This window comes from Rhizobium lusitanum, assembly GCF_014189535.1.
GTDB classification, from domain to species: Bacteria; Pseudomonadota; Alphaproteobacteria; order Rhizobiales; family Rhizobiaceae; genus Rhizobium; species Rhizobium lusitanum_C.
On record NZ_CP050307.1, the window covers coordinates 2,238,850 to 2,354,192 of the forward strand.

Sequence of the window (115,343 nt, forward strand, 5' to 3'; positions counted from 1 at the left end):
GACCCGACGTTCAATCCCACGCATCTGGTTCGGGGGATAAAGGCGCCTTCGAATATTTCCCGCGCACTGGGATCCTCGCAGAGGCTGCCATTCATCGGCATGCATCACCATAAGAACCACGCTTACCTGGGATACTCACTCTCGCCGTTCTCCGAAACGGACGACGACGTCATGATAACCGTTTTGGATGGCACGGGCGATAACGGCGCTATATCGCTCTATCACGCAAAAGCGGGGGAGCTGAGATGTCTTCGGCAGAATGAAAGTACAACGGACTCGCTTGGATACCTTTATGGTTATATCAGCTCTACACAAGGTGGCTGGAGCTTCCTGAGTTCCGAAGGACGCTACATGGGAGCGGCTGCCTGGGGAAACAGCTGCCGCGTCACCAACCCTTATTATAAGCGGCTCAGGCAGATACTGTACTTCGGGGCCGGCGGCGAAGTTCATGTCAACCGAGCCATGATCAACTGGCACATAAAGAGCCACACCGACCCGTATGGCCAGAGCCTGACCGATATACTCGGTCCCGCAATTACGCCGGAAAAAACATGGAACCCGGATCGCGTGTTGTCGGTGGAGGACATCGAGCACTCGCCGATTACCCAGGATCGCGTCGACAAGGCGCAAGCACTCCAACTCGTCTTCGAGGATGGATTGTTTCATATCGTGGAGCATCTGATCCGGAAGACAGGCGCCTCCAAGCTTGTGCTGACTGGTGGCACCGCGCTCAACTGCGTTGCGACAATGCGCCTGACCGAGCACTTCAATCGCGATTATTTCCGACGCTACCTCAACAAGGATGCGACGCTCGAGGTTTGGGTGCCTCCCATCCCGAATGACGCAGGTGTCGCCCTCGGCGCGGCGATACATTTCGCAGCTGAGAATGGCGCAAGACCGCGTAGCCGTCTCGAAACACCGTACATTTGCGGTCGCGCGGCGCTGACGGCCGAGATACGGGAGGCCTGCGCCCAAGCTGGGGTCAAGGCGGACTACATCGGGAATATCAAACAAAAGCCGGTTCTGATGCAATTGGCCGAGTTCATGGCCGATATCGTCAGTCAAGACGGAGTCGTCGGTCTCTATCAAGGCGCTGCCGAAACCGGGCCTCGCGCGCTTGGAAACCGCTCGATCCTTGCAAATCCACGCAACGTTAAAACACTCGAAAACCTGAACGACAAGGTGAAATTCCGAGAGCGTGTGCGCCCGCTCGCGCCAATGGTGACGCGGGAGCAAGCGGATAAGTATTTCGAGCTGAGCGAAGGCTGCTCGGCGCGCGATTTCGAGGCTTACAACTACATGGTGCTGACGACGCGCGCCAAACCCGTGGCCAAGCGCGAAATTCCGGCGGTCGTGCATGCCGATGGAACAAGCCGAATCCAGATCGTGCGAAGAGGCGATAACGAGCTTGTCTATGAGTATCTCACCGCTATGGGCCGTTTAAATGGCGCCGAGGTCTCGGTGAACACGTCTCTGAATGTCGGCAGCCCGATCGCACAAACCGCCGCGCAAGCGGTGGAAACCCTGAGACGCGCAAAGGGCATGGACTATCTGGTGATGGTTTCGAAGGAAGGCGACGCCTTCTGCGTGCCGGGCGCGGCCAGGAAAGGCAGAACGGCCGGTTCCCACGACGCAAGCCGTCGAGACGATCGCGTCGAAGTTTTGACAAAGGAGCGATGAAGAAATGGACGTAATCCAGGAAGTGTCCGTCGTGGGGCCACGACAGTTTCGCAACAATGATGTTGCCATTGGCGCCGGAAACGAATTTTGGACGGCATGCCGAAGCAATGGCCTGGCCGGTATTGTCGCGAATCTTACGGGCGACGGCATGCTTGAAGATCCGGATGGTTTTCGGTTTCTCAATCTGAGTTGTTGCTCCTATCTGGACCTAGACAGCCATCCGCAAATTATCGAAGGCGCCATCGAGGCTTTACGTAAATACGGCGTGCTCGACCATTGCATTTCAAGGATCAGAATCCAGCTGCCAATGCTGCTGGAGCTTGAGGAGGCGCTCGGCGGCCTGTTCGATGCAAGGGTCGTATCAGCCATTTCGGCGAGTGCCGCGACGGCCGGGGTGCTACCTTTGCTAGCCTCCGGCCATCTTACGCGGGGCGAGCGGCCCCTCATGATTTTCGACAAGTTCGCGCATTTTTCGATGAACCTCTTCAAGCCGGTATGCGCCGACGAAACGACGGTGCTGACATGCCCGAACAACGATCTCAACTTCATAGAGGATCAGTGCAAAAGAAACCACAAGGTGGCCTATGTTACGGACGGCACCTTCAGCATGGGTGGTCATGCCGACGTTGCCGGTCTGCTGGAGCTGCAGGACCGGTACGGGTTGTTTCTCTACTTCGATGATTCCCACTCGCTTTCCGTCGCCGGAAGCCGCGGTGAAGGCTATGTGCGTTCCCAGATAGCGTCGCTGTCCGACGACACGATCATCGTTGCAACCCTCAACAAGGCGTTCGGCAGCAGCGGTGGCGCCATCATGCTCCCGAAGAGCCGCACGGATATGGAGGATATCCTCACGCGGTTCGGCGGTCCGCTGGCATGGTCGCAGCCCATGAATACGGCAGCTGTCGGCGCCTCGCTTGCCAGTGCACAGCTGCATGACTCACCCGAACTGAAGCTGCGGCAATCTCAATTGGACGCCAATATCCTTCGCTTCGACGCGCAAGTGCTCACGCCACAGCGCGGAAACGGATTTCCGATCAAAGTGGTGCCGGTCGCCAATACGAGAGTGGTTTCATGTGCCCAGGAACTGCTGCGCCGCGGCTATTATGTGTCACCGGTCTTTTTCCCGATTGTTCCGAGATCTCAGGCCGGGCTGCGCGTCATGCTGCGCAGTGGACTGAGCCCTGCGGCTGTCGATCATCTTTGCAAGAGCATCATTGACGTTGTTGGCCAAGACGTGGAGGTGAAACATGACCAGGACGCAACAGTTCAATAGAGACCGCACCGTGCAGCCCGCCGTACACTGCGTGCTGTATACGCCGGGCTTTTCGAGCGGCCGTATCGCGGCGGCGGCCCGCTCAAGCGCGAGCGCGCTGCTATTCGATCTGGAGGACTCTGTTCCCAAGGGGCGCAAGCCGCTTGCACGGGAGCTTCTTAGCAGCTGGTGCAAGCAGCCCAAGGGCGGCGGCCTGCGTGCCGTGCGCATAAACGAGCTGAGGTCGCTCGAGTATCTGTACGACCTCAGCTGTCTTCTGGCCATCGAGAGCCACCCGGATATTGTCGTCCTGACCATGGTGACGGACGCCCAGGAAATAGAGATCGTCCGGCATCATTTTGCCGATGGCGGTTACCGGCCGCGGATGTTCGTAACGATCGAGACCACCATGGCGCTCGAGCGTATCGATGCCATCGCCGCCGTATCGGACGGCCTCATTCTCGGCTCCGCCGATCTCGCCGCCCAGCTGGGCGTGGATATCAGTTGGGACAACATGCTCTATGCGCGGCAGCGCATCGTGCATGCGGCGGCGACATACGGCATACCCGCGGTCGACACCGCTTGCTTCCATCTCGACGACGACGCTGAACTGATCAAGGAAAGTCAGAAGGCCAAGGAGCTCGGCTTCGTCGGAAAGGCCGCTGTCCATCCCAGGCAGGTCGACATCATCACGAAGATATTTCAGCCGACGGAAGCAGAGATCGCCAGGGCGAGGGAGATCGTGGCGCGGGCCGGCGAGGCCGATGGCGAGATCATCCGCCTCGATGGCAACATGATCGGCCCGCCCTTTGTCATCAGGGCGAAGAAACTGCTGCAATCGGCTGCTTTGGATCGAAGCGTTTCTTAGAAACGCTCCGCCCTATCGATTTAACAGTTCCATTTTTACCCAATTTCCGGACGGACAGCCGTCGCGGCCCTTGGTGAAATTGTTTGGAGAACAGCCCATGCTCGAGCAAACAGGCGAAACGGAATATACCGAAACTGCCGGGTTGCACTATGAGGACCTCGTAGAGGGACTGACGATCCATCACCGCCCCGGCCGGACGATCTGCGAGGCGGACAACACATGGATGACCCTCCTGTCCATGAACAAGCATCCGCTCCACTTCGACGCCGAATATGCGAAAAAGACCGAACACGGCCGCGTGGTCGTCAACAGCGTCGTCACCTTCGCAATCGTCAACGGCATGACGGTCTACTCGCTCAGTGCTAGGACCCCAGCGAACCTGGGCTGGAATGACGTACGCCTGATCCATCCGGTCTTCATCGGCGATACGCTCTACGCCTCAAGCATCATCAGCTCGAGGCGCCTAAGCGCAAGCCGACCGGGCGATGGCATTGTCACTGCCTTCACAACCGGCTTCAACGGCGAAAACACCCCGGTGATCTCCTTCAGCCGGACGTTTCTGGTTCCATGTCGGAGGGAGCCCGCGTGACGCTCCAGGATCCCCCCCTTGCCTTCAAGGTTCTGACGGCACAGGAATGCAAGCAAGCGCTGCCAATGCCGGAGGCGATCGAGGCGGTGCGCCGTGTGCTCCTGGCCCAGAAGGCGGACGAGCTCGTCGTTCCACAGCGGACGATCGTCGACATGACCGAGGACGCTGATCGCACGCAAATCCTCCTGATGCCTTCGGCGTCGCGTTCCTCGGCAAAATTCGTCGTCAAGCTTTCGGCGATCGCGCCGCGCAATCTCCATCGCGGATTGCCTCTGGTGAGCGCCGTTATCATCGTCCTCGACGCGGAAACGGGGCGGTTGCACTCGATCCTCGACGGCGCCCATCTGACCGCCGTGCGGACAGCCGCGGCATCGGCGGTGGCGACGGATTGTCTTGCCAGGGCGGATGCTTGCGAACTGGCGCTGATCGGCGCCGGTGTGACGGCCCGGGCGCACATCGAGAGTGTAAGCGCGGTCCGCAACATTGCCCGCCTGACGCTTTTCTCAAGAACGAAAGCCCGGGCAGAAGCCTTGGCTGGTTGGGCCGTGGAGAGCGGTCTCTGCCAGACTGCGGAGGTGGTGGACACCGCCGAGGCGGCTGTCGGGAACGCGGATATCGTCTGCACCACCACATCGATCGCCTCCGAAGGCCCGATCCTCGATCTCGCCTGGCTGAAGGACGGCACCCATGTCAATGCCATCGGCGGCGTGGATGAAAATGCAATGGAGATAGAGCCACGAAGCCTTGCCGGCGCACGCATCGTCGTTGAGGAACTGGACGCGGCGTTCCGGGAGAGCGGAGAGCTCAGGAGCGCCCGCGCGCTCGGACTCCTCGACGAGAGCAGCGTCGTTCGGCTCTGCGATGTTGTCGCGGCGCCATCCGTTGCGCTGCCGAGCGGCCGGATTTCCGTCTTCAAGTCCGTCGGCGTTGCCTTTCTGGATTTCGCGGTGGCGGAAGGCGTCTCTCGCGCCGCCTTGCAAATGGGATTGGGACGGGAGGTCATGGGTTGATGGAGAAAAAAACGATGAAGCACGACCTCGGCGGCCGAGTGGCGCTAGTGACTGGTGCAACGAACGGAATAGGAAGAGCGATCACCCTCGGCCTCGCAAGCCGCGGCGCCAGTATCAAGTTCAGCTACCACGACGATCTGGACGCGCTTCGTGAACTAATGACGGCTCTTGAGACCCTGGGGGTCCCGGCGCAGGCCTATCAGGTCGACGCCAGAAGCCCGGCATCCGTTGGCGAAATGATCGGTTTGCTCGGAGATGAGCATGTGGACGTGCTCGTCAACAATGTTGGCATTACAACACGCGACGGTTTCTTGGACGTTTCCGAAAAAGCCTTTGACGACGTAATGCATGCAAACATGCGTTTTCCGTTTCTTTTGACCCAACGTATCGTCAAAGGGATGATCGCCCGTGGTGGCGGCGGATCAATCATCAACATATCGTCTATAAGCGCGTTCAAGGCTATCAGCATGATGAGCCATTACCAATGCTCGAAGGCGGCTCTGTCAATGCTGACCAAGAGCCTGGCTGTCGAGCTCGCTCCCCACCGAATTCGGGTCAACACTATTTCACCTGGCCTGACGGCCACCAAGGGTAACCGCCACCAATGGGAGGGCGCACCCGAAATATGGCGTGAACGCGGACGAGACATCCCGCTGGGACGAGCAGGCACCCCCGCCGACTGTGTCGGTGCGGCCTTGCTGTTGGCATCGGATGACGCCGCCTGGATCACCGGTGCTGACATTGTCGTCGATGGCGGTGAAGCAGCAATTTAGGGTCGGAACTCGCCAGGAACCTGACGGTTACTCCCTGTTGATTTGGTATACTCGGTTAGGACGTGGGATGGCATATCAAGAACATCAAAGTCCCATTGTTTCTTGGGGGGCAATCAGTGCGGAGATCGCCTTACTGCGCCGAAGAGAGCCTTTGCTGAATGGGCTTTTATCCTCACTCTTTCGGGACGCCAACACCTTGAACGAAGCGTTGGCTGCGATTTTAGCCAATTCTCTTCAGACGGCGAATGTTGAAACGAACGCCTTAAAATGCCTCTTCTGCAAGACCTTGGCGGATGACTTGTTGGCCTGGGCGGTATTGGACGATCTAACAGCAGTTCGTGATCGTGATCCGGCATGTACTACTTACCTGCATGCTCTTTTAAACTACAAGGGCTTTCAAGCGCTGCAGGCATATAGAATCGCACATAGATTGTGGAATGACGATCGCGCCGAACTAGCCTTATGGATTTCCAATAGAGTTTCCCTCGTCCTAGGCCCGGATATCCATCCGGCTGCCAAGATCGGTTCAGGCATCATGCTCGATCATGGTTCTGGCATCGTGATTGGCGAAACGACCATCATCGAAGATGACGTCTCCATACTTCACAATGTCACATTGGGTGGGACAGGAAAGGTTACAGGCGACCGACATCCGAAAGTGCGACGCGGTGTGATGATCGGTGCAGGCGCAAAGATCATTGGGAATATTGAAATTGGAGAATTCAGCAAGGTTGCGGCGGGCAGCGTTGTCCTAAAGCCGGTTCCAGCACGCTGCACCGTCGCGGGCGTTCCTGCGCAAGTTGTTCGCGTACATGATGCAACAGAGTGGCCATCAATGTTTTCGAGCAGGGTCGGATTGTTCGAGGCCAACTTGATGGAGGATAACCGGTGATCGACGAAATGATGAATCCGCGCCCGCTCAGGCTAAACCCGACCGGCATTTCCTGTGGGCACACCACAATCGATGCCGTCCATTTATGCGTTTCCAGCCCCGGCAGACCGGGCCAGCCAATGCCTGAAAACAACTCCTCACTTCGGATCAATTGCCACACGCTCATCCATCTTGGAATTGGTCCGGTTAAAAGTGACCCTATGAATATTGTGTTCAATACTCACAACGGACTTTAGTGGAATGGCCTGGTCTCGACTACTTCTGGATCAAGATCGCAATCGGGCCCTCGTCGTGGGTGCCAGCATCGCCGGTCCGATGATCGCAAGCGTGATGATCAATCACTTTGATGAAGCTATCGCTCTGGATCCTGAGGAACTGCCAGAGGCGCTATTGCCTCCATGCCGTGTACCCAAAAAGCACTATGTCCGCCTGCTCTTGGAGCGCGCTAGGAAAATCATGAGCGAGTATTTACCAGAATCATGGCCACGCCGGAAAGCGGACGAGCGCAAGGAGTCGACTTCTGCCTCCTAGTCGTCGGGCGCTGGTCGGTTGAGGTCTTGCCCGCGAACATCAAACGTACGGGCGGAAGTTTCGCGAGTGCAATTCTGGAAAACATCTAGGAAAAATCCTAGAGGGTGTTGAGGCCAAGCCAAGGTAGATTTTTCTAAAGTATTCGCAGCCGCAGTGCTGACGCTTGGCAATGAGCTTGATCGGATCAGAATTCCTCCTTGAGTCCGAGCGAGCCGATCAACTAGAGGATTTATCGAGTCCATGAAACGGCCGTACCTTGGTGGCTTACTTACTAAGCCAGTTGAATACTGGCGCCGCTTTCGCGGAAAAGATCAGTCAGACCGTGACCCCAGTGGTGATATGGCAATGCTGCATAGACATGAGCGGGAGAAGCGGGACAGATTGCGCTATGCCCTGATATATCTACTTAAAGAAGCAAAATCTCTCGGTTACATGACAGTCGCCGAGCATTTACACCGTGCGATCAAGAGCTTGCACTAACGTATTATGAGTGCTGGGCGAATGGCACTACAGCGGTCGCTTCCCGATAATCCATTTCAAAATTACAATTACCTTGGTATCACGGAGTGAGACCCTCGGACCGAGGCTGCTACCTTATTGATGGCGCGGGGTCTGGAGCCGCACAGGTTCGTCCCCGGAGATCAACATGACAACAAAGCGGCCATTCGCCTAGGCGCGACGATGGCCTCCAAAGGCACCGTTCGGGCATTGGAAGGCACCAACCTTTATCGCCGGTTCTATCACCATGGCGTTTTCATATGCACTGCAAGATTGAGAGAAATTGATCAACAACTATCGAGATGGTCTGTGGCAGCTCCTCCTATCGAGATATAGAGTGTGTTTCTTTGAGAACAGGACATTCAAAGCGAGTTTCAGCGCACGAATATCAAAATGGTTTCAGCATCTTGTTGGCTTGAGCGGGTTCCGAAGGATTTTAGTGTGCCGCGCTAATCAAATGGGGGTCGAATGGATCGAGATGGTGCATTGGGCCGCGCCTTGGAAGCTCTGGACGACGCAACGTCGCATCAAGATCTCTCGACCGCAATCCATATGCTTCGGGATGATTACGGGCTAACCAACATCACGTATCGCGGCTTCAGATTGGTCGGTATTGATAAAATTCAGACGACGATGATCATCTCGACAAGCGATCCAGAATGGTTCCTGCAATATGATGCTCGGGAGCTAAGTCGAATCGATCCCATTGTGGACCGCGCGCGCAATTCTCCGCTTCCACTGGACTGGGACGATATAGACAGGCGCTCGAAGAGCGCTCGACATTATTTTTCGGAGATGATGCGTTTTAAGATTGGAGACCGCGGGCTCTCAATGACGATATCGCCGCCAAATAGACCACCCGGGCTGTTTACTTTCATAGCGAGCGAGTTAAGCGGCTCGGAATGGCAGTCACTTCGTAGGCGGTGTCAGGCAGACATGATGTTTCTTGGCCAACATGTACATTATCATGCCCAGACGATTGGCCAAATAAGGCAGGCCGACGACCTGCTGACGGAGCGCGGACGCAGATGTCTGGAACTGGTGCTGAACGGACATAAGCCGGGATCGATCGCCAAGCTATTGGGCCTGTCAATTCATACAGTCAGGATGCACCTGCGCCACGTGCAAAAACGGTTGGATTGTCACACCCTTCCGGAAGCCATTGGCAGGGCAATGGAGCTCGGCATTCTTAAAAATGCACATGCCGTTCCTGCTGCCCGTTCCCCCAGTTATGGGATTGGTCTTTTGGGTCGATAAGCAGCTTTTGACGATCCAGACCACAGTTTGTCATGGACCAGTCATTCGTAGAGGCGAGCTCTTCTTTGTTATTTCATTCGCCTCCCGCACCTATCGGATTTTTCAAAATTCCCCCGAATACAAATCGCGATTGGTGGAAATTTCCAGGTCAACGCCATCGACGAATTATTATTCTAACTAGTTGACGGGATGAAATTTCCAATAATTGAATTTAATTCCTTAAAATCAGTATGTTAAATCGATTATTACACCAAGTTTCGCATATTGCCGAAGCGGCAATTTTATCTGAGATTCCTTAGGGGGATAGCGGATATAGCGGGGGTACATTCATGAAAGCAGGATGCAACGATTCGATCTTTCGAATGATTGTGCAGCATGTTTGCTATCCTAAGAACCTAATGGAATTGCCTATGGTGCGCAGGGGCGACCTTGCACGTTTTAGGCTTTTCCACGGATATTGCTTCCTCCCAGTTCTCCTCGATGAAATTCCCCTCCTCAAGGTTGTTCTGCTCACTTTCGAAGCGGAGAAGAGGTCGAGGTTTTATGCAGGCACCCATGTGCTTGCTAACAACTGGGCGAAATGATGAAACGAACGAGAGAGGAGGTAGCGGAAACACGCCGAAAGATCCTCTCCGTTGCGGAAGAGCTTTTTTTACAACGAGGATTTGAGAACGTCTCGATTCGTGAAATCGCCGCAGTCGCCGGTGTCTCGCGTGCAGCCGTACATTGGCATTTTCAAAGCAAGACGGGGCTGATTATTGCGCTCGGGGCCGATATATGCTGGCACATATATGACCTTCAGGAGCGACTTGTCACCGGCAGGCTGGATAATCCGCTGAAGGCTCTTACTGAGACACTGGAAAAGGCTTTCTGGGACCTGGAGAACGACGGTCGCGCCCGACGCATTATGGGTATCTATTGTGCTTTAGAAGCCTCCGCGACCGGGAATTTTTTTGATGAGGCGGGGGCATTCCGTCGAGATATGATGAATTGCCTATTGGGAATATTCGTCGCCAGCGAGCATGAATTGTCACCGCCATGGACGGCAGACACGGCTGCAAACACCCTGTTTTTTCTATTGGATGGGATTTTCAAAGAGAGGCTGCGGGAGGAAAATACCATGAGCCAATCTTTGTCATCTCACGGAAGCACTCTCGTGCAGACAATGCTTGCGTCCTGCTGGAGCGGGGTCGTTGCCGCGAAAGAGGTCAATCTTGATATGAGAGGCTGATTGTTCTTGGCGCGGACAGTATTACGTGTCGCCTGGCACTTTACATACGCAGTCAATGACATTTCGCAGCCACCCGTGCATGGCTCATAGTCTGCCACCGCCCATTTCATCCGAGTGCATCGGCGTGGTCATTCAATCACGGAGACTCAAACGGCCACGCAAACGCGATCGCAACGACATGGTCACGAACCATGAATTGGTGGCCAGCCATAGTTCGTCTGGTGCCGGAGGACCCGCCAACTAGGCCAAGATTCCTCATATCGCCCCCATCACCTAAGTCACTATAGCGACGTTCAACAATCCTGCGACATCATCCTCTGGAATTTTTCCCAGATGTTTATCCCATCAATAGAACCATAATGAAGCCAATGATCGAATGGTTTCAAACAAGTTCCAGAAGATTGGATCAACACATGATAACTTTCATTAGTCACTCCAATTTGGCGACAACCGCAGAACAGCTTCAATCATTCCTTGAACTGCGTTACGATATATTCATCAGAAAGCTTGGGTGGTCCATTCCGTCGGCCAAAAACGGGATAGAGCGAGATGAATACGATACGTCTGGAGCAATTTACTTGACGATCAGCAATCAGTCCGGCCAAGTCGTGGCGGGCGTGCGGTTGCTGCCGACCTCTGAGCCTTGCATTCTGAATGAGATATTTCCGTCTTTGGTTCGGGGCACTCTGCCAAGATCGCCCCGCATATTCGAAGTGACTCGGTTCGCCGTCGATCAACGTAAGGAACGTATCAGCGGATGTTCAGATCTTCGCACATCTCTGCTGTGGGGCATTCAGGCCGCCGCATTGGCGATTGGCGCTGAGAGGCTTGTCTCGGTATCTTACATGCATCTTGAGCCGATGCTATTCAAAGCCGGTTATTCCTTCAGACGGCTTGGCGAGATGATCGACATCGATGGCACGCCGACCGTTGCGCTTGAGCATGAAGTTTCTGTCGATGTCTTGAACGCATGCCATGGCCGCATTCGATCCGACGAAGTTCGAAAAGCGTTGCGATTGCATGGTTGTCCTGCACGCCACGGGGATGTGATGAATATCCCCCGGCCACCGCTGGTGGCTCGGAACATAGCGTTGCAACTGGCAGACTGAAGCATTTAAAGGCCGATCTAGATCAGATCGGCCAGTTGGCGCCGAGGCTTAACAGAACCACCCGACATCAGGCCCCAAAATATATTTCCATGACGTTTTGTCAGGCTCATAGCAGCGAGTAGTGAGCTTGGTGTGATAACTCGCTGACGGTACCTCTCCTTGTTAAAGGAGCTGATTCATGGATGCCGTCCTACGCCGGCCGAGATATTTTCTATCGGCTGCCGCGTCTTTACCTGTCCGAATTCGACAAAGCTGACATCTGACCTGATGTTCACTCAGTATAGTCATACAAGACTTATCAATCCCATTATTATTCCTTTTACCACAGCGTGCGTTCTGTTCATCGCATGGAGTTTGTTCTTCGCCATGTCCGTGTAAAAATCGACACTTTTCTGCGAAATATTGAGGATCTGCGCGGTCTCCCAAGCCGTCTTGCCCTTTGCGATCCAGGTCAGCACCTCAACCTCCCTGGGAGACAGCAGTGCTTTGCGGCGAGACGCACCCTCCTTCATCGATAGCCCCAAAAGAACTTTCCGCGCCTTCTGATGGAAACATTGGGCGAGGATATGAACTGTAGGCAGGGATGCCGAAAAATTCTTGGCATCAGGCAATCCCTGATCTGGGACTACACTGATAGCCACGGACTCTCCGAGTTCGGTTAGGATTGGGAAAGTCAAGCCGCCGGCGAGGCCGGCATCCAGTGCTTCCCCCAATAGCTTGCTTTGCTTTCTCGTCAGGTCTTCTAATCCGACTATATCGCTCCATTGAATGATTCCTCGGATTGATGAAACTCGATTGAGGACCGGATCAACCTGTTCGTATTTTTCTCGAAAGTAATGGAAGCGCCATTTTTGAGGGTAGTTCGATATGATGAAGCGTTGCGGATTAGGCTCCAAATGATTGGGGGATACGACTGGACTTATCCGATGCATATTGTAGGCAAAGAATCGGACACCAAACGTTGATAACCACCTTCCAAACATTTCCTCCAGGGTGGCTTCGTCATTGCAAACATCTAGATCTTCGACAAACGACTGAACGACACCATCCATCATAATAGTCTCGCTCCATTTTGATTGGTTATGTTGAGATCTGCGCTTGAATGCACGTCTAGCGGTGCACTTTTGGGCACTTGAAGACTAATCGCCTCGCAACTTGCGGGCTGCGGCTTTGAAATTTGGGAGGATGCCGCCACTTCGTACGGCCGGCAATCCGCCGCGCTATAGAAGGCTCCTTGGTCCATATTGCTGGAGATGCAAACCAATCCTTGGATTACCGGCTTATGCGTTTGATGATGACCTGATCGGCAGATCGGCATTTTTTCGCTGCGAGCCATTTTCCCTTGACCATGTAGTATTGCGGTGAATTCAACCACTAATTAAGATTAGAAAAGGATATGCAATCGAGAATTACAATCCTTTTTTCAGAATAAATTCAATAAAAAGAATAGGTCAAAACCTCATCCAGTCAATGAGAATATAATAATCTAAATATGTAATATACATTCAAAGTTTAACTTATGTTTGTATAGTTACTGGAAATACATATAAATTCCCGATCTTTCGTGGATGCCGGTTAATCAGATCGCGCAACATTGTGACTGTCGTAATTAGTAGGCTTAATGGCAATGTTATCGAGGAAGCCGATAGCGGTCTGCGACGCGTTCGAGTTTACCGCCGTCGTGATGTTGATGCTGTGCTCTGTCGGAAGTCTGTCATTGCAAACCATGACAAAACCCAGCCTCCCACGCGAGGACACGAGTTGCAGCCCAATCTGATAGCGCCTTCGTTGATATGATCCGATTGCGATTTCATCGATGAAGTTTCCTGCTTCTTCGAGAGTAATTCACAATGCTGCAATTCGGCGCTGGCGTATTACAGCTCACAACAATTCAATGATTATTCCATCCGGCAGATGCACAAAACCGCAATACTGATCGGCGCCCCCTCCAAGGCGAAAAGACCAAAGGCTGGGTCACCTCTCCATCCAAACAACATCAGGCCATCAGTCCACAATCCAACTGGCCCAATCATACTTAATGGCCAGCAGCGCTCCTCCTTCGGCCGTAAGGTGCATGTTGTCGATGTAGAGGGGATGCTTGCCCATGCTAGTGCGGCACATCCCTGACTGGCAAAGAGGGGCTGCGATATCGGCCAGCTTGACGTCGGGCCAATGGGCCGCCGCTGCCATCAAGGCAAGGACATTTCCCTGGCGTTCGCGTCGATCTGCCTCGGTGATCTCGCAGCTTGCATATCGACCCAAGGTAAGGTTGCCGTAAGCGCGCCGTTCCAGACAAACGCCGACATCGAAGGCTGCGGAGGCGGGCGGGGCGACGATGACGACGCGCCGTCCCAGTTTCCTGACCGCGTCGACCGTGTTTCTGAGACCCTGCTGACCTATCAAGACCGAGGCGGGAGTGACGGTGTTGCCGCCGGGAGAGCTGTTGAGTACGTCGCCGAGGCTTGGGTTCACGAAACGCTCGAACGAACTTGCGAGCACGACGGTTTTGATGTTGGGATTTTGCGCTAGGGAGGCGAGCACATCCGCATTGAAGCTCAAGCAACCCTCCGCCCATTGTCGGGTCAAGCGCAGTTTGTTGACGGGAGCCATACCCAAAAGCGGTCCGCAGCTCAGCTTGGTCGCCTGCCGAATGCCTTGCGCAGATACGCTGGCGAGCGCCGCCACGATATCCATTGCTTTCGAATCGCCCCAGACAAGTACCGTTGGATCCTTGGCGCTATCGCATCCCGCGACCGGCGCATAGCCACTACCATCGAGCACGCATTGCGACGCCAGGCCGTCATTATCGGCGCGCGCCAACACGCGTGCGTCGAGCTGGGCCACCCAGCGCCATGCCTGGGGTGCCATGAACAGCAGGCCCGACATCATGAGGGTTGTTGCAAGCCGGGCCGGGGTAAAGCGGAGGCGACTGTGACGCACGGGCTGCTCGATGAGATAATACATAATCGCGGCCGCAAGCAGGGAGCCCAGCGCGACGGCCAGCCCGATCCATCCCGGCGTGTCGTCCAAGTAGACTGCATTCATCAGCGCCATTGGCGGCCAATGCAGCAGATACCAGGAATAGGAGATGTTACCCATCCATGCGAGGGGTTGCAGACAGCGCTGGATCAAGGGGAGGCTGAAGCCAGGATGGTTGCGGATAAGGACAAACGCGGTAGCGATACAGACGGCCACGGTCAGATCGCCGGGAGATTGTGCATAGAACGGCACCCCGAGCATGACGGCCAGCGCGGGCCAGAACAACGCGGACATCCGTTTGTTGCCGGTAACGGCGAATGAGGCGAGTGAGCCGATAGCGAGCTCCCAGGCGCGAAATTCAATGCGATAGAATGTATCGTCCGGCAGATTGTCGCGATACGCCAGCCACGCGCCCAAACTCGCGATCGCGATCAGTAGCAGCGCACCCAGGCGCGCACGTTTTGGCAGGAGCCAGAGCAAGAGCGGTATTCCGAGATAGAACTGCTCCTCGATGGCAAGGGACCACGCATGCAGGAGCGGCTTGAGTTCGGCAGGGCCGTCGAAATAACCTGTCTGACGCAGCAGCGCGAGATTGCCGGTGAAGGTCACGGCGCCTTGCGCAGTCTTGCTGAAGTCGATGAAATCCTGGCTCGACAGCAGCCACATCGAAGCCAGGGTCGTCAACGCCAGGGTCGCGTAAAGGGCCGGCAGCAGACGCTTGGCGCGGCGTGTGTAGAAGGCACGGAAGCTAAACGTGCCGGCATCCAACTCGCGCACGACAATGCCTGTTATGAGAAAGCCAGAAATGACGAAGAAGATATCGACACCGAGAAATCCACCCTTCGGGCCGAAGCCGCAGTGATATGCGACGATCAGTAAAACCGATATGCCGCGCAGCAGCTGGATGTCGAAGCGCGGAACCTTGTGCTCGGTCGGCCGAGTGACGAAATCCCCGGATACGGCGTAGGTCTTTCCCGTGATCCCTGAGAGTTCATTCATCATCGTTCCCCCTGCGGCAGGCGGAGTCCGAAACTTGTTTCAACAGCTTGTTGTATTCGTCGTCGCTCACGCTCAAGACCCATGCTGCCTTGCCCCCCGACGCCAGGTTGACCACACGGGACCTGGCATTGCATCTAAGGAGGAAGCCTGAATAGCGACCATCGATATGGTATAGCCCCAACACTGCATTCTGCTGCACCGATTGCGTCCAATGTGTCTGGGGGAACGCCGGCGCGAGCGTATATACGAACTCCTGCGCGATCCATTCGTCGAGTTTGTTCTCCAGCACGGCTCGCAACTCGGCTTGGGAATGCTCGCTACCGATCAGAACATCCTTTCCTTCGCCCGAATTCGACAACTTGAAGATCAGCCTGTCCTTATCGGAAAGCAGGGCATCAAGGTTGCTGGCGTCGATCCGGTGGCTCTCCGGAATGAACGTCTTGATGGCGGCAATTTCTTCGGCGCTCAGGAGTTTGTGGTAATTCGGGTCGCACAGAAGCGCGAGCCATATCTTGCTATGCAGAATGTAGGGCTCGAACATGCTCAGCAGCACCGCGCCAGAGCTGACGATCCTATCGAACAAGTGCCACTCGTCCTCGACCAGTTCCTTCTCGAGAAACAGTCTGAAGACAAGTGTCTTGCGGCCCTCGCTCCGGGTCAGCCATTCCTCAGGGTATTGACTGTTCTTGATGAGATGTACGTCGTAGCCACGACACGCAGATTCGAGATGTCGTCTCATCTCGTCATAAACGAGCGGAGTTTCCGTCTGATATGAATCCAAATCGAGAAGAACGATTCTCTGACATCCGTCCGCCGCGCACCGTTTGCTGATCAAGCTGGCGAGGTCGTCATATGTTGACCGGCCACCCTTCAAGCTGCTCGCCGTGGCACCGAATTCACGAAGCACGGGTTCGCAATACTGATGCATTTGGTGCCCATCGACGGGGGGGCCTATGTTAAGCTCGCAAAATTTGTATTCTCCCGATGTCGTCGGGACGATATCCACGCGGCCGATGGCGTCCGTGTTCGCGTCGAGCTTGTTCCAGTCGATAAAACGCCACGCCTTTGGCGGTACGTGGAAAAGCTTCAGTATTTCTTCCTGTGAGTGCCGCTTTCGCAGCGACCGGAGGATTTTTTGCTGAGCGCTCAAAACTAAGCGAAAGCCAGCCTCAAGCTTGATGAAGTCCTCTTCCGGAAAAAGTACTACGGGGATCGGAAGTATCTCCTTCAGAGGAGCGAACGACGCCAGACGTTCGCCCAGCGTTTCCCGTAGTGATTGGTGAAAAGTTTGCGTCATTGTCACGAATCTCATAGCATCTCACCTGTTCCGGTTTGCAATCTGACCCATTCTGCGGATCGATATTCGCAGCTTTGCATCGGTCCGCCGCGCTGCAGGCGCAAAGCTCCCGGCCCGATAGTTCTGATATTCTCTGGTAAGACCTTCATTATCCGCTGAAACCTGAAGATCGTCGGGTGTCCGTGGGGCACATCCGCCCTCTCCTGGGAAAGCCTCGAGTTCGAGGACCATCTTGCGGATCGTCACGCGTCGACCGTTACGGTGTTGCAATCGTCAACAGGGCCGTCGAACGACGCCGCAGCGCCTCGATTTGCGGAAGCCTGAAGATGCTCGGCGTGGCAGCCGTGTTCTCCACGGCCGCGTGCTCCATCATCTGTTAAACGCCGCGCGGCGCGCCGAGGCCGGTAAGCTCGAAGCAACCGAGCGCGTGTCTGTGCCCGCCAGATAGAGATGCACTCGCATCACAGCGTCATGCTCCTGCATAAAGACTGCTTTGCTTTGACAGCCCAACCCTCTCGGGTTTCGTCACAGCACTACGAATTCTTATGGTTGTTCTTCACCTGTCTCGAAATCTCGTTCAGCAAGCGCGTGGCTAGACTGACCTGTACTTCGATCTCCTGGTCCGTCATGGGCGGCGACACTTTGAGCCCGCTCGTTCCGCCCAACAAGTGCGCAACCATCAGGCGTGCCGCACTGCCTGATACCTGCTTTTTAAGCTCGACGCATATCCGCGTGACCTCTTTGACAGCAGTGTCTATCTCGCTATCCGTTTTGGAATCGGAGAAGTTGAATCCACTGACTCCGCCCAGGAGATGTGAAGTAATCAAGAAATCTTTCATCGGGAAAGCCCTTTTAAACCGCTTGCTTGTCCAACTCGTTGAGCACGCGCACAGCCAAACCGACGGTGCGTTCGATCTCTTCGTCGCTAAGGCTCGGTGACAAATCGAGCCCTTTTGCGCCGCCAAGCAGGTGTGCAACCACGAGGCATTCGGACTCTGCGACAGTCTCGGCAACTTGCTTCTCAATCTCGGTCGCAATGCGCATGGCCACATGAACCATGGTCTCAAGGTCCTGGTCGGTCATGTCCGGTTTGAGGTTGATCCCGGTATCTCCGCCCAGGAGGTGTGATGCGATTAGAGATTTCAGTGGATGTTCGGTCATTGCGCAGCCTTTCTCTTCAAATTAGGTTTTCGTGACACAAAATCGTTTTTTCTGTCGTAGGTAATCCGCTCGTGGGCAACGTACGAGCCCGACTTGAACCACGAGCAACGTCAACTCGAGACCATCACACCAAGATGAGCTGTCCGCTTCTTGCAACTCGGTCATACCGACAAGCGGTTTCCGCCTGTAAGTATCAAATGGAATGTCGCGCGGCGTTGAGTGGCCTCGTTCAGTCGTTGGCTTCTTTGTAATTCACTCGGTCAAGCGGAACATCTGGGAAAAATTCCAGAGGATGCGTCATGGCGGCCATGTCGGGGAACCCGGAGCTTGCGCGGGTGATCAAGGGGATCAGCACACGCATCCATTTTGTCCGACAGATTGATCTGAACTCTTCAAACTGGACCGTTTTTGGTTAGAGTTTTCCGGTGCATTTTCCTGGCCGGGAAGGACGGAAGACGATGAAGGCATCGCAGTTTTCGGACGCGCCGAAGGCGTTCATTCTGAAGCAAGGTGATGAAGGTGTGTCTGTTGCGGAGATCTGCCGCATGGCGGGAATCCCTTGGCCGACAGGCGAATGCGAAGCAATCGCCGCTAGGCAGCCAGGCGACCTACTTCAATTGGAAGAAAAAGTATGCCGGCATGTTGCCGCCGGAGATGAAGAAGCTGAAGCAGCTCGAGGACGAGAACGCTCGGCTGAAACGGATCGTCGCAGATCTGACGCTGGATCGCGAGATGCTGCAGGACGTCATCCGGCGAAAGCTCTAAGGCCTGCTCGGTTAACGTTACAGTACCCATGTGGCTTATGCGGGTGAAGGGTGTGTTGGGCGGCGCTTCACCGGCGTGGCCACACGAGGCTTATTCGAGTTCAGCGCTCCATTTGCCGGTCGAATCGAGGGCGAACCTGCTAAAAGTGGAAACGGGCCACGAGGCCCTTTGATCAAAAGTTCAGCAGATGATGCTTGGCTGCGGTCGTGACTTCGCGTGTCAGGTCAACCAGCCGATCAACGGCAAGGCGGTTCATCTGCCAATAGAGGGGGACGTCCAATGGCGTTTCCGGGATAAGCTCAACCAGTCGGCCGGAAGCCAGGTGCTCATGCACGAGGGACGACGGGTTCATGCCCCATCCCATGCCGGAAAGGCTGGCCTCGACGAAACCCTGCGTCGACGGCAGCCAATGGGTCGGAGGGCTGAGATCCTTTGCGAATACCTGACGCATCCACCGGCTCTGGAGCCCGTCCTTTTGATTGAAGGTCAGCGCGGGCACGTTGCCAATGGCTTCCGCCGTGACACCTTGCGGGAAATGCCGGGCCATGAAATCGGGGCTTGCCGTTGCATGATAGCGCAGCGCTCCGAGAAACATGCGCCGGCAGCCCGGGACTGGCTTTTCCAGACTGGTGACCGCGGCGACTACCTGACCTCGCCGTAGCCATTCGGCGGTATGGTCCTCGTCATCGATCGCAATGTTCAGCAGATATGGCGAGCGGCTGGCGAAGTTTGACATGCCCGTCAGGAACCAGGTTCCGAGACTGTCGGCATTCGTCGCGATGTGTAGCGTCACCCTCGGTTCGGATTCTGTCGGGTCGACGAGGGAGGGTAGATGCTCGAACAGTTCGGTTTCGAGCATGCCGACATTTTCCATGTGTCGGCAGAGCCATTCTCCCTTTTCGGTCGCGGTACAGGGATTGCCCCTTACGACCAAAATGATGCCGAGGCGCTCCTCGAGCTGTTTCACGCGCTGTGAGACGGCCGAGGGCGTCACGTTGAGAAGGCCAGCGGCTTTCTCGAAGCTGCCTGTTTGAACGACCGCCGAAACGGCCCGGAGCGCGGAATAGTCGAGCATGGCTTAGTTTTGCTTAATTGGAATTAGCAACATTAACTACCCTAAATCCGTGAGATGCGATAGCGGACAGCCCACGATGTTCAGGGGGCGTTTCAAAGCATGAATTTTCCAGTTTTTGGGACAGGCCTAATGATGGGGCTCAGCCTGATCGTCGCGATCGGTGCGCAGAACGCCTTCGTGCTCCGCCAGGGGCTGCGCAACGAGCATATATTCGCCGTCTGCCTCGCATGTGCAGTGTCGGATGCCATGCTGATCACGCTGGGCGTGAGCAGTTTTCGGCAGATTGCCGCCTTGCTGCCCTGGCTCGATCCGGTCATGCGCTATGGAGGGGCGGCGTTCCTGATCTGGTACGGTGCGAAAAGCCTCTATTCCGCTTTTCGCTCGTCAGGGGCGCTGGGAGTTCAGGAGGCGGGAGCATCGAACTTTCGGGCGACCCTTTTGACCTGCCTTGCTCTCACCTGGCTCAATCCGCACGTCTATCTCGATACGGTCATGCTGCTCGGTACCATCTCGACCCGCTTTCCGGGGCAAGAGGTCTCCTTTGCGGCGGGCGCTGTCACCGGCTCGTTTCTGTTCTTCTTCTCGCTTGGCTACGGCGCGACCTGGCTGCGGCCGATCTTTTCGAAGCCGGCATCCTGGCGGATTCTGGAAACGCTCATTACGCTGACAATGTGGATGATTGCCCTGAACCTATTGAGGCAGGCGTAACCGCACTCTCCAGTGAGCATATGACAAGACGGGCTGGCGGCAGCGGCTCGCCATAAACCTTGCCTGTCATTCTCCGGCTAATTTGTCGCCGCCCGCTGATGAGCAAAGATCTTTCCGCGAAGCCAGGAAAAGGCCGATATGTTCTCAAGTGCACGCCGGGATTGATTTCATTGGGCATTGTGATCGAATAGTCTTTGAAGCGGAAACCGCGCCTACGGCCCACGACAAGGACATGTGATGCAGGGAATAACGATTGCGCTGGCACTTCTGGCCATGGTGGTGGTCAGCGGGGCGGTGACACGATTTCTGCCGGTTGCAGTGCCTTTGCCGCTGATCCAGATCGGACTGGGGATGCTGGTCGCCGTCGTGACGGGAAGAGCGGTCGAGCTGGATCCGTCGATCTTCTTCCTGCTTTTCCTGCCTCCGTTGTTGTTTCTGGATGGCTGGCGCATCCCGAAGGAGGGACTGCTGCACGATAAGGGTGTCATTCTCGAACTGGCGCTCGGCCTTGTGCTTTTCACGGTGCTCGGGGTCGGCATCTTCATTCACTGGATGATTCCATCCATGCCTCTGCCCGTCGCTTTCGCGCTGGCGGCAATCCTGTCGCCTACCGATCCCATTGCCGTTTCGGCGATATCGGCACGCGTTCCGATCCCGAAGCGATTGATGCACATTCTGGAAGGCGAATCCCTCCTGAATGATGCATCGGGCCTTGTCTGCATGCGCTTCGCCGTGGCTGCCGCAGTGACGGGAGCCTTCTCCGTCGGCGAGGCAGTCACGACATTTCTGTGGCTTGCGCTGGGCGGGATCGCCATCGGTGTCGGTCTGACATGGGCGGTCACGCGCGCGCGCGACCTCGTTGCGCGTAAACTCGGAGAGGATACCGGCTCCCATATCCTGATCAGCCTGCTGATACCGTTCTGCGCCTATCTGGCCGCGGAGCATTTTCATTGTTCAGGCATTCTGGCCGCCGTCGCCGCCGGGATCACCATGAGCTTTGTCGAACGTCGCGGCCGGGCGCTCGCCGTGACGCGAGTTCGGACGCAAACCGTCTGGGATACGGTCCAGTTCGCGATGAACGGCATGGTCTTCGTGCTTCTTGGGCAGCAGTTTCCAAACATCGCTTCCAGCGCGGCGAATGTCGTGGGCGAGACCGGCCATGGTCATTCGATCTGGCTGATCTTCTATGTTGTCGCCATCACGGCGGCACTTGTGATCATGCGGCTGATTTGGGTTTGGATTTCCCTTCGCTTCACGCTTTTTCGCGCGGCAAGGAGAGGGGAGGCCATAAGGACGCCGGGCTGGAGGCTGGTTGTCGCGGCATCGCTCGCCGGTGTTCGTGGCGCGATCACTCTTGCCGGTATCCTGACGCTGCCTTTGGCACTGGACGACGGCAGCGTCTTTCCAGCGCGGGAGCTTGCGATCTTCCTTGCCGCAGGGGTCATCATTACCTCCCTGGTCCTGGCAAGTGTCTTTCTCCCCTTTCTGCTCAAGAATCTCGATCTGCCCCCCGAACCGACACACAGGCAACAGGAGGACGAGGCACGGATCGCGGCGGCAGAGGCGGCCATCAAAGCAATCCAGGCGGCCCAGCACCGAATGGGCGTGGGGCGGAGCGATGCCGATTTTTACTCCGAAGTCGGCGCAAGGCTCATGGAATTTTATCGTGAACGCATCGACGGACGTTCCAAGACGGGCGACGAAGCCGAGCAAGCGCGGAGAATGGAGGATATCGAACGCGGTCTTCGCCTATCGGGGCTTCGTGCCGAACGAGATGCGATTTTCGAGCTGGCACGAGCGCGCAAACTTCCAGAAGCGACAGCCACAACATTGGTTCGCGAAATAGACCTGCTCGAGGCACGTTTGGTATCCAGCGCATGATCGCTTTCGGCGGGTCTGCCATCAATTCCATGCCGGCTGAAACCAGAAAAGAACGGCGATCCATCATCCTTGCATCTTCTTGGGTGAGCCCCGGCGAGGCTCACATCCTGGAATAACCATCTGTCACATTTTTCTCGCCAACCGGGGCCGGGGAAGGTTTACCCGCCGACATTATCGCGCACGACAGCTTTTCCACCGCGGACTCCCATGATCTGCATGGATGTGTGGGTGTTGCCGATGGCTCGTCGGCATCCGGGGCCTTCACGACCATGTAGATCGCCGTGTTTAGTCCCGGCATCTAATGGATCGGGAACAAATCCCAATCGGTGTCACGATGCCCCAGGATTTCCGAAGAGATGATATCCGCCGCAATCTTGCTGAACGTTATGCCATTGCCGCCAAAGCCCATCGTCACGAAGACGTTTTTCATTCCGGGGAGGTGGCCGATCATCGGTAAGCCGTTTGGCGTAACACCGAAGGCAGCCGACCAGGTGAAGTCGGGCTTGCCGATCGATATGCCGGTCAGCTCACCCAGCTTCTCAATAAGGACTTTCGCCTTCTTCGCGGCTTTGAACGTATCCTTGTAAGCGCCCTCGCCATCTTCGTCTTCGCCGCCGACAATGACCCGGCCATCCGGCGTCGTTCGGAAATAGAGGTACGGATCCGAGCCTTCCCAGACAAGATAATGATCAAGCCATTCCGGTCGCTTCAAGTGCGGCCGGCTGGCTAGGGCCCAGGTCGAGATCAGCGTCTGGCTCTTGTTGGCAATCGCCTCCAGGAATTCGTAGCCCGTGCAGAACACGACATGGTTTGCCGTGAGCATTTCTCCCTCGGATGTCGAGACGACGACCTCTTCTTCGATGTTGCGCACGTCCTTGATTTCGACGCCCGCGGTGATTTCGATGCCGTGGACCTTCGCGTTTCGAAGCAAAGCTGCGGTGAGTTGTGCAGGATCGGCCGACGCTGAAATCGCGCTGTCGATCGCTGCGGGCCGTTGAAGCCCGTGCCGTTCTCGAAGAGTGAAGGAATCGAGTAGTTCCGCTTTGATCCCAGCCTTCGTTCTGGCATCCACCTCCGCCTGAAGTGCTCGAGCACCATACTCCTCACCCGATAGGAAGAGTGTACGCTTCCTATCGAAGGCACACTTCAGTTCGAGGTCTCGGACAAGGCTGACGAGACCCTCAACCGCTCGCGCAGAGCGCTGCCAGACACGCTGAGCCTTCTTCTCGCCAATCATCTTCGCCAGCATATGCAAGGGCACATCGATCTCATGCTGTATCATCGCCGTGCTGGCTATGGTGCTGCCACGGACAGGCTGTCTGCGATCGACGACAAGGATTTTCAATCCCTTTCCCGCCAGTGCGTGCGCCATGAGCGCACCGCTGATACCCGCGCCAACGATGATGACGTCGAACGACGCGGATGAGGGTCTCTTCCTCGACACCACCGAAATTCTCGGAGAGGCTGCCCATAGGGGTTGGTCATGGCGCAGACGCTGTTTATGAGTAAGAGGCGCGGAATTGTTCAATTGTGAGAGACCTGAACGGGAGGGTGCGATGCAATTTGCCATCGCCTGGCGGTCAGAAAACGGTCATAGGCGACCATCGTTCCATCTCGTATTGAATGAGCCCGAGGGCGATCAGTTGCTATCGCCGATTGGTGAACGAAAATCGCTCGGGGTAGGGCCGCCTGAGAGAGCAGGCGGCCCTACTTTTCAAACTGCTTTCATATCATCGCGTTCGCGACCGCCGATGACGGCGGCAACGGCGGCAATGAATGCGCCGATCAGGAGCGACAATGTCCCGAAAAGAGCGAGCTTGGCGCCGGCCTTGCGGGCGGCCTCTGCAGCTTGCTGAGCCTTTTCCTTGGCGACTTCGACGTTCTTCAGGATCGTGTCCACTCGCGTTTTCGCCTCAGCGTCGGACAGGCCCGTCTTCGCAGCCACAAGCTGTGTCAGATAGGTCTGGTCATCCGAAGATATGCTGCCGGACGCCGCGCCATTGGCAAGGATCGTGGCAACCTGCGCCGCTGAGGTGTCGGCGACGTTTGCATTTGCCGGAAGCTTCCGCGGATCGGCCGGACGCAGCAGGCTGTCGACGAAGTAGGAGCTGCCTCCCATGCTCTCGCCAGCTTTGGAAACCGCCGCGGTGGCCGCACCTGACGTTACTGTGGAAGCGGCTTGCACCCCGGCACCGACGATCGATGAAAGGGCCGAACCGAGAACACCAACGACAACCAGCGTCGCCAATGCCCAGGTCAGCAGACCATGGGCGGTGTCACGGAAATAAACCTCATCCGTATGGACCGACACCCATTTCGTCCGAAGGCGGCCAGTCAGGTAGCCGCCGATACCAGCCGACAGCCACTGGACAATGATGAGCCAAACAGCCGCCGAGATCGAAACGGTGGCGACCGTTGCACTTTGCGAGGACCACGGCGACACCATGGTGAGGCCGAGGCCAGATCCGAGCAGCGTCAGGATCAGTGTTACCCCGGCAGCAGCCAGCGCTCCTGCAATGATCGGGCCCCAATTCACGCCAGAGGCGGATGATTCAGACCCAGCGGTGTACGCAGCGTTTGAGTCGATTACTGTCATGACGCGCTCCTATCGCACGAAGAGCATGATGAGGATGATAATCGGAATCGGAATGCCGAGAAACCAGAGAAGAATGCCGCGACCCATGAGAGCCTCCTGTGTTTAAGACTAGGTTGGTAAGAACGGAGGGTCCTGACCTCTAAGGTCAGGACCTGATTTCATCAGACGCCAGGCTGGCGATAGCGGTCTCGTTCTCCCTCGATGGCCTCCGGGCCGTACGGATCAAGGGTATCGTCGAACTTGCGCCACCCTTGCTGGGTGTATGCATCGCGACGCGCGGCGGGATCGACCCAGTTCGAATGTTTGAGAATCGTCTCTGCGTTGAGCGCAACGGCGTCATCGACCTTCGCCGTGACCAGTGTTCCGCCGCGACGGACACCTTCTGCATAGACATGCGCGTCAGCTTCCGGGATGCCGGAATCAATCAGGGCACCGATGAGGCCACCCGCTGCACCGCCGGCGACTGCGCCAGCGACGGCTCCGACCGCGGTTGCCGCAAGCCAGCCTGCGGCGACAACAGGCCCTACGCCTGGAATTGCCATCATGCCCAGGCCCGTCAGCAGACCGCCCGCGCCACCAACGACCGCGCCAAGCCCCGCACCCGTACCGGCGCCATTGGCTGCACCCGAATGATCCTCGTGACGATCGTCAGCGTTGTTCGAGATGATGCTTATCTGTTCTGACGGCACACCAGATCTCTCGAGAGCATCGACCGCAGTCTGCGCATCCTTGTAGTCGTCAAAAAGTCCTGAAACTGTTTTCATTGTAGTCTCCTGAAACTGATAAATTCGGACGCGCGGCAATCACATCGCGACGATGTTGCCCTGGTAGTCGAGGGTGACAGAAACGGACTTGCCATCCTTCATTGCGCTGGACTGCCAGACGCCCTTGTCATCGAGCTTGAGCGCGGTGACGCCGCTATACCCCGCCTTCTCCATGCGTTCCTTGGCCTGTGCCTGGGTGAAGCTGTTATGGCCCGCGACGGGTGCTGTCGGGTTCTTGGTGCCAGGGGTGGCGACGGCCGGGGTGTTGGTATCGTTCGACGGGGTCGCGGATGTCTGGGCGACAGCCGTCAGCGCTGACGCTCCAAGGAGCGCCGCGGCGAAAATCATCGTTCTCATTGTGTTTCCTCACATTGCCGGATCTTCTTCACGAGACCCGCAACGCTACAACCACGCGGAGAGCAATTGGTTCCGGTCGGGCCGGACGATTGGGGGAGGGTAGGTGGTCTTGGAGATATTCATGTACGATTTACCGCCGCCCCGCCCGCGCTCAGGCTGCTACCATTTCCCGTATTGTGCTGATGATTTTTTCGGGATCGTAGGGCTTGCTGAAAAACCGCCCGTCGATTGGAAGATTCTCCTCCCGAATGTGCTGGTGGCCAGATGTTACGATGATCTTGATGGGCGGCCAGCGCTTCCGAACAGCGGCCGCCAGCTTGAGCCCGTCCATGCTTCCGGGCATGTCGATGTCGGTGAACAGAGCCTGAATTTCTGTGTGTTCCACGAGGATGATAATGGCGTCGTCGGCGTTTGCGGCCTCGAAGACCAGAAACCCGCCATCCTCCAGAGCACCGGCAATGTCCATCCTCATCAGCGGTTCGTCCTCCACGATGAGAACGGCAATACGGGCATTGGCCATTGAAATCTCAATTCTCTTTGGCCACCTCTTTTCGAAAGCTGGTGACGGCAGGGGTGAATCGGCGCGGTTCAAGGCAGGCATCAGAACATACCTAACGCGGCTCGCCTCGAAATTGATCCGTGCTCATCCATGTATATCGACAGTAAGCGCGCGGTGACCATCGGCGGCTTCCGGCAAGCCGACGGATCACAGGCGTTTATTCTTTCATTTTCTGCCATTGAGCTTCACTGGCCGCAATGCATGGCTTCACTCGATTATCTCGGATAAACCGGAACAAATCTCGACACATTTCTCTTATCGTAACATGTCTCTATCCAACCCAAGAGAACCGATGTGAGGATTTGCATGACCGATGAGCCGCAACGGCCAGATGTGAACAGGAATGTACTACTGGAACTCGTCGGCAGCTTAAGTGACGGCGTCATTCTGATTGATCCAAAAGGCGGGATCTCCTGGGCAAACAATGCCGCGCTTCAAATGCACAGGGTTTCCGCAATCGAGGAGCTTGGCGGCGATGTCGCCGGCTACCGAAAAGCCTTTACGCTCCGCTACCGCAACAACCATCTCCTTGACGAAGGTCAATATCCCATAGAGCGCCTGCTCGACGGGGAGACGGTTGACGAGGTGACGGTCAACATATCGCCAGCCTCCGACCCGGAACTTGTCTGGGTTCACACAATTCGCAGTTTGATCATCGTTGACGCCAGCGCTCGACCAGACGTCCTTGCGCTCGTGATCCGGGACGAGACGCCGCTGTTTGAGGCTGAAGAGCGCTTTGAGCGCGCCTTCAATGCCAATCCCGCGCCTGGCTTGATTTGCCGCCTTGACGATCTGCGTTTCATCCGCGTCAACCCTGGTTTCGTAGAGATGACGAACTATGCCAGGGAAAAGGTCATTGGAAAGACCGTCAATCAGCTCGGTCTCTTCGACAACTGTGACACGGGCGAAGATGCCCTTTCGAAACTTATGGAAGGCAGGCTGATCCGGCAGCGGGAGGCTCTGCTTCCTCTGCCCGACGGTAGCGACCGCCTCGTGATCGTTGCCGGCGAACCGATCGCGGTGGGCGAAGAGCCATGCATGTTGTTCACATTCGCCGATCTCGATGCGCGGCGAAAGGCGCAGAACGCACTTCGCCAGAGCGAGGAACGGTTCTCGAAGTCGTTCAGGCTCTCGCCCGCGGCCGCAGCGATCTCACGTCTCGACGATTTCGTTTTCACAGAAGTCAATGATGCTTTCGTGCAGCTCACGGGCTACGGCGGTGAGGAGGTCATTGGAAAGACGGCAAGCGAGTTGCACCTGTGGGACAATATTGCCGCCAGGCGCGCCGTGGAAAAGAAGCTTACCGATGCTACAGTGGTTCGCGGTGAGGCGATGCGGATGAAGCAAAAGGATGGTGGGGTTGCGGATTGCCTCGTCTCCGCCGAGCGCGTCGAGATCAACGATCAGCAATGCGTGATCTGGTCGCTGCAAGATATCACCGAACGCAAGCGCAGTGAGGAAGAGCTGGTCGAGGCCATCGAAAGTGTTATGGCCGATACCTCCTGGTTCAGCCGCTCGGTCGTTGATCGTCTCGCGACATTGCGGCAGGTGTCGAGTGGCAAGGCGCCCTCTGCCCAGTTGCTCGACCTCAGCGATCGTGAGAAGGAGATTCTGGCTCTGATCTGTCGCGGGCAAAGCGACGTGGAGATGAGCGAGACGCTTCGTCTGTCCAGGAACACCATCCGCAATCACGTCGCATCGCTTTACGCCAAGATCGGCGTGAACCGGCGAGCCGCCGCTGTCATCTGGGCCAGGGAGCGCGGTTTCACGGGCGCTTCGTCACCTTCCAAGGGGCCCAAGTCAAACTGATGACCCGATGCACTCGCAGACTTTGTAGGGCGCTCATGGGCAAAACGATGCCGACAGATCGAAAAAAGGCTAATTCCTACTAATCTACCTAGTACTTCCTGATCTGCAATCCACCGATCTGACTCTCTAATTCTTGTGTCATGGCTTCGGTCGAAAGCCCGACGCCTCTTCTAGACTCAACCAAAGGAGACGAGACGATGGATAAGAACCGTATCAAAGGTGCAGTCAAGGAAGCAACCGGATCGCTCAAGGAGGCCGCTGGCAAGCTGACCGGCAACGATCAGCTGCAGGCAGAGGGCGCGGTCGAGAAGACCGAAGGCAAGATCCAGAGTAAAGTCGGCAAGGCCAAGGATGCCGTGAAAGACGCTCTTCGATGAGGTGACAGCCGCCTGAATTCCGATCATGCGATCTCACGGAGGCACCCTCGATGCTCTTTCTGGCGAAGCTTTCATCGCTGACGACCATGTCAGATGGGTGTGCGACCTGTGCAGCTATCCGCTGCCTCATTGCTTATGCCGACGGGCTCGAAGGTTCGAGGATCGACGTGGCCGTGACAGAAGGCACGATCGTTCTCTCGGGCGTCGTGACAACCGCTCAGGCGCGTGAGACAGCGATTGCGATTGCCGGCGAGTATGCCGGCGCTCGAGTCATCAACAACATCGTCTTACAGGCAGATATGGCAGAGCTTTCGGCTCGCCGTAACTGACCATGAAGGCCAATGAGCACGGCCGCGTTCACGACTGTGCCCAAGCTGCAAAGGAAAATATATGAAAGGATCATCATCACAGCCGCGGCCGTTTCCATGGTCTTCGGTTCCGGCGCTAGCGCGCTCTTTTCTATCCTGCCAGCTGAATACGATACTCTGCGATGGTGCTTTGACTTCAGGCGAAGAAGATCTACGCTTGGCAAACTGCAGTATGTGAACATTGCCGGGTAATGGAGCTTACGGGATGAACCATCTGTCGACCAACGAGAAAGACACGGCCAGCGAGTATGTCGACGTTTCCGCCAGAAGCGGGTCGATGCCAAATTTGCTTCACCATCCGCTGGAGCTTCAAGACGTCCTCGAAGCATTGCCGGAGGCTGTCTACACGACCGATGCAATCGGCCGGATCACGTTCTGCAACAAAGCGGCAATCGCGATGTGGGGTGTCAGCCCCAAGCTTGGAGAGAGCAAATTTTGCGGCTCCTGGAAGCTCTACTGGCCTGATGGGGCGCCTCTGCCGCACGACGGATGCCCGATGGCAATCGCGTTGAAAGAGAAATGTGCGGTCAGGGGACTTGAAGCGATTGCCGAACGTCCGGATGGCACACGCGTTGCGTTCCTCGCATTTCCGACTCCGATTTTTGACACCGCCGGGAACCTTAAAGGCGCAGTCAACATGCTCGTCGATCTGACCGATCGCACGGTTGCGGAGGAGGCGGCCCAACGGTTCGCGGCAATCGTTGCGTCGTCCGACGATGCGATCCTTGCTAAAGACTTGAACGGCAAAATCGTCAGCTGGAACCGGGGCGCCGAGCGTCTATTCGGTTACACGGCGGAGGAAGCGATTGGCCAGTCCGGTCGCATGCTTATTCCCCTGGATCGACAGAACGAGGAACCGGAAATCCTGGCTCGCATCCGCCGTGGCGAACGCATCGATCATTACGAAACGATCCGGCGCCGAAAGGATGGTGGTCTCGTCGAAATATCATTATCGGTCTCGCCGATCAAAAGCCGCGAGGGCCGCGTCATTGGTGCATCCAAAATCGCGCGCGATATCACCGAGCGCCGGCGGGCTGAAGAGCAACAGCATCTGCTGATCAGGGAGATGGACCACCGGGTCAAAAATCTGTTCAGCATCGCAAGTAGCGTTGTGTCCTTAAGCGCGCGAACTGCAAAGACACCAGGCGAGCTCGCATCCGCTGTTTCAGCCCGATTGAACGCATTGGCGTCGGCACATGCCTTGACGGTCCCTCGCACGTCTGAGGCAGCCACTCGAAGCGAGCAGACGACCACGCTACATGCCCTGATCCGAACGATTGTCGCGCCCTACGATGTCAGCATCGACAACCGGCAATCGCGGGCCATCGTTACGGGTCCCGATATTGCTATTGGCGGCAGCGCGGTTACGAGCTTTGCATTGCTGTTGCATGAATTTGCAACCAACGCAGCGAAATATGGAGCTCTTTCCAACCCGGACGGACGCATCGATATTGTGTGCCTCGAGGAGGGGGCGAACTTTATCCTGACGTGGACCGAGAGCGGCGGACCACCGGTCGATCGGCAAACCGACGGCGATGGTTTTGGCAGTATCCTTGCCAAGGCGACGGTCGGCAGTCAACTCGGTGGTGAGATCTCTCGAGAATGGAAAAGCGAAGGTCTGTCGGTTCGCCTTATGGTGAAGGCAGATCGTCTCGTTGCCTGATAAAGCTGGCGATCGAAGACATATCGCCGGGCGGTTTGCGGTTGCCGATGTCGGCCGTCTACCGGGCCAGAAGCTGCTTCCCGCCAAGACGCGCGCCTTCGTCGATTTCATCACCCACGCATTCCGCGCTCAGAAGCTGAAGCAGGTCGTGGATCGACCGTGCCCGCGATAGTCTGGTTGTCTCATTCGGCAATGGGGTTGCGAAAGATATACAGGCAGTCCGGGCAGCGATCGTCTCACCGTGGTCCAACGGACAAACCGAGGGGCAGATCACCAAGCTCAAGCTTGTGAAGCGCCTGGGAAAGAGCTGACCCAGAGAGCCCGAGGTTCACACGGTGGTGGTCACAGATCAGCATCCAATATCGCTTAACAAGTTTTTGGTGCCTTGCTAACCGGGTCGTTCCACATATGCGTCTGACCCAATATTCAATGCCGTTTGACAGATAGGTCCGTGCAGACACCTCAAACTAGGACGATCGGTTCTTGCTGAAGCCGAATGTCTTTCGCAAACTACGATCCACGGCACCTGCTGGCATAAACCTGCGCAAACGACTTAGAAGTGTCGCTTGTCCGCCGACCGGCTGACGCAGCCTGTAGGGACTTTCGATCACTGCCCGGATTTTCTCCGCCACTATCTGTGGAGATGGTGCTGATTTGATTTGATCCTGCACTGCTTCGATCGTTGCTTCAACCTGGGCGGTATAAACGCCCAGCGGCGCCTCCGTATGTGCAGCGTTTAGATCAAGCTTCGTGTTCGTGAACGTGGGTTCAAGCAGGACCACGCGCACGTTAAACTCTCGAATCTCGTGATCAAGAGATTCGGACAGACCTTCAAGGGCATGCTTACTACTCGCGTAAATGCCCATGAAGGGCGCGGGCAGAAAGCCCAAGACGGAGCTAACATTGATGATAAGTCCGCTTCGTGCAGCGCGCATGGAGGGCAAAACGGCGCGGATCATACGCAGGGGGCCAAACACATTTGTGTCAAAAACCAAGGCGGCTTCCGGGATCGCGGTATTTTCGATTGGGCCGAGAAGGGAAACGCCGGCATTATTGATCAAGACATCAATCCTGCCAGCCTCCGACAAGACCCATTCAACGAATTTTGCAACGGATTGCTCGTCCGTCACGTCCACGGTACCGAACTTCACGCCAGGAATGGGGTTCGCACGCCGAGAGTCGCGCGCGCCGCCAAAAACCTGGTAGCCGTTCTGCGCGAGAAGACGGGCGGACGCCGCACCAATGCCCGAGGACGCTCCAGTTACAACAACGACTTTCTGTTCGGGCACTATGGCCTCCTATATTTTTGGCGATCCAATGGGCCGGGTCAATCATCCCGGCGGCTGGATGGAGTTGAACAATTAAAGATTTCGATCGACATCTAATGTGACGTTAGATGTTAAACGAAATCTAAAATCAAGCGCTTTTTTTGAGGAGGTGAGGATTGTGTCTGTTGAGTGATGCCTATTCACAATAGAATTGCGAGCTGTCAGACAGCTCCAGCTCGATTTCGAGATACCACATCAGCATGGGTGAGATTGTCACCGGCTTCCATGAACTGCTGGATCAGACCTACCAAGAGCCTTCATGATGAAGTTGATTTGCGCTTGCAGGGCGGGCTCAGTGTTACAATCGTGTCGAACACATTGCTCAATCAGAACCGGGTGGAAGAACGGCATGAATGCTGCCATCATCGCTTGAGCCGAGCCTGCGGCATCCTGAGGCTGCAACTCGCTCGTTTCCAGACCCTCGAGAATGACTGCTTCGAAGATATCAACCAGTTTCTGGGCGTGCGTTTTCATGATCGCCCAGCTCTCATCCATTGCAGAGACAAGCAGCTCGTGCATGGGTCTGGCTTGCATCAACATTTCCTTACGGTGCTGATGAAGGGCATACAGGATCTCGACAAGCCTTTCGCTGGCCGCGGTATTTTTCAGCGCAATTTCCAAGGCCATCTGCACGGTCTCGTTGACAAGGCGTGCGCAGATCGCGCTGTCAATTGCGTCCTTCGAAGGGAAAAAGCGGTAGATGTTTCCGCGACTCATTCCGACGGCCGAGGCAATGTCGGCCACCGTTGTTTTATGGTGCCCGATGTGGCGGAAATATTTCTCCGCCGCATCCAGGATGCACTCACGCGTCTCCTCCGCTAAGGCCTGCCCCGCCGTATCCGGTGGGGTCAAAGCCACCTCCGGATTTCTTAGAGGTTCGCACTTTCTTGTCCAGACGCGCATCTTAAGTCTTCGTGAACGAGTAGACGGCCAAAGGCACCAGACACCTCCAAGGCTTACATTGGCTCACCGCGCGACACTACTCGGCGGCCATTACTGTCGGGGATTCCCGTCCTTCGGTCGCTTCTCCATGGTTGTCATCCTTCGCTGGCTTGATCCGGAACCACACCGCATACAGTGCCGGGAGGAAGAGTAGGATCATCACGGTGCCTGCCGCTGTGCCGCCAATCAGCGTGTACGCCATCGATCCCCAGAACACCGAATGGGTCAAAGGTATGAAGGCCAGGATCGCTGCGAGTGCGGTCAGGATGACAGGACGTGTCCGCTGCACCGTCGCTTCAATCACAGCGTGATAGTCATCGAGACCGGCCGCCTGGTTTTCCTTGATCTGCTCGGTCAGGATCAGCGTGTTGCGCATCAGGATACCTGCCAGTCCTATCAACCCGAGGATGGCGTTGAATCCAAAGGGCTGATGGAACAGGAGCAGCGTCGGGACCACGCCTGCCAGTCCAAGTGGCGCCGTCAACATGACCATCGTCATCGTCGACAGGCTGCGCACCTGGAGGATGATGACGATCAGCATGGCCGCGATCATGAGCGGGAAGACCTGGACCAGCGCGACATTGGCTTTGAGCGACTCTTCGATATTGCCACCCATCTCGATGCGGTATCCGACGGGAAGCGATGCGATCAGCGGCTGAAGTGCCTTCATGACCTGCTGCGAGACCTCTGGGGGCTGCGTCGCCTCGTTGATATCGGAGCGTATCGTAATCACCGGCGTGCGGTCTCGGCGTTTCAGTATCGGCTCCTCGAACCGGATCTCGGAATGCCCGATCTGATCGAGTGGAACCTGACGGCCATCCCTGCTCATGAGCGAGAAATCGCCCAGCCTTGAAGGATCAAGCCGGTTGTCACCTGCACTTCGTGCGACAACGGGCACGTTGCGGATATTGTCGCGCACCTGGGTAACGGGAATGCCGCTGAGCAGCATCTGCATCTGCTGGGCTGCCTCGGAGGGCGAAAGACCGATCAGATTGAGCCGATCCTGATCGGGGACATACCGCAGCACCGGAGTTCGGTTGCCCCAATCCCGGTTGGCCTGCCGGACATCAGGAACGCTTTTCATAATGGCGAGGGCTTGCTCGGAAATCTTGTAGAGCTCGTCCTGATCCGGTCCCATGATCCGAAACTCGACGGGGAACGGCGTGTAAGGCCCGAATACAAGCTGTGTTACACGAACGGACGCCTCCGGAACGAGCCCCTCCGAGATAGCCGCACGAAGACGATGCTTCAGCTCCTCGCGTGCGTGAGCATCCGGAGTGAGCACAACGACCTTGGCGAAAGCAGGATCGGGCAATTCGGGCGCCATGGCAAAGAAGAAGCGGGGTGCGCCCTGCCCTATATAGCTGGTGACGATTTTTGTTTCCGGCTGCGTTTTGAGCCATCCTTCGACTTTCTCCACCGCGGCTGTCGTGGTTTCGATGCTCGTGCCCTCGGGCATGCGAACCTCGACCAGCACTTCAGGCCGATCCGATGTCGGGAAGAACTGTTGTTTGACGCTTCCCATGCCGACGACTGAGACAGCCATCGTGATACCGACCACGGCGCACACCATGAATTTATGGCGAACCGCGAACTCGATGACCGAGCGCAGGCGACGGTAGTTCGGCGTATCATAGATGGCGTGATGACCGCCCTCTACCGGCTTAATGTCAGGCAACATTTTCACCCCGAGGTAAGGGGTAAACGTCACCGCGACGATCCAGGAAACGATCAGGGCGAAGCCGACGACCCAGAAAATGTTGCCGGCATATTCACCGGCGGTCGATCTCGCGAAGCCCACGGGCATCAGCCCGATGATGGTAACAAGGGTGCCGGATAGCATCGGCGCAGCCGTATGGCTCCAGGCGTAAGCCGCCGCCGTGATGCGGTCCATGCCCTCCTCCATCTTCACCACCATCACCTCGATGGCGATGATGGCATCATCAACGAGAAGGCCCAGCGCAAGGATCAACGCGCCGAGCGTGATGCGGTCGAAGAACCGGCCGGTTTCCAGCATGATGAGGAAGACGACCGCAAGGGTTAGCGGGACAGCAAGCGCGACAACTATGCCCACGCGCCAGCCGAGTGCGATCAGGCTTACAAATAGCACGACGCCGAGTGCCATTGCGAACTTGAGCATGAACTCGCCGACCGCCTCATCGATGTTGACGGCCTGATCGCTGACTTTCGTGAGCGTCATGCCAAGCGGCAATGTCTGCGCGATCGCGGCGGACCGAGCTTCAAGCGCCTTGCCGAGCTCAAGACCATTCCAGCCCTGTTGCATCACTGCGCCCAGCATAATTGCCGGCTCGCCCTCATGGCGGATGACGTAAGTCGCCGGATCTTCATAGCCGCGCCGAATATCGGCCAAGTCGGAGAGTTTTAGAGTGCGTCCAGCTGCAACGATCGGCGTATCGGCGATCGCCTGAACACTGTTATAGGCCCCATCGAAACGGATAAAGACCTGCGGGCCTTTTGTGTCGATCGAACCGGCGGGCGTGACTGTGTTCTGTCTTTGCAAAGCTGCGGCGATATCCTGTGCGGATATTCCAAGTGTTGCGAGCTTGGCATAGGAAAATTCGACGAAGATCTGTTCGGGGCGCTCCCCCAGAATGTTGATTTTCTTGACGCCCGGAACATGCAGGAGATCCTGACGGATGACCTCCGCCTGCCGCACGAGGTCGCGCATCGGCATACCCTTCGCCTTCAGTGCATAAAGGCCAAAGCTGACATCGGAATATTCGTCGTTGACAAAGGGTCCGATAACGCCGGGAGGAAGATTTCGGGCTTCGTCGCCAAGCTTTTTGCGGGCCTGATAGAACTCTTCTGCGACGGCGCTCGCCGGAGTATTATCCTTGAGTGTTACCGTGAGGTAGGCGTAGCCTGGCCGTGTAGTCGTTTCGACCCGGTCATACCATGTGAGTTCCTGAATGCGTTTCTCAAGCGGTTCGGCGACAAGGTCCTGCATTTCACGCGCGGTGGCACCCGGCCAAACTGAGGTGACCGTTAGCGTCTTGATGGTGAAGGAGGGGTCCTCGGCGCGACCCAGGTTGATGAAAGCATAGGCTCCTGCGGCGGCCAAAAGAACGATGAAGAATAGTGTGATGGCGCGTTCGCGAACCGCAATGGCGGAAAGGTTGAAGCTCATTTCTTCACCTCTTGCTGCGAGGCAATCCTGACAGCCGCACCATTTTCCAGAAGATGCGCGCCCAGAGCGACAACCTGCTGGCCAACTCCGATTCCGGTGATAAACGCGGTCTCCTCGCCGATCCTCTTGATTTCAACCGGGGTGAACTTCACCGTGGAGGTGCCGCTGTCGACAACCCACACACCCGTGCGGTTACCGTCGTCCAGGATGGAGCCTACGGGAACAGCGACCTCCGACTGCCTGCCCGCGTCCAGGATGCTAATCGTCACTGTGGAACCGAGTGGGGCAGAGGCGGCAGCGCCATTGAGAACGTACCGCGCTTCGTAAGTGCGGGTCTGGGGATCGGCAGCATCCGAGATCTGTCGCAGCTGAGCTTTTCCGCTAAGGCCATCGCCTCCATAGACGCTGGCTTCCACTTCGGACCCCACTTGGGGCCGCAAAGTCTCAGGTAGCCAGACGACGGCTTCACGCGGTCCTGCTTGGGCGAGCTGAACCACCGTCTGGCCCGCAGCCACCACTTGTCCGGGATCTCCTAGCGTATTGACGACCGTTCCGTCCGAGTCTGCAAACAGGACGGAGTAGGCCGCTGCATTTTCTGCGACCTTGGCGTCGGCTTCAGCCGCGGCAAGCTGTGCTGTGGCCGTGTCGAGTGACGCTTTCGCCTGTTCATAGCGTTGAGGTGTGGCAGCCAACCCGTTCTTTACCAGTGCCGCATAGCGTTTCTCGTCGGCTTGTGCCTGGAACAGAACAGCCTGCGCTGCAACGACCGTATTACGTTTCGCTGTCAGGGCGAGCTGAAGATCTGTTTCATCAATGTGCATCAGCGGTTGACCTTGTTTCACCTGCTGACCCACATCGACCAGCCGCTGGACGATCTTGCCTGGAACCCGGAACCCGAGGTTGCTCTGTATCCGGGAAGCGACCGTGCCGGTAAAGGACCGCTCGGCTGTTTCAGTCTTCTTTGCCTCCGCCACCATGACCAACGGGGTAGCTGTCCGCGGGTCTGCAGCCAGGGCTTCCCGTCCGGACGTTTCGGAGATTAGGAAAAAGGCCGCGGCGGCAGCCGCTGCTGCCGCGATTGCTACAGAGGCCAGAGCATATCTGCGTTTCATTTTGAGTTCTCTTCTTGACGAGCGATCTGAATGAATTAGATTGCGATCTAACTCTATTTAGGATATAGATGTCAAACGAAATCTAATTGGAGGTCGTCATGAGAGTGAGCCGCGTACAGGCCGAGGAAAATCGCGAAACGGTGATCAACGTCGCAAGCCGACTGTTTCGCGAGCATGGTTTTGATGGGATCGGGCTGAAGGATCTGATGAAAGGTGCCGGCCTGACGCAAGGCGCGTTCTACAAGCAGTTCTCATCGAAGGACGATCTTGCAGCGCAGGCTTCCAGGCGTGCGATGGAAGGCGCCACACGCAGATGGTCAGCAGCGGCTGCAGACAGTTCCAATCCCCTTGAAGCGGTCATGGAGTTTTACCTATCTCCCGACCATCGTGGCGAAAAGGCTGACGGTTGCCCTTTGGTGGCGTTGGGAGCGGATGCAACGCGGCAAAGTGAAGAGGTTCGACGCCCATTCGAGGATGGGATCCGGGCTCACTTCGAGGTTCTGGATGAGCTGATGCACGAAGCCAAAGGCTCCAGTCCGAGCGGCAAGGCAATGGCGATCCTGTCTCTTATGGTGGGTGCTGTCACGCTGTCCCGCCTCATTGAGGAAGAGAATTTGTCGCACGACATCCTCGACGCAGCCGCTGGCCAAGTCAGGCGCATTGCAGGCGGTGAAGGGGATGCTTGAAGAGCGGGCCGTCGCCCTAAGGCTTGATCGCGGGTTCTATTGTCCGGTGTAAGTCATGCGTCAGAGCGACCCCATAGGCCGGATGCGGGTCGAATAACGCTCTTTTAAGTCCTGGCAAACTGCATGTTTCGAGACCTCGTACTGGCCGCTTCACCGGCCGGCAGTCTGGAGGCGTGCCTAATTTTCAAAGAAAACACAGGCGGAAAACCTATGCGTCGTATCGTTGTTACAGGAATGGGAGCTGTGAGCCCCCTTGGAGCGAATGTGGGTATCTCCTGGTCTCGCCTTCTTGAGGGTCGGAGCGGGATTCGGCGACTGGCGGACGATGTCGTCGGGGATCTTCCGTCCAAGATAGGCGGGGTGGTCCCCTCAATCGGTGAAGATCCCGAAGGAGGTTTTGACCCGGACAGCGTGATGGCTCCGAAGGATCAACGCAAGGTCGATCGATTCATCCTTTTCGCATTGGCGGCCGCTGAAGAGGCGCTTGCTCAAGCGAAGTGGAAGCCGCTTTCGAATGATGACCGCCTGCGAACCGCGACGATCATCGCCTCGGGTATCGGCGGGTTTCCCGCGATAACCGAGGCGGTCCGCACCGTCGATCAACGCGGTGTACGTCGTCTTTCGCCCTTCACGGTGCCGTCGTTCCTCGTCAACCTCGCGGCGGGACAAATTTCGATCCGCTTCGGCTTCAAAGGTCCCCTCGGTGCACCGGTGACAGCGTGCGCGGCCGGTGTCCAGGCGATCGGCGACGCGGCCAGGCTTATCCGTTCAAACGAGGCCGATATTGCCATATGCGGCGGAACGGAAGCCTGCATGAATATCGTCAGTCTCGGTGGTTTTGCCGCGGCCAGATCGTTGTCAACTGGTTTTAATGAGGCCCCCGTTCGCGCATCTCGTCCTTTCGACATGTCGCGTGACGGCTTCGTCATGGGCGAGGGAGCCGGCGTATTGGTCATCGAAGCCCTAAGCCATGCGCTTGCTCGCGGTGCCACCCCGATTGCCGAACTCGTCGGCTACGGCACGACAGCCGACGCCCATCACATTACCTCCGGTCCCGAAGATGGGAATGGTGCGCGCAGAGCCATGGAGATCGCGATTGCGCAAGCGGGAATAGCCCCGCGTGAAATTGCTCATCTGAATGCGCACTCCACCTCGACACCGGTCGGCGATCTCGGTGAAATCAGAGCCATCAAGAGCATTTTCGGCTCCAACCATGCCATCGCTGTCAGCGGGACGAAATCAGCGACAGGACATCTGCTTGGTGCGGCCGGAGGGCTGGAAGCAATCTTCACGATCCTGGCACTCAGGAACCAGATCGCACCACCGACCCTCAACCTGAATGCTCCAGATCCGGAAGCTGACGGTATCGATTTCGTCGCGCATGATGCGCGGCGCGTAGAGATGAATTACGCAATATCCAATGGCTTCGGCTTTGGCGGAGTCAATGCCAGCGCTGTGTTCCGACGCTGGCCGGAAGGGAGCGTCAGCCGCTCGCCCTCCGTTAGCTGATGCGAATTCTCGTTCCCGTAACAATGTCAGACTGTGCAGTCTCTAAGGAGGTCGCCTTGCCATGAGGCCAACAATGGTTTGAGCTAAAGCCAAAGATCACTGTTATTGGCAGTGGCGGCGGAATAGCTGTGAACAACATGATCGCACAGAAGCTGGAGGGCGCGGAATTCGTCGTTGCCAACACCGATGCACAGGCTCTGTCCATGTCGAAAGCGTCGCGGTTTGGTCAGGCCGAGCCCGGCGAAAGGGCAACCTTTGCTCAGAAAGCAGAGCGTGAGAAACGTTTCCAGACCCCGCAAAGTCGACGGCTTGCAGCCCCACCGCCGCAGCGGGCGGCCAGACAGCTCCTTAGTGTCGATCTGCGGCGGTCTTGCGAAGATGATCCCTTATCATCGCGCGAAACTCGCCGAATGTTTGAAAGCCGATGTGCTGTGCAAGTCGGTGAACCGTCGTTTGAGAAACCTTGCAATTGCGGGCAATCGCAGCGGCACTTTCGAAAGCAATCATTTCCGGCCGATCTATGATCTGCCTCGCGACCTGTTCGAGACCGTTAGGAAAGACGATCTGCCGCTTGGCGATCAGGTACTTCAGTTCCTGCAGCGTCGCGGGGGGACGGCGGTCTCTATCCTGTAGCATTGCGCTTCACCCTCCAAAGAGCCGCCTTCGGGTAATCTCGGTGCGACCCGGATGCATGTGACGAGACGGCACGGCGCCTCCGGCAGCGATGCGGCAATTTGAGGACACGGCCGCATCGCATCGAAGCTTGTTAATCGACCCGCACCGGCCTGCCCGTTTGCCAGCTCACGGTGGCGGCCTCCGCCAACTTCTGGGCCTGGAGACCATCAAGCCCACCGGGCCTCAGCGACCGATTGCCCGTGTCGATCGCATCGATGAAGGCGTTGATCTCATTGGCGTAGGCTTGGGCGTAGCGTTCGAGGAAGAAATACTGGACGGGATCGCCGCTGACGCCGGTCGCATTGGAAAGCTCTACGCTGGTTGCGTGGATATTCCTTGCCGCAAGCATGCCGCCAGCACCATGGACTTCGATGCGCTGGTCATAGCCATAGGTCGCCCGGCGCGAATTGGTGATGACCGCAATGCGCCCGGATGCCGTCTGCATCTGTACGGCGGCAGTATCCACATCGCCTTCGGCCCCGATCGCCTTGTCGACGAGCGATGATCCAAGTGCGTTCACGACGACGAATTCTTCCCCCATGAGGAAGCGGGCCATATCGAAGTCATGGATCATCATGTCGCGGAATAGCCCGCCGGAAGATTTGACGTAATCGGCCGGCGGCGGCGTGGGGTCCCGGCTGGTGATCGTGATAATCTCGATTTCGCCGACATCGCCGCGGCGCAGGCGCGCTTCCACACTGGCGAAGTTCGGGTCAAACCGGCGATTGAAGCCGATCATCAGGGTCGACTTGTTCTTCTCGACGACGTCGAGGCAGGCATTGATGCGCTCGACCGACAGGGACACCGGCTTCTCGCAGAGGATTGCCTTGCCGGCCCTGGCGGCTGCCTCGATGAGATCGGCGTGGCTGGGTGTCGGCGTCGCGATGAGGATCGCATCGACACCCGGGGACTTGATGACATCTTCCGCCTCGGCAACCTCGGCGCCCGTCTGCGCGGCCAGCGCCTCGGCCGATGCCCTGAAGGCATCCGCCACATAGACGAGCTTGGCCTTGGGGTTCGCCGCAATGGTCGCGGCATGCACCTTGCCTATCCGGCCAGCGCCGATCACTCCAAACCTGATCATTGATATTTCTCCATGATATGTAAGTGTTGACTATCGAAATCTTCAGACCGTGAAGGCGTCGCGGAAACGGGCAAGCGCCGTCTCGTCATCGCCGGAGGCCCAGGCCTCCATGCCGATCGTGCCGCGATAACCCATATCCTTGAGCGCGCGGGCGATTGCCTTGTAGTTGATCTCTCCGGTGCCTGGCTCCATGCGGCCGGGAACATCCGCCACCTGGATTTCGCCGATATAGGGCAGAGCGCGACGGCACAGCTCGATCAAGTTTCCTTCGCCGATCTGGGCGTGATAAAGATCGAGATTGAGCTTCAATGCCGGTCGGTTTACCGACGAAACGAGCGCAAGCGTATCTTCGGCCTTGGCAAACGGCGTCTTGGGGTGATCGACTGTTTCATTGAGGTTTTCGAGCACGAAGGTGACGCCCTCTTTCTCGCCGAGCTCGGCGATACGGTTAAGCGTGTCGCGCGCCTTGAGCCACATGGCGCCCGTCACCTTATCGGCCTTGACCACCGGCAGGCCCTGGCCGTCGAGACCGGTCCCATGCAGGTTGAGGCGCGGGCAATTGAGCTCCCTGGCGATCGGGATCGATTGCTTTGCAGTTCGCAGCAATTCGTCGGCGCCCTCTTCATCGGCGAGCGTGCCGATCACATAGCCCGTCATCGACGAGAAGATTGCTCCTGATCTAGCAAGGGTGGCGATGTCATGTTTCGTCCAGTCCCAGATCTCGGCGTGAAAGCCGAGTTCGGTGATGCGCTTGAGCCTGTCGACGACAGGAAGCGACTTGAAGACCATCTCGGCGCAGACCGCGAGCGTGAAGGGGGATGAGGCATTCGACGAGCCGTCATTCATGACCGTATTCCATGGTTGATGATTGGGTGAAAGGCGGCGGCCTTTGAAAGCCAATCGAGCGCCGCCTCGGAAGCAAGCCGGCTAGATCGTACCGCCGAGCTCTTCGGACAATTGCTGCAGTTCCTTGCCACCGGCCATGAGGTTCTGAAGCTCATCCATCGCGATATCAGCTTTGGCAAAAGTGCCAAGCGTCTGGCCGCGATTGAGGATGGTGAAGCGGTCCGCCACCGCATAGGCATGGCGGACATTGTGGGTGATGAAAATGACACCCAATCCGTTCTGTCGAACCTGGTGGATGTATTTCAGCACCATCGAGGTTTGCGCCACGCCGAGCGCCGAAGTCGGCTCATCGAGAATGAGGATCTTTGCGCCGAAGTAGACCGCTCGCGCAATCGCCACGCATTGGCGTTCGCCCCCGGACAGAGTGCCTACCGCCTGATTTGGGTCGCGGATATCGATGCCGATCTTGCGCATCTCTTCACGCGTAACATCGTTGCAGTGTGAAAGATCGAGAGAACGGAAAGGGAAGAAGCCTTTGCGAGGCTCCCGTCCCATGAAGAAATTGCGGGTGATCGACATCAGCGGGATCATGGCAAGATCCTGATAGACGGTTGCGATCCCGGCATCGAGCGCGTCGCGCGGACTGCGGAAATTGACGGGCTTACCTTCGACCAGGAACGTACCGCCACTTGGGCGGACGACACCAGAGAGCGTCTTGATCAAAGTGGATTTGCCCGCACCATTGTCTCCGAGGAGACAAAGCACCTCTCCGGCCGATACTTGCATCGACACGCCGTTGAGCGCGATCACGGAGCCGTAATGCTTGATGATATCGGTCACTTCGATGACCGGCGTTCGATTATTGACATCAGACATGATCAGCGCTCCCCGGTAACCTTGCGGCGAATGAAATTATTGAAGAGAACGGCCAGCAGCAGCATCGAGCCCAGAAAGACCTGAAACCAGTCGGAATCGAACTTGGTGTAGGTCAGGCCGATCGAAACCGAACCGAAGATGATCGCACCGAAGAAGGCGCCGATCGCCGAACCGTAACCACCTGTCAGCAAACACCCGCCAATGACGGCGGCAATGATCGCCTCGAATTCTTTCTGAAAACCGCGTCTGGCGTCGGTCGAGCCGGCATCGAGCACGGTGATGATGGCAACCAGAGCCGCCGCACATGCCGTCAGTGCAAACAGGCCGGTCTTGACCCTGTGGACCGGCACGCCGGAGTTTCTCGCCGCGTTGGGATCGCCACCGGCGGCAAAGATCCAGTTGCCGGTACGGGTGCGTAGGAGGACCCAGGTTGCAGCCAAGGCAACCGCGGCGAACCACAATACGGAGACCGGGATGCCCGTGACCTTCGGCATGCCATTGGGGAACTTATCGATCAGGTCGTGATCAGCAAGCCAGACAAAGACTCCTTTCAGCGCATCCCCGGAAAACAGTCCAAGCAGCGGACTGTCTTTGACACGGTCGCCGATGCCGCGAAGCTGCGTTGAGCCGCCTGTCGCCCATTTCAGGCCGACGAGCGTCAGTCCGCGAAGAATGAACAGGAATGCCAGGGTCACGATGAAGGACGGAAGGCGTGTATGAATGACGATCTGCCCATTGATCGCCCCCATGAACGCCGCAAAGAGCATCGTCATGACGATGGCAACCGAAAGCGGCTGACCGAAATTCGTGAGGATGACGCCGAAAATCAGTCCCGCAAAGGCCACCATCGAGCCGATCGAAAGATCGAACTCTCCTCCGATCATCAGAAGTGCCGCCGCGATGGCCAGAATTCCCAGTTGCGATGCCGGCGCCATGATGGTCATCACGCCGGACAACGAAAACATCGTCGAATCTGCGGTGAGAAAGAAAAAGACGATGACAAGAACAAGGCCTGCCACGGCGCCAAGCTCGGGCCGCCGCATCATGTGCGTCAAAAAACTCACTTGTTTGACGCGCTCATCGGGTTTCGGCGCGGCCGCCGTTCTCTGCTCAAGCGAAGCCATAACTCCTCCAACGGGATTGTAATTTAGGGTGGCGGTGCCGCTGCTCGGCAGCCCGCTCTGTCAGCCAAACCCCCTCCCCATCAAAGGGGAGGAGATTCTGGGAGAATGCCTTGCGGCAATTCCGGTCAGCGAATGCCCTTGGCGGAAAGATCCACGACCTGGGCGGCCTTTTCCTTGGTGATAAGGTTCGGGCCGGATGGAACATTGCCCCCCGGGATAAGCCCGTATTTGGCATAGTTGGCCAAGAATACGACCGGCAGATAGCCCTGCAGGAACTGCTGCTGATCGATCGCGAAGGCGGCCTTGCCGTCGGCCACTGCCTTCAGGAAATCGGCTGAAAGGTCGAATGTCGCTACCTTGATCTTACCGGTCATTCCGACATCCTCGACGGCCGCCAGGGTCGGCTCGCCGGCCGTGCCGGCACCAAGCGCCATGACGGTATCGACGGCGGTGTTGGAACTCAGCGCCGCCTTGACCTTCGCACGGACATCTGCCGGATCGTTGCTGACGGGCAGGACGGTGACCTTGCCGCCGAAACCATCGGCAAAGCCCTTGCAGCGCAGGTCGAGCGAAACATTGCCGACCTCCTGGTTCACGCAGATGCCTTCCTTGCCACCCAGCTCATGCAGTTTCGCACCGGCGGCCTTGCCGGCGGTATATTCGTCCTGGCCGACATGCAGAAGCGCGCCCAGTTCCTTTGAAACATCGGAGCCGGAATTGATGGAAATAACCGGGATACCGGCGGCGACAGCCTTCTTGATGGATGGACCGAGTGCCGAGGCGTCCGGAATGGAGACGATAAGTCCGTCGGGCTTCTGGTTGACGGCAGCGTCGATAAGCTGCCCCATCGATACCATGTCAAAGGTTTCCGGAGCACGGTAGTCGACGCTGACACCCATGTCCTTCGCCGCTGCGTTGACGCCGTTCTTGACCACGGACCAGAAAGGATCATTGGCCTGGCCGTGGGTGACGGCAATGATGCGAATATCCGCAGCATTGGCGATTGCCGAAGAGCAGATGAGCGCGGCAGCCATGGCTGCGCTCGCAAGAAGCGATTTCAAGCCGAATTTCATTTTACCCTCCCAAAATAGTCCGCTCTACTGCGGACCTCCCAATGCTACCGGTAGCAATCTCCTTTGCACCCGGTAGCAAGCTCGATAAAACTACTTTATTGTCGACAGAAATCAAGCATCCATTCCATTTTTATTTTTTTGTGGAATATTCATTCCAATTGAGGAGGCAGGCATGCGCAAACGGGCGACGGCGAAAGAGGTGGCGGAAGCCGCCGGCGTATCGAAATGGACCGTCATTCGTGCGTTCACACCCGGTGCATCCATTACGGATGCCAGCCGGCAAAAGGTGATTCAGGCGGCCGAGGCCCTGAATTATTCGCCCAATCTTCTCGCCCGCAGCCTTGCAACGAACATCACCCATCAGGTCGCCGTCTTCATCGACGACTTCACCAATCCGCATAAGCTTCCGGTTCTGGAGATGTTGACCGAGCGGCTGCAGGCGGAGGGCCTGCTGACTGTATTGATCAACATCAACCGTCATTTCGATCACGTTCATGCGTTGATCAATGCAGGCCAGCGGCAGTTCGATGCCGTAATCCTGTTCGGCACGGCCTTTCGCGAGGAAACACTGGGTGATCGACGCCTTGGCCCAGGTTTCCCGCCTATGTTCGTTCTCGCGAGAGACAGCCAAATTCCCGGCATTCCCGCGATCGCCTGCAACGCCGAACTCGCTCTCAGCGAAATCGTCGATTACCTGTTCGACAAGGGATATCGCCGTCCTGGCTTTATGACGGGAGCAAGAACCCTGTCGACGGCGCTTGGCAGGCGCCATCACTATGCCAATTTCTGGCGAGCGAAAGGTATCGAAGGCGTGACGGAACTGGCCGCGGAAAGATACAGCGCCCAGGCCGGCGCCGAGGCGGCCCGCACCTATTTGAGCGCGGTTTCGCCGGCGTCGCGCATCGACGTATTGATGTGTGAAAATGACATTCTGGCACTGGGTGCGATGGATGTGGCCCGGAGCGAATTCGGGCTTGGGATTCCGCAAGACTTGGCGGTCGTCGGCTTCGACAACATCGAACTCGGCGGCGTTCCAGCCTACGAATTGACCAGCTACGAGCAGCCTACCGACAAGATGGTCGATGCCACGGTCGGAATGATCACAGGCAAGCGCGACGCCGAAACGGTTGTCATGCCAGGTCGGCTTGTGCGGAGATCATCGGCATGAAGTATCCCTAAGGATCGGCCAGGAAGCGCTTCGGGATTTGAGTCGAGTCCAGAAAAATGGAGGGCAGCGGTTCATACCCATCAAGGCGGGAGAGACGCTCGCCCCCTGCGCTTCCCAGCACCCATTATTGATTTATGCCACCGTGGATTTAGCGAGCGTTGTCGATTTTGATGGTGACCTCACCGGGTCGGTCAAAGATTGAGACGTCACCTTGGATCTGACCTAAAATCACGATTCCCGGCGGCGGTACGCGCCCTTGTCGATAATAGATGACGAAATCACCCGAATTCCAAAGGCCAAGCGTACCGGCGGAGAACTGGCGCTGACGCGGAGCGGAAGGTAAGGCAGCCGGCAGGTCGCCTGTCTTTTCCTGTCGTAGATGATCGTCCATCTTAATCGTCAACGGCAGCATCCCGTCAAGCGCGCGAGCGGCTGCGTTGTCAGCCAGTTTCGCAGTGACATTGCCCCAGTCGGACGAGATTAAAATACGGTCCTGCGCCAATGCGGATCCTCCAGGCTGCAGCGTCAGGAAACCTGATACCCATATCGCTCTTACGATACTTTTCATGTGTCACCTCTATTCCTCGCGCAGAACTGTTTCCAACCGATCCAAGACAAGCTGCGCGGAGAGCGAGAACACTGAGTTGCCTCGGCCAGAGGTCAGGCAAGGGCCGAGGCGATAGGGAGGTGAAGCGTGACGCCACCAAAGGCGTGACAGGCTCCTTGTTTTTTGTCCTCAGGCTAGGTGTTGATCGAAGAAGCTCTTCAACTTGTCGAACGGAATGAGATCGACGCGGTCGTAAAGATCGACGTGACCTGCGCCCTTGACCCAGACGAGTTCCTTTGGCTCGGACGCACGCTTGAAGGCGTCTTCACTGAATTCCTTCGAGTGCGCCTGGTCCCCCGAAATAAACAGCATCGGCCGCGGGGAGATCGTCTCTATATCGTTGAACGGGTAGAAGTTCGAGAACTTGACCACACTGCTCATCGTTGGCTTGGTGGTCGTCTGCTTTGTTGCACCTGCCGGGGTGAACTCGCCGCGCGGAGTGCGGTAGAAGTCAAAAAACTCGCGCTGGACAGGATCGGTGTCGGCCGTCAGCTCCAGAGTGGTGCCGCCGATATATTGGATGTCTGCCCCGTCGGCCTCGGCCCAACGCTGCTCGGCAGCGGCGGCAATGAACTGCTTGCGCTGCTCGACGCTCTGCGAATGATTGAGCGCGTTACGGAACGCCGAACCCATATCGTACATGCTGACGGTGGCGACGGCCTTGATGCGCGGGTCGATCTTGGCGGCGCTGACGACGAAGCTACCGCTGCCGCAGACACCGATCGCACCGATATTCTGCCGATCGACGAACGGATGCGAGCCAAGGAAGTCGACGCCGGCGCTGAATGCCTCGGCGTAAACCTCGGGAGAAACGAGGTTGCGTGACTGGCCTTCGCTTTCCCCCAAAATGGCAGATCGATGGACATTGCGACAAAACCCTGTTCGGCCATTTTGGTAGCGTAGAGATTGGCGCTCTGCTCCTTCACGGCCCCCATCGGATGTCCGACGATGATCGCCGGATTCTTCGTCGCACGGTCAAGATCTTTGGGAAGGAACAGATTGCCAGCGACATTCATTTGATACTGGGTCTTGAACGTAACCTTCTGCACGGTCACGCGGTCGCTGGTGTAGAAATTGGACGCGCCGTTGGACATGTCTTGAGCCTTTGCAATTGTCGTGTCGAAAATGGCCATCGCCCCGAGTGCCGCGACACCGGCGCCGGTCATCTTGAGCAGGTGGCGGCGATCGATGCCGGTGTTCGAGATCTGTGGGTCTTCTTGGTTTGCTTTGTCAGTCATCTGCACGTCTCCTTGAGTGGTGATGCGATGGAAATAGATCGGGATAAGGCGATGCTGATCTGTCAGCGGCGTGTGGAACGCCATGCGGCCACAGTGAGAAGGGATGAGCCGGCCAGCAGAACAGCGGCGAACAGGAAGGTGGTCCACCAGCCGGAGCTGTCGAACAGGACCCCGCCGATAGACGCGCCCAGGGTGATCGCGAGTTGGATTGTCGCCACTTGCAGCCCGCCACCTGCTTCGGCGTCGTCGGGCATCGTTCGGCTCAGCCATGTGCCCCAGCCAACAGGGGCGGCCGTGCCGAACAGACCCCAGCCCATCAGAAGGACGGCAGTCATTGTTGAGGACGATCCGAATACGATCAGTCCTAGTGCAATCAAGGCCATGATCACCGGGATTGCGCCAAGAATGCTGAACAGCCGCTTTTGAAGCAGATGACTGACGATGTAAGTCCCTGCGACTCCCGCCAGGCCCATCAATAGGAGCAGGAGAGAAAGGGTCGAAATCGAGACCGCCGTTACTGTTTCCAGGAATGGGCGAAGGTATGTGAACAATGCAAACTGGCCCATGAAGAGTAGCATGATCGAAGCCATGCCGATTGTGACCTGCGGACGGAGAAGCAGCCGGAAGACATTGGATGACCCCTCGTTGCGGCGCGGAGGCAGAGACGGCAGGCTGATCCACTGCCAAACCAAAGCCAAAAGCGCCAGCGGAACAACGGCAAAGAACGCGCCGCGCCAGCCGATATAGCTGCCGAGCAAGCTTCCCAGAGGTGCTGCGATCGTCGCCGCGATGGCATTGCCAGCGTTCAGCATCGCCAGGCCCTTGGGAACGGCGTTTTCTGGAACCAGTCGCATGATGATAGACGTCGACATCGACCAGAAGCCGCCGATGGCGATGCCCAGCATGGCGCGCCCGACCATCAGCACGAGATAGTTCGGCGCAAATGTGACGATCGTTCCCGAGATCACCAGGATTAGTGAGAACGACGCGAGAACCATCCGCCTGTCCAGCCGTCGCGTCAGACCTGCCACAAAGATGCTGGTGAGGACGGCGAAGATGCCGGAGATCGAGATCGCCTGGCCGGCGCGGCCTTCGGTGACGCCCAGTTCTGTGGCGATCGGCGACAGTAGGCTGACCGGCATGAACTCTGAGGCAATCAGGACGGCGACACACAGGGCCATGGAAATGACCGCCCCCCAGGCTGCGGTTGGTACAGCCGAGCTGGCGGCTGTCGCGCCCCCGGGTTCGATGTCGTTATTGTTAAAGTCGGATCGCGTGAGAGCTTGCTGTGTCATGGCGGCAATATATGTCGGGCGCACTTCGAAGATTAGCCATTGCAATTCGCTTTGACTTATCGATCTATGACATCAATTAAAGATGTCATGAGGCGACCATGAAGCGAGAAGATCTGAACGACATGCTCTGGTTCCTGGCGGTCGCAGAGGAGCGGAGCTTTACCAAAGCGGCGGCGAAGCTCGGCACGTCGCAATCCACGATCAGTCATACGATCAAGAAGCTCGAAGCCCGGATGGGTCTGCGCCTTCTGACACGCACCACGCGCAATGTCTCTCCGACGGAGGCGGGTGAGAGGCTGATTCGCTCGCTTGCACCTCGGATCGAGGAGCTCGAGTCAGAAATCGATGAGCTGATGGAAATCAGGGATAAGCCGGCGGGGACTGTCAGGATAACTCTGTCGGATTACGCTCAGGAAAGCGTTGTTTGGCCAAAACTACGCCCTCTCTTGCGCCAGTTTCCTGACATCAAAGTCGAGCTGAACAGCGACAATGGGTTCCGAAACATCGTGGAAGAGAAGTTCGATGCTGGCGTGCGCTTGGGCGAGAGTGTCGACAAGGATATGATCGCGGTCCGGATCGGCCCTGACTGGCGTTTGGTCGCGGTAGCCTCTCCCGAATATCTTAAGGCGCGAACCGCTCCAAAGACGCCCCAAGATCTGGTCGGTCATGACTGCATCAACCATCGGCAAGCTCGGGCTGGCGGCCTATATGCATGGGAGTTCGAAAAGGATGGTCGGGAAGTCCGGGTGCGTGTCAATGGACAACTGACGTTCAACACGTCCTATGCGATGATCGATGCGGCAATTGCGGGGTACGGTATCGCCTATGTGCCCGAAACTCTCGTCGAGCAAGAGCGCGCAACGGGGCGACTGATACAGATCCTCGACGACTGGTCTCCCATGTTTCCGGGCTATTACCTGTTCTATCCCAGCAGACGGCAGAATTCGCCTGCGTTCAAGGTCGTGGTCGACGCGCTGCGCGTTAGATGAGCGTGCAGATTTCTGGTGCTGCCATAAGGTATCAGAGCACCGTAAAGTTAACTTGCCGGTGAAATCCCCAGGCGATCCGCCGGTTGGTTTGGCGATAAATGGCATCTGGACGAGATGGTCATCACCATTGCCGGCAAGAAACATTGGCTATGGCGGGCTGTCGATCAGGATGGCTTCGTTCGCGACGTGCTGATGCGAAGCCGCCACAATTCAAAGGCCTGAATAACCGAGCGGAGCATTCCCATCAACCGACACGACGGCGAGAGCGGATCATGAAAGGCTTCAAGTCAGCACGACATCTCCAGCGTTTCGGTTCCATTCATGACCCCGTCGCCAACCTTTTTCACATTCCACGCCACGAGATCTCATCCGACCATCACCGCGAACTGAGAACCGCAACCATGCAACGGTGCCGTCCTGCCTCCATCCTCGGGGAACGCGGCGCAGAAGGCGGTTACAGTTTTGATTGGTGTTGGCATCCTGGTGTACTTATTTTGGTTCAACGAGCGCTCGCACCAGCCCAGCATCGCGCCTCGGGGGCGCGCCGAATAGGCGTTTGTATTCCCGGCTGAACTGGGAGATGCTTTTGTACCCGACCTCAAAGGAGACAGCTGCTGCGTCTGTCTGTCTGGCAACCATGCGACGGCGGGCTTCTTGTAGCCTTATGTGCTTTTGATACTGCAGTGGGCTCAAAGCGGTCACTGCCTTGAAACGCCGATGGAATACGGACTCACTCATGCCCGCCACAGCAGCCATATCCTCTACGCTGAGTTGCTCGGTGTAGTGCTCACGTATCCAAGCCATAGATTTTCGGATGTGGGACAGCCGGGAGTCAACTCCGGCGATCTGGCGCAGCATCTCGGCGTGAGGCCCCATCATCAGCCTGAACATCAATTCATGCTCCAGGTGAAGCGCCATGACTGCGACTTCCTTCGGCCGATCGAGCACTTCAAGCAATCTCTGCCAAGCGCCTATCAACTCGGAATTGGCTATGCTGAAACCCAATCCGGGCTGGATCTGCAGTTCCGGTGTTTCGGACAGATAGAGCACCACGTTGGTTACCACGGCAGGGTCGAGTTGAAGGCCAAGCGCTAGAAACGGACGCTCGGCTGACGCCTCACAGATTTGACCCATTGCGGTGATTTCGGCGGCAACAATCATGGTTTGCCCCGGACCGTATTCAAACACCCTGTCCCCGATAATCGTACGCTGGGTTCCCTGGAGGACGATGAATGCCGTGGGCTGATAAACCGAGGCATTCAATTCGGTCGGTTCAGCAACGCTGTGAACAGCTAGCCGTGGCAGGCCAGGGTGTTGGGTCCCGGCATGACGCATTGCGAGAGCGCAGAGTTCATCGAGTTTTTCCATCACACCAGTGTTGCCAATTGCATGAAAACGTCAAGCTCCCGGCGGGATCAGGCAATAATTCAGGACCATCGGGCATCGTCATCTCGCTGCGCATCATCCAGAGTCCTCTTACACAGTGGGAGGTATCAATGCCGCGGCTGGTGCTGACGGTAACCCAGCCAGGATCAAGGAAATTCTTCCGAAAGGCGGGTTTTGCAATCGTGCACAGGTTACCACACCTAAAGACAAGGAAATCGACATGCCTACACCTATCGAAATCATAACTGAATTCTGTGCGACTTTTTCTGAAGATGGCGGCAGGCCTGCAGTCCGCCGGTGGTTCACACCGGAGACCGTTTGGGTCAACGAGGGTATTTCACGGACCACCGGCATCGATGAAGCGATCGGGATGATCGATGAGCTGGAAAAGTCCATGGGAATTGCGACTGTTCATATCGATATGCTCGCAATCGCTGCGGACGGGAACCGTGTTCTCACAGAACGACTGGACCGGTTCGAGCGCGCAGACGGCAGCGAGATCGGACGAGTGACACTGATGGGGATCTATGAACTCGAAGGGGATCGCATCGTCGCCTGGCGTGACTACGTTGACGTGAACGCTGTCTCAAAATTGGCCGAAGGCTGACTAGGATAAACGTGGGTTGCAGGCGCCGAATATTGGGAACACACTATATTTGTGCAGCGCCATTTCGTTGACCTGTTTGCGCGCTGAGAGAGATCATAACTCAGCGCGCAACTGTTTGAAACGAAGACCATAAAGCGACAGCTCCGGTCAGCCGGCGTAACGTGCACTCATCGACAAAGACTTCGTAGCGCAGTATCTAGGTTGGTCATCTTCGTTCTCTCTTTGATTGCCCGCTAAGGGCGTCACGTTTTCCGGTTCATTCCCCGATTTTGCGTCCAGGGACTGACACGGCAGAATCAACATGAGAGATCGTGACGCAGTCGGCGAGGCCCGCAGGTCCAGACCTCGCCATCGCCGTCAGCCGTTCAATGTCCGCCCCCCATCCACTACGATCTCCGAGCCGATTGTCCAGGCAGACTCGTCCGAAGCGAGATAAACAACAGCCTTGGCAACTTCTTCCGGCCTGCCAAAGCGACCGAGCGGAATAGTTGCCGCTATGTCCTTGTTGACCTGTTCGCGATAGGCGTCGGGTATGCCGAGTTTGTCGTAAAGTGGTGTCTCGACTGGGCCGGGGCTGACAGCGTTTACGCGAATGCCACGCGGCAGAAGCTCGGTCGAAAACGTCTTTGCCAGATTAAGGAACGCAGCCTTGGTCGCGCCGTAAACTGTCGAATTGGCCGCGCCGACATGCGCGTTGATCGAGGTGTTGAGAACGACCGATGCAGGATTTGCAAACACAGGCAGAAGAGCCTGCATCAAAAAGTAGGGGCCTTTGACATTGATCGCGAAGGAGCGATCAAAGGCGTCCTCGTCCCAGTTCTCTATCGGCATCCACACGGACACCCCTGCATTGAGAAAGGCGACATCTAGCTGTCCGTAATGCTCGCTGATTGCCGCAGCAAGTTTTCGCTGCTCATCTACGCTTGCACTATCGGCACGCAGGACAAGAACTTCCGGTCCAAGCTCTGCCTTTGCTCTCTCGATCGATTCCGGATTGTTGCCGGTGACGATGACGCGTGCGCCTTCAGTCAGAAACTGCCGGGCCGTTTCCAGGCCGATGCCCGATGTTCCGCCTGTGATGAGTGTCCGTTTTCCGTTCAAGCGAGCCATGAATGGTTCCTTTAAAATGTTTGCTAACCCGGTGCCATTGGAGCCGAGCATGGGAGGATCAAACTCTTTGCAATCTCGACAAAGATAAGTTAAGTGACTTACCAAGAGATAAGTGCTCACTTGAATGATGTCAAGTTGGTCAACTTACCTTTAGGATTGTGAATATGCGGGAGTTGTTGCGATGCCATCGCCGGGCGTGACCTATCACCATCGGATCAAGGAAGAGAAACGCCTTGCGGCTGTCGAGGCCGCAACAGAGCTGTTCTTCGAACAGGGTTACGAGAGGACATCGCTGCAGCAGATCGCAACCCGCGCCGGGGTCTCGACAGCCACGCTGTTCAAGCGTTACCCGACGAAAGCCGCGCTCTTTGAAGCGATCGTTGAAAGGTTCTGGAGCCTGGAGACAGAGTGTGAGGCAACGGCCATCCCTTCGGGAGACCTGGAGGCCGGCTTGCTCAAGTTCGGGCACGACTACGCGCAGCGCATGCGAAGGCCAGAGATGGCCTCCATGTTCCGGCTTATCATTGCCGAATCTTTACGGTTTCCGGATCTTGGACAAACCCTTTTCAACAAAGGTTATGGTCCTTTCCTCAGTCGCCTTAGCACCTATCTCCGAAACCAGATAAAGCAGGGCAATCTCCTCGTCGTGGCAGACATTGAATCTGCCTCAAGCGCCTTTCTTGCAACGATCGCGGGGCAGGTATTTTGGCCCGAACTCATGGCGCCGGGCTGCGGTGGCACAGATGCCGATACGAAAAAGTCGTCCATAGTGCCGTCGCAACGATGTTGGTCCAGTTCGCGAGCCGCCCGGCCTGAAAATCTTCAGGCCCTTTGCATTTTCACATTCATGTTACGTCAGGAACACCCATGACCCAATCCCCACTCGCTCTGGTCAGCCACCCCTTGTGTCCCTTCGTGCAGCGCGCCGCGATCGTGCTTCTTGAAAAAAGCGTGTCATTCGACAGGATCGACATCGATCTCACTGCTAAACCGGAATGGTTTCTGGCCATCTCTCCCACAGGCAAGGTTCCACTACTGAAGATCCCGCAGGAAAGCGGACCGGACGCTGTACTGTTCGAGAGCATGGTGATCTGTGAATATCTCGAAGAAACGCAGGAAGGCGTCAAACTGTACTCTGCCGATCCGTTGGAGCGTGCCCGGCAGCGTGCCTGGATCGAATTTGGCACGGCGACCCTTACCGATGCATGGTTGTTTCTGAACGCAAAAGACGCAGCGACAGCCGCGATAAAACATGCCGCCTTTCGTGAAAAGCTGGAGCGGCTTGAAGGCGTCCTGGAGCATGGCCCGTATTTTGGAGGCGCTGCGTTCAGTATGGTCGACGCGGTGTTCTCGCCAGTTTTCCGGTATTTTGACATTCTCAAACCGGACGTTTCCACATCGTTGTTCGATGGTGTCAATCGGGTGTCAGCCTGGAAAAGTGCCTTGATGAAGCGCGCGAGCGTGATGTCCTCAGTTGGAGATGACTATCCGGAGCGCTTCCGCAAGCATCTTCGTGACCATGGGGCTCTGCTGGGCGCATAGGCTCAGAGGCATATTGGCAGATTATGTGAAGCTGATTTCGACATTCCTGCTTGCAGAATTGACAGGTTGAGGTTTCAGTTGGCTGTGCCGAATGCCAGGTGTCGGAACCTTCCCAATAGGTGGTGAGCGCTACCGTGTGCATCCCGAAGACCGTTGGGTGATGAACCCACTTCTCCTCGGCCCCAGAGCGTTAAACAATAGCCTCGATCAAGCGCGGACCGGGTTCCTGCATCGTGCGTGAAAACGCCTTGTCAAATTCACGCCGGGAATCTGTCCGTATCGCGGGCCCCCCAAACCCGAAGCCACCTTCACCCAGTCAATGACGGGATCTTCAAGACTCCTCAGAGACGCGGCATTCTGTCCGCGATTGGTTGTCCCTACGCGCCTCAGCTCATTGTCGAGGATTTTATAGGCACGGGTGCAGTAACAAGTGGAGTTGGAGACAATCGTCATGCTCAACCACGTAACTCTCGCCACGCTGAAACGTGATCGGCCACTAGGGCGCCCGTCGGTACCGGCCCTGTTGTGGTCCACGGAGAACCCTCCGATCATCGTTGATGATCACCTGCAGTGATCAGAGCGTGAAGTCCGCAACGATCTTGCCCGGAGCATGGCCAGTGCGATTGCGCTCGATTGCGGACGGCAGATCTTCGAAACTGACAACTTCGGCAATTGTCGATCGTAGTGCGCCAGTGGCAACTTGCTGGGCAATGGCGGCCAGGCGCGGCGTGTCGGGCTTGTTTGATAGAAAGACGCCGCGGCGGCCTTGCGGCGCGCGCGAGGCGACATCCGGAGCAGCGATGCTGACGAGGAGGCCCTCAGGTGACAGGAGCATCCATGACCGGTCGATAACTTCGCCGCCGACCAGGTCGATGACGAGATCGATGTGGCCCGCGAGATGCTCGAGCGTCTGGTGACGGTAATCGATCACCTCGTCCGCACCCAAGGCCCGCACATGCGCGAGGCTCGTGGTTGAGGCCGTGGCGTAAACGAATGCTCCGGCCGCCTTGGCGAACTGAACGGCGAAGCCGCCCACGCCCCCGGCTGCGCCATGGATCAGCACCCGCCGTCCGGAGAGGCCAAAATCCGCTGCCTGAATGACATGCCATGCCGTCATTGCGGCCACCGGAACGGCTGCTGCTTCAACGTCCGAAAGCTCGGCGGGCGTCGGGACAAGTTTCTCGGCGTCGATAACCAGATGGTCGGTATAGGCACCGCACCCGCCGAGCGCAGCCATCACCCGGTCGCCCCGCATCAGGCCTGTTACGCCCGGTCCTGTCTGCAGCACGATTCCGGCCATCTCGATGCCAAGGGTTGCGGGAAGCTCTAGCTTAAAGATGTTGCGGAGGTTGCCTTCACGGATCTTCCAGTCGAGGCCGTTCACTGCGGCGGCCGTGACCTTGACCAGCACCTTGCCAGGACCCGGCTCAGGCGTCGGCACCCGATCGACTGTCAGAGATTCCGGGCCACCATAGGCTTGAAGACGTAAGGCTCGGCCATGGGTTTGCGGTTCGAATGTGGGATCGGCGCGCTTAAGGGTATCGGACGTGTTCATGTGTTTCTCCTTCACGACGAAGGTATACGTTCCAATTTGCGAGGAAAGTCGTTGAAATGAGACAGTCCGTCTCATTGGAGAGACAATCTGTGGAACTCCCAAGCAGGCTCCAATGTTGTCGGTAGGCCGCTTATCTGTGCATGGTTTAGGCCGACCAGCCAACGTCATCATCTGCCGATGTAGGCGGCAAGTTCGTCCGGTGTCCCATTCGGGAAGGCCTCTTTTAGAAACTCCAGGAACGCCGATACGCGCGCACTGAGCAAACGGCGAGATGGATAGAGCGTCCACAAAGCGATTTCGGGACCGTCAATATCGCCCCAATTCACCAGTGTTCCGTCGGCCAGGTCATGAGCCACCAGTGAAATGGGAAGACGTGCCGCACCGACGCCGGCTCGCACCGCATCGCGGATGGTGATCAGCGTTGACAAGGTGAGGACCGGCTCTATTCTAATCGTTGTCCGGCTACCGGGTGTCTTCACATGCCATGTTTGCGGCTCGCCCATCCCGCGCGCAACGCCCGGAGCAGGAAGGTCTCCGTTTGGGCGGGGAAGATCGCGGCTCGCCACCACAACCAGCCGGTCGCGAAGGAACGCCCGCCCGATCAGGCTTTCGTCAGGATCGGGATTAACCCGGATGACCAGATCGTAGCCTTCCTCGATCATGTCCACAGGCCGGTCCTCAGTCGTGACCTCCAGCCTCACCTCCGGATACTTGAGGGCAAACCCCGCAGCAATCCTCCCCATTGCTGTCTGGGAAAAATGTAAAGGTGCGCTGATCCGCAATCTCCCTTTGGGTCTCTGACCGCCCGAGGCAATCGCCGAAGCCGTCTCGTCCAGTTCCGCGAGCAACGCCCCCGTCCGCTCGAAAAGCGCCCGTCCTTCTTCGGTGAGCTTCAGGTTTCGAACACCTCGTTCAAACAGACGTAGATCAAGGCTGCTTTCCAACTCTCCAACGCGTCGGGACAGGGTTGCCTTCGGCCGGCCCGTGGCCCGTGACGCTTTGCCGAAACCACCATGGCGGGCGACAAGATTGAAATCGGCGAGAGCGAGAAGATCCATGTGCGTTCCACCAGCGAGACGATGCGTCTAAATTTCCGGTCTATTGGACTGAAAGTGAACCACACATATTGGACGTGTCAAGCAATCCAATAGGAGAAACCTCATGACCATTCTCGTTACCGGCGCGACAGGCAATATTGGCCGCCAAGTCGTTGAACACCTCAACAAGCGCGGCGCTGATGTGCGTGCTCTCGCCCGCGATCCGTCGAAGGCCAACTTTCCGGATGGTGTATCCGTCGTACAAGGCGACTTTCTCGACGTCGATTCCCTGCGCAACGCCATGTCTGGCGTTTCCACCCTGTTTCTTTTGAACGCTGTCGTACCGGACGAATTCACCCAAGCGTTGATCGCGCTTAACGTCGCGCGATCGGCTGGCATCGAGCGCATCGTCTATCTCTCGGTAATCCATGCCGACGTCTATGTGAATGTGCCGCATTTCGCGGGCAAATTCAGCGTCGAGCGAATGATCGAGCAGATGGATTTCAAGGCCACCATCCTGCGTCCGGCCTACTTCATCCAGAACGATCTGACGATCAAGGATGTCATTACCGGCTACGGCGTCTACCCGATGCCGGTCGGCGACAAGGGCCTCGCGATGATCGACGTTCGCGATATCGCGGAGATTGCAGCCCTTGAGTTGCTGCGTCGCGAACAGGCGTCAGAGCCGCTTCCGCTCAACCGCATCAACCTGGTGGGTCCCGAAACCCTCACCGGAACGGATATAGCCGCCATCTGGTCGGACGTGCTCGCTCGGCAAATCAACTATGGCGGCGGCGACACGCAAGCCTTCGAGCGGAACCTCAAGCAGTTCATGCCCGCCTGGATGGCCTACGACATGCGCATGATGGGCGAACGCTTCCTGACCGACGGCATGCTGCCTGGGGCCGGCGACGTCGAGCGCCTGACTCAGCTACTTGGCCGCCCACTCCGCCAATATCGCGACTTCGCCTCGGAAACTGTCGCTTCTGCCTAACGGAAGCAACAGCTATCTCGAAAGGACTTCCATCGTGATTTATTCGACTGCTATTGTCCCGGTAAACCCGGAAGGCGAAACCCGGTTGACGCGGGCTCAGGCGTGGCAGGGTCTTGAACTCAAAGCACGCGACGCACGCTTGTTCCTTGCCCAAGGGCTTTGCACCCGTTGTGAGGTTGTCGAGGAAAGCGCGACCCACTTCGTGCGTGAAGCCACGATCGGAGGCAATGACCTGCGAGAAATCGTAACGCTCGAACATGAGAGCAAAGTCACTTTCTTCCAGGCGGCCGGGCCCTGCGAGGGCGCGATCATCAACGAATTGTTCGAAGATGAAGACGGCGCACTGCAGCTTCGCTTCTATTGCTACATGGGCCTGCGTGGCAAAAAGCCGAATACTCTTGAAGAGCAAGCCCAGCAGACCCGGTTCGCCAGCGAAAACGGCTACAAGGCCGCCCTTCTGGCGACGTTGAAGCGGACCCGCGCACTTGTTGCAGAGGGAAGCCTCTGATCATCCTAAATGCAAATCAATAGGGTGGCCCCTGTAGAGGGCCGCCCTGAGTGCGCTGTATAAAATCTTCGAATGGAGAAACCAATGAATTCGCTATTCTCGCCGGCTCGCATAGGCCGCTACACGCTTTCCAACCGTCTTGTCATGGCGCCTATGACCCGCAGCCGCGCAGCGTTCGACGGCACGCCGGGCGATTTGGCTTCCGTATATTATGCGCAGCGGGCAGGCGTTGGCCTGATCGTAACCGAGGGTACGCAGCCCTCAGATGATGGGCAGGGCTATCTCAGCACCCCCGGCATCTACACGCCTGCACACATCGCTGGCTGGAAGAAGATCACATCAGCCGTGCATGATAAAGGTGGCCGCATCTTCATCCAGCTGATGCACGCAGGGCGCATGTCGCATCCTGACAACACGCCGCATCACCGTCCAGGCGTTGCGCCTTCGGCGATCGCGCCGGGGACGGGCATGTTCACGGCAACCGGGATGCAGGATATTCCTGTGCCTCGCGCGCTTACCACCGAAGAAGTGCGCAAGACCGTGGCCGATTTCCGCCAAGCAGCCCGCTCAGCCATTGACGCCGGCGCCGACGGCGTCGAGATTCATGGCGCGAACGCTTATCTCGTCCATCAGTTCTTTGCGCCGAGTGCCAATACACGCACGGACGAATATGGCGGCTCTCTGGAAAACCGCGCCCGCTTTGCGATCGAAGTCGCCACGGCGATTGCCGAGGAGATCGGCGCTGACCGGACCTCGATCCGACTGTCTCCCGGCGCGACGATATGGGGGATTGACGAAGGCCCTGAGGGCCCGGATCTCTACCGTCATCTGGTGACCGAACTCGACAAGCTTGGACTCGCTTATGTGCATATCATGCATCAGGGCAACGAGGTGTTGCTGGCAGATATTCGCAAACTTTGACACCAATCGCTGATCCTCAACCGCCCGGGTCATCCACGCGATAAGATCGGTTCCGATGTGGCGTCGGGGATAGCCGATTTTGAAGCCTTCGGACAAATGGTCCTTGCCAATCCGGACTTCGTCGCGAGGCTGAAGGCCAATGCAGCGATGAACCAGGCAGACCACAACACGTACTTTGGCGGCGATGCTAAAGGTTACATCGATTATCCCTTTATAGAGCAGACATCAGCATCGATCGTTGCTTCTTCCGCAACAGCGAAGAAAAAAATCCTAGTCGTCGGCGCCACAGGATTCCTGGGAGCAAAAGTTCTCGGCCAACTGGCGCGTGACAGGACGTTTGCCGTTGCAGCGATGTCGCGGAAGGGCGCGCCCTCCAACGAGACCGTTAACGTCGAATGGCTCCGTGGCGATATGATGGACCCGGCATCATTGGACAAAGCTTTGCAAGGAGTGGACGTCGTCGTTAGCTCGGCCAATAGTTACATGAAGGGAAACCTCGATACCGACTATCAGGGCAACAAAAACCTGATAGAGGCAGCTGCAAGAGCCGATGTCGGCCGGTTCGTTTTTCTCAGCATCGTCAGTTGCGAGGCAGCATCGGCAGTGCCGCATTTCCACGCCAAGAAGGTGGCGGAAGATCTGATCAAGGCCTCCGGCGTGCCTTATGTATTTGTCCGTGCGCCTACATTTCTCGACCAAGGCTCGGACTACATTGCGAAAGCGGTCAAAGCTGGCCGATACCCTGCGGTTGGCGATAAAACAACCAAATGGTCCTATGTGTTGACCGACGATCTGGCCTTATATCTTGCGCAAGCGGCCACATTTTCAGGTTCTGAAATCGACATGCAGACAATCGATGTCGGCTGGCACGATGGTGCACAGAGCCAGCAAGAGATCGCCGATATTATCTCCGAAGTTACGAAGAAAAGCCTGAAGGTACGCGCTATACCGTGGGTGGTATTTCGCTTTCTCGTGCGCCCGGTAAGGCTGTTTTCCGAGCTTGGGTATGATCTGATGCAGATGTTCTTGTTCTTCAAGACGGGCGTATACGTTTCGAACATCTCGAAACAGGAGCATTTCTTTGGACCCGCTCCCTCATCCCGCGACGCGATCACGCGATGGGCGAAAAGCAATCAGCTGACTGCGTGATCCATAACCGGAACTGACTCGGAAAAGGTGGCTTGTTGAATTCCATATGAAATTCACCCCGTTTTCCATTTCGCGATAATCCACAAGTAGTTCAAAATAGTGAAGCATTTCATAGAAATGTCTCCGCCTGGCAGGGGCAGCACCAAGCGGAAAGACGGGTCAAATCGCGGCGGAATTCAACAGCTTGCAAAGGAACCTTCCTTACGTATCGCGCATCTGTACTAGGGGACCCTCAAAAACAGGTCGGAAAATCTTCGCTTTCGATCGCCGCTGCCACAATTACGCCTGCCACCTCCGAAATTGTCGATGGCAAGCATACCCCGTCGACGCGGGGCGCAGCCCCGTGCGTTGTTCGGGAAGTTGGTTGAGACATGAAGACTTTAAGATTGATCCTTTTGCCCGCTCTGGCCGTACTGATGACAAGCATCTCGGTGCATGCCCAGGAATGGCGGTATTTGCCGGATTATGGCGACGGACCGGACGACGGCTACACTGTTCAGCGCCATTTGCGAGACGCGCCGCCGCGCTATCGCGACGATCGTCGTCTCGACGACTATTACTATCGGGGTGATGATCCCTATGGCTATTATGACGACGAAGACGGCGATTTCCCGTCGCGACCCCGTCCACAACGGCGGGCTTCGATCGATCGAGGCGCGATCTCTCCCCAACTCAATTCTGGCGTCAAGGATGACAAGCGGGCGAGCCTGGCGCGGTCGTCCATCCCGCGCACGGTTGTCTCCTTTTCTGGCTACGACCCTGGCACCATCGTGATCTCCACCAAGGAGAAGCGCCTCTATCTGGTGCTCAACGACGGAACTGCTCTCAAATACGGCATCGGTGTTGGCAAGCAGGGCTTCGCCTGGAAGGGCACGGAGACGATCAGCCGCAAAGCAGAATGGCCGACCTGGACACCGCCCAAGGAAATGATCGCTCGTCGACCAGAATTACCTGACCGCATGGATGGCGGCCTCAATAATCCTCTCGGAGCAAGAGCGCTCTATCTCGGTTCCACCCTCTACCGCATCCATGGCACCAACGAGCCCAATTCGATCGGCAAGGCGGTATCTTCTGGTTGCATCCGCATGGCAAATCCGGATGTGATGGATCTCTATGGCCGGGTCGGCGTGGGTACAAAGGTCGTCGTGCTTTGATTGCACCCCAGCGCTGATGGGGTCTGCCAAGATCTGGTCAGAATGCCGCCCTTCTCCTCGAAGGCGCAGATGGAGATCTAAACAGGAAAGCGGCTAAACCGGCGGTCCGGATTAGCAGAACGAATACCCTACCCATCTGGGTGTCTATACGCGTGGCAATGTGGGTTTCATCGATGTCGGCGAGGATTACTCTTTCAGACCGCTGAAGCGGCATCATGACGCCGGCGCCGGCGAGATCTTTCCTTTGAGCGGGGAAGGAAGGCTCTGCCCCCATCTCCCCGGCTCGGAAGTGGCAGCCATCTTTCATCACGGCGCTGCTAGACGAGGCGAGGCGCTTTGGCCTCGTTCCTTCTTGAGCACGCGGTTGCATTGGGAAAAAACCCCGAGCACGCCAGCATCGAAACGATGTGAATAAGAGTTCCTGGCGCCGGTTCGTCGTGCACCCCCCCTTGTTGTGATACGCGCCGCCTACTAGATATTGAGCATCTCTAAAACGCAGGGCTTTATATTGAACGAGTTTCTGGGCAGCGGAACTGGGTCTCTCTTGGTAGGCGCTGGTCTCACTTTGGCAGGCGTCGTTGCCGGATGGCTGATGTCGACGGTTTCCTCACGGGCTATAACACGACCGAAGCGGAGCGAGGCAGCAGCAGGTGAAGTTCGCCATCTCGCTCTCCGTACCGTAATCGCGCTCGACGATTTCGTCGGCACCTGCCAAGCGGCGATCAACGATACGCCTGAGTTCAACCCATCCGATCCCTCAGAATTCGTTTTCCATGTGGAGGATCCACGCCTCGACCTGCCAAGAGATGCAGAGTGGAGTATCATTCGTCCCGACGTCGTTGAACAGCTCTTGTGGATGCCGAACCGCATCCGCAACGTTCTTGATGCACTTGATTCCCTGGATATCGTGCCGCCTGCTTTCGGCGATCTGTTCGAGCACCGCGAAGAGGACTTTTCCCGGCTGGCCCTCAGAGCGCTGGACCTGATCCAAACAATTTCCGCGGAATATGAGCTCCCGAAACCTGAACGGCCCATCTACTACGACCCCCGTCTCGAATTCGAAAACCGGATCCAGACGATTGCGGATGCTCGGAACCGCCGCCGCGAAGTCGGCATCAGCGACAAGGGCGATGACGTGTCTAACATTACGCCGCTGTTCCCGAAGAATCGTCGTGATGCTGCTGCGCCTGCCGCGGACGTCGATCCAAAGGGCTGATGATAGCTGCCGACAGTCTGCGCCATTGGTGAAATAGGAGAATTTTCGGCGTGAATCCGGCCTCTTCCATCTCCGCCACCTCTTTATCACTCAGCAAGCTTCAGACCAGAACTTTGATTGCTTCTGAGCCGGACAATGTTGGGTCGCAGCGCGACAGTCGCAAATTACGGCCATTTGCTCTCGTTCAGCGAACGTCCGAGAACACCTTACATCGGCGAGCGCATCACTGCGGTAATTTGCCGTTCTCGTCCTGGAAAATTCTCTATGAATCGTCTTCGGTAACGCCGCACGGAAGAACGGCGGCCGGCGCGCCTGATTATTTAGAAGGTTTGATGGTCAATATGCCACCGTTGCAGTGTGATCCCAACCGTCCGCTTTGAAGCCCCACCATCAAGGCAGGTGCCAGCGGAAATGGCCGCCTACGTGGAGTGGTTCAACAGATCAGCGCCAAACGGTGAAAGCCCCCTATCCGCTCTGACACGGGCCGGCATAGGCCATTTGTATTTCGAAAGCATCCATTCGAGGACGGGAACGGCAGGTTATGCCCTTGGCCTGCCTCTGATGTGAAAGAAACTACTCGGCGCCGTCGCCCAGTTCGAGCGTGCCCTGATCGCGCCAAACGCTTGACCTAAAGTGCACCCACTTGCCCGAGCAGCTCTCGCCAGCGTTTCAAATATCCAGCGACCATAGCTTGATGCATCCCAGCAGAAGAGAGGCGTTCCGATAGAACATTGAGATCGGTAGCATGTAAGTCGGTGTCCTTAGAGTAGTGCTTAAACGTGTACGTGAACATTTCCTCCCAGCTCCTCCGCACCCCTACGGATTCGTCTACCAACGACGGACGGTACTGATCAGCTAACTCTTCCAGTGTCATCCTCACCCGCCGATTCTTCTGTTGGCACTTGCTCGCTAAGTTCGGACGTCTGATACTGATCCTGGCGAAAGCTCTCGAGCTCCGGCTGTCGCCGTGTTGGCAGCGGCCGACTGTGGAGGAAATCTCTCAGCGGGTCTCTCGTCAATCCTCAATGAACTATAAAAGGCATCTACAAGATTGCCGTCAAGCCCAATAAGCCATTGTAACTTATGTAAAATAAACCAAAAAAAGGCTGACAATTTCTCGCCTCAGCGCTTTGAAGCTGCGGCACCAGACAAAAATGACGAGAGATTTCAGCGAACGGCTCGCATTGCGTGAGACGAGGTACTCCCTCGCCATTGGTTTTCAGGAGCGCAATCAGCATGGGCCCAAGTGAAAACTCGCCACGCTCCGATCGTGTCGCAAGATCGCGCAGATATCCGACACCAAGATGCAGATTGAGGCCTGGCAAAGGGAATACAATGAAAGTCGTCCTCGCGCGGTCGCTGGCTATTTGACGCCGACGGAATATGCTGCCGGTGCAGTCACTTCGGTGGGCCAAAACAGCCTCACCAACGTCGGAGGCTATTGCTCCAAGCTGGACCACCAAACCCAAGCGCTTCAAGCCCAGCATGCATTAACATTCAACCCGGATCATTCCGCGAGTGCATACCACTGGTATTTTTACCGGATGCGCCTTGTGGCCGCAGCTCTATATTGAATTACGAGTGCTGGGAGACTGTATTGCAGAAGTTGCAGCTCACCAGAGATGCCATGTCGTCCTCCCTAGCAATGGAAGGCATGGTCATTTCGAGCCAATCCAGCTGTTCATTGGCGCAAATGCCGGATGTGTGCGGTCTGTAGTGACGAACGTTCGCGCGGTAACATATCCAATGGGTTAAGCGAGCCTTACCGATAGGTAGGTTTAAAATTGTCGGCGTGCTCTGATAGATTCCGCCTTGGAGTGAGGAACACTGAAAGTCCATGAAACTACACATCCAAGCGGATCACGAGCAGCGGCAAGGGGCCACGGCCAAGGGATATCGCAGATCTTATCCTCATCTCTCCGTGATGAGGGCGAAGACGCGGGATTTCAAAAAGTTGGCGACGGAATAGTCGCAAGTTCGTTTCCATCAAGACCCCAAAACGCACTTAAATCGAGAATGACCCAAAATGACATGGGACCCAAAAACGATGTGCTGTTTTGAACGGTGGTTGCACGGGTTTATTCCCGAAGACACTTAACCGAGACTTCAAGAAAAATTGATCGCCCGCTTATTGATCGAATATTTCTCCATGTTTTCAATGAGTAGGCATACGAAAAGCATCCAATAAACGTGTATTAGATCCATTGATAATAATAATGTTCCTTCTAGTTCACAATTGGTATTAAGCCGGTCCGCTTCTGTGTCAAAGCCTAGAAGTGAAGATGTGGTCTCTCTTTAAGTCCGGATAGCTAATCTGATTTCTTCCATCTTTTATCTTTGTAGGGGCCTCATGATGAAAGCATCTGTAAGTCGGTATTGCCGTCGGCAGATTTCAAGATTTTCACCGCTTGCAGGCCTTGTTTCCGCGGGAGGTTATCGCCTTTTGCGGGAGCATTTTATCATTTTGTCTCGTCGCGCCTGTAAAGCGACAAAATTGCAATGCGGCCGAGGGCGATATGCGCGATCTTCACAAATGAAAGCGAATTCTCTCAGGGTGCCTCCCCAGATTGTTGGGCTGTTAGACCGTCCTATAACGGCGGTTACATACACCGCTGCTAAAGTGCTTACCCCTCATGACAAGAGCGCCGATTCTATCCGTCGAGCGCTAAAATCACGTCTATTTTTTCGGGCAGGCCTATCCATGTCGTCGATCCTGCGTACGTTCCAAATCGTTCTACGGACCGAAGTAATCTGATGGCGCCGTAAGCTCCAACATCTCGATACGCGGTTGGCGTCGCGTATTCGATCTTAAGCTCTCTCGTCGCATGGAGTTCAGATGTCAGATGTGCCTACTGATCGTCCACGGTCGTCGACTGCCGGGATTCCTCGATATCTCAGATCTGTTCTTCCGGATAAATTGTACCAAAGCGTGTGTGATTTTTCGGTTCTCTATAGGGATGCGCCTGACGCTATCTTCCTCGGTGCGCTTCAGGTCTATTTAAGCCGCTATACGGCTCAGTCGGATATTGTGATCGGTATGCTGGCTCCTCATCGGGGCGGCAAAGTAAGCGACATGTCCGCCGATATCTTGCCGGTCGGGACGGAAGACATCGGCAGCAGATCTTTCCGGAATTTACTTGAACATATCCGCGCGTCTCTTTCCGAAAAAACAACGCCCACATCGGAAACAAATGCCGTCTTTCTGTCGAACGGCGCCGATTTTCAAATTCTCTTTTCCTATCGATCGGCGAACGATGAACCGGGCACCTCCTTACACGTTCTGAATGCAGCACAGTCCCCTCGATATGAATTGTTCCTCGAGGTGATCGAGCAGGACGATTCTTTTGTTTTTTATCTGAGATACGATGCAAGCTTATTTGATGCTCCTACCGTCGAGCGAATCCAGCATCAGTATTTTCGTTTGCTTGAATCCATTTTGGCGGCGCCGGACCTGTTTCCGGAGGATCATTCCATTCTGCCGGACAAAGATCTGCAGGATGTGATTCATGAATGGAACAAAACGAAGTATGAATATCCCGCAAATACGTGTTTTCACGAACTGTTCGAGATCCAGTCGGTAAGAACACCTGATAAACCGGCAATTTTCTTCGGAGAGCAACATCTCACCTATCGGGACTTGAATCATCGAAGCGACTTGCTTGCAAAATGGTTGCGGTCAAGGGGAGTTTGTCCCGGTGTTCTGGTTGGCCTCTGCGTCGAGCGCTCTCTGGATATGGTCGTCGGGCTTCTGGGAATTCTCAAGTCGGGCGGGGCCTATGTGCCTTTGGGGCCTGATTATCCGGTAGACCGGTTGAAGTATATGGCGGAGGATAGCGGCGTTCAGCTTATCCTGACCCAGCAACATCTTGTCCCCGATATGAAGGCATGGGTGGGAGAGAAAGTACAAGCCGTCGCGCTGGATCGTGACTGGGATGCGAGCGATTGCGACATCCAGGGAGCCGGCGCGCTGCGAAAAGATGTGCAGCCCGATGATCTTGCTTACCTGATGTATACATCAGGGAGTACGGGCAGGCCCAAAGGCGTGATGATTCCTCACCGGGCGCTGACCAATTTCCTTGTTTCGATGGGTGAGCAACCCGGACTGCAAAGTACGGACAAGCTTCTGGCGGTCACCACCTATTGCTTCGATATCTCGGGACTGGAACTGTATCTGCCTCTGTTGAAGGGCGGCCAGTGCTTCATTTGCAGCGAGGATGTCGCTCGGGACGGCAAAAGGTTGCTGCAGGAAATCCGCAGGATCAGGCCGTCGGTGATGCAGGCAACGCCGGCGACCTGGACCATGTTGTTTCATGCCGGATGGGACAACGAAGAGCGACTGAAGATCCTGTGCGGAGGAGAGGCTCTTCCGGATACATTGAGGCGCAAGTTCATCGCCGCAAATTGTGATGTCTGGAATATGTATGGGCCGACCGAGACGACGATCTGGTCGACGTTGCGGCATCTCGACCACGAGGGCCACGTCAACATCGGCAAGCCGATCGCCAATACACAAATCTACATTGTCGACCAGACGTTCCGACCCGTTCCCGTTGGCGCTGCTGGCGAGCTTTGCATCGCGGGAGACGGCCTGGCGAAAGGCTACTGGAACCGGCCTGATATCACCGCTGAAAAATTCATAGCCAATCCCTTTCCTGGAGAGTCGAAGCTTTACCGGACGGGCGATCTCGCGCGTTGGCGTGCCGATGGGACCATCGATTACCTCGGCCGTATCGATCACCAGGTGAAAATTCGAGGATTCCGGATCGAGCTCGGTGAGATCGAGGCACGGCTCAATCAACATCCTGCGATCGGAGACGGCGTGGTGGTGGTGAAGACCCATGAAGAGACACAGCATCTGGTGTGCTACTACATGGCGTCCGAGGAGCTGGAGCCGCAATCATTGCGGAAGCATCTCAAGGAGCATCTTCCCGACTATATGGTGCCCCACCTGTTCGTTCACCTGCAGGCCCTGCCGTTGACGCCGAACGGGAAGACCGATCGCAAGGCGCTGATGGAGCGTGAACTGGAGCTGTCCCGGTCCGAAACGCTGCCGCCGCCTGAATCGGCATTGGAAAGGCGGATCTGGTCGATATGGAAAGATACCCTTCATATCGGCAACATCGGTACGGACGACGGCTTCTTCGAGATTGGCGGCACCTCGGTGTCCGCTACCGCCCTGGTTGAACGGATCAATCGGGCTTTTGGCTGCGATATGACGCTGGCTACGCTGGTTTCCCATACGACGATCTCGGCGCTCAGCCGATATATATCGAGCGTCGCGGAAGACAGGGAAAGCCGCATCCTCCCAAGCCGAGAAGATCATCCAAGGTCAATCATAGATGACAGGGATGAGACGGACTCCATCGCGATCGTTGGCATGGCGGGTAAATTCCCCGGCGCGGAAGACCTGGAGACGTTCTGGGAGAATGTCGAGCAGGGCCGAAACTGCATTGTCGAGGTTCCCGAAACGCGCTGGAGCTGGAAAGACCACTATGGAGACCCGGTAAAGGAGAGGGGAAGAACCAGAATCAAATGGGGAGGATTTATCGAGGGCATCGACGAATTCGACCCATTGTTCTTTGGTATCGCGCCCCGTGAAGCGGAGCTGATGGACCCGCAGCAGCGGCTGCTGATGACCTATAGCTGGTTGGCTCTGGAGCATGCCGGCATTGCGCCTTCCAGCCTGTCGCAGCAAACAACCGGGGTGTTTATCGCCGCGTCGGCGGGAGAATACAGGGATTGCATCGCGGTCGACGCGGAAGACAGTGTGTACGGGATCACCTCCGAAGCAACCGCGATGATCCCCAGCCGCATATCCTATACTTTGAATCTGCATGGACCCAGCGAGCTGTGTGAAACCACCTGCTCTTCGTCGCTGGTCGCGATACATCGTGCCATCCAGTCGATGCGCGCCGGCGAATGCGAGCAAGCCATCGTCGGTGGGGTGAACCTGTTGCTCTCGCCCAAAGGCTTCAGCCGATACGAAGCCATGGGGCTGCTGTCGACGCAAAATGAAGTGAAATCCTTCCAAGTCGGCGCGAGCGGTTATCTGCGGGCGGAAGGCGTCGGGGTCGTGGTGCTGAAGCCGCTGAGTAAGGCTTTGGCGGATGGAGACCTTGTCTATGCCCTGCTGAAAGGTTCGGGCGTGTCTCATGGCGGCAAGGGCATGTCGCTGACCTCTCCGAACGGCGAAGGCATGAAGTCGGCCATGATCCGTGCCTACACCGTAGCCGATGTCGACCCGAGAACCGTGGCCTATATCGAAACCCACGGTATCGCGTCTCCCGTCGGCGATAGCATTGAAATCGATGCGCTAAAATCCGGATACAAGAACATGGCTGAGCGGTATCGGACGGGCGTCGATGCTGCACCTGTCTGCTATCTCAGTTGTTTGAAGCCGACCATGGGGCATGGGGAAATCGTTTCAGGCATGGCTGCTTTGATGAAGGTGGCTTTGGCTTTGCGGCAGCAGGTCATTCCGGCGCTTGCCCGCTTCTCGGGGCTGCATGAAGGTCTCTCCCTCACTGGAACCCCCTTCCAGATTGTCCGTTACAGCCAGCCCTGGTCCGTGCGAAACGATGACGCGGGACAGGCACTGCCTCGTAGGGCAAGCATAAATAGCTATGGCTTTGGTGCCAGCGCCCATCTTGTTCTTGAAGAATACCCCTCAGAGGGTGTGCAATCACTTGCACAGGCCCCTGGTACGTCACCGCAAATCATCATTCTGTCGGCGAGGACCAAAGACCGCCTGAAGGTGATGGCCGAAAATCTGCGAACCTTCATTCAGGCTCACCCACGGACTGCTTTGCGTGATCTGGCTTACACGCTTCAGGTCGGTCGGGAGGCGATGAGGGAGCGCGTGGCCATTCTGGCAGGTAATCCGGATGAATTAACCCACGGCTTGGTGAACTTCATCAATGGCGTTGATTCTCAGGCAGCGAAGGTCCTGTCCGGTACGGCTCCTGAAAAGCTTGTCCATCGTGATGCATCCGAAAGCGATTTCGCTGAAGCCTGGTCCAGCCGGGATTTTGAGGCAATTGCGCGTGCCTGGATCAATGGTGCTCAGCTTCCTTGGGCGAGTTTTGAACGAGACGACACGGTCAAGAAAGTCGCCTTGCCCACCTATCCGTTCGAACGAAAAGCATATTGGGCAGGCAGGGAAAATCCATCGGCCGCGGAGATCAATACACCGATGAAACGATCTGGCGCGAAAAAGCGTATTTGTGTTGTGGGTGCCGGTCCCGCTGGATTGGTGATGGCCAAATCACTGCTTGAAGAGGGTCACGAACCGGTCGTCTATGAGGCGGGAGATACCTTCGGTGGCGTGTGGAATTTAAAGGAGCATAAGAACTCGGGGGCTTATAAGAATACCCGGTTCCAGAATTCCGCCGACACCAGCTTCTTTTCCGATTTTCCTGCCACTGCGGAGCACGGGCTTTTCCCAGGCGTCACGCAGGTCCGCGATTATCTTGAGGCATATGCGGAAAGATTTGATCTCAAGCGAAGGATTAACTACCGCAGCAGGGTCGTCGCTGTCGCAGAAGCGGGCGAACAATGGCGCGTGGAGGTAAGACGGGGAAACGAGCACCATGTTGATCACTTCGATGGGGTCGCCTTGTGCCACGGCCGGTATCACCATCCTGCTTTGCCTGCTGTAAATGGGCTTAGCGATTTCCAGGGAGAAGTGCTGCATTCAGGCCAGTATTTCGACAACCGCATTTTTGAGGGCAAGCGTGTTCTGGTGGTCGGCAATGGTGTCAGCGGCATGGATATCGCCGAGGAAGCCAGCCATGTCGCTCGCGCAACTTATTGGTCGATGCGCTCGCTGAAATTCGTCCTGCCGCGCATGGTCGGCTATTTGCCGAATGATTTCATCTCTCCAGCCAACCTGCTGATATCGCCGGATAACAGCATTATCATGGAGCGTCTGAAAAATTCGATGCCGGACTATTACGCCGCTTATCAAAAAAGCGGCTTGTTTCCTGATGTCGAGGATTTCAGGGCCAACCCCTTCGTGCATATCAACGACGGCGTCATCCAGCGCGTGGCGGATGGGGCGATCCAGACCTTTGTGGAAGACATAGCGCGATTTACCGCGAGCGGATGCGTCTTCAAGGCGTCCGGAACGGAAGTCAAAGACCTCGATATGGTGGTCATGTGCACCGGCTACGATGACGCTAAGTCTTTCGAGCACGTAAAACAGTTCTCGATGCAAGACGATTTCGCGATGGGGCTGTTTTACCATCGCAACCCAAGCCTTGTGAATGCATATGGCATTCAAAACGTGGGAACGACCGGCACGCTGCCGTATCTGGAGATGGTGGCGCGCTGGTACGCGCAGGTCATCTCCGGTCACTATCAGTTCAGCCAGCAAGAGCTTGAGCACCGAATTGACAAGCGGGATATCGTGGTCGCACCGCTGTCCAATGTCATGATCGGATTGAAACTGGGTCTGTTACCGAGACCGGAACAGGAGTTCGAGGCATTCTGGCGTTGCCTGAATACGCCATCTTTCCCGCCGATGTACCGTTTACGTGGCCCTCACGCCGCCCCGGAGGCGCAGAGCGTACTCTCCAGATCCATCCAGCGTTCCTTCATTCCGCAGGATGATCAGGACCCAGCATTGCAGAAGGTGAAGTATCGGTTGTTAGCCGGCTTGGGTGATCCGGCCATGCCTGACTTGCTGGAACGTCAGGAGATTACCGCCGACGACTATCGACAGGCACAAAATTATCGCAGTGACCCCATCGTGCTGTCCTGGGAAACGCAGTTCATCAAACCGGCGCATGGAGAGACGGATGCGGTCGAGGTTCATTCGATTGCGGGTGAAAGCAACGACAGCATTGTGGCCGAAGCGGTGTTTTCGGACGAAATCAAACGCCTGCTGGCAAAAACGCTGAAGCTGGACCCCCAAGAGATCGGGCTGGAGCAGAACCTGAGCAATTATGGCTTCAGCTCGGTTACTCTGACGGCCTTTTCCCAAAAGATCACGGACGAGTACGGCATTCGTCTGGCGCCTTCGACCTTTATGGAGCATGCAACGCTGAAATCGCTGAGCGCTTTCATGTATCAGCGATTGCCGGCCAAAGAGACGAAACGTCCGGCACCGTCTGTACCGCGCCGCGAGGAAACGGACAGATCTGTTAAAGACGATCCGATGCCGATATCCGTTCCGCCTGTTTCCGACACACAGGATATCGCCATTATCGGGCTGGGCGGCAAATTGCCCGGCGCGCGGGACCTGGGCGAATTCTGGCGCAATCTGCTCGAAGATAAATCGCCGATCACATCGATCCCCGAGGATCGCTGGTCCTGGAAAGACTATGACGGCGATCCGGAACAGGCGGATAAAACGGATTGTCACCGTGGCGCCTTCATCGATGATGTAGGCGATTTCGACCCCTTGCATTTCAAGCTGTCTCCACGAGAAGCAATCCTGCTGGACCCGCAGCATCGTCTTTTGCTCGAGGCTGCGTGGGAAACCCTGGAAAATGCAGGCTATGCCAAGAGCGCCTTGTTCGGACAGAAAGTCGGATGCTTCATCGGCGTCGAGCGGCAGGACTATGCGAACAAGATCCGGTCGTTGGGCAATCCGGTCGATGGATATCTAAATACCGGAAACAGCCATGCGATGCTGGTCAACCGGGTCTCGCATTATTTCGGCTGGAAGGGTCCGACGCTAGCGGTCGATACGGCGTGCTCAAGCTCCTTTACGGCGCTGCACGCGGCGCTCAGAAGTTTGCAGAATGGCGATGCCGAGTTGGCCTTGGCCGGCGGGGTGAATCTGGTTCTGGCGCCTGACGTTTTCATCTGCAACCGCAAGCTGGGACTGTTCACCGGCGAAGACCATGTCAAACCCTTCGACCGGGACGCCACGGGTCATTTTTTCAGCGACGGCTTGGGTCTGGTTCTGTTGAAGCCCCTCGCATCCGCAGAGCGCGACGGCGACCATATTTACGGCGTCATCAAAGGCATGTCGGTCCGGCATGGCGGGCAAGGTGTGATGCTGACCTTCCCCAACCCGATCTCGCATCGGGAGGTCATCGAGGAAGCATTGCAGCAAGCGCGGCTGCACCCCTCTGACATCGACTATATCGAAGGGCAGGGTACGGCCAATCCGGTTACGGATATCGTTGAACTCAAAGCCTATCATCAGGTCTTCGCACGGCAGGCCAGGCCGGTGCCTATCGGCACGATCAAAGGTCATATGGGGCATTTCGCCGGAGCGTCAGGAGTTCTCGCCAGCATCAAGGCTCTGTTGTCGCTGCAAAACAATCAGCTTATCAAGGTCGCGAACTTCAAGGCGCTGAACTGGGAGCCGGACGACGAGCCGTTCTCATGCGAGGTTCTGAGCCGACACCAGCCATGGCCGTCAAAATGGGTGCAAGGCAGACAAGTTCCGCGACGGATCGGGGTTCATAATTTTGGCTTTGGCGGCGTAACGGGCCATCTGATCCTGGAAGAACATCTTTCCCCGGACGGCGGGAGACTTCGATCCGGCGGCGGTGAGGAACTCATCGTTCTCTCGGCGCGAAAAGCAGATCAGCTCGTGCCAATGGCGGAGCGTCTCCTTCACTACCTTGAAGCCAAGGAATACCGATATTTCGGATTGGAAGCCCTCGATCTCGGCGACGTCGCTTACACTCTTCAGGTCGGGCGAGAGCCCCTGACGAACCGCATGGCGCTCTTGGCCAGAAGCCTGCCGGATCTCATCCAGAAATTGCGGCAAGTGGTCAACCGTGCGAATCTTCCAGATGATTGCTGGTGGGGTTCATCGGAAGAGGAGGCCGTCAGCCTCGATGGAGCCGCGCTCCGTCGAGCTGATCTCAGGGAACTGGCGCAGTTCTGGCTGCAGGGGCGGGTGTTCGACTGGGGCCAGTTAAACAGCGCTTCCAAGCCGAAAAGGGTTCCTCTCCCGACATATCCTTTCTCGAAGGCTCGATATTGGGTTCAGGCGCCGGACGCCATTGCCGCGCTGCAATCCTCGCAGGTCAAGGTGGCCTCCGCCGCCATGCCCCACGAGGTCAAGGGTATGATCCCGACGCTGAACGGCACGGGGACGATGACGAAGCAGTTGCTGGCCTGCTCGGAATCCTTCGTCGACTATGCTGGGCAATGTGAAGGGGAAGTCCTCGATCTGGGCTGCGCCTACGGAGGGGCGTCCTTGTCGGCGCTTGAACGCGGAGCCCGCGTTTTCGCTGTCGACATGGATCCTCGGCATCTGGAAATCTTGACAGACCAGGTGCACGGCGAAGCCAGAAGCCGGATTTCGACCCAGCAAGGCATGCTGCCGGCGCTCGATCTCGATGAAAACCGCTTCGCGGCAATTCATGCCGGTCGCGTGCTGCATTTCCTCAATCCCGAGGCGCTCCAGGAAACCATGGCCAAGCTGTTCCGTTGGCTCCAGCCCGGCGGAAAATTATTCGTCACCTGCGATACGCCTTATTTCCCGCACTGGGCCGCAAAGTTAAGCGACTACGAAGCCGCGAAAGCGGCGGGGGATTTGTGGCCGGGATACATCGCAAATCTCGAAAGCTTCTTTTCTGAGCGTAGCGGAGCGGGCGCCGGCCATGCCTGGGATTCCGGCACACATGCGGTAGACGCGTTGAAGGGCGTCGGATCGATCAACCTGATCGATCCGGACATTCTTCGCCGAGAATCCATCGCGGCAGGCTTCGACGTGGAAAAGGTCGGTTTCGAAGGTTTGGCCGTGGAGGTGAACGGTGTCCGGATGGCCGGGGGTTTCGAGCATGTCGGCCTGATCGCCGTCAAGCCGCTCGTAGAGCACGGCACGCCGGTTCTTTATGCCGAAAGACCGTCTCCAGCCCGGGAAGTCGCGGACAAAACTCGCTCGCTCCAGATTCAGCCCGACATCCTCTCCAGAACCATCAGAACGATGCTGGCCGCCGAGCTCGGGATTCAGGAAGCCGAGATTGAGGACGAAACCAAGTTTTTTGATCTTGGTCTGAACTCCGCCATCGGCGTGAGCTGGATGAACCGGATCAATGAGACATATGGGCTCCCGGTTCCAGCTGCCAAACTCTTCTCCTATCCCACCCTGCGGACTTTCAGCCGCTATTTGCTGGATGAAGGAAAGAAACAAGGACTGTTCAACAATGCGGCTGATGTCGCCGTATCGCGACCGCTGCAAAAGGAAACGCCGCATCCTACGCCGGCTTCAACTGCCAGGCCCTCTTCCCGCGGGAATGAAACCGATATTGCGATTATCGGAATGTCCTGCCGGTTCCCGCAATCCCGCAACAAATCCGAGTTCTGGGAAGCGATAAGGAACAAGCGGGATTGCATCGGCGAGGTCCCGGAAAATCGCTGGTCTATGGCCGACTATTACGACGACAATCAGGAAACACCGGGAAAGACGAATTGCCGGTTTATGGGGGCTTTGGACGACGCGGATTGCTTTGATCCGATGTTCTTCCACATCTCCCCGCTGGAGGCCCGGCATATGGACCCTCAGCAGCGACTGTTTCTTGAGGAGGCATGGAGCTGCCTTGAAGATGCCGGCTATGCCACGGACAAGATCTCAGGCAGCCGCTGCGGCGTCTTCGTGGGCTACGGCAATTATGGGCAGGACCAGATGGCCTCTGCCATCAATGCCCAGCGTTTCATCGGCGCCAGCCCCTCGATCCTTGCTGCCCGGATTGCCTATTTTCTGAATTTGCAGGGGCCGTGCCTCACCATCGATACCGCATGCTCTGCCTCATTGGTCGCCGTTGCCCAGGCCTGCAACAGCCTGCTCCTGGGCGACAGCGATCTTGCGCTTGCCGGGGGTGTTTCGGTCCTGACCGGCCCTGCCATTCATATCATGGCGAGCAAGGCGGGCATGCTCTCGAATGACGGGCGCTGCTTTACCCTCGACCAGCGTGCCAATGGATTTGTCCCCGGCGAGGGGGTCGGCGTCGTCGCCTTGAAGCGGCTGGCGGACGCGCAACGGGACGGCGATATCATCTACGGCCTCGTCCGGGGATGGGGTGTCAATCAGGACGGGAGCACGAACGGGATCACGGCACCGAGCCAGGAAGCGCAGATCCGGTTGCAGCGGGACGTTTACGACAAGTTCGGCATCGATCCGTCAGGGCTTCAATATGTGGAGATGCACGGAACCGGGACGAAACTGGGCGATCCGATCGAGGTCGATGCGCTGGTTCAATCCTTCCAGTCCTATACCGACAAACAGGCATTTTGTGCGCTGGGATCTGTAAAAAGCAATGTCGGACACACTCTGGCGGCCGCGGGTATCGCCGGAATGATCAAGATGCTGATGGCGTTCCAACATCGCCAGTTGCCGCCGACCCTGCATGTCGAGCAGGTGAATGAGCACATCAATTTGGCGCACTCGCCTTTCCACATCAACACCGAGTGCAAGGCATGGGATGTGGGCGCGGGCGAAAAGCGCCGGGCCGCAGTCAACTCGTTCGGTTACAGCGGCACCAATGCGCACGTCGTTCTGGAAGCCTATGACGATCTCCGTCCGATGAATTCCGACGTGGCACAGGGGCCTTACCTGATCGTGCTTTCCGCGAGAAACAAAGTACGGCTTCAGACGACGATGGAGCAACTTCTTACCCACGTCACCGACCATGAATCCTTGAGCCTTGCGGACCTTGCCTACACCCTGCAGACGGGCCGTATGGCAATGGAAGAGCGGATCGGTCTGATCGTCGAAACAAGGGCGGATCTCATCGAGACGTGCAAGGCGGTTTTGGCCGGACGTGACGCGGCAAATATCTATCGTGGACAGACGAAGACGCACGACGACGTCCTTGCGCTCTTTTCCGAAGATGAAGATATCGGAACGACGGTCGGGCTATGGATGCGCAAGCGCAGATATCCGAAGCTGCTTGCGCTTTGGGTCAGAGGCTTCAAGATCGACTGGCATCAGCTTTATGACGATCTCCCCGGCGGCAAACCTCGCCGGATAAGCCTGCCCACCTATCCTTTCGCCAGGGAAAGATACTGGCAGAACATGCCCTCAAACATGGCTTCGGGCGACGCTTTCCAAAAGTCGACATCTGAAGAGGCCAACAGTTCGCCGCAACCAGCAGGGCAGCAGGATAGGGCGATTTCCGAACCGATCGCGGCAGTATACCCCGAGCACGCGAACTTTCGCTATTTGACGAAACAATGGGAGCCTGCTTCTGCCAATCCGCATCCTTCGGTCGGCAAGAGGATCGCAATCCTGGCGACCGAGGAAACGCAAGCCCTGGCCAGGGAATTGCTCCGGATACTTCCAGCGAGTGAGGTTCTTAATCCTGACGATATTCATGCATCGTTGAAACAATCAGGGCTGTCCTCTTCCGGTTTTGCCGGCTGCATCGATCTGATCGGATGCGGACGGGGGCGGCACGAACCCCTGGAGTGGCTGGAATGGCTGCGGCGGCTGGTTGCGGAAAAGTCTGAAGAGCAGCGCATGCTGCTGTGTGTCTCGCATGGGCTTGAAACGCATGGCAATTCCGTCGTCAACTTGTCGGGCGCATCGCGTGTCGGGCTGTATCGTATGTTGCAGAGCGAATATTCGGCTTTGCAAAGCCGTCATATGGATGCAGATCCATATGTAAGCGGGCATGCGCTAGCCAAACAAATCGCGGACGAGTTCAGCCTTCGCGACCAGATGGCCGAAGTCTGCTATCGCAATGGCCAGCGCTATAAGGCGGTACTGAGGGAAGTCTCGCCGACTTCCGGCGGCGGAAAACCGAGGTTTTCCGAGCGGGAGGTGGTGTGGATCACGGGTGGAACGCGCGGCCTGGGATTGCTCTGCGCGCAGCACCTCGTCAAACGCCATGGCGTCAACCGACTGCTGCTTTCCGGGCAGGAAAAGTGGCCGCCGCGGCACGAATGGCCCGATTGCATCGCGCAAAACCATCCCCGCGCCCGGCAAATGTCGGAGATATTGGCGCTGGCGGAACAGGGCGTCGAAGTGCGGGTGATGTCCATTCCGCTGACGGATGAAACGACGGTTCGTGAAAGCCTGGCCAATGTGCGTCGGGACATGGGGCCTATCGGCGGGCTGATCCATTGCGCGGGAATGATGGATACGGAGACTCCTGCCTTCATCCGGAAATCCGTCGACGACTTCCGTCAGGTTCTGTCCCCCAAAATCGCGGGGCTGGATCTGATCCTGTCGCAGGTTGACGTTAAATCCTTGCGTTGCGTCATCTTGTTCTCATCTGTTGCCGGCATCATTCCCACGTTGGGCGCCGGCCAGAGCGATTATGCGATGGCCAATGCCTACATGGATTACGTGGCATACGCGTACATGAACGATTGCCCAATGATCAGCATTCAGTGGCCTCATTGGGGAGAATCGGAAAAAGGCGAGCTGAAGAGCGCGGCATATGCGTCCACGGGCCTGCGGAGCCATACGCATCGGGAAGGGCTTCGACTCCTGGATCAAATCCTTTCCTCCGACATGGGGCCTGTGGTCCTGCCGGCGGTGGTCAATCCAGACCAATGGAAACCCGGACAATTGATGAACCGCAGGATCGGGCATACCGAGGCCGAGACAGCGCCCCTCCAGCCCGCCGCAAGGGAAGTGTCGGCGATGCAGGCCGGGCCTGAACTATCGTTGGAAGCTGTCCGGACCTGGCTCTTGGCGCTGTTCTGCAAAGAGCTGGAAATTCCCGCCGGAACAGTCCAGACCGACACCGATTTCCATCACTATGGCGTGGATTCAATTCTGCTGTCGCAGCTGACGCGGACCATCGGCAAAGCGCTCACCCAGCCGATGGACCCTTCCGTCCTGTTCGACCATTCGACCATAGACGCACTGGCCGCATGGCTCATGGGTACTCATGAGGGGTCCTTGCGAAAGATCCTGGGCGTCGGGAATGCCGTGGAAACTTCCCCCGAGGTAGCGGCTTCGTCGATGGCACCGGATGACATGGCAGCAGCGCGCCGGAGCATGCTCGCATCGCGGACCGAACCTGCAGCCGAAGCTCAGCCGACCGATATCGCAATCATCGGCATGTCATGCCGTTTCCCCGGCGCCCACGATCTGCCCGCCTACTGGCGTCTGCTATCCGAAGGCCGCAACGCCATCGCTCGCGTTCCGCGGGACCGCTGGGGGTATGCATCCTCGTTTCATGCCGGCCTGCTGGACTCGGTGACGCGGTTCGATCCGGATTTCTTTCAGATACCCGAAACGGATGCCCGGCTGATGGATCCGCAGGCGTTGCTGGTTCTGGAGGAAACGCTCAATCTCTTCAGCCATGCCGGATATTCCATGGCGGAGATGAGGGGAACGGCAACCGGGGTCTATCTGGGCGCCCGCAGCCGGATACAGGATCCGGACGCGATCGTCCGGCAGGCCAAAAGCCCGATCGTCGTATGGGGCCAGAACTACATGGCGGCGAATGTCTCTCACTTCTTCGATCTGAGAGGCCCCAGTCTGGTGATCGATACGGCATGCTCGTCCGCGCTGGTCGCCATGCATTCGGCGATCGACAGCCTGCGCAGCGGCGAGAACGGATTTGCCGTGGTTGGCGGCGTCAACCTGCTGACGGATGACCTTCCGCATCGCATCTTCCAGCAGCGTAATCTGTTAAGTCCTGAGCCGGCTTTCCATATCTTCGATCAGCGCGCTTCAGGCGTGGTGCTGGGCGAGGGCGCCGGTCTCGTTCTGTTGAAGACAAGAGCGCAGGCGGAAAAAGACGGCGATACGATTTATGCCGTGATCAAGGCGCTGGCCATCAACAATGACGGACGGACCGCGGGCCCGACCACCCCCAGTATCCAGGCACAAAAAGCCGTGATGCAGGCAGCTTTGGCAAAAAGTGGCAAGGCGCCGGGCGACATCGGCTTCATCGAGGCCAATGGGTCCGGCTCGGAGGTCACCGACTTGCTGGAGTTGAAGGCGATTGAGGCGGTCTATCGCTCCTCCGGCCAAACTCCGTGCGGTCTCGGTTCGATCAAACCCAATATCGGGCACCCTCTGTGCGCCGAAGGGATCGCCGGACTGATCAAGCTCACCCTGATGCTGAAGCACAAACAGCACGTTCCCTTTTTGTCGGGAACCCATTCCATGACCCATTATTCGATCGATGGCTCGCCGTTCTTCTTCCATCGAACGAATGAGCCATGGTTCGGTATGCCGCGGGTTGCCGCGCTCAGTTGCTTCGCTGATGGCGGCACCAATGCACATCTTATCCTCGAGGAATGGGAGGCTTCGGATGTGAAAACCGCCCGGCGCCAACCGATCGTGCCGCCGCCGCTGCATCGAAAAGACCTTCGTCAACAGCCCCTCGCAATCGGGACTACGGGTACGGACATAAACTGGTGGGGCACGCCTTTGCCCGAGACTGCCTAAGCCCTGACGGCGGAGAGTTATAATGGAAAAGCAGTTTTACATCACCGGCAGTCACCCTTTGCTAAAAAACCATAGAGTCTATGGGCAAAATATACTTTCCGGATTGGCATATATCGATTTTATCCACCAGTTCTTCCGGGAAAAAGGGTTCCCGCATACGCAACTCGATCTGCGAAAGCTGGTGATCTACGCGCCCTTGCGCGTCGGCGATCAGGAGAGCGTTCAGCTGACGATCTCCTGCGTTGAAGCCGGAGTAGGGATGTGGCGTATCCGTATCGAAGGGCGAATGCGTCCAGATGGGGGGCACCCCGTCGGTGAGCCGAAAATCTATGTCACGGCAGAGATGCACCGTTGCCAGCCAATCAGTTTTGAAACGCGCCTGGACATTCAATCCGTCAAGACGCGTGCGAAAACGCAGACATCATTAGATGATGTCTATCGCCGATTGAGCGGGCGCGAACTCGTTCACTCCGGTCTGATGAAGGCATCGGGGGTGATCTACGGTCACGACACCGAACAGGTCGTTCAGGTTTCCCTGCCGACAGACGTCCCGGCTTATGTGGACGAATTCATGTTCCATCCCACGCTGATCGATGGCGGAGCTGTGGGCGCCGTCTCATCCTTCCCGGCTTTGGCTGACGATGAAGACCGTCTGTTCCTGCCGCTGGTCTATGATTCCTTCCGTGCCTCCGAATGCTTTTCCGAAACATGCTTCGTCCGGGTGACGAACGATACCGTCCACCGGAACGGCGAATTGCTTTCGATGGACCTGACCTTCTTCAATCAGGCTGGCATGAAGATCGCCGAGTTGAACCACTTCGCGGTGAAGCTGGTCCGGGATGCGGGGTTCATCGATCCTGAAAGGCAGCCCGAAGCCGATGCGGCACCCGCAAGCAGCCGCGAGGAAGTCTCAGCCGGAGGGCATTTCCCGGCGTCAAATAGTGCCGAGCAGGCTGTGAAGGAAGCGATCGCATCGGTTTTGGGCGGTGCGGCTGATGATATCGATCCGGCTTTGGACTTTTACGACATGGGCCTGAATTCGTCCGGCCTGTTGCATGTCGTATCGGCCCTTGAGGAAAGGCTGTCCAGCCAACTCTCGCCGACCTTGCTTTTTGAATACACAAGCGTCACGGCATTGTCGGGACACCTGCTCGACGCCCATGCCGGCCGGTTCGAGCGACCGCTCCCGACATCGATGGCGAAACCATCCGAGCCGGAAGCGCCCGAGGGTGCCAAAATCCCCGCTTCGCCTGCGTCTCAAGATGTGACGGATATCGCGATCATCGGCATGTCCGGACGCTATCCCGGCGCGAAGAACCTGCGGGAATTCTGGTCCAATCTGAAGGCGGGCAAGCACACGGTCTCCACGATTCCCGAAACACGCTGGGACTGGCAGGTGCTCGAGGGGCTACGGTCCGTTTCCGGCAGGAGCATGTCGAAGTGGGGAGGGTTCGTCGACGACGTCGACTGCTTTGACGCGCCCTTTTTCAGAATATCGCCTGGTGAAGCCGAAACCATGGACCCTCAGGAGCGTCTTTTTCTCGAAGCAAGCTGGGAGGCGCTGGAAGATGCGGGTTATACGCCCGACAATATCGTCGCGCCGGTCGGGCCGAACAAGCGCAAGGCCGTGGGCGTTTTCGTCGGCGTCATGCACAATGACTATAGCTTTATCGCGGCTGAAGCCAACAAGCAGGGTTACCCGCTACCCATATCTCTCAGTCTGGCGCCGATCGCCAATCGCGTCTCCTATTTCTGCGATTTTCATGGCCCTTCGATGGCAATCGATACGGTGTGCTCCGCCTCGCTGACGGCGCTGCACCTGGCGATTGACAGTTTACGGAAAGGCGAGAGCGAAGTTGCTCTGGCGGGTGGGGTCAATCTCTCCCTGCATCCCAACAAATATCTGAGCTACGGCCTGGAAGACATGCATGCCTCCGATGGCGCATGCCGGTCTTTCGGTGAAGGCGGGGATGGTTACGTCTCCGCCGAAGGCGTCGGAGCCGTGTTGCTGAAACCCTTGCGTCGCGCGAAAGCCGACGGGGATCATATCTATGCGGTGGTCAAAGGCAGCGCGGTGAACCACACCGGAAAAGCCAACGGCTTGCATGTCCCGAGCCCCGTCGCGCAGGCCGACGTCGTGACGCAATGCCTGGAGCGGAGCGGCATAGACCCGCGAACCATCAGTTATCTGGAAGCGCATGGCACCGGAACGGCACTTGGCGATCCGATCGAGATTCAGGGGCTGATAAAGGCCTTCAGCCGCCACACCAGCGACAAGCAATTCTGCGCGATCGGCTCAGTCAAATCGAATATCGGGCATGCGGAATCGGCGGCTGGCATCAGCGGGCTTAGCAAAATCGTCCTGCAGCTTCATCACAAGACGCTCGTTCCCTCTCTTCATGCCGATCCGGTCAACTCCTATATCGATCTGGAAAACTCGCCCTTTTATCTTCAGCGGGAAGCCCGGCCGTGGGAGCAGCCTTCGCTGTCCGGCGGCGGGTACGAGCGGCGTCACCCGCGCCGCGCCGGTCTGAGCGCCTTCGGAGCAACAGGCTCGAACGCGCATGTGATTGTCGAGGAATATCGCGCCGGGCCGGAGGCGAATTCTCAATTGAGCCATGTCGGCGGCCCGGTGGTGATCGTGCTGTCCGCCAGGAATCCGGACCGTCTGCGGGCATATGCGGAAAGCCTGCTTGTCCATCTCGAAACGGACCCGTGTTATCAAACACAGGATGACGAGCATCAATCACTCGCCAGCCTGGCCTACACACTACAGGTCGGTCGCCGGGCGCTGCCTGAGCGTCTCGGCTTCGTTGCCGACTCCCTGCAAGGCCTGAAACGCACGCTCGGCGCGTTTCTAGCGAGCCCGGATGTGTTGGCCGATGTCTATCGCGGGCAAGCCAAAACGGGTCAATCTGCATCGTCGCCATCGGGTAAAGCGGTTGTGGACAATATTGCGCGCTGGACCCGAGATCGCCGTTATCTGGAGGTTCTGGATGCCTGGGTGAAAGGCTTTCCGGTCGAGTGGGAAGCTGTCTGGGGGCATGTGAAACCGCGACGCGTCAGCCTGCCCACCTATCCCTTCGCCAGGGAAAGATACTGGATCAATGGCCCGCTCGGCAGCTTCGATGCTCCGAAGGTCGAGAACCAGGCGGACCGGGAGTATCGGCAAAAGACGACACAGCCGGCCCGTATCACGGTCACCGAGAACAAGCAGGTGTCATCGTCTGCGATCCGGCTCCCCGACCCCGATGGGGCGGGTTTGAGCGGCAGGGAAAAAGTCGAGCTGTTTTTGCAGCAGGTCATCGCCGAACAGCTGAACATCGATATCTATCAGGTCGAACTTGAGGAGCGCTTTTTCGACCAGGGCCTGAGCTCGGCAGGTGTGGTTGCGCTGATCAACGCGTTGGCAAAAGGCGCGAAGATACAGCTTTCCCCGGCCTTGCTGTTTGAACATGCCACGATCGCGACGCTCTCGGATTATTTGGCAGCCCACCATGCCGACAAATGCGATCGGATCACGCTTGGCGAACGCCAGCTGACGAGGGCATCGGACGGAGCCTTGCCGACATCATCGCGACCGGAAAGCGCCGGGTCGCAAGATACAGGCAGGCCGCAAGGCAATCTGCTGTCCGAAGGGCAAAAGGGATTGTGGGTGTTACAAAAGCGTTTTGCGAAGATGAACGCTTACAATGTGCCCGTCTGCTTTCGCGTCCGGCATCTCGATATCAAGCTTTTTCAGAAGGCCTGCCGGCTTCTCGTCAGACGGCATCCCATCCTGAGCGCGGTGTTTCAGGCCTCCGGCGGCATTCTCAGCTATGCCGAGCAGCCGGAACGCGAGCTTGTTTTTCATCAGGCGGATCTGCATGGATATCAAGCGGAGCAGATCCACAAAGTGCTCTCCGAAGCGGCGAAGCAAGCCTTCGATCTTGAACAGGGACCACTATTCAAAACGTTCCTCTTTTCGCTGTCCGATGAAGACACCATCGTTCTCATCAATGTTCATCACATTGTTTTTGATGGTCATTCAATCCTGCTGATGATGGATACCCTGTTCAATGCCTATCAGGCTTTGTCCGCGGGCCGTGAACCGGAAGAGCTTCCGCTATCCGCCGCCCATGACGATTTCGTTCGCGGGCAGGGCGCCCTTCTGAAGAGCGACGAAGGCCAGGCGCGTCTGTCCTACTGGAAGGAGCAGTTGGCCGAGCCTTTGCCGATCTTGAACCTGTCCGCCACGCCGCCGCGAAATTCGCAAGCCAATCCCTTTGCCGGTGCCAGCCATGCCTGCGTTTTGTCTCGCGAGTTGAGTGCGCAAATCAAACACTTTTCCGAAACCCATCGGGTCTATGAATCGACCGTCCTGCTGGGCTTGTTCAAACTGCTGCTGAGCCGCTACTCCAGTCAGGAGGATCTCATCGTCGGAATGCCCGTCAATGAGAGGAACCAGGGCCGTTACCAGGATGTCATCGGCTTCCTCGTCAATATGGTTCCGGTGCGCAGCCAAGTCAGGGCCGGCGAGACGTTCGAAAAGTTCCTGAATGCACTTCAGGCAACCATGCTCGATGGAATGATCCATCAATATCCTTTCCCATCCCTGGTTCAGGCCCTGGGGGCGGGCGCTTCGGCTGAGACCGCGCCCATCTTTCAAACGGCGTTCATCTACCAGGACATTCTGAAGGACATGGCCCACTGGGATCATCTCTTCCAATGGGTCGACGGGATCAGGCAGGAAGGCGAGTACGAGCTGGTTCTGGAAGTCCTCGAGGAAAAAGAACGATTTGCCCTGCACTGGAAGTATCAGTCCGAGCGCTATGAGGCAGATGCCATCGAGCGCATGGCTGATCACTATGTTCATCTGGCACAAGCGGCAATGGCCGAGCCGGCCCTGTCTTTGGATGAATATTCATTACTGTCGGAGGCAGAGGAACAAGTCCTGCTTCGTGACTGGAACGATACGGCCATTGACTATCCCGTCACAAAAACCGTGGACGAGCTGTTCGAAGCGCAGGTGAAAGAAGCGCCGTTGGCGACTGCGCTGGTTCACGATCATCGCTCCTGCTCTTATGAAGAGCTGTCCCGCCGGGTCTCGGAAATTGCTAGATACCTGCAGGCGCAGGCGACCTACTCCAACGGGCGTGTCGCCATTTGCGCCGAGCGTTCGATCGATATGGTGGCCGGATTGCTGGGGATTCTCCGGGCGGGCATGACCTATATTCCGCTCGATCCGGCGTTTCCGGAAGAGCGCTTGAGATACATTCTGCAAGACAGCCAGGCCGATATCATCCTGACACAAACAGCCTTGCAGCCCAAGGTGTCGCAATTGCTGAGCTCCGCGAAGCCGGAGGAGACTCCGTCGACAGCCAAGGTGATCGTGCTGGATGAGCCATGGCCGGCGCAGCAGCCGGTTGCCACGAACCGAGCGGAAGAGCCTGCCGCTCGACCATTGGCCTATATCATGTACACCTCCGGCAGCACCGGCCGGCCAAAAGGGGTCATGATTTCCCATCAGGCCCTCACCAATTTTTTGCTGTCCGTCGCCAAGGCACCCGGCATGACCAGGGGCGACAGTCTGCTTGCTGTCACCACCTACAGTTTTGATATTGCCGGTCTGGAGCTGTTCCTACCGCTGATCGTTGGCGGTCAGTGCCACATCGCGGATACCGCTGCCGTTCAGCATGTGGAGCAGCTGAAACTACTGCTGCGGCAAAAGAAACCGACGATCATGCAGGCCACGCCGTCCACATGGAACATGCTGTTTCATGCTGGATGGCGCAACGAAGAGAAGATCAAGATTCTTTGCGGCGGCGAAGCCATGCCGACGTCGTTGCGGCAGCGCTTCCATGAAACGGACAGCGATGTCTGGAACCTGTTCGGCCCGACGGAAACTACGATCTGGTCGACCATCAAACATCTGAAAAAGGACGGGCCCGTCAGCATCGGCAAGCCGATAGCCAATACGCAGGTCTATGTGCTCGACAGGCACAACCGCCTGAATCCGGTCGGCGTGCCCGGAGAGCTCTGTATTGCTGGAGACGGGCTGGCGGAGGGCTATTTGAACCGGCCGGAGCTTACCGCCGAAAAATTTATCGACAATCCGTTCACGCCGGGCACCAAGCTTTACCGTACCGGCGATCTTGCCCGCTGGATGGCCAATGGAGAGCTTGAATATCTGGGGCGCATCGATTTCCAGGTGAAGCTCAACGGCTTCCGGATCGAACTGGACGAAATAGAAAGTCATCTGAGCAAGCATCCGGCCATACAGGAAAGCGTTGTCATTCTTCAGGATCGCGGGGACGTGAAGCGCCTGATCGCCTTTTACGTTCCCGCCCGGCAGGCCGGGCAGGTCCCCAACTTCAAGGCGTTTCTGATGGATAGCCTCCCCGGCTATATGATACCGGCCTTCTTCGTTCCCCTCGACAAGATGCCCATGACGCTAAACGGTAAGGTCGATCGGCGGGCACTGATGGATCGGGATGTCCAACTGCACAAAGACGTCCAGCCTGTGCGGTCACGCTCGGAACTGGAGCGGACGTTGTTGGAGGTCTGGCGCTCGGTTCTCGGCCTTGAGGGAATTGAGGTCGGGGATGCCTTTATCGAGCTCGGCGGAAATTCCGTTTCGGCGACCATCCTTGCCGAGCGGATTGCGACGAAATTCGAGCGCCCGTTTACCGTTACGGATCTGTTCAAATATCCCAGCATCGAGAAGATCAGTCAGTACTTCAATACCTTCACTGAACTGAATAGCCCTGCGCGGGACAAGGCGCCGGATGAGATCGCTCCCATCGTCTCCGCCGAGCGGCAAGGCAACGAGCGCGATATCCCGGAATACTATCAGACGAGCCTCGCCATTGTCGGCATCTCGTGTCATTTCCCCGGCGCGCAGGACCACCGGCAGTTCTGGAAGAATCTGGTCCAGGGCAAGGAGAGCGTCACATTCCTTAGCCCGGACGAAGCCGCGCAATCCGTCCCCGACGCCGATATTCTGGACAATCCGGCTTATGTTCCGGTCGCTCTCAATCTGGAAGGGAAGGACTATTTCGATCCGGACTTTTTCCGGATTTCCCACGGGAATGCGGCTCTGATGGATCCGCAATTTCGTCAGTTGCTGCTCCACTCCTGGAAGGCGATCGAGGATGCCGGCTACACGCCGGGAGATATTGCAAGAACCGGCGTGTTCATGTCGGCCAACAACAATCTCTATCACTCACTCGCGCAAACGGGTCTTGAGCACCCCGCGGTCATGGAAAATGCCGAGGACTACGTATCCTGGATTTTTGCCCAGGGCGGCAGCATTCCGACGATGATTTCCTATCAGCTCGGGCTGAAGGGGCCGAGCATGTTCGTGCACACCAATTGCTCTTCCTCGCTGACCGGTCTCCACTTAGCCAATCAGGCGCTTCAGGTTGGTGACGTCGATTATGCGCTTGTCGGCGGCGCGACATTGTTCGACGCTTTCCAGGCAGGCTACATCCATCAGCCAGGTCTCAATTTCTCAAGTGATGGCCATTGCAAGACCTTCGATGCCAAGGCCGATGGCATGATCGCCGGCGAAGGGACAGGCGTGATCATGGTCAAGCGCGCCGTCGACGCCATCAAGGACAACGACAACATCTACTGCCTGCTTCGCGGCATCGCCATCAACAATGACGGCGACGACAAGGCCGGCTTTTATGCTCCGAGCGTCACTGGTCAGGCATCCGTCATCCAGCATGTTCTGGAAAAAACCGGGATCAATCCCGAATCCATTCGCTATGTGGAGGCGCATGGGACCGGAACGGCGCTGGGCGATCCGATTGAGGTGGCCGCTCTCAAGGAAACGTTTGCGCGCTATACCGACAAGCGGCAGTTCTGCGGCCTCGGCTCGGTCAAACCCAACATCGGTCATTTGGATACTGTCGCCGGTCTGGCCGGCTGCATGAAGCTGGCATTGAGCCTGCACCACAAAAAGTTTCCGGCCCAGATCAATTACAGCCGTCCGAACCCGCAAATCGACTTCGAGCGCTCCCCATTCTATGTCCAGGAACAGGAAGCTGTATGGGATGACGGAGATGTTCCGGCACGGGCGGCGCTGAGCTCTTTCGGCATAGGCGGCTCGAATGCTCATGCCATCTTTGAGGAATACCGGGGCAAAACCGATCCAGCCTCCGCATACCCGGCTCCGGCCCAGACGGTCATTCCCCTATCCGCGAAAAACAAGGACAGGCTCCGTGCCTATGCCGAGACGCTGCTCGCCTTCCTCCAGGATGACGGGCATGAAAGGCCCGATTTGGCCAATCTGGCATATACATTACAGGTGGGTCGGAAGGGGATGGAAAGCCGGTTGGCTTTTGTCGTGTCCAGTGTCGAAGAACTGATCGACGGCCTGTCGCGCTTCGTTCGTGGTGATCAAAACAGTCAAGGCATTTTTCAGGGAGATATGAGCCACAGGAACGGCGTGCTCGATCTGATCGAGAGAGACGAAGACGCCGACGAATTGATCAGAATGTGGTTCGAGAAGGGCAAGCTGCATCAACTGGCGAAAATCTGGGCCACGGGGATCGCGATAGAGTGGCGATTGCTCCATCAGGGGCGTCATCCACGCCGCGTATCGCTCCCCACCTATCCCTTCGCGCAGCAGCGCTATCATCGCAGACAACAGGTTCAAAAGCGCGTCGATCCGACCCGTGAACACGCCCTGCATCCATTGATACATCGGAACGTTTCCGACTTTTATCGCCAGCAATTCACCTCCGTGTTTCACGGCACGGAATTCTTCCTGGCTGAACATGTGCTGAAAGGAAGAAAAATTCTTCCCGGGGTGGCTTATTTGGAAATGACGCTGTTTGCAGCGCAAGCGTCCAGCAAACGCAGGATCACATCGCTGAACGACATCGTGTGGATGCAGCCGATCATCGTTGGTAACGATGAATGCCTTCTCTCCGTGAGCCTTGCCCCGGAGGCAGAGCATATCCGCTACGAAGTCTTCAGCGAAGGGAGCGATCCATCCGCGCCTGTGATCCATAGCCAGGGCTTCCTGACACACGAGGATGTACCGGACCACGCTACAAAGACCATGGATATCCAGGCGATCAAGTCTGCCTGCGATTCCAGCCTTTCGCGAACCCAATTCTATTCCGTCCTCGACGGCCTGGGGGCTGATTACGGCAATAGTTTCCAGGTGATCGAGACAGTCTGGAAAGACCGGAACCAGGCATTGGCGAAGCTGCGGCTGCCGGAACACAGGCTCCCGGACGCCGACGCATATCATCTTCATCCCAGCATCATGGACGCCGCTTTTCAGATAACCGATAGCCTGATCCTGCAGCCCGGCGAGACCGGGGGCTATCTTCCCTTCTTCGTCAAACGCATCGATGTCTATCAAAAGACTCCGGTCAATGGATATGCACATGTCCGTTTCAGCGCGGGAGGGAAACCGGAAGGCGCTGTCGTCAAATACGATATCGACATCGTCAACGGCGCCGGCGAGATCTGCGTTTCAATTCAAGAGTTCTGCGCCAGAAAGCTCGTCAACGCCGATTTCAGCGTCGGCCGGCCGGCCGGGCAGAAGCAGCAGGAGATGCTCTATCTCTCCACCGCCTGGATCGACCAGCCGATCGACACGGTTGCCGATCGGAAGCATGTTGCACTCAAACCATCCGATGAAACACAGATCGTCATTCTGGCCGGTGTCGATCGAGGTGTGATCAACGCCGCTGATATCTCGCCTCAATGCCAGGTTCTGTATTTCCCCCGGACAGCGGAGGAACATGAGCAGGATGCTTCCGTTCTCGGGCAGAGCGTCCTGGAAAATTTCCAGCTTTGTTTCGATCTGATCCAGCAAAATTCAGGGAGCAGGCTCACCCTGCTGGTGTTGGCGCCGGGCGGCGATGAAGCTCACTTCCATTCCGCCTTGAACGGCTTGTTCGCCACCGCGCGGCAGGAGAGCCGGAAGTTCCGGGGCAAGCTCGTTTCTATCGAGCAAATGGAAAGACAATCGTCCGAGGCGATCACTGCGCTGGTGAAGCGCGAAATCGGCGATGATTTCACCCATGCCCATGTGCACTATACCGCCGATCTTCGGCGTCGGGTGGAGCGTCTCGTCGAATTCTCGCCTGAGGCAAGCGATCCCGCCGGTTTGATCAAACAGGATGGCGTCTACTGGATCACCGGCGGCTCGGGGAAGCTGGCGATGATTTTCGCAAAGGACCTGCTGCGAAGAAAGCGGGTGAAGATCGTCCTGACCGGGCGTACGGCGATCGGCGTGGCACAGCAGCAGGCATTGGACGAGCTTTGCGGAGACGGTGCTGTGGTCGTCTACTGGCAGGCGGATGTCAGTTCTCCTGCCGGCGCAAGGCAGGTGTTCGATCGGATCAAACAGCAGTTCGGTGCGCTCAATGGCATCCTGCATTGTGCCGGCCTGCTTCGCGATGCCTTGATCGTGAATAAGACAGCCGATGACATTCGAGCGGTCTTTGCTCCGAAAGTGAACGGAGTGCTGGCTCTCGACCATATTACCAAGGACGAGCCTCTCGATTTCATGGCGCTGTTTTCCTCGGTATCCGGCGTCTTCGGCAATATCGGACAGGCGGATTATGCCGCTGCCAATACCTTCCTCGACGCTTTTGCTCGCCATCGGAACAGCTTGCGCAAGCAAGGCAAGCGCCAAGGCAAAACGGTCTCAATCGACTGGCCCTTGTGGAAGGAAGGCGGCATGCGGACCGATGAGGAATACCAGAAAGCGATATCGGACAGCACTGGCGTCAGCCCCTTGCAGACGGTGTCGGGAGTTCACGCATTCTATCAGGCCCTGAATGCCGAAGAGACGCAGATCATCGTATTGGAAGGTGACAAGGCAAAAATGAAAGGCAGCTATCTGAGGGAGGAAGCGGAGCCGGCCTTGCAAGCCTCTCGCCCGGACAGCCATCGGGGTCCGGCCTCGGAACCTCTCAATTCACAGAGCCTGCGTAAGCGGGTGCTGGCACAGCTGAAGGCAATTGCTGCGGAACAGGTCCAGATGCAGCCTTCCGAGATTGATGAGGGCAAACCGTTCGGCGCCTATGGGTTCGATTCGATTTCCTTCACCACATTCAGTAACAAGCTCAATGGCTTGTATAAATTGAAAGCGGGGAGCGCCGATGCGATCACTCCGACCGTGTTCTTCGAATACAACAGCATCGACAGTCTGACGGCGCACCTGCTTGAAGAGTACCCGAGCCTGTTTCAGAGCTCTGCCGATGAAGTGGACAGGGGCGACAGCGAGCAGACCATCGCCCAGCCTGACCGAAAGGAAGCTGTCACCGGCGGAGATCAGATCGCTCCGGTGACGCCACCGCTGCGGCTGTCCGCGCCTTATCGCACCCGCTTTTCGGACGATAACGTCGGATATGCGCAGAAGCACGAGGACGCCGTCAGGGAGATCGCCATTATTGGCATGAGCGGAAAATTCCCGATGGCGGAGGATCTCGACGAGTTCTGGCAAAATTTGGCGGAGGGCCGCGATTGTATCGGCGAAATTCCGGCCGAGCGCTGGAGCTGGAGCGATTTTTACGGCAACCCGACTACCGAGAAAAACAAGACCGACAGAAAGTGGGGCGGTTTCATTGCCGGCAGCGGCGACTTCGACCCTTTGTTCTTTGGGATATCGCCTAGGGATGCGGAGCTGATGGACCCCTGCCACCGCCTGCTCATGACCTATGTGTGGACGGCGATCGAAGATGCAGGATACGCGCCCGCAAGTCTTTCCGGAAGCAAGACGGCCGTATTCGTCGGCGTCGGGAATAGTGGCTATGCGGACTTACTGGCAAGCTCCGGCGCTGAGATCGGTGGGCAAACAGTTATCGGCACCGTGTCTTCGATCGCGCCGGGCCGCATCAGCTATCTTCTGAACCTCCATGGTCCGAGCGAGCCTGTCGATACCGCCTGCTCTTCGTCCCTGGTTGCTATCCACCGGGGCGTGAGCTCCATCAGGAGCGGCGAGGCCGATATCGCGATCGTCGGGGGCGTTCAGGGCATGTTCTCGCCCCAGGTCCATATCAGCTTCAGCAAGGCGGGAATGTTGGCCAAGGATGGCCGCTGCAAGACCTTCTCCAGTCAAGCGGATGGCTATGTCCGGGGAGAAGGCGTCGGCATCCTGATACTCAAACAATTGTCGCGAGCCGAAGCAGACAAGGATCACATCTACGGTGTGATCAAGTCGACCGCGGTCAATCATGGCGGGCGGGGTAATACGCTCACGTCGCCGAACCCGAAGGCGCAGAAGGATCTGCTGGTTGCGGCGTTGACGCAGGCGGATGTCGATCCGCGAACCATCGGCTATATAGAGGCACATGGCACGGGCACGCCGCTTGGCGACCCGATCGAAGTCAGCAGCATGCAGGAAGCGTTCAAGGAATTGAACGCATATGCGGGCGCTTCCAATGGCGGTGCAGCACGGTGCGGTATCGGATCGGTCAAGACCAACATCGGCCATCTGGAGCTTGCCGCGGGTGTCGCGAGCGTTGCCAAGGTGCTGTTGCAGATGAAGCACAGAACCCTGGTGCCGAGCCTGCATTGCGATGAGGTGAATCCACTCATCAACCTGCAGGGCAGCCCATTCCACATCGTCAGGGAAACCCGGAAATGGGAGCGCTTCATCGATGCCGAAGGCAACGAGATACCGTTGCGCGCCGGTGTCAGCTCGTTCGGTTTCGGCGGGGTGAACGCCCATGTGGTGCTCGAGGAATATATCCCTGCGCAGGAGCCGGCAGCCGCAACCCCAGGCAACGAGCCGCCCGTCATGATCGTCCTGTCGGCCAAATATCAGGACCAGCTGAAAGCCTATGCGGAGAAGCTGTTGCAGTCGATCACCCGCAAGTCGGCCGGGAACGTGTTCGCGCATGCCGATCTGGTCAAGCTCGCCTGCACGCTGCAGGCAGGAAGAGATCAGATGAAGCACCGGCTGGGATTTGTCGCGCGCTCGGTCGATGACATGAAGACTAAGCTCGGCTTGCTGCTGACTGAGTGGCAGAATGCGGACGGTATCCATTGGGGCTCGGGCTCGAAGCCTCTTGATGATACCGGCGACAATTCGGAACGCTTGCTGGCACGTTTATATGCGGACTCCGACTACGAGACGATCCTGGCACGGTGGGTGACGGGCCAGGATATTGCCTGGAAACGCCTGTATGGCGACGACATGCCGCCAAAGGTAAGTGCGCCTACCTACCCGTTCGCCAGGGAACGCTATTGGGCTCACTCGGACCCGTCTCGTCCACCACTGTCTGAATCATTCAATTCGTCGGATCAGTCTGCGTCTTTGGGCGCCGACACAAAGCGACGCTTGCGTCGCGAACTTGAAGACTTGCTGGACACAATAAGTGCCTCCTAGCGCCTTTTTATCGTCATTCACTGTTTCTGGTTCAGATAGGCAATAAGATGACAACCAACTTTTCGCTCATCGACAATATTCTGAAAGACGTCTTCTCGAAAGATATCGACCGGAATGAAGTGATCCGGCAATTCGAAGCCTTGTCAGACGATGAAAAGGAGCAGTTTCTCGGCAAGGTTAGGTCGGGCCCTCTGAGGAAAAATGCCGAGACACAGCCAATAGCTGGCGCCGGCGTCATCGATGGCGACAGAAATCGCGATGCATCGGCTGAGACCCTCATTTTTCAGGAATACTGGCAAGAAGTGCCATTGGATGCCTCGGAAACCGAGGTGGATATTCATGCGTCCCATGCGCATCGGACGATCGTCTTCTCGGATGAGAATTGGCTGAAGGAGCAGGCAGCGGACGCAAATGCCGCACCTGTCGGCGACGTAATATACGTCGTCCGGGGCGACCGCTTTCAAAAGCTGTCCGATCGTTTGTATTGTTGTCGTGCCAATGACGAAGTGCAGTTGCAGACCTTATTCCGTCGGCTCGTCGGCGAGGCGGAGGAAGCCTCATCGGTTGTCTATGCCTGGTCAAAAGGCAAAGGCGAGGCGGGAATCCATGAATTATTCACGTTATTCAAAGCCATAAGGCCGTTCGCCAGCCAGATATCCCAACTGACGCTGCTGGGGCACTACGATCATCAATCTCTGGATTCATGCTGGGACTACGCCTGGATCGGCTTCCAGCGCTCTTTGAAACCGCATTATCCGGCAACCGTCATTTCGATTGTCTATAGTGAGAGTACCACGATCGGTTTGAAACAGGTGATTGCCTTGTCGAGCCGTGAGAGCGTGGTGTGGCTGAGGGGTGAGCAAGCCTGCAGGCTTTCGGTTCGGGCCGTTGATGTGGCGCAAAACGTTAAAGCGGCAGCATTGAAACAATATGGCGGATACCTGATTACCGGCGGAGTGGGCGCTTTGGGCTTCACCTTTGCCCGCCATCTGGCCAGCCATTACCAGGCGAAATTGATCCTTGTCGGAAGACGACCCCTTTCCGATACCATTCGGAAGCAGCTCAATGAGCTAAAACAGCTCGGGGCCCGCGAGGCGGTTTATGAAACGGTGGATGTCCGCGACGAACTCGGATTGACCTCTCTGGCTCACCGGCTGCCATTTGAATTGGCGGGCGTAATCCATGCCGCAGGCGTCGAATCCGACAAGGCGTTTTTCGAGAAATCTGCAGGTGATGTTCGTCAAGTGATGGGGCCGAAAACGATCGGCACCCTATTGCTGGATCAGGTATTTGGCCAGCAGCCCCTGGATTTCATCTGCTATTTCTCATCGTCCGCTGCGTTGCTCGGAGATTTCGGTGGTTGCGATTATGCCATCGCGAACCGCTTCCAGATGGGCTACGGAGACTATCGCGAACAAAACGCACGCTTCCGCGGAAAGACGATTGTCATAAACTGGCCGCTATGGGACGGCGCGGAAGGGGGAATGGGCGCTCGGCACAAGGAGCGAACCGATTTCTATCTGAAGACAAGCGGTCAGAAAGCCCTGTCCGCCCGATATGGTATTCCCCTATGGTGTGACCTGGTACAAGCGGGTTCCACTCAGTCGCTGGTCATGATCGGCGACGCACGCCGGATCACATCCACGCTGCAACGCTTCTATGAAAGGACACCCAACCGTCAGGTTGCGTTAAGCCTCGATATCCCGGTTGTCGCTCATCCCGAAGCCAATGCCGCAAAGACGACGGACGTGCCGGATGATGAGTTGAAAGCAATCGTCGCCACAGATCTGAAAAGGCTGATTTCCACCGGCTACAAGATTGCCGTCGACAGGCTGGAGGAAAGCGTTCACCTGGCCGAATATGGTCTGGACTCCATCAATCTGACCGAGCTTGCGCAGCAGTTGAGCGCGCATTTTGCGATAGAGATCACACCAGCCCTGTTTTTCAGCTACATCTCGATAGATCAGCTCAGCGACTATTTCGTCACCCAGCACCGGGATCATTTGCAGGCGTTCTATCGTCCGGCGCCCGCGCCAATCGGAAGCAGGATGCAGATCCGTCCCATGCCATAACCGGTGATCCGATTGAACGCCGCTCCGTCCGTCAAGGCCATGCGTCGGTCCAGGGTGGAACGCAGCAACAGGAGCCTATCGCCATTATCGGGATGGCGGGTCGTTTTCCCGATGCTGACACGGTCGATGAATTATGGATGCTCCTGTCCGATGGCAGGAACGCCATCATGGACATTCCTGAAACCCGCTGGAACTGGCGCGATTACTTTATCGCTCCCGGCGACCCCGACAATAAAATCACCACCAACCGGGGCGGTTTCATCCGGGATATCGAGCGGTTCGACGCGCTGTTCTTCGATATTTCTCCCCGAGAGGCGCAGGACATGGACCCCGCGCAGCAATTGCTGCTGATGGAATCCTATCGGGCGATCGAGGATGCCGGTCTGTCGCCGCAATCGATCAGGGGATCGAGAACGGCCGTCTTCGTCGGGATGGAAGAAAGCCAGCACGAGATGCTCAACGGGTGGCGCGGGATCACCACCGGCGGTGCCGCCATGATCGCTTCGCGTCTTTCCTATTTTCTGGATCTGCACGGCCCGGCGATTGTTACCAACACGGCTTGCTCGTCCGGGCTGGTCGCCCTGCACCAGGCGGCCATGAGCCTGCGTCAGGGCGAATGTGATACGGCTCTGGTCGCAAGCGTCGCGCTGACGTTGTCGCCCTACAGCTATATCACCATGAGTCGCGCCGGCATGCTGTCGCCCGAGGGGCAGTGCCGCAGCTTTGCCGCGAATGCCGATGGCATCGGGGTTGGAGAAGCGGTCGTCGTGCTGGTGCTGAAACCGCTGGCCGCGGCCGTTGCGGAAGGAAACCCGATTCATGGTGTCCTGAAAGCCAGCGGCATCAATTTCGACGGCAAGACCAATGGCGTCACTGCCCCCAACGGCAAGATGCAGGCTGAGCTCATCGAGCGGATCTACACGGACCACAAGATCGATATCAATGACATCGGGCATATCGTTGCTCACGGGACGGGAACTAAGCTCGGAGATCCGGTCGAGGTCAATGCTCTGCATGACGCGTTCAAAAAACTGCGCGACCGACAGCCAGATCTGAAAAGCGAGCGCAGCAACTGCGCCATCACGAGTTGCAAAGCCAATCTGGGCCATACGATGGCCGCCTCCGGCCTGGTCAGCCTCGTCAGCCTGCTGCAAAGTATCCGCCATCAACAAATTCCGGCCAGCCTGCATTGCGAGGAAGAAAACCCTCATTTCAACCGGACAGATGTTTCCCTCTATGTCAACCGGTCGAGGCGGAAATGGCAGCGCACGGCGGGCAAGCCCCGGATCGGTGCCGTCAGCGCCTTTGGTCGCAGCGGCACCAATGCCCATGTAGTGATCGAGGAATATCTGCCCGCCGAAAATATCTTGGAATCCGGCTCTTGGCGCAGCCAGCACACCGAGGTGGCCATCGCCTTGTCGGCGCGTACGGCGGATCAGTTGCGGCAGAAGGTTCGTGATCTGCTGCGTTTGACCGACCGGTTGGGAGCAGGAGGCGATGACGGAAACGAAATGAGGCTGACGGATGTGGCTTACACCCTGCAAACCGGCAGGGACGCCATGGCCTATCGTCTGGGTTTCATCGTCGGCTCGTTCGGTGAGCTGCAGGTAAAACTGCGCGCCTATCTTGATGATGCGCAGGACATTGGAAACCTCTTCCGAGGGGACGCCAAACCCGATCCGCAATATGTCAGGGCCCTTGCTCGCGACAAGGACAGGATGGCAGCCGCAAAGGAATGGCTTGTCGCCAAAAGATTGCCGGAACTGCTGGGCTTGTGGGTCAAGGGGTTCGATGTGGACTGGCAGCGGCTTTACGGGGACGATCGGCCAAGGCGCGTTAGCCTGCCCGCCTATCCATTCGTGGGAGAGGCATACAGGCTGCGGAATGTCCCAGAGAGCCGCGCATACGCAACTCGAGGGGCCGAGCAGGATGATGCGTTCGGTCGTAGCAAAGCGATCATGCCGTCACCGTCAGGTAAATCGGCCGTGGCTTCCGGCCAACCCCCACTGGTGGTCATTGGCGGGGCGGGGCTGTTCGGTCTCTGCATGGGTGTGTTCCTGAAGAAGGCCAATATCCCCTTCAGGATCATCGAGAAGAATGAGGATGTCGGCGGCGTCTGGTTCGTCAATCGCTGGCCCGGATGCGGCTGCGATATCCCCATGCTCGCCTATGCCTATTCGTTTGAGCACTTCACCGGCGACATCTGGGCCAAGCAGCCCGATATCCTGAAATATCTGCAAGGGATCGCCCGAAAATACGACCTCTACTCACATATCTCGTTCAACACAAAAATCAGGGAAGCCAGCTGGCAGGAAGAGGCGGGGCAATGGCTGCTGACGTCCGAGAATGAAGAAACGATAGCGGCCAAATATTATATTCATGCGGCGAACGAAGGTCAGGGGCATGTTGGCAACATCCCGAACATTCCGGGGATGGACGAATTCCAAGGCTTCCTGATGCATGCGCTGGATTGCCGTGCGGACGACTGGGATTTCGCCGGCAAGCGGATTGCCATCATCGGCAACGGCACGACGCAAATTCAGCTTGTGGAAACACTACAGCCCGTTGCTGAAAGGCTGGTCGTCTACGCCCGCTCGCCCAAATACATCTATCCCAGAGCGACTTATGGCAGGAAAACCCAGGAAAAGCTCGGCAGCGACTATCAATTCTGGCTGAAGCATCGGGGTGAATATCTGGCCGGAGCGGATGAGTTCTACGCCATTTCCAATGATCCGGTTCAGATCAATCCTTTTCATCCCGACACGCAGGTCGAGCGATATTTTTCCCGCGACATGAATGACGACTGGCGCTCGTTTTATCAGTGGTTGCGCGAGATCGACATGGTGCCGGACTATTCGCCCGGATGCAGCAGGCCCTGCATGTCGCACACCTATCACCACCAGATCCGGGCCGACAATGTCGAGCTGAAAACCGTGCCCGCCGCCCGAATTACCGCCACCGGTATCGAGACGGAAAAAGATGCGGAAGCATTCGATATCATCCTGCTGGCGACCGGCTACGATCTGCACGATTTCAAACCGAGGATCACGATCCGGGGACGAAACCGGCTGGAGCTGAACGAGTATTTCGGGGACTTCCCCAAAAGCCATGCCGGCATTGCCGTCTCTCACTTTCCCAATTTCTTCCTGGCTTCAGGGCCGAACTCGGGCACCAATGCGACCTCGATCACGGCGATATATGAGCATAGCTGCGAGAACTTCCTGGAGATCATCCGCTACTGCGAAGCCAACCATGTGACGTCGGTTGAGGCCAAGGAAGCGGAGGCCGAAAAATTCGTGGCGTTCGTCAGGGAGCGAAATCAGTTGGGATCGTTCTCAAGCGGATGTTCGTCCTGGTATCAGACCAAACAGGGTGAGAATGTCGCGGTTTTCCCCGGTACGTTCGAGGAATTGAAGCAGTGGCGAACGTTCAATCCGGAGCAGTATCATTTCGAATATGCGGACAATGGTTTGGCGCGAGACATCGCCGGATATTCTGCCCGTCAGCCGGCGCTAGAATCCCGTTCTCCCACCGCTGAACCGATCCCGCAGCCAACATTGGAAATGCCAGAAGACAGGCGAGGCCGCCGCGAACGGCTGGATTCCCCCGCCGTCACCGAGCAGATGATGGCCGATCATGTGCAAGGGATCATCACGGAGAAATTGTCCGCCGCGCTGGAAATCGATCCGGATCTCATCGACTACGATGCATCCTTTGCCGACTACGGTATCGACTCGATCCTGGGCGCGGAACTCGTCCAATCCGTCAATGCCATCCTCGAGGTGAAGCTCGAAACCAATCATCTATTTGATTACGGCTCTGTCAAGAAGCTCAGTGGCCATGTGTTGTCTGTCTGGGGCGCAGCGGTCAGAGCGCGGTTGACAGAAACTCGGTACACGGCCGAGCAAATGAAGGCCAAGGATATACCGGCGCCGGCAGGCGAGGTGGTGGATCTGAAGCGTCCGGCCCTTAGCGCCGTCTCCATGCCCACGCCGGATCGCACACATGGTTTCGGTCACGATCCCATTGCCATCATCGGGATGAGCGGTCGTTTTGCAGATTCGGAGTCTCTGGACTCATTCTGGCAAAATCTCAGAGACGGCAAGGATCTGGTCAAGGAGATCTCCCGCTGGGACAAAACCGAATGCATCAGCCCCGGCAGTACGGAAACCACCTATTGCAGCCGGGGCAGCTTCGTCGAGTCCGTCGATCTGTTCGATCCGGCTTTCTTCCGGATTTCGCCGCTGGAAGCCATGTATATGGACCCGCAGCAGCGCATATTCCTGGAGGAGTGCTGGACGGCTCTGGAATATGCCGGTTATGCCGGGAAAGGCATGGATAAGAAACGCTGCGGTGTTTTTGCCGGCTGCAGCCGTTCGGAGTATGCCCAGTTCTTTTCGGAGGAGCCGCCTGCGCAAGCTTTCTGGGGCAATGCCCCATCGATAATTCCGGCCCGGATCGCCTATTATCTCAACCTTCTGGGGCCAGCGATTTCGGTCGATACGGCTTGTTCCAGTTCTCTGGTTTCGATTCATCTCGCCTGCCAGAGCCTTTGGTCACGGGAAACCGATATGTCCCTGGCCGGGGGCGTGTTTCTACAGCTGAAGCCCGACTATCATCAGGTCACCAATCGCGCCGGCATGCTTTCTCTTGAAGGCAAATGCCGTGCTTTTGACGCCGGAGCCAATGGCTTCGTACCGGGAGAAGGTGTCGGTGTGGTTGTCCTGAAGCGCTTGCAGGACGCGTTGGAGGACGGCGATACCATCCATGGCGTGATCGCCGGCAGCGGAATGAACCAGGACGGCAGCACCAACGGGATTACCGCCCCGAGTGCGCAATCGCAGCAGCGCCTCGAACTCTCCGTCTATGAGCAATTTCAGATCAATCCCGAAACCATCCAGCTCGTTGAAGCGCATGGGACCGGTACTCCAATGGGTGACCCGGTCGAATTCAAGGCCTTAACCGATGCGTTCCGGCACTATACCGACAAGACGCAATATTGCGCGATCGGTTCGGTCAAAGCCAATATCGGCCATGCCACTTTGGCGGCCGGTATCGCCAGCGTTCTGAAAGTGCTGATGGCTCTGAAACACCGCCAGATTCCGGCGCTGCTGCATTTTCAGGAAGCAAACCCCGCCATCGACTTCCCGTCCAGTCCATTTTATCCCTGCACGGAGTTGTCGGACTGGCATGTGGCCGACGATCAGCGTCGCCGCGCCGCGATCAGCTCTTTCGGTATTAGCGGCACCAATGCCCATATGGTGATTGAAGAGATGCCGGAGGCGCGTCCCGCGCCATCGAATCCCCCGGTTATCTGGTGGTGCTTTCCGCGCGAACCGCAGAACAGCTAAAACAACAGGTTGGAAATCTGCTGGCGTTCTGCAAGCAGACGCCGGACCTGTCGATGAACGACGTGAGCCACACACTGTTTGTCGGTCGCATGCATCTCAGCCATCGCTTTGCCTGCATCGCGCGCAGCCAGGCGGAGCTGCTTCAGCTGCTGGAGCAATGGCTGACAACGACAGGAAAAGCTGCCAGGGACAGCCGCGTCTATTCCTCTGTCCTCCCGGAAGGCAAGATTCGCGAACAGGGATCGCTGAAAAAATACGGAAACCTGTGCATTCAGGAATGCAAGCATACCGCTGGCGATGTTCGTTATCTGGAACATCTCGCCACGATCGCGGAACTCTATGTCCAGGGATATGAACTGGATTTCCAGGAGCTGTTTGCACGGGGATCGAAGCGAATTCCGTTGCCGACCTATCCTTTCGCAAGGGAGCGGCATTGGGTCGATGCGGCGGCGGAGCCTCGTCCAGTGAGAACCGGATTGCTGACCGAGGTCCTGCATCCGCTATTACACCGGAATACCTCCGATCTGGCGCAGCAGCGTTACAGCTCCGTCTTCAGCGGCGAGGAATTCTTCCTAAAAGATCATCAGATCAACGGACAAAAAATCCTGCCGGCCGTGGCATATCTGGAAATGGTGCGCGCCGCCGTCACGCGAGCCTTGCCTGATCGGCCTGAAGCCGCCGTTCTGGAATTGTTGGATATCGTCTGGGTGAAGCCCTTGACGGTTGCGGCAAGCAAACAGGTTTCGATCGATCTGTCCGTCATGCCGTCTCCGGACGGCCAGGACCTTGTCGGCTACGAAGTCTACAGCCTGGAGGGGGAGGAGAGGATCCTCCACAGCCAGGGAAAAGCCGCGCTCGGCCATCGGACGGAGTCGTCCTCGCTGGATATCCGGCAACTGCAAACCGAGATGAAATCCACACATCTCGATGCCGCTGATATCTATTCGGCCTTTGTTGGGGCGGGTGTGAACTATGGGCCTGCCCATCGAGGGATCGCTTCCATCCAATTTGGAGATCGGCAATGCCTAGCCCGGCTGACTTTGCCTTCCAGCGTCGAAAGCGGCCGTCACGACTATGAGCTGCACCCAAGCCTGATGGATAGCGTGTTGCAGGCATCCATCAACCTGCTTGCGGACATTTCGGACGTTTCGAACCAGGTCTCGCTGCCTTTTGCCCTGGAATCCCTGCGCGTCTTGTCGTCATGCACCAGGGAGATGCTGGCCTGGGTGCGGTTCGCTAAGGGAAGCGAAGCCAAGGACAAGGTGGCGAAACTCGACATCGATCTGATGGATCAGGATGGACAGCTTTGTGTGCAGATCCAGGGACTTTCCTTCAGGGCCCTCGGTGCCGGATTGAATGCCGGCGAGGCGTCCAGACGGGCGGGGAGCCTGCTCGCGGTGCCGGCCTGGGAGCCGCGCCCGGTGCCGGCTGGCAAGGAGTCCCTGGATGATCACCATGTCATTCTCTGCGAAATGCCTGCTATCGACCTCGCTGATCTTGAGGCGAGACTGTCTCGCAGCCGCTGCAGGCAGCTTCAGACCACAGACGGCAGTGATGTGGCGGAGCGTTATAGCCAGCATGCGCTGGCCTGCTTTGAACAGGTTCAGAGCATCCTCAAAGGCAAACCCCGTGGCAAAGTCCTGCTTCAGATTGTCGTCCCCGATCACCCCATGCAGACAGTGTTTGCCGGCCTGTCCGGACTGCTGAAAACGGCGGGGCTGGAAAATCCGCTGTTATCGGGCCAAGTGGTCATCGTCGATCCCAAGATCGGTACCGAACATCTGGCGGATCGGCTGTGCGAAAACCAGGCTGCGCCGTCCGGCACAGTCGTCCGCTATCGGGACGGCACCCGAGATGTGCTGCGCTGGCAGGAGATACAGCCGGCACAGACGGACAGCCGTGTCGTATTCCAGGATCAGGGTGTCTATCTGATCGTTGGTGGACTGGGCGGCCTGGGTGCAATCTTCACCCGGGAAATTCTCAAGCAAGTCCCGAATGCCCATGTCATTCTGACCGGGCGCTCTGCGCTGACGGAGGAGCGGAGGATCAGGCTCGAGGCCCTGTCTTCTCGAAAGGACGCAATCGACTACAGGCAGCTGGACGTTTGCGATGCGGAGCAGGTGACTGCTTTGATCGCGGCCATTCGGGACCGGTACAAACGCCTGAACGGTATTCTTCATTGCGCCGGAATGATTGCCGATCAGTTCATCCTGAACAAGACGGCGGGGGAGTTCCGCCAGGTTCTGGCACCGAAAGTGACGGGCACATGGAACCTCGACCGGGCGAGCCTGCACCTCGATCTGGATTTCCTGGTGCTGTTTTCTTCTCAGGCATCCGCGATGGGCAGTATGGGCCAGGCCGATTATGCCGTAGCCAATGGTTTTCTGGATCAGTTTGCCGCTTACCGGAACACGCTCGTAGCCGATAAGGAAAGACGCGGGCAGACCCTGTCCATCAACTGGCCGCTTTGGCAGGACGGCGGGATGATGGTGGATCCGGTAATTCAGCAGCGGATCCGCGAGAATACCGGCATGCATCCCATGCAGACCGATATTGGATTGCTTTCATTCTACCAGAGCCTGGGTTCGGGCAATGCGCAGGTCGGGGTGATGGAAGGCGATCTGCCGCAGATCCGTCAGCTGCTGTTCAATGAGGAGACGCCATCTCAGTCGGCGCCCGCAGAAGAGGCGCGGACACCAGCGGCACCAGCACCGTCGACGCTACCGGTACCCGACAGCCTGCTGGAAAAAACCCAGGACTTCCTGGCCAAGCAGCTGTCGACGCTATTGAAGCTGCCCGCCTCTCGCATTGATCCGCAGGCGCCGCTGGAGCAATACGGCATCGATTCGATCCTGACAGTCAATCTGACCAATCAGTTGGAGAAAACCTTCGGAGCTTTGTCGAAGACGCTGCTGTTCGAATATCAGACCATTCGCGAGTTGGCCGAATATTTTACAGCCTCGCATGCCGATAAACTGGCAGGCCTGTTCGCACCCGCGGATCGTCAGCCGGCTGAGAAACAGAACGAGAGCCGCACGGCGGCAGCTCCCATCTCTGATGTTCAAAAAGAACGGCGCCGCTGTCGGGCAGGCGTCCGCTGCAACACAATGCACCGGCTGCGATCACGCCGCCTCGAGCTGTTGCCGACGAGCCGATTGCCATCATCGGCTTGAGCGGCCGCTATCCGCAGGCTTTTAATATCGATGAATACTGGCAAAACCTGCGTGATGGGAAAGACTGCATTACGGAGGTGCCCAAAGAGCGCTGGGACTGGCGGGATTATTTCAGCGACGATCGTAGTCAAACCGGAAACCACTTCAGCAAATGGGGCGGGTTTATCGAGGGCGTCGACGAGTTCGATCCCTTCTTCTTCAACATGTCGCCTAGGGAAGCCGAATATACGGACCCCCAGGAACGGTTGTTCCTGCAGCATGCCTGGATGGCGGTGGAAGACGCAGGCTATACGCGGGCCGGTCTGCAAATCGCCGACGAGCAGAATCTGGCGGGACAGGTTGGTGTCTATGTCGGCGTGATGTATGGCGAATATCAGCTCTTCGGAGCCGAAGCGAGCTTGCGCGGAAATCGCATGGGCTTTGCGGTCAGCCTGGCCAGCATCGCCAACCGAGTTTCCTATGTGCTCAACCTTCATGGTCCCAGTATGACGCTGGATACCATGTGTTCTTCTTCGCTGACGGCAATCCATCTGGCTTGCCAGGATTTGAAGCTGGGGCGAACCAGCCTTGCGATCGCAGGCGGCGTGAATACCACCGTTCATCCCAACAAATATCTGATGCTCAGCGCCGGACAATTTATCTCCAGCGAAGGGCGGTGCCAAAGCTTCGGGGTGGGCGGTGACGGCTATATCCCTGCCGAAGGCGTCGGCGTGGTGGTGCTCAAGCGCTTGTCCGAAGCGCAAAGGGATCAAGATCATATTTACGGTGTCATCAAGGGCAGCGCTCTTAATCATGGCGGGAAAACCAACGGCTACACGGTGCCCAATCCGCAGGCGCAAACCGCCTCGATCCGTCGCGCATTGGCGGAATCCGGCACCGATCCGCGGCATATCAGCTACATAGAAGCGCACGGCACCGGCACGAAGCTCGGCGATCCCATCGAGATTGCCGGACTGACGAAGGCATTTGGCCAGTATACGAAGGATACCGGATTTTGCTTCGTCGGTTCCGCCAAATCCAATATCGGCCATGGCGAGTCAGCGGCGGGCATTGCGGGACTGACAAAAGTTCTGCTGCAGATGAAACATCAGAAGATCGCCCCGTCTCTGCATTCGGCAGTATTGAACCCGAATATCGATTTCGACCGGACGCCGTTCGTCGTCAATCAATCGCTGAGAGATTGGGAGAACCCGGTGATCGATGGCCAGTCGATACCGAGAATCGCCGGGATATCGTCGTTTGGCGCAGGCGGCTCCAACGCGCACCTCATTCTGGAGGAATATCTGGACGGCGGACGGGACAGCCGAGAGACGAGCGCATCACTTGGTGCGCCGAGCGTCATCGTGCTGTCGGCAAAGAATGAACGGCGTCTGCGGGAAATGGCTGAAAATCTTCAGTCCTTTGTCGCTGAAAATCCGACGCTGGCGCTGTCTGACGTGGCCTATACGCTCCAGGTCGGCAGGGAGGCCATGGAGGAGCGTCTGGGCATTCTGGTCAGCTCTGCCGAACAGCTGTCGGAGAAGCTCGGGGCCTGGCTGGCCGGTGAGCAGGATCTGGACGATCTCTGGCAAGGGCAGGCGAAGAGGAACGACGAGACCATCGCATTGTTCTCCGGCGATGCCGATCTGCAGGAAACCATCGACCGGTGGATCGCGCAGCGGAAGTATCCGAAGCTGCTTGACCTGTGGGTGAAGGGCCTCAACCCGGACTGGAACAAGCTGTATGGCGATGACAGGCCCTATCGCATTAGTTTGCCGGCTTATCCTTTTGCCCGCGACCGTTACTGGACGCCCGAAGGCAACGTCAGCTCCTCCGGGAGTGGTCAACCATCCGGACATGGCAGTCTGCTGTCAAAGCTACAGCAGTCAATGACGCTCAAACCATCGCCGATAGTCGAGCAAACGACAGTTTTGCGACCTGATGGCTCCGACGACCTGTCCTGGGATCAACTCACCTACCGTCCGGTATGGAATGAACTACCGGCCTCTCGGTCTGTCCGGCAGGACCGGACGCTCAAACGTATTTTGCTCGTGCATGGAGAATCCATCCTTCAGGTCGAGAAAGATATTCTGGCTGAGTGCCGGAGAAAACATCCCGACGCAAACGTAACGCAGATCCGTCTCGGTCAAACTACACGGCGCATTTCGGATACGGAATGGTCTTGTGACGTCGATGATCCCGAGGGTTTTCATCTGTGCCTCAAGGGTGAGCCGACGCCCGATTGCGTCTTCTTTGTTGCGGCCGCTCCGAAAACGCAGCCGTCCGCAGACGGCAATCTGCAGATCCAGCATTCGGCCGTTAATGAAATCCAGTTGTTGCGCCTGGTGAAAACACTGCAACAGCACAATGAGGCAGGCACGGTGACGGACTGCTTTATCCTGACTCTGGACAATCATCAGCCTGACGATACGCAAAACGAGCCTGACGGGGGTGGCCTGACGGGGCTGGCCTATGCGATCGCTCAGGGAGACCGCCGCTTTCTGGTCAGAAATGTCGACCTGTCGCGCAGCGACCTTGCGGACGACGAGACACGTAAGGCCGCATTGAAGTTGATGCTCGACGAGTTGCCGTCCGACCGTGGAACGGCGGTCAAAATCAAGTCGGGTCGCCGTTATCAGCAGTCCTTCCTGAAATGGCAGTGGGACGCGGAAAGCAAGTCGCCGGGGTTGAGAGACGGCGGGGTCTATCTGATTGCCGGCGGTTCGGGAACCGTCGGTCAGATCATCACCCGTCACTTGATCGAGCGGTATCGTGCCAAAGTGGTGTGGTTGGGCCGCAGTGCGGAAAGTGATCCGTCCCTACAGAAGAAGCTGGCACGCTTTCAGGAGCTGGGGACCACCCCCTGGTACGTTCAGGCGGACGTGACCCAGGCGGATTCGCTGAGGCAAGCCATCGATAAAGTGAAACAGAAATATCCAGTCCTCAACGGCGCGATCTTTTCCAGCCTGGTGTTTCATCCCGAGAATTCGGTCGCCGGAACGACCGAACAGGAGTTCGCGGATATTCTGGACGTCAAGATTACCGGCAGTCGTCATTTCCACGCTGCGCTGGAAAACGAGCCGCTGGACTTCCTTTGCTACTTCTCATCGGTCCAGTCCTTTTCCTTCCTGTCTGCAAAGGACAGTGTTGGCTACGCAACCGGAATTACCTTTGCCGATGCTGCAGCCAGATCGCAGCGTCATCGAAGCCGCTTTCCGGTAGGCATCATCAACTGGGGATACTGGGAGGCGACCGTCAAGGGGACGCCGCTCGAGGCTCCGTTATCCGCGAGGTTCGGTCTGATCCAGGATCAGGTCGGTACGCAATTCTTCGACCGATTTGTCAGCCAATTGCAAAAGGGCGGCGCTAGCCAACTGCTCTGCATGCCCGCGTCACAGCCCCTACAGGAAATGATGGGTCTGAGGGAGAACGAGGTCAGCTATCTCTCGTCTCATGCGAACCCATCGCTCTTTGCCCGTTTGAAGGAAGAATATTATGAGCAAGCTTAAAGCGGATATTCTCTCAAAGCCGAATCCCTTCGAGGAACTGGATCAATGGATATCGAAACGCTTGTTCCTGCAGATCCGCCGGCTCGGTGTTTTCACCGAGCCGGCCACCTCATCGGGTTCGGTTGAGGATCTGCGCGCAAAGGCAGGGGTGCTGGACAAATATGCCCGCTGGTGGAAGGAATGCTGCCTGGAAATCCTGGAGCAGCATGGCTATGTGCGCCACGAGCACGGCCAGGTCCGGCTATCCGACCACAGGTCTTTCGACAGCATCGAGTCCGAGCAGGCATTTCAGGCATCGTGGGATGCGCGCAAGGCTGCTTATCTTCAGGACCCGCAAAGCCGGGCGGTTGTCCAACTGATCGATGACTGCCTGCAACATCTGCCGGACATTCTGCGCGGTGTCGTTCTGGCAACGGATGTCATTTTCCCCAACTCGTCGCTGGAAAAAGTTGAAAGCATATACAAGCACAACGAGCGGGCAGACTATTTCAATATGCAGGTTGCCGAAACGGCAAAAGCCTATCTTGCCTTGCTGGTGGCCCAGCGGCCTGAAGGCGGTATCCGTATTATCGAGATCGGGGCGGGCACCGGCGGCACCGCGGCTATCGTTCTTCCCCATATCGCCGCGTTTCAATCCCATATCCGGGAGTACTGCTATACCGATATTTCCAATGCTTTCCTGGTTCATGGCAAGACGCAGTATGGAACAAATTACCCGTTCCTGACGTGCAAGCTTTGGAACGTCGAAGAGCCCCCCGCACAACAGAACATTGATCTGGGGGCGTACGACATTGTGATCGCCACCAATGTGCTGCATGCCACAAAGAACATCAGGGAGACTCTTCGCAACGCCAAGGCGGCGATGAAGAAAAACGGCATCCTGCTGCTAAACGAGCTCACCGAGAAATCGATCTTCGGCACGCTGACATTTGGTCTTCTGGACGGATGGTGGCGCTATGAAGACGAGGCGTTGCGCATCCACGGTTCGCCGCTGCTTGCTGTCGAAAGCTGGCAGTCTGTTTTTCGCCAGGAGGGCTTCGGTTCGGTCTTTATTCCCGAACCGGACGCCGGTCGGCTGGGACAGCAGGTACTGGTCGCCGAGAGCGACGGGGTCATTCGGCAAAGGGTGATGACGCGATCGGAGGAAGGCGCGGCAAACGTGCGTCCGCCCGTTGCCAAGGTCCAACCGCAGCGACAGCCCGTGCCGGCGAAGGCCACAGAAAATCCCGTTTCGGCTGCGGTCTCCGGAACGGATGTCGAAGCCTATGTACTGAGCGCTCTGGCCGAAGCGCTGAAAGTGTCGGGGGACAGCATCAAAAAGGATGTGCCCTTCGCCGATTACGGCGTTGACTCGATACTGGGTGTGAACTTCGTCAACCGGCTTAAGGACGTATTGGCGATCGAGCTCAATACAGCGATCATCTTCGACTATTCGACGGTCGATCGCCTGACGAAATACATCCTGCAAAACCACCAGAATGAGATTGCGGAGCGACTGAGGCAGGCCTCGGCGGAAACGGCCGATGCAGATGACAGCGAAGCTGTCGACGATACTCAGAACGACATGGATCATGCGGCGCCCACAACGCCTCCCCAACCTTTTGTGCCGCCATCCTCGAATGACCAGGAAGGGCGAGCGCCGGAACCGGATGCTTCGCAGGCAGGGCCGGTCCGGAATGCTCCGGTCACGCGCGATGACATTGCGATCATCGGGATAGCGGGACAATTTCCCGAGGCCGAAGATGTCGAAAGCTTCTGGCAGAATCTCATCGACGGTCATGACGGTGTCATTGAGCTGCCGGAGGAGTATCTCGATCGGCAGCGGTATTTCAGCGAGACCAGGCAGCCGGGCAAGACCTATTGCCAGTGGGGCGGCGTTCTGAAGGACCGAGCCTCTTTCGATCCGCTGTTTTTCTCTCTTTCGCCCCGCGAAGCGGAATCGATGAACCCGCATCAGCGCCTGATCCTGCAGGAAAGCTGGAAAGGGTTGGAAGATGCCGGATACAACCCGAAAACTCTGTCGGATCTGCAGGTTGGCATTTTTGTCGGCGCCGAGCCCGTGCGATATGCGGCGAGCAATTTTACCGGCGCCTCGGAGGCCATCGTCGCCTCCCGCCTTTCATACTACCTGAACCTGAAAGGCCCGGCGCTTGCCGTCAATACCGGCTGCTCATCCTCAGGCGTTGCCATTCATCTGGCCTGCGAGAGCCTGCGCAATCATGAAACGGACATGGCGCTGGCGGGTGGCGTGCATGCGGCGCTCGACCGCCTGGCGCTCGTCAGCACATCCGAGATCGAAATGCTCTCCCCCGAGGGCGCTGCCATAGTCTGGATGCGTCCGGTGACGGCACGGTGTTGTCGGAAGGGGTGGGGATGGTCGTCCTCAAACGCCTTCAGGACGCCATTGCCGACAGGGATCACGTCTACGGCGTGATCAAAGGCTCCGGCATCAATCAGGATGGCGCAAGCAACGGGATCACGGCTCCGAACGGCGCTGCGCAGGAAGAGCTCATCACCCGTGTTTATCAACGCTATCAGATCGACCCGGCGGACATCAGTTATGTCGAGCTGCATGGCACGGGGACGAGGCTCGGGGACCCGATCGAGGCGAATGCCCTGGTGCGCGCGTTCAAGAAATTCACCGCCGCGCAAGACTATTGCGGATTGGGCAGCGCCAAATCCCACATCGGGCATACGTCGGCGGCAGCAGGTGTCATCGGCCTGATCAAGGTGCTGTTGTCCATGAAGCACGGTCAACTGCCAGGGCTGCTGCACTTCAAGCAACTCAACCCGTTGATCGAGCTGCAAGAAACGGCCTTTCACGTTGTCAGCCAGACGAGGCCCTGGGTCGCCCAACATGGCAAGCGCCGGTTGGCCGCACTCAATTCCTTCGGTCACAGTGGCACCAATGTGCATCTCGTGATCGAGGACTACCCGCAGGCTGACATTCCCGAGGCATATGACGACCGCAATCAGGTTCTGATACCGCTTTCGGCGGCCAATGCAGAGCGGCTGAAAGCATATGCACAGAAACTGCTGGCATTCGTCGGCAAGGGCGACGTCCAGCCGGCCGATTTGCAGCGGATCGCCTACACGCTCCAGACCGGGCGCGAGGTCATGAGACACAGGGTCGTCTTCGTCGTCAGCACCGTGGCGGAGCTGATCGAGAACCTCACTCGTTTTGTCAGCGATGAGCAGGCCGCAAGTGACCATCTTTACGCGGATATCAAGAACCCGCCCGATCATCTGAAGCTCTTTCTAGCGGACGAAGATGCCCGGGACATGATCCAGAAATGGATATCCAAACGAGAACTGAAAAAACTGGCGCAGATGTGGGTCGCGGGTGGAACGGTCGACTGGCCGTTGCTCCATGGCGACCGCCCGCCATACCGAATGGCACTGCCGACCTACCCGTTTTCCAAGGAGAGATACTGGCGAGCTGCCGAAGACGCGCCGCAGCCGGTGGTCTCTGCCCCTAAGGCGGTTGCGCTTCATCCGCTGCTGCACACCGACATCTCGGATATCGGCCGTCAAAGCTATAGCTCGACATTCAGCGGGCGGGAGTTCTTCCTGGCCGATCATCAAATACAGGGCAGAGTCATTCTGCCCGGCGTCGCGCATCTGGAGCTTGTCAGGGCTGCCGTTGAACATGCAGGCGGAAAGCGGAGCGAAGGCAATTTCGTTCAGCTCAAGAACGTCGTCTGGATACAGCCTATCGTCGTCGAAACACCCAAACAGATCACCGTTGTCCTGTCCCCTGCGCAGCATGGACAGATCGATTTCGAGATTTATAGCCAGGAAGCGGAGCGCAAAACGGTTCATTGCCGGGGGAGGGCTTTGATTGTCGCCGGAGTGGAGCCGGAAGCACTGAAGCCGCCGGAGCAGCTCGCCCAGCTGCGACCGAGCGGCATCGACATGGAGGATTTCTATGCTGCATTCAGGCGCGTTGAAATTTTCCATGGACCATCTTACCGGGGTGTCACCGGATTATACCGGAGCGATACCCATGTTCTCGCCAAACTGGTGTTGCCGGCGGTCGTGGCGGACAGCCAAAGCGCCTATGTCCTGCATCCCAGCTTGATGGAAAGTGCTTTGCAGGCCGCCTGCCTGCTCATTGCCGACAGCAAGCAGCACTCGGGCGGACCTTCGCTGCCGTTCGCACTTGAATCCATCAATATCTACGGTCCGTGCAACAGCGATATGTATGCTTGGGTGCGTTACGCGCCGGACTACCAGCAGGACGGAAACGTCATCAAACTGGACGTCGACCTGACCGATATGCAAGGCCGCGTCCATGCTCGTCTGCAGGGCTTTTCTTTCCGGCGTCTCAACGACGAAGCCGCGACGTCGGCACAGCCGTCGGAAAAAGCTGCTAGTCTCATGCTCGTGCCGACGTGGCGTGCAACGTCAGTGGCAACAGGGCAGGAAACCCGTTCCTATGCCCGGCGTCATCTCGTCCTTTGCGACATGGCGGAGACGGCTGGAGCGCAATTGCAGGCATTGTTGCCGGACGCGCATTGCCTGATCCTGTCGTCGCCAAAACACAATCTGGCTGAGCGGTTTACCCGATATGCTCTGTCGTGCTTCGAACTGATCCGATCAATCGTCGCTGAAAAGCCTGAAGGAAAGGTGCTGCTCCAGGTCGTGGCTCCCGACGATCAGGAAAGTCGGGTGTTTGCAGGATTGTCAGGCCTGTTGAAAACCGCAGCGTTGGAGCATCCGTTCATTTGCGGGCAGATCGTGCTGACGCCGCCCGGCGTCAAGGCGCAGGATCTGGTGGGGCAGTTGCAAGCCGGTTCGAATGCGCCTCAGGACGTTGTGATCAAGCACCAGCAGGGGCAGCGCCTGGTGCTGGATTGGGAAGACGTGCAGCCGCAGCATACCCTGCCCGAGATTCCGCTCAAGGATCAGGGCGTCTATCTGATCACCGGCGGATTTGGCGGCATCGGGTTGATTTTCGCCAGAGACATCCTTCAGCAAACGGCCAATGCCAGAGTGATTTTGACCGGGCGTAGCGGATTGAGTCCTGAAAAACAGGCGCAGCTGGCCGCGTTGCAGAGGCAGTCCAATCATATCGATTATCTGCAATCGGATGTCTCCGACGTCGAACAGGTGCGCGTACTGATCGACCGTATCGGAAAGCAATACGGGCAGCTCAACGGCATCATTCACAGCGCCGGCATCATTTCTGACGATCTGATCGGCAAGAAAACCTCGGCCGGATTCGAGACGGTTCTCGCGGCGAAGGTGACCGGTACGTTCAATCTCGATCTAGCCACGCGGGACCTTGGTCTGGATTTTCTGGTGCTGTTCTCGTCGATCAGTGCTGCCTTCGGCAATCCCGGACAGGCTGATTATGCCACCGGCAACGCGTTCATGGATGCGTTTGCAGCCCATCGGAATGAGTTGGCGCGGGAGGGGAAACGGTCGGGCCGAACCCTTTCATTGAATTGGCCGCTTTGGGAAGAGGGCGGCATGGCTCTGAGCGATACCCATAAGGCTCTGATGCGCCAGACAATGGGAGCGTCGCCCTTGCCAACCGTTGACGGATTGGCGGCATTCTACCAGGGGCTCAGTTCGAGCCACGGGCAGTTGCTGGTCCTTCACGGTGTTGCCGATAAACTGAGAAAGTTTGTTTCACGCGCCGAGGTGTCTCAGGCGACCCCTCTCGCCATCTCCGCAGGTGCGGCGAAAGAGAACGGCGCCGTCAAAACCAGCAGCTTGCGCAAGATCCAGACGTTGCTTGTCGAGGAAGTCGCCGCGACGATCCAGCTTGCCGCCGATAAACTGGAGCTGGATGTCGAATTCAGCCAATACGGGTTCGACTCCATCGTGCTGATGGATTTCGTCCGGGATCTGAACCAGAAATACGGGCTGGAGCTGATGCCCACCGTGTTTTTCGAATATTCGACGATCAATGCGTTCGCCGCCTATCTTGATCGGGAACATCGGGATGTGATTGCCGGATATCTGTCGACTGCGGTCGAGGCCGAGCAACCGGTTGTGTCTCAACCCGTTCAGCCGCCCCATTCGTCAGCACCCGTGGAAAACGGATTCGATCCGCGCCCGCGTCATGTTCCGTCCGAGCACCCCGGGTGTTTCCAGGATATCGCCATTGTCGGAATGGACGGCCGTTTCCCGGAGGCTGCGAACGTCGATGCATTCTGGGAGGCTATCAGAACCCGCAAGGACATGATGAAGGAGATCCCTCGGGATCACTGGGACTACAGGCCGTGGTTTGAAGAAGACAGGGAGGTTACGAACAAAACCTACTGCAAGTGGGGTAGCTTCCTCGACGGCGTGGATCGGTTCGATGCCGAATTCTTCAACATTTCGCCCAAGGAAGCGGAATGGATGGACCCCCAAATGCGACTGCTCTTGCAAAGCGTTTACCGCTGCGGCGAGGACGCAGGCCTCATCAATGAAATCCGCGGCAGCAAGACCGGCGTTTTCGTCGGAGTATGCTCGCATGATTATATGGACCGCATCGCCGAGTTGAACGGACCGATCAACCCGCATCAGGGTGTGGGCACCGCGCCGACCGTGATCGCCAACCGCGTATCGTTCCTGTTGAACCTGACCGGCCCCAGCCTGTCCTTCAACACCGCCTGCTCCGCGTCGCTGGTCGCCTTGCATGAGGCTTGCCATTCGCTGCAGCGCCAGG

64 protein-coding genes and 9 pseudogenes (2 of these 73 only partly in view) are annotated in these 115,343 nt (G+C 57.2%); 43 read left to right on the forward strand and 30 right to left on the reverse strand.

The features are described 5' to 3' along the window. The 10 genes from HB780_RS13185 to HB780_RS13230 all read left to right on the forward strand — a co-directional run. Nucleotides 1-1,680, forward strand: the 3' portion of a protein-coding gene (locus HB780_RS13185) for a carbamoyltransferase C-terminal domain-containing protein (protein WP_183688379.1). The gene continues 486 nt to the left of window position 1, outside the view; the window shows 1,680 of its 2,166 coding nt (coding positions 487-2,166); the start codon falls outside the window, past its left edge; it ends in the stop codon at nucleotides 1,678-1,680. A gap of 4 nt (nucleotides 1,681-1,684) precedes the next feature. Continuing rightward, the gene (locus HB780_RS13190) at nucleotides 1,685-2,953 is read left to right on the forward strand and encodes an aminotransferase class I/II-fold pyridoxal phosphate-dependent enzyme (protein ID WP_183688381.1); all 1,269 of its coding nucleotides are present in this window, start codon (nucleotides 1,685-1,687) and stop codon (nucleotides 2,951-2,953) included. Then, on the forward strand, nucleotides 2,928-3,800 hold the full coding sequence (locus HB780_RS13195; protein WP_183688383.1) for an HpcH/HpaI aldolase/citrate lyase family protein: 873 nt from the start codon (nucleotides 2,928-2,930) through the stop codon (nucleotides 3,798-3,800). The genes HB780_RS13190 and HB780_RS13195 overlap by 26 nt, the downstream gene beginning before the upstream one ends. Nucleotides 3,801-3,897: 97 nt before the next feature. Next, nucleotides 3,898-4,389, forward strand: coding sequence for a MaoC family dehydratase (locus HB780_RS13200; RefSeq protein WP_183688385.1), 492 nt, complete (start codon nucleotides 3,898-3,900; stop codon nucleotides 4,387-4,389). Further along, a complete protein-coding gene (locus HB780_RS13205) occupies nucleotides 4,386-5,399 on the forward strand; it encodes an ornithine cyclodeaminase family protein (protein WP_183688387.1) in 1,014 nt (337 codons plus the stop codon). Before HB780_RS13200 ends, HB780_RS13205 begins: the two co-directional genes overlap by 4 nt. After that, complete coding sequence (locus tag HB780_RS13210; RefSeq protein ID WP_286202943.1) at nucleotides 5,399-6,172, forward strand: SDR family NAD(P)-dependent oxidoreductase; 774 nt, start codon at nucleotides 5,399-5,401, stop codon at nucleotides 6,170-6,172. The genes HB780_RS13205 and HB780_RS13210 overlap by 1 nt, the downstream gene beginning before the upstream one ends. A 67-nt stretch (nucleotides 6,173-6,239) precedes the next feature. Continuing rightward, nucleotides 6,240-7,064, forward strand: a complete 825-nt coding sequence (cysE, locus tag HB780_RS13215; RefSeq protein WP_183688389.1) for a serine O-acetyltransferase — start codon at nucleotides 6,240-6,242, stop codon at nucleotides 7,062-7,064. A gap of 1,497 nt (nucleotides 7,065-8,561) precedes the next feature. Next, nucleotides 8,562-9,350, forward strand: a complete 789-nt coding sequence (locus HB780_RS13220; RefSeq protein ID WP_183688391.1) for a helix-turn-helix transcriptional regulator — start codon at nucleotides 8,562-8,564, stop codon at nucleotides 9,348-9,350. 580 nt (nucleotides 9,351-9,930) lie between these two features. Continuing rightward, nucleotides 9,931-10,581: a TetR/AcrR family transcriptional regulator gene (locus HB780_RS13225; protein WP_183688392.1), complete on the forward strand. Its 651-nt coding sequence runs from the start codon at nucleotides 9,931-9,933 to the stop codon at nucleotides 10,579-10,581. Nucleotides 10,582-10,994: 413 nt separating this feature from the next. Next, the gene (locus HB780_RS13230) at nucleotides 10,995-11,690 is read left to right on the forward strand and encodes an acyl-homoserine-lactone synthase (RefSeq protein ID WP_183688394.1); all 696 of its coding nucleotides are present in this window, start codon (nucleotides 10,995-10,997) and stop codon (nucleotides 11,688-11,690) included. Between the two features lie 284 nt (nucleotides 11,691-11,974). On the opposite strand, the gene HB780_RS13235 is transcribed toward HB780_RS13230, so the two are convergent. From HB780_RS13235 to HB780_RS33015, 6 genes are all read right to left on the reverse strand, one after another. Further along, nucleotides 11,975-12,745, reverse strand: a complete 771-nt coding sequence (locus HB780_RS13235) for a helix-turn-helix transcriptional regulator (RefSeq protein ID WP_183688396.1) — start codon at nucleotides 12,743-12,745, stop codon at nucleotides 11,975-11,977. A gap of 949 nt (nucleotides 12,746-13,694) precedes the next feature. Further along, complete coding sequence (locus HB780_RS13240) at nucleotides 13,695-15,671, reverse strand: acyltransferase family protein (protein ID WP_183688398.1); 1,977 nt, start codon at nucleotides 15,669-15,671, stop codon at nucleotides 13,695-13,697. Then, nucleotides 15,661-16,965: a hypothetical protein gene (locus tag HB780_RS13245; RefSeq protein WP_183688400.1), complete on the reverse strand. Its 1,305-nt coding sequence runs from the start codon at nucleotides 16,963-16,965 to the stop codon at nucleotides 15,661-15,663. The genes HB780_RS13240 and HB780_RS13245 overlap by 11 nt, the downstream gene beginning before the upstream one ends. 533 nt (nucleotides 16,966-17,498) lie before the next feature. After that, a complete protein-coding gene (locus HB780_RS13250) occupies nucleotides 17,499-17,804 on the reverse strand; it encodes a hypothetical protein (RefSeq protein WP_183688402.1) in 306 nt (101 codons plus the stop codon). 13 nt (nucleotides 17,805-17,817) lie between these two features. After that, complete coding sequence (locus HB780_RS13255) at nucleotides 17,818-18,126, reverse strand: hypothetical protein (protein WP_183688403.1); 309 nt, start codon at nucleotides 18,124-18,126, stop codon at nucleotides 17,818-17,820. Nucleotides 18,127-18,355: 229 nt separating this feature from the next. Further along, nucleotides 18,356-18,487: a hypothetical protein gene (locus HB780_RS33015; protein ID WP_286202944.1), complete on the reverse strand. Its 132-nt coding sequence runs from the start codon at nucleotides 18,485-18,487 to the stop codon at nucleotides 18,356-18,358. A 97-nt stretch (nucleotides 18,488-18,584) separates the two neighbouring features. On the opposite strand from HB780_RS33015, the pseudogene HB780_RS13260 reads away from it, so the two are divergent. Next, a pseudogene (locus tag HB780_RS13260) lies at nucleotides 18,585-18,902 on the forward strand (transposase); the annotation flags it as partial. A gap of 161 nt (nucleotides 18,903-19,063) precedes the next feature. Here the strand turns inward: HB780_RS13260 and HB780_RS13265 are convergent. Beyond that, nucleotides 19,064-19,966, reverse strand: a complete 903-nt coding sequence (locus HB780_RS13265; protein ID WP_183688406.1) for a LysR family transcriptional regulator ArgP — start codon at nucleotides 19,964-19,966, stop codon at nucleotides 19,064-19,066. Between the two features lie 99 nt (nucleotides 19,967-20,065). On the opposite strand from HB780_RS13265, the gene HB780_RS13270 reads away from it, so the two are divergent. Both HB780_RS13270 and HB780_RS13275 read left to right on the forward strand, forming a co-directional pair. Next, complete coding sequence (locus tag HB780_RS13270) at nucleotides 20,066-20,674, forward strand: LysE/ArgO family amino acid transporter (RefSeq protein WP_183688408.1); 609 nt, start codon at nucleotides 20,066-20,068, stop codon at nucleotides 20,672-20,674. A gap of 237 nt (nucleotides 20,675-20,911) precedes the next feature. After that, a complete protein-coding gene (locus tag HB780_RS13275; RefSeq protein WP_183688409.1) occupies nucleotides 20,912-22,555 on the forward strand; it encodes a Na+/H+ antiporter in 1,644 nt (547 codons plus the stop codon). 298 nt (nucleotides 22,556-22,853) lie between these two features. On the opposite strand, the gene HB780_RS13280 is transcribed toward HB780_RS13275, so the two are convergent. The 5 genes from HB780_RS13280 to HB780_RS13300 form a co-directional block, all read right to left on the reverse strand. Then, a complete protein-coding gene (locus tag HB780_RS13280) occupies nucleotides 22,854-24,125 on the reverse strand; it encodes an NAD(P)/FAD-dependent oxidoreductase (protein ID WP_183688411.1) in 1,272 nt (423 codons plus the stop codon). A gap of 144 nt (nucleotides 24,126-24,269) precedes the next feature. Next, on the reverse strand, nucleotides 24,270-25,151 hold the full coding sequence (locus HB780_RS13285) for a hypothetical protein (protein WP_183688413.1): 882 nt from the start codon (nucleotides 25,149-25,151) through the stop codon (nucleotides 24,270-24,272). Between the two features lie 161 nt (nucleotides 25,152-25,312). Next, nucleotides 25,313-25,915 (reverse strand): general stress protein, encoded by a 603-nt coding sequence (locus HB780_RS13290; RefSeq protein WP_183688415.1) that lies wholly within the window; start codon nucleotides 25,913-25,915, stop codon nucleotides 25,313-25,315. Between the two features lie 39 nt (nucleotides 25,916-25,954). Continuing rightward, the gene (locus HB780_RS13295) at nucleotides 25,955-26,272 is read right to left on the reverse strand and encodes a PepSY domain-containing protein (protein ID WP_183688417.1); all 318 of its coding nucleotides are present in this window, start codon (nucleotides 26,270-26,272) and stop codon (nucleotides 25,955-25,957) included. A gap of 151 nt (nucleotides 26,273-26,423) precedes the next feature. After that, nucleotides 26,424-26,792, reverse strand: a complete 369-nt coding sequence (locus HB780_RS13300; protein ID WP_183688419.1) for a response regulator — start codon at nucleotides 26,790-26,792, stop codon at nucleotides 26,424-26,426. 345 nt (nucleotides 26,793-27,137) lie between these two features. Between HB780_RS13300 and HB780_RS13305 the strand changes: the two genes are divergently transcribed. The 5 genes from HB780_RS13305 (at nucleotide 27,138) to HB780_RS13325 (ending at nucleotide 31,220) form a co-directional block, all read left to right on the forward strand. Further along, nucleotides 27,138-28,640 (forward strand): helix-turn-helix transcriptional regulator, encoded by a 1,503-nt coding sequence (locus HB780_RS13305; RefSeq protein WP_183688421.1) that lies wholly within the window; start codon nucleotides 27,138-27,140, stop codon nucleotides 28,638-28,640. 197 nt (nucleotides 28,641-28,837) lie between these two features. Further along, the gene (locus tag HB780_RS13310; protein WP_183688423.1) at nucleotides 28,838-29,017 is read left to right on the forward strand and encodes a CsbD family protein; all 180 of its coding nucleotides are present in this window, start codon (nucleotides 28,838-28,840) and stop codon (nucleotides 29,015-29,017) included. Between the two features lie 50 nt (nucleotides 29,018-29,067). Then, nucleotides 29,068-29,346 carry a BON domain-containing protein gene (locus tag HB780_RS13315; RefSeq protein ID WP_183688425.1) on the forward strand — a complete coding sequence of 93 codons (279 nt, stop codon included), beginning with the start codon at nucleotides 29,068-29,070 and terminating at the stop codon, nucleotides 29,344-29,346. A gap of 244 nt (nucleotides 29,347-29,590) precedes the next feature. After that, on the forward strand, nucleotides 29,591-31,048 hold the full coding sequence (locus HB780_RS13320) for a PAS domain S-box protein (RefSeq protein ID WP_183688427.1): 1,458 nt from the start codon (nucleotides 29,591-29,593) through the stop codon (nucleotides 31,046-31,048). Beyond that, nucleotides 31,041-31,220 carry a hypothetical protein gene (locus tag HB780_RS13325; protein ID WP_183689724.1) on the forward strand — a complete coding sequence of 60 codons (180 nt, stop codon included), beginning with the start codon at nucleotides 31,041-31,043 and terminating at the stop codon, nucleotides 31,218-31,220. The genes HB780_RS13320 and HB780_RS13325 overlap by 8 nt, the downstream gene beginning before the upstream one ends. Nucleotides 31,221-31,515: 295 nt before the next feature. Here the strand turns inward: HB780_RS13325 and HB780_RS13330 are convergent, their stop codons facing one another. The 4 genes from HB780_RS13330 to HB780_RS13345 form a co-directional block, all read right to left on the reverse strand. Beyond that, nucleotides 31,516-32,337, reverse strand: coding sequence for an oxidoreductase (locus HB780_RS13330; protein WP_183688428.1), 822 nt, complete (start codon nucleotides 32,335-32,337; stop codon nucleotides 31,516-31,518). 252 nt (nucleotides 32,338-32,589) lie between these two features. Next, entirely contained in the window at nucleotides 32,590-33,228 is a 639-nt protein-coding gene (locus HB780_RS13335) for a TetR/AcrR family transcriptional regulator (RefSeq protein WP_286202945.1), read from the reverse strand. Nucleotides 33,229-33,355: 127 nt separating this feature from the next. Continuing rightward, nucleotides 33,356-36,466, reverse strand: a complete 3,111-nt coding sequence (locus HB780_RS13340) for an efflux RND transporter permease subunit (RefSeq protein ID WP_183688432.1) — start codon at nucleotides 36,464-36,466, stop codon at nucleotides 33,356-33,358. Further along, on the reverse strand, nucleotides 36,463-37,578 hold the full coding sequence (locus HB780_RS13345; RefSeq protein WP_183688434.1) for an efflux RND transporter periplasmic adaptor subunit: 1,116 nt from the start codon (nucleotides 37,576-37,578) through the stop codon (nucleotides 36,463-36,465). The genes HB780_RS13340 and HB780_RS13345 overlap by 4 nt, the downstream gene beginning before the upstream one ends. A 98-nt stretch (nucleotides 37,579-37,676) precedes the next feature. Between HB780_RS13345 and HB780_RS13350 the strand changes: the two genes are divergently transcribed. From HB780_RS13350 to HB780_RS33020, 3 genes and pseudogenes are all read left to right on the forward strand, one after another. Further along, nucleotides 37,677-38,264: a TetR/AcrR family transcriptional regulator gene (locus HB780_RS13350; RefSeq protein WP_183689718.1), complete on the forward strand. Its 588-nt coding sequence runs from the start codon at nucleotides 37,677-37,679 to the stop codon at nucleotides 38,262-38,264. A 210-nt stretch (nucleotides 38,265-38,474) separates the two neighbouring features. Next, nucleotides 38,475-39,773, forward strand: coding sequence for a beta-ketoacyl-ACP synthase II (gene fabF / locus HB780_RS13355; protein ID WP_183688436.1), 1,299 nt, complete (start codon nucleotides 38,475-38,477; stop codon nucleotides 39,771-39,773). A gap of 95 nt (nucleotides 39,774-39,868) precedes the next feature. Then, nucleotides 39,869-40,003, forward strand: a pseudogene (locus HB780_RS33020) (cell division protein FtsZ); the annotation flags it as partial. A gap of 118 nt (nucleotides 40,004-40,121) precedes the next feature. On the opposite strand, the gene HB780_RS13360 reads toward HB780_RS33020, so the two are convergent. From HB780_RS13360 to HB780_RS13385, 6 genes are all read right to left on the reverse strand, one after another. Beyond that, on the reverse strand, nucleotides 40,122-40,409 hold the full coding sequence (locus tag HB780_RS13360; RefSeq protein WP_183688438.1) for a MurR/RpiR family transcriptional regulator: 288 nt from the start codon (nucleotides 40,407-40,409) through the stop codon (nucleotides 40,122-40,124). A 130-nt stretch (nucleotides 40,410-40,539) separates the two neighbouring features. Then, nucleotides 40,540-41,532 (reverse strand): inositol 2-dehydrogenase, encoded by a 993-nt coding sequence (gene iolG, locus HB780_RS13365; RefSeq protein WP_183688440.1) that lies wholly within the window; start codon nucleotides 41,530-41,532, stop codon nucleotides 40,540-40,542. Between the two features lie 42 nt (nucleotides 41,533-41,574). Then, the gene (locus tag HB780_RS13370; protein WP_183688442.1) at nucleotides 41,575-42,378 is read right to left on the reverse strand and encodes a TIM barrel protein; all 804 of its coding nucleotides are present in this window, start codon (nucleotides 42,376-42,378) and stop codon (nucleotides 41,575-41,577) included. 81 nt (nucleotides 42,379-42,459) lie between these two features. Beyond that, the gene (locus HB780_RS13375; RefSeq protein WP_183688444.1) at nucleotides 42,460-43,254 is read right to left on the reverse strand and encodes an ATP-binding cassette domain-containing protein; all 795 of its coding nucleotides are present in this window, start codon (nucleotides 43,252-43,254) and stop codon (nucleotides 42,460-42,462) included. Between the two features lie 2 nt (nucleotides 43,255-43,256). Beyond that, nucleotides 43,257-44,378, reverse strand: a complete 1,122-nt coding sequence (locus HB780_RS13380; RefSeq protein WP_183688446.1) for an ABC transporter permease — start codon at nucleotides 44,376-44,378, stop codon at nucleotides 43,257-43,259. Nucleotides 44,379-44,503: 125 nt separating this feature from the next. Beyond that, entirely contained in the window at nucleotides 44,504-45,451 is a 948-nt protein-coding gene (locus tag HB780_RS13385; RefSeq protein ID WP_183688448.1) for a sugar ABC transporter substrate-binding protein, read from the reverse strand. A gap of 172 nt (nucleotides 45,452-45,623) precedes the next feature. Between HB780_RS13385 and HB780_RS13390 the strand changes: the two genes are divergently transcribed. Next, the gene (locus HB780_RS13390; protein ID WP_183688450.1) at nucleotides 45,624-46,619 is read left to right on the forward strand and encodes a LacI family DNA-binding transcriptional regulator; all 996 of its coding nucleotides are present in this window, start codon (nucleotides 45,624-45,626) and stop codon (nucleotides 46,617-46,619) included. A gap of 148 nt (nucleotides 46,620-46,767) precedes the next feature. On the opposite strand, the gene HB780_RS13395 is transcribed toward HB780_RS13390, so the two are convergent. The 3 genes and pseudogenes from HB780_RS13395 to HB780_RS13405 form a co-directional block, all read right to left on the reverse strand. After that, nucleotides 46,768-47,187 (reverse strand): cyclophilin-like fold protein, encoded by a 420-nt coding sequence (locus tag HB780_RS13395; RefSeq protein ID WP_183688452.1) that lies wholly within the window; start codon nucleotides 47,185-47,187, stop codon nucleotides 46,768-46,770. Between the two features lie 168 nt (nucleotides 47,188-47,355). After that, nucleotides 47,356-48,359, reverse strand: a pseudogene (locus HB780_RS13400) (alpha/beta hydrolase). A gap of 167 nt (nucleotides 48,360-48,526) precedes the next feature. Then, on the reverse strand, nucleotides 48,527-49,645 hold the full coding sequence (locus tag HB780_RS13405; RefSeq protein ID WP_183688454.1) for an MFS transporter: 1,119 nt from the start codon (nucleotides 49,643-49,645) through the stop codon (nucleotides 48,527-48,529). A gap of 212 nt (nucleotides 49,646-49,857) precedes the next feature. Here HB780_RS13405 and HB780_RS13410 point away from each other — a divergent pair, with 212 nt between their 5' ends. Continuing rightward, nucleotides 49,858-50,748, forward strand: a complete 891-nt coding sequence (locus tag HB780_RS13410) for a LysR family transcriptional regulator (RefSeq protein ID WP_183688456.1) — start codon at nucleotides 49,858-49,860, stop codon at nucleotides 50,746-50,748. A gap of 90 nt (nucleotides 50,749-50,838) precedes the next feature. Continuing rightward, nucleotides 50,839-51,101 (forward strand): annotated as a pseudogene (locus tag HB780_RS33500) (DDE-type integrase/transposase/recombinase); the annotation flags it as partial. A 136-nt stretch (nucleotides 51,102-51,237) separates the two neighbouring features. Here HB780_RS33500 and HB780_RS13420 read toward each other — a convergent pair. Next, nucleotides 51,238-52,116 (reverse strand): AraC family transcriptional regulator, encoded by an 879-nt coding sequence (locus HB780_RS13420; protein WP_183688458.1) that lies wholly within the window; start codon nucleotides 52,114-52,116, stop codon nucleotides 51,238-51,240. A 238-nt stretch (nucleotides 52,117-52,354) separates the two neighbouring features. Between HB780_RS13420 and HB780_RS13425 the strand changes: the two genes are divergently transcribed. Further along, a complete protein-coding gene (locus HB780_RS13425; protein ID WP_183688460.1) occupies nucleotides 52,355-52,741 on the forward strand; it encodes a limonene-1,2-epoxide hydrolase in 387 nt (128 codons plus the stop codon). 357 nt (nucleotides 52,742-53,098) lie between these two features. Here the strand turns inward: HB780_RS13425 and HB780_RS13430 are convergent, their stop codons facing one another. Then, a complete protein-coding gene (locus HB780_RS13430; protein WP_183688462.1) occupies nucleotides 53,099-53,851 on the reverse strand; it encodes an SDR family oxidoreductase in 753 nt (250 codons plus the stop codon). Between the two features lie 181 nt (nucleotides 53,852-54,032). Here HB780_RS13430 and HB780_RS13435 point away from each other — a divergent pair, with 181 nt between their 5' ends. Beyond that, a complete protein-coding gene (locus HB780_RS13435; RefSeq protein ID WP_286202946.1) occupies nucleotides 54,033-54,722 on the forward strand; it encodes a TetR/AcrR family transcriptional regulator in 690 nt (229 codons plus the stop codon). Continuing rightward, complete coding sequence (locus tag HB780_RS13440; RefSeq protein WP_183688464.1) at nucleotides 54,719-55,393, forward strand: glutathione S-transferase family protein; 675 nt, start codon at nucleotides 54,719-54,721, stop codon at nucleotides 55,391-55,393. Before HB780_RS13435 ends, HB780_RS13440 begins: the two co-directional genes overlap by 4 nt. A 574-nt stretch (nucleotides 55,394-55,967) precedes the next feature. Here the strand turns inward: HB780_RS13440 and HB780_RS13445 are convergent. Then, on the reverse strand, nucleotides 55,968-56,948 hold the full coding sequence (locus HB780_RS13445) for an NADP-dependent oxidoreductase (RefSeq protein WP_183688466.1): 981 nt from the start codon (nucleotides 56,946-56,948) through the stop codon (nucleotides 55,968-55,970). A 167-nt stretch (nucleotides 56,949-57,115) separates the two neighbouring features. Next, on the reverse strand, nucleotides 57,116-58,006 hold the full coding sequence (locus HB780_RS13450) for a LysR family transcriptional regulator (protein WP_183688468.1): 891 nt from the start codon (nucleotides 58,004-58,006) through the stop codon (nucleotides 57,116-57,118). A 103-nt stretch (nucleotides 58,007-58,109) separates the two neighbouring features. On the opposite strand from HB780_RS13450, the gene HB780_RS13455 reads away from it, so the two are divergent. The 7 genes and pseudogenes from HB780_RS13455 to HB780_RS33505 form a co-directional block, all read left to right on the forward strand. Beyond that, nucleotides 58,110-58,979 (forward strand): SDR family oxidoreductase, encoded by an 870-nt coding sequence (locus HB780_RS13455; RefSeq protein ID WP_183688470.1) that lies wholly within the window; start codon nucleotides 58,110-58,112, stop codon nucleotides 58,977-58,979. Between the two features lie 34 nt (nucleotides 58,980-59,013). Further along, nucleotides 59,014-59,487, forward strand: a complete 474-nt coding sequence (locus HB780_RS13460) for an AtaL-like protein (RefSeq protein ID WP_183688472.1) — start codon at nucleotides 59,014-59,016, stop codon at nucleotides 59,485-59,487. 72 nt (nucleotides 59,488-59,559) lie between these two features. Then, a pseudogene (locus HB780_RS13465) lies at nucleotides 59,560-60,624 on the forward strand (alkene reductase); the annotation flags it as partial. Nucleotides 60,625-60,675: 51 nt separating this feature from the next. After that, entirely contained in the window at nucleotides 60,676-61,557 is an 882-nt protein-coding gene (locus HB780_RS13470; protein WP_435693886.1) for an SDR family oxidoreductase, read from the forward strand. Between the two features lie 506 nt (nucleotides 61,558-62,063). Then, on the forward strand, nucleotides 62,064-62,711 hold the full coding sequence (locus HB780_RS13475) for a L,D-transpeptidase (protein ID WP_435693887.1): 648 nt from the start codon (nucleotides 62,064-62,066) through the stop codon (nucleotides 62,709-62,711). 508 nt (nucleotides 62,712-63,219) lie between these two features. Beyond that, nucleotides 63,220-63,927: a hypothetical protein gene (locus tag HB780_RS13480; RefSeq protein WP_183688476.1), complete on the forward strand. Its 708-nt coding sequence runs from the start codon at nucleotides 63,220-63,222 to the stop codon at nucleotides 63,925-63,927. Between the two features lie 363 nt (nucleotides 63,928-64,290). Next, nucleotides 64,291-64,469 (forward strand): annotated as a pseudogene (locus HB780_RS33505) (Fic family protein); the annotation flags it as partial. A gap of 501 nt (nucleotides 64,470-64,970) precedes the next feature. On the opposite strand, the gene HB780_RS13490 reads toward HB780_RS33505, so the two are convergent. Continuing rightward, a complete protein-coding gene (locus tag HB780_RS13490; protein WP_183689726.1) occupies nucleotides 64,971-65,414 on the reverse strand; it encodes a hypothetical protein in 444 nt (147 codons plus the stop codon). 1,349 nt (nucleotides 65,415-66,763) lie between these two features. Here HB780_RS13490 and HB780_RS13495 point away from each other — a divergent pair. The 9 genes and pseudogenes from HB780_RS13495 to HB780_RS13535 all read left to right on the forward strand — a co-directional run. Then, nucleotides 66,764-81,250, forward strand: a complete 14,487-nt coding sequence (locus tag HB780_RS13495) for a non-ribosomal peptide synthetase (protein WP_183688478.1) — start codon at nucleotides 66,764-66,766, stop codon at nucleotides 81,248-81,250. A gap of 103 nt (nucleotides 81,251-81,353) precedes the next feature. Then, complete coding sequence (locus HB780_RS13500) at nucleotides 81,354-94,595, forward strand: non-ribosomal peptide synthetase (protein ID WP_286202948.1); 13,242 nt, start codon at nucleotides 81,354-81,356, stop codon at nucleotides 94,593-94,595. 47 nt (nucleotides 94,596-94,642) lie between these two features. Further along, a complete protein-coding gene (locus tag HB780_RS13505) occupies nucleotides 94,643-96,667 on the forward strand; it encodes a beta-ketoacyl reductase (protein WP_183688482.1) in 2,025 nt (674 codons plus the stop codon). 83 nt (nucleotides 96,668-96,750) lie between these two features. Continuing rightward, nucleotides 96,751-102,018, forward strand: coding sequence for a beta-ketoacyl synthase N-terminal-like domain-containing protein (locus HB780_RS13510; RefSeq protein WP_435693888.1), 5,268 nt, complete (start codon nucleotides 96,751-96,753; stop codon nucleotides 102,016-102,018). Continuing rightward, a complete protein-coding gene (locus HB780_RS13520; protein WP_435693865.1) occupies nucleotides 101,988-105,191 on the forward strand; it encodes an SDR family NAD(P)-dependent oxidoreductase in 3,204 nt (1,067 codons plus the stop codon). The genes HB780_RS13510 and HB780_RS13520 overlap by 31 nt, the downstream gene beginning before the upstream one ends. Beyond that, a pseudogene (locus HB780_RS33510) lies at nucleotides 105,173-106,978 on the forward strand (beta-ketoacyl synthase N-terminal-like domain-containing protein); the annotation flags it as partial. The gene HB780_RS13520 and the pseudogene HB780_RS33510, both read left to right, overlap by 19 nt. 951 nt (nucleotides 106,979-107,929) lie before the next feature. After that, nucleotides 107,930-108,679 (forward strand): annotated as a pseudogene (locus HB780_RS33515) (KR domain-containing protein); the annotation flags it as partial. A gap of 493 nt (nucleotides 108,680-109,172) precedes the next feature. Then, nucleotides 109,173-111,022: pseudogene (locus HB780_RS13530) on the forward strand (beta-ketoacyl synthase N-terminal-like domain-containing protein); the annotation flags it as partial. Between the two features lie 30 nt (nucleotides 111,023-111,052). Beyond that, nucleotides 111,053-115,343, forward strand: partial view of an SDR family NAD(P)-dependent oxidoreductase gene (locus HB780_RS13535; RefSeq protein WP_183688493.1) — the 5' end (the start) only. It continues 5,510 nt past the right edge of the window; the window shows 4,291 of its 9,801 coding nt (coding positions 1-4,291); the start codon lies at nucleotides 111,053-111,055; the stop codon falls past the right edge of the window.

What these genes read in the sequence shown, in the direction of transcription:
- HB780_RS13190 (WP_183688381.1), top strand. Translation starts at nt 1,685, where the DNA reads ATGGACGTAATCCAGGAAGTGTCCGTCGTGGGGCCACGACAGTTTCGC.
- HB780_RS13195 (WP_183688383.1), top strand. Translation starts at nt 2,928, where the DNA reads ATGACCAGGACGCAACAGTTCAATAGAGACCGCACCGTGCAGCCCGCC.
- HB780_RS13200 (WP_183688385.1), top strand. Translation starts at nt 3,898, where the DNA reads ATGCTCGAGCAAACAGGCGAAACGGAATATACCGAAACTGCCGGGTTG.
- HB780_RS13210 (WP_286202943.1), top strand. Translation starts at nt 5,399, where the DNA reads ATGGAGAAAAAAACGATGAAGCACGACCTCGGCGGCCGAGTGGCGCTA.
- cysE (WP_183688389.1), top strand. Translation starts at nt 6,240, where the DNA reads ATGGCATATCAAGAACATCAAAGTCCCATTGTTTCTTGGGGGGCAATC.
- HB780_RS13220 (WP_183688391.1), top strand. Translation starts at nt 8,562, where the DNA reads ATGGATCGAGATGGTGCATTGGGCCGCGCCTTGGAAGCTCTGGACGAC.
- HB780_RS13225 (WP_183688392.1), top strand. Translation starts at nt 9,931, where the DNA reads ATGATGAAACGAACGAGAGAGGAGGTAGCGGAAACACGCCGAAAGATC.
- HB780_RS13230 (WP_183688394.1), top strand. Translation starts at nt 10,995, where the DNA reads ATGATAACTTTCATTAGTCACTCCAATTTGGCGACAACCGCAGAACAG.
- HB780_RS13235 (WP_183688396.1), bottom strand. Translation starts at nt 12,745, where the DNA reads ATGATGGATGGTGTCGTTCAGTCGTTTGTCGAAGATCTAGATGTTTGC.
- HB780_RS13240 (WP_183688398.1), bottom strand. Translation starts at nt 15,671, where the DNA reads ATGATGAATGAACTCTCAGGGATCACGGGAAAGACCTACGCCGTATCC.
- HB780_RS13245 (WP_183688400.1), bottom strand. Translation starts at nt 16,965, where the DNA reads ATGACGCAAACTTTTCACCAATCACTACGGGAAACGCTGGGCGAACGT.
- HB780_RS13250 (WP_183688402.1), bottom strand. Translation starts at nt 17,804, where the DNA reads ATGAAAGATTTCTTGATTACTTCACATCTCCTGGGCGGAGTCAGTGGA.
- HB780_RS13255 (WP_183688403.1), bottom strand. Translation starts at nt 18,126, where the DNA reads ATGACCGAACATCCACTGAAATCTCTAATCGCATCACACCTCCTGGGC.
- HB780_RS33015 (WP_286202944.1), bottom strand. Translation starts at nt 18,487, where the DNA reads ATGCGTGTGCTGATCCCCTTGATCACCCGCGCAAGCTCCGGGTTCCCC.
- HB780_RS13265 (WP_183688406.1), bottom strand. Translation starts at nt 19,966, where the DNA reads ATGCTCGACTATTCCGCGCTCCGGGCCGTTTCGGCGGTCGTTCAAACA.
- HB780_RS13270 (WP_183688408.1), top strand. Translation starts at nt 20,066, where the DNA reads ATGAATTTTCCAGTTTTTGGGACAGGCCTAATGATGGGGCTCAGCCTG.
- HB780_RS13275 (WP_183688409.1), top strand. Translation starts at nt 20,912, where the DNA reads ATGCAGGGAATAACGATTGCGCTGGCACTTCTGGCCATGGTGGTGGTC.
- HB780_RS13280 (WP_183688411.1), bottom strand. Translation starts at nt 24,125, where the DNA reads ATGGCAAATTGCATCGCACCCTCCCGTTCAGGTCTCTCACAATTGAAC.
- HB780_RS13285 (WP_183688413.1), bottom strand. Translation starts at nt 25,151, where the DNA reads ATGACAGTAATCGACTCAAACGCTGCGTACACCGCTGGGTCTGAATCA.
- HB780_RS13290 (WP_183688415.1), bottom strand. Translation starts at nt 25,915, where the DNA reads ATGAAAACAGTTTCAGGACTTTTTGACGACTACAAGGATGCGCAGACT.
- HB780_RS13295 (WP_183688417.1), bottom strand. Translation starts at nt 26,272, where the DNA reads ATGAGAACGATGATTTTCGCCGCGGCGCTCCTTGGAGCGTCAGCGCTG.
- HB780_RS13300 (WP_183688419.1), bottom strand. Translation starts at nt 26,792, where the DNA reads ATGGCCAATGCCCGTATTGCCGTTCTCATCGTGGAGGACGAACCGCTG.
- HB780_RS13305 (WP_183688421.1), top strand. Translation starts at nt 27,138, where the DNA reads ATGACCGATGAGCCGCAACGGCCAGATGTGAACAGGAATGTACTACTG.
- HB780_RS13310 (WP_183688423.1), top strand. Translation starts at nt 28,838, where the DNA reads ATGGATAAGAACCGTATCAAAGGTGCAGTCAAGGAAGCAACCGGATCG.
- HB780_RS13315 (WP_183688425.1), top strand. Translation starts at nt 29,068, where the DNA reads ATGCTCTTTCTGGCGAAGCTTTCATCGCTGACGACCATGTCAGATGGG.
- HB780_RS13320 (WP_183688427.1), top strand. Translation starts at nt 29,591, where the DNA reads ATGAACCATCTGTCGACCAACGAGAAAGACACGGCCAGCGAGTATGTC.
- HB780_RS13340 (WP_183688432.1), bottom strand. Translation starts at nt 36,466, where the DNA reads ATGAGCTTCAACCTTTCCGCCATTGCGGTTCGCGAACGCGCCATCACA.
- HB780_RS13345 (WP_183688434.1), bottom strand. Translation starts at nt 37,578, where the DNA reads ATGAAACGCAGATATGCTCTGGCCTCTGTAGCAATCGCGGCAGCAGCG.
- HB780_RS13350 (WP_183689718.1), top strand. Translation starts at nt 37,677, where the DNA reads ATGAGAGTGAGCCGCGTACAGGCCGAGGAAAATCGCGAAACGGTGATC.
- fabF (WP_183688436.1), top strand. Translation starts at nt 38,475, where the DNA reads ATGCGTCGTATCGTTGTTACAGGAATGGGAGCTGTGAGCCCCCTTGGA.
- HB780_RS13360 (WP_183688438.1), bottom strand. Translation starts at nt 40,409, where the DNA reads ATGCTACAGGATAGAGACCGCCGTCCCCCCGCGACGCTGCAGGAACTG.
- iolG (WP_183688440.1), bottom strand. Translation starts at nt 41,532, where the DNA reads ATGATCAGGTTTGGAGTGATCGGCGCTGGCCGGATAGGCAAGGTGCAT.
- HB780_RS13370 (WP_183688442.1), bottom strand. Translation starts at nt 42,378, where the DNA reads ATGAATGACGGCTCGTCGAATGCCTCATCCCCCTTCACGCTCGCGGTC.
- HB780_RS13375 (WP_183688444.1), bottom strand. Translation starts at nt 43,254, where the DNA reads ATGTCTGATGTCAATAATCGAACGCCGGTCATCGAAGTGACCGATATC.
- HB780_RS13380 (WP_183688446.1), bottom strand. Translation starts at nt 44,378, where the DNA reads ATGGCTTCGCTTGAGCAGAGAACGGCGGCCGCGCCGAAACCCGATGAG.
- HB780_RS13385 (WP_183688448.1), bottom strand. Translation starts at nt 45,451, where the DNA reads ATGAAATTCGGCTTGAAATCGCTTCTTGCGAGCGCAGCCATGGCTGCC.
- HB780_RS13390 (WP_183688450.1), top strand. Translation starts at nt 45,624, where the DNA reads ATGCGCAAACGGGCGACGGCGAAAGAGGTGGCGGAAGCCGCCGGCGTA.
- HB780_RS13395 (WP_183688452.1), bottom strand. Translation starts at nt 47,187, where the DNA reads ATGAAAAGTATCGTAAGAGCGATATGGGTATCAGGTTTCCTGACGCTG.
- HB780_RS13405 (WP_183688454.1), bottom strand. Translation starts at nt 49,645, where the DNA reads ATGGCCCTGTGTGTCGCCGTCCTGATTGCCTCAGAGTTCATGCCGGTC.
- HB780_RS13410 (WP_183688456.1), top strand. Translation starts at nt 49,858, where the DNA reads ATGAAGCGAGAAGATCTGAACGACATGCTCTGGTTCCTGGCGGTCGCA.
- HB780_RS13420 (WP_183688458.1), bottom strand. Translation starts at nt 52,116, where the DNA reads ATGGAAAAACTCGATGAACTCTGCGCTCTCGCAATGCGTCATGCCGGG.
- HB780_RS13425 (WP_183688460.1), top strand. Translation starts at nt 52,355, where the DNA reads ATGCCTACACCTATCGAAATCATAACTGAATTCTGTGCGACTTTTTCT.
- HB780_RS13430 (WP_183688462.1), bottom strand. Translation starts at nt 53,851, where the DNA reads ATGGCTCGCTTGAACGGAAAACGGACACTCATCACAGGCGGAACATCG.
- HB780_RS13435 (WP_286202946.1), top strand. Translation starts at nt 54,033, where the DNA reads ATGCCATCGCCGGGCGTGACCTATCACCATCGGATCAAGGAAGAGAAA.
- HB780_RS13440 (WP_183688464.1), top strand. Translation starts at nt 54,719, where the DNA reads ATGACCCAATCCCCACTCGCTCTGGTCAGCCACCCCTTGTGTCCCTTC.
- HB780_RS13445 (WP_183688466.1), bottom strand. Translation starts at nt 56,948, where the DNA reads ATGAACACGTCCGATACCCTTAAGCGCGCCGATCCCACATTCGAACCG.
- HB780_RS13450 (WP_183688468.1), bottom strand. Translation starts at nt 58,006, where the DNA reads ATGGATCTTCTCGCTCTCGCCGATTTCAATCTTGTCGCCCGCCATGGT.
- HB780_RS13455 (WP_183688470.1), top strand. Translation starts at nt 58,110, where the DNA reads ATGACCATTCTCGTTACCGGCGCGACAGGCAATATTGGCCGCCAAGTC.
- HB780_RS13490 (WP_183689726.1), bottom strand. Translation starts at nt 65,414, where the DNA reads ATGCTGGGCTTGAAGCGCTTGGGTTTGGTGGTCCAGCTTGGAGCAATA.
- HB780_RS13495 (WP_183688478.1), top strand. Translation starts at nt 66,764, where the DNA reads ATGTCAGATGTGCCTACTGATCGTCCACGGTCGTCGACTGCCGGGATT.
- HB780_RS13505 (WP_183688482.1), top strand. Translation starts at nt 94,643, where the DNA reads ATGACAACCAACTTTTCGCTCATCGACAATATTCTGAAAGACGTCTTC.